The sequence below is a fragment of the Plantactinospora sp. A48 genome (genome assembly GCF_055793945.1).
This window is the reverse complement of record NZ_JBTIXF010000020.1, coordinates 1-98,723: the sequence shown is the minus strand read 5'-3', so window position 1 is coordinate 98,723 and position 98,723 is coordinate 1. Positions and strand designations below refer to the sequence as shown.

The window sequence follows — 98,723 nt, the reverse complement described above, 5'->3', positions numbered from 1 at the left end:
GAAGCCGACGGATCTCCGCCCAGTCCTCCACGCTCAACACCCTCCCGATCATGGAAGGGGGGTCCAGGTTCAACCGCCACCTGGGGGTCAGTTTTCACGCGCCGCCGACAGGCGCGGATGAACGCGCCACCGTCACTCGGTCCGTGCCCGAATATCGTGCACCGTTGATCGTCGGCGATTTTCCGGGACTGGTGGAGCGGTCGAATGCGGTTCAACGCATTTGACGGTGTAGGGCTGTGTTTCATCCCTACGGAATGCTCGTCCGCGGTGGGTCGGACACGTCAAGGAGCGCGAGCATGGCGGGAAGCAGGCCGCTGTTCAGTGGATCTGGGTTGCTGCTGTCGATCGCACCCTCCAATGCGAGAGTGGTGTATCCATGCACGAGAGACCAGACTGCGTAGCTCGGCAGCAGCGCGGGGTCGGTGTCGCGGGCCGGCTCGGCGTCTTCGCCACGCAGGCCGCGATCGAGGGCACGGAGGGCGCGGTGCTTCTGCTCAGCCAGTTCGGGTGCGGTGAAGTCGAACTGCGTCATTCGCCACATCAGGTCGAACAAGGCACGGTTCTCGCCCGCGAAGGCGACGTACTCCGCAGCGATGCGCTTGACGCGCTCTCGCGCGTCGAGCCCAGCAAGATCGAGTGATTCGAGCCGATCGCAGAGCTGCCGGTACGCGCGGGTCGCGAGCGCACCGAGGAGCCCGCGCGCGTCACCGAAGTGATGTTTAGGGGCAGACTGCGACACCCCCGCCCGTCGCGCGGCTTCGCGCATGCTGAACCCGGCGACACTCTTCTCGGTGAGCACGACGAGCGCGCTGTCGAGCAGCGCGGCGCGCAGGTTGCCGTGATGGTACTGATTCCCGGCGATTGGTTCCTTGCCCATCCCATCATCTTGACAGTGAGTAGGTGGTCCGTAAACTGCTCACTGTCAAGATGATGGGACGGGAGCGGATATGACGGACATGGTGCTGGTCACGGGTATCTCGGGGTTCATCGGTGGTCACATCGCAGCCGAACTGCTGCGACGCGGATACGCGGTACGTGGCTCAGTGCGGTCGCGCGCTCGTATCGGCGAGGTGCATGCGGCGATGGCGGCAGCGGGCGTCGACACGGCAAAGCTCGAGATCTGGCGGCTCGACCTGCTGTCCGATCAGGGGTGGGCGGAAGCGGCCGACGGATGTCGATACGTACTGCATGTGGCCTCTCCGTTCGTGTTGGCGAAGCCGAAAGACCCGGATGAGTTGATCCGCCCTGCAGTCGAGGGTGCAACCCGGGCGGTCGGGGCGGCGCTGGATGCGGGCGTGGAACGCGTGGTCATGACCTCGGCGTTGGCGACGATGCAGTTCGCCCGCGCGCCCAAGGGGCACACCTACACCGACGCTGACTGGACCGACCCGGATGACCCACGACTGAACGCGTACACCGTCTCGAAGGTCAAGGCCGAGCGGGCCGCGCGAGAACTTGCGCAGCAGCGTGGGGTGCCGGACCGGCTTGCACTCATCAACCCGGGCGCGGTGATCGGGCCGCTGCTGACGAACGATCCTGGAACCTCCGTCACCGCGATCCAGCAGATCATGGCGGGGGCACTGCCGATGATCCCCGACCTTCGGCTTCCATGGGTTGATGTGCGGGACATTGCCGACGCCCACATCGCCGCGATGACCGCCGAGAGTGCCACCGGTCGCCGCACGATCATCGCCACCGACCCGATGTCGCTCATCGAGGTCGCCAGAGTGATCCGTGAACGCCTTCCCGAAGTAAGCCAGAAGATGCCTGCACGGGCGATGCCGACCTGGGTCACCTGGCTCGCCAGCGTGTTCGAACCCCAACTGCGCGACAACCGATGGCTGATCGGCCAGAAGCAGCGCTTCGACCGTACCGCCGCCGAGACCCTCCTCGGACACCCGTTGCGCTCGATCCCCGACGCGATCGAGCGGACCGGACGCAGTCTGGCCGAACACCAGCTCATCTGAACTCGGGACGGGACTGTGCACCTGCTCCCGTTCCCACTACCGCACCGTTGCGGGAAACCCCGGGCGAGACGATTGGTTCTCCGCGCATCTCAACTCGCACGGTCCGTGACGTGGACCGGGAGTTGGGCGTCAACCACGAGACGTTGCGCGATTGGGTCGACCGGCTGCGGCAGGAAGGCGACGGCGGCCGGCCCAATGGCCTGGCCGCTGACGACACCCCGGCTGTAGCTCGAACGCGTTGGCGGCCCAGGGTCTGTGTCGATCAGGTGCTGATGGTCGGTCTGGCCAGTATGTGGTTCAGCGCCTTGTCGAGGGGAGTGGGGGAGCTCGAGTGCCATGCGACGATGGCGTCCGGTCGCAGCAGCAGGGCTCCGTCTTCCGGTAGCGCCGCCGCGGTGAGCCAGCCGCGATCGGATATCCGGATGTGCCGCAGCGCGAGTCGGTGGGCCTCGATGCTCCATCGGTGGTCGTCGGGTCCGCTGAGCAGGGTCAGCCCGGGACCGGCCAGGTCCACCGTGGAGGTGCCGGTGTCGAGCCAGGCATGCGGCACCCGGGTGCCCGGCCGGCCGGCGGGCTCGTAGTGGTCGATCGGCGCCGGATCCCGGCCGTCGGGTACGAAAGCGCCCTGCGGGTACTGGGTGCCGAACAGGGTGGTCACCTGATCACCGGGCAGGCCCCGGCCCTGCATCAGGGCCGTCACCATGTCCGCCAGGTTGCCCACCACCGTGCTGGAACGCTCGGCGGTCGCGTAGCCGACGGGGTGGCGCTCGCTGTGATAGGTGTCGAGCAGGGCCGGTCCGGCGCGGCCGTCGAGGACGGCGGCGAGCTTCCAGGCGAGGTTGGTCGCGTCGCCGATGGCGGTGTTGGCGCCGGCGGCGGCCGTGGGTGGCATGACGTGTGCGGCGTCGCCGACGAGGAAGACCCGGCCGGCGCGGAACCGGTCGGCCACGCGCATCGCGGATTCCCAGTGCGATCTGCTCAGCAGCTCGACCTCGACGCCGGGCACGCCGATCAGCCGGCGGAGCAGCTCGCACCATCGATCGTCGGTGACGGTGCGCGCCTCGGCGAAGTCGGACAGCGAATAGAGCCAGCGGTCGGTGCCGTTGATCGCGGCGAACGCTCCCGGCGCCACCGGATCGGTGATTTGGCAGAACAGGAAGGGCTTCTGCCGGGCGAGGTCGGTGAGGTCGGCGCGGAAGTGCAGATCGAGGTTGTCGGCGAGGCGACCGTAGCCGCTGCGGTCGATCCCGGTGGCGGCGCGGATCGGGCTGTGGGCCCCGTCCGCGGCGATCAGGTAGTCCGCCGTCACTTCGTAGGGCTCGCCGTCGGCGGGGCGCAGCCGAGCGGTCACCGTCTCCCGGTCTTGGCGGAACGACAGCAGTTCGGTGCTGAACCACAGCGACACGCCGCGTTGCTCGGCTGCTCGCCGCAGCAGCGGCTCCAACACGTTCTGCGGCACGAGGACGTTGGGTCCTGGGCCGGACTCCACGAAGGTCTCGAACCGGGCGATCTTCGCGGCCATGGCCGGCGGAAGTTTCTGCCGCTGCGCGTCCGCCAGGCTCGTGCCGATCAGCGTGCCCTCGAAGCCGACCAGCGCCGCCGCGGCCCGGGCCACCTCGTCGCCGAGCCCGAGCAGCCGGAAGATCTCGGTGCTGCGCGGATTGAACCGGCGCGCCTTCGGATGGATGGGAGTGCCCGGGTGCTTCTCGACCAGCATCGGTTGCACACCCTCGCGGTGCAGCAGCAGCGCGGCGGTCAGCCCGGCGAGCCCGCCACCGCAGATGAGCACGGGAACTCTGGTCGTCATGGCAACTCCTCAACTCGAATGTACAACGTACATTTAATGTACGTTGTACATTGCCCGATAGGCTGAGGGCAAGAGCAAGGAGGTGACCATGGCGGAAACGGGCGTGACCCCGCCGATCTGGACGTTCCCCGCACCACCCGCACGCACCTGGGGACTTGGCCGGGCGGAAATCGTGCAGGCCGCCGTCCGGCTGGCCGACGCGGACGGGACCGATGCACCTGCGATGCGCGCGATCGCCAAGGATCTCGGCGCCTCCACACCCATGTCGCTCTACCGCTACGTGCACAGCAAGGACGGCCTGGTCGACCTGATGCTCGACGCGGCGAACGCGGAGGTGGCAACACCGCAGCAGCCCGGTGCCGACTGGCGGGCGGAGCTCACCGCGGTGACCGGCAACCAGTGGGCGATGACGAAACGGCACCCCTGGTTCGCTCGGCTCGTGCACCGGCGGCCCCCGGTCGGCCCGAACGCGCTTCGCATCCAGGAATTCCTCCTGGCCACCTTCCATGGTCTCGGCCTCGACCTGCCGTCCGCCCTGCGCTATGCCCGCCTGCTCGACGGCTACGTGATGGGCCAGGCCCTGCAATGGGCCGAGGAACGCCGGATGCGGCACGACAATGCCCTGGTCACCATCGACGACGTGCGAAACCAGGTACGTTCCTGGGCCCCCGTCGACGGCGACGGTCACCCGCTCAGCCTTCGCGCCCGCGACGACTTCCTCGCAGGCTCCACCGCACCCCTCGACGAGGACAAACAGTTCGACCTGGGACTCGCTTGCCTTCTCGACGGTATCGCCGGCCGTCTTCCCCGCTGACGGGCTCACCCTCTCGCGGCTGCTGGCCTGCGTCGGTGCTCGACGGAACGCCGCCGATCCTGAGCGGGACTGCGAATGGCTCCTCTGATAGCCGTGGACCCGACCCGAGACGGCCCCACATACCGGACAGACCGCAGTGTCCTGCGGCGTCCGGGCCCGCACCGTTTGACAGACCCCCGTTCAGCCGGCTGCCATCGCCGGGCTCGGCACGGTTGGCCGTACCTCGCTGAGCGCGTTGGCGGCCCGTACACCGACACGGGATCCGAGGTCACCGCCTGCCGACTGAGTCCGCCGTGGGCTATGTCGGCGGGACCGGTATGAGGCGGAACGAGCTGGCGACCTTTCGCCGGTAGGTGTCCCGCGTGGCAGGGTCCCATGGGATACACAATTCGGGTAGGCATTTCCGGGGATAATTACGAATACGTCGGGCACCCAACTCGGCGGTTTCGGCGGACTCCAATGATCTGTTATCTGAGTGAATCACCAGTAAGCCGCCACATCCAAAGTCGATATATAGTAATTCAGTCTATTTATGCTCCCCTTTGCGACCATTTTGATCGGTTCCTCGTGTTGGATCAATAGTAATTGTTAAATCGATTGTCGGCAATCAGCAAGTGCAGTGACTTGAGGAGAAGGTGTTACCACACTCTGGGGGACGGGTGGCCGTGGAGCCGCCCTGAACCTCACCGGAGGTCATGAATGACGAATTCACAGCACGGGCAACGGCGGGTGCTGCTACGTGGAGCTCTCGCGGTGGCCGGGGCGGTCCTGGTGGCCGTCTCCTCACTGACCGGCACCGCGTTCGCGGGTGGGACGGCCAAGCCCGTCGTACCGGGATCCGGTCCGGCCGGCCCCGTTCCCGCCGGGTTCGCCACCTGGTCGGACCTCATCTCCACCCAGGAGAAGCTCGACCAGGCCGCCGTGCGGATCACGGCGGCCAAGGATGCCGGTTTCGCCGGCGTCGTTGCCGCGCCGGAGAACCGCGAGCTGCGGGTGTACTGGAAGGGCGAGCCGGGAGCCAAGGTCCGGACGCTGATCAGTGAATTGAACCGTAGTGTGCCGGTCAGGCTGCTGCCGGCCCGCTTCTCCGAAGCGGACCTGGCCGCGGTCGCCCGGAGGGTGGCCACGGTCCGCGATGTCGTCTCGGTCGTGCCGCAGGTCACCGGCGATGGCGTGCGGGTGATCGCCCGGAACGGCGCGGTCGACAGGGTCAGGGCCAATTCGGTGGTACGGGACTCCGCGGTGTTGTCTGTCGTCGTTGGCGACGCCCCGACGGCGACCTACGACCGGCAGGCCGACACCCCGAACTACTACGGCGGCGGCCGCTTCTGGTCACCGATCGGCGGATGCAGCACCGGCTTCGCCATCAACACCGCGGGAACCGTCCGGATGCTCACCGCCGGGCACTGCGGAGATAACGGACAGAGCGTCACCACCGGCGCCGGTGTCACCATGGGCACGATCTCGAACAAGATCACCTGCACCGACATCGAGATCATCAACACCGGGTCCTGGGGCCGGGTCTTCACCGGCGGCCCGACCTCCGGCACCAGCGTCTCGATCGGTGGAACGGCCGGCAGCTTCGTCGGCAACTACGTCGTAACCAGCGGCTCCACCAGCGGTGAACACAGCAACATCCAGATCACCGCGGTCAACCTGTACCTCTCCATCAACGGCATCCCGTGCGCCTCGGTGGGCCCGCTGGTGCAGGCCCGCCAGCTCAACGGCACCTGCGCCGTCGCTCCGGGTGACAGCGGCGGTCCCGTGATCGCCTACCGCTCCGACGGCAAGGCGAACGCCCTCGGCACCATGACCGCCGGCTCAAACCCTGTCGCGAACAACCTGTGTCCCGGCACGCTCTACACCCCCGGCTACAACTACGTGTACTACATGCCGATCGGCACCTCCCTCGGCGCCTACGGAGCCAGCATCGTCACCAGCTGACACTCCCGGCACGTGTGACTGGCTGCCCCGACCCGCAGGGTCGGGGCAGCCAGCCCGCCCAAAACAACCACCCAACGAGGGAACCCCATTTGCCTGGTATGCGTCCTATCGGGCATGAGATACCCAGCGCATCCCGATCCGAACAGGCGGTACGCGCCGCCGGAGGGAGATCGACCGTGAGGACACGAGCCCTGCTGACGGCATTGGCCGTGCCGGCCGTCCTGGCGCTGGCCGCGTGCGATCAGCCCGCCTCCGGCCACCAACCCACCCCGACCACCACCACCTCCTGGGCGAACCAGGCGAAGCTCACCGACTGGGCCACAACCGTCGAGCGCGAGGGCCAGCAGCACCATCCCAAGGTGTACGCGGGCGTCGAGATCGACCCCGCCGCGCACACGGTGATCGTGCGCCGCATCCCCTCGGGGGCGTTCGACGAAGCCGTACACCGGCTGCTGCCACCGGACGCGACCGTTCGATTCATCGACGCCGCATACTCCGAACGGCAACTCAGCGGCTGGGCGGCCGCGGTGACCGCCGACACCGACTACTGGCGGAAGCACCACGTCGAGTTGCTCCTCGTCGGCACCAGACCCGGCGAGTGCGTCCGGATCGGCGTTGACGACCCCGCCCGCGACACCGCCTCCATCACCAACCGGTACGCCGACTGGCCGATCTGCGTGGAGCACGCCGACAGGGCGGTGCCCCTGACCCAGGGCCAGGGAAAAGCCACCTGATCACGGGACGGAGGAGCGTACCGGTAGCCAAAAATGCGGCCCTGACCACCAGCGGCGCACTTTCGCGACGCGAATCTGTCAACGCCGCCATTGGTGTTGTATCGCGCAGGATGACGCTGTCGGTGCCGGTCAGGGTCGCGATTCCGCGGATGGGCGCCGACTGCCGGGTTGGGCGTCCTTCCTCTTCGGCGCCGGTACCGACGTCGAAGAGGAAGGACAGTCGTACCTACCGCCGGTGCGGTGCGCCGTGCTGCGCGAGGCGCAGGTCGTTCTGCAGGTCGGTGTAGACGGGCTTGGGGTTGAGATGCACGTCGTAGAGGAGGGCGTAGCCCTCGCCGGGGAACACATCCGGGATCCATGATTCCGCGTCGGTGAAGCCCCACGCGGTGAACGAGATGCACTCGGGTACGGCCAGGCACGCCATCAGCATGTTGGAGAACTCGTAGGGCTGGGCGAATTCCGCGAGGTGGTCGGTGGGCACCTGGTCGGTCGCGTTGTTCACGAAGGTGCGCACGTCCGCCTCGGTGATGGCCACCTTGACTCCGGTGCTCGCGTACCGGCGGAGGTCGTCGGCCATCTGTGCCGGGTACCCGTACTGGGTGTCCACGTGTCCCTGGCTGCCTATCCCATCGATCGGTACCCCCTGGGCCCGTACCTTCTTGACCCAGGCGTACACCGCGTCGGCCTTGGCGTTCGTGCCGTCCTCGCCGCCGATGTTGTAGTCGTTGTAGAACAGCAGCGCGCGCGGGTCGGCCTCGTGTGCCCAGCGGAACGCGTCGACCAGGATGCCCTCGCCGACGTGCGACACCCAGAAGTCGTCTCCGTTGATGCCGTCCGCCAGCGGGTGCGGATCCCACGAGTTGGCGAAGAACTCGTTGGCCACGTCCCACTGCCAGATCTTGCCCTTGAAGTGGGTCACCTCGTCGGTGATGTGCTTGTGCAGCAGCGCGCGCAACTGGTCGTTGGTGATGCTGCCGTCGGCAACCCCGGTGGTGAGCCAGTCCGGCAACTGGTTGTGCCACATCAGGGTGTGCCCACGAACCAGCTGGTCGTGTGCCTGTGCGAAGGCGACCACCCGGTCCCCGCCGGACCAGTCGTACGTCCCGCGGGTCGGCTCGACCAGCTGCCACTTCATCTCGTTGCCCGGGGTCAGCACGGAGAACTGCTCGCCGACGACCTTGGCGTAGGCGGGATTGTCGAAGTCGGATGGAATGACGGCGGTCCCCATGCGCAGCCCGGTCGGCGCGGCCAGCGCCCGCAGCGAGTCGGCCGGCGGCCTGGAATGACCGGTCCCGGAGGGTGGCGCGGCTCCGGCCGCGGTACCTCCGGCGAGCACCACGGCCACCACCGCGACACCCAGGCGCAGCCTGCGTCCCATACCGATCCTCCTCGACGTCGAAACTTTCGAAGACTTTTTCGAAGCGTTTCGCGGAGAATATCGATGCACTACGATGCAGTCAACCGATGGTCGGTGGAACCGCGAGTCGGCCGGTCGGTGACTGCCGGGCGGGACTGCCCGTGACCCTGATCAACGGCTGCACTTCGCTGCTGGCGTGGGAAAAACGTCCCCTCCTAATCCACCGGGCACGCGTGGATCACGCGCGTGGATCAGCCAGTGGATGAGCATCAGGGCGACCGGCAACAGGCACCGGCACTTCTCCCTTCAGCACCTTCTCGGCCAACTCGGTGCGCTCAGAGTGGAGGGTCTCGCGGAGTGGATGACCGGGAACATTGATACATCGCTGCCCTGGACGGGCGTTACAGACCGAACAGACAAGAAAGAGCCCGCCCGATGACACCAGTTCGGTCCCCTGCGCCACGGCTGCCCTGCCGATCTTGACGATCGTCTCGTACAGCGCGTAATCCTGGTGCCGCGTAGCGGCAGCGGCTACCTCCCGCATTCCCTCCCAGAACCGTTCCGCGGCATTCGGCTCGCCCAAATCGATGTGCACAGCTACGCATCCCCGGCTTTCGGGCTGACGAAACCCTACCGCTGCCATGGACCCCGCCAACCTGCCCGCCGCCGATCAATTGTCGGCATCGCTCCGCACCCAGCTCCGGACCTGAAATCAGTGCTGGACAATTTTGTAAGAGATGAGTCCCGCGCTTGACCGCATTGACCCGCATCGGCCGGGCCTGACGTTGCGGAGTACCGCACCGGGGCGCCGGGGTACCGGGGAGTCGACGGCGTGCGGGTGGGTACTCCGCGGTGCCGTACGGAGCACTTGCCGTGCCCGGCGGCCAGCGGAAGGAGGACGCCCATGGACCGGGCCCCTTCGGACAGGGCCGCCCTGGACCGGGCCCCTCGGACGGCACTGTCCCCGACCGTGTCGCTGGTCCTGCTCGCCTCGATCCTCGTGTCGTTCCTGGCCGCCTCCGCGGCGCCGACTCCGCTCTACGGGATCTACCAGGCCCGCTGGCACTTCACACCGATCACGACCACGGTGGTGTTCGCGGTGTACGCGCTCGCGGTGCTGGCGTCGCTGCTCACCGTCGGAAAACTCTCGGACCACCTCGGGCGCCGGCCGGTGCTGCTCGTGGCGATCGCGGTGCAGGTCGTGGCGCTGGTCGTCTTCGTGACGGCGGCCGGCGTACCGGCGTTGGTGGCGGCGCGCGTCGTGCAGGGGCTGGCGGCCGGCGCGGCCACCGGCACGGTCGGGGCCGCCATGCTCGACATCAACCGCTCCCGGGGGACCCTGGCCAACTCGCTCGCCCCGGGTATCGGCACCGGTACCGGCGCGCTGCTGTCCGCGCTGCTCATCCGCTACCTGCCCGCGCCCACCCGGCTGGTCTACCTCGTGATCCTGGCGATTCTGCTGCTCCAGGCGGTGGGGGTGGTACTGATGCCGGAGACGGTCACCCGGATGCCGGGTGCCCTCGGTAGCCTGCGGCCGGATGTCAAACTGCCCCGCCGGGTACGGAGGCCGGTGCTCGTCGCCGGTCCGGTGCTCTTCGCCGTCTGGGCGCTGGCCGGCTTCTTCGGTGCGCTCGGGCCGGCCCTTGTCCGCGCCCTGATGAACCGGTCGATCGTGGTGGCGGGCCTGCTCCTGTTCGTCTTCGCCCTGGTCGGTACGGCGGCGGTCCTCGTCCTGCGCAACGCTCCCGCTCGTACCGTGATGCTCACCGGCATCGGCGCCCTGGTGGCGGGGATGCTGGTCACGCTCGCCGCGGTGGCCGTCGGATCGACAGCCGGCTTCTTCGTCGGTCTCGCGCTGGCGGGCATCGGCTTCGGCGGCGGCTTCCAGGGTGGTCTCAAGACCGTCCTACCGCTGGTCGAGGCGCACGAACGCGCCGGTGTGCTCTCCGTGATCTATATCGTGTGCTATGTCGGCTTCGGCCTGCCGGTCGTGGTCGCCGGGGTGTTGACGGTGCATGGCACCGGCCTGATCCGCACCGCCGAGGCGTACGCGGTGGCCGTCCTGCTCCTGGCCCTGGCCGCCCTGCCGGGGGCGCGCCGGGCGGTTCGCCCGTGGCCGGCTGGCGGTGGGTGAGCAGAACGTCAGCCGCATGTGCGAACCTCCGAAGAGTCTGTCCGAACTACGATGAGTTCCCGCGTGGTCCCGGGTCTTCAGGTACAGCCAACTTCCACGCGCGAACTTGGAGGAACCTTGAAGCTTCTGCTCACCTCGGGTGGGGTCACGAACCCAAGCATCCGCTCGGCGCTCGAACAGCTTCTCGGCAAGCCGGTCGCCGAGTGCAACGCCCTGTGCGTCCCGACCGCACAGTGGGGCCACCCGATGTGCGGTCCGGCATCCGTGCGGGGACTCATCGCCGCCGCCGAGCCCGTGTGGCGGCACTTCTCCGGCCTGGGCTGGGCGTCGCTCGGCGTCCTCGAACTCACCGCGCTGCCGACCATCGGCGCGGAGCGGTGGGTCCCCTGGGTCCGGGAGGCCGACGTGCTCCTGGTCGACGGCGGCGACGCGACGTACCTGTGCCACTGGATGCGGGAGTCCGGGCTGGCCGATCTGCTGCCTACGCTGCCCGACACGGTCTGGGTGGGGGTGAGCGCCGGGAGCATGGTGATGACGCCCAGGATCGGGGAGTACTTCGTCGAGTGGTCCGGCGCGCCGGACGACCGCACCCTGGGAGTCGTCGACTTCTCGATCTTCCCGCACCTGGACGCCTTCCCCACCAACACCCTGGCCGACGCCCAGCGGTGGGCGGCCGACATCGGCGGCCCGGCCTACGCCATCGACGAACAGACGGCCATCAAGGTCGTCGACGGTTCCGTCGAGGTGATCTCCGAAGGGAAATGGACGAGGTTCGGGTGACGCCGCGGCGGGTCGCGCCGTCCGGTTGACGCGGCGGCGTGCCGCCCGGGGCGAGAAGAACCGGAGACAGTTCCCCGATCCGCCCGTCAGCGGTCCGGGTTCCTGCCCATCCGGTGGAGCAGCAGGGCCTGCGTGTCCTCGCCGACAGTCAGGGTGGGCGGTGCGAAGAACCGGTGCGTCGTCGCCGGATCCGAGGGGGTTTCGGCCAGGCCGGCGTAGATCTGGGCGAAGTTCTCGGTGATCCAGGAGACGAGGGCGCTGTCGAGCGTCTCGTCGAGCTGCGTCTCTAGTGCGTCGGAGACGGCGAAACCAGCCGCGCACGCCCGTACGGACCGAGCGAAGGCACCCAGCGGATCCGGTCCCAGCGCGTCGACATCCCTCATCCGGAGGAAGTCCGCCGCACCGGCGCCGCGAAGCAGAGCCAGGTAGTTCAGGTTTCCCCTGGTCATGTGATTGACCAGATCGTAGACGGTCCACTTTGGGCAGGGTGTCGGCCATCCCCACCGCTCCGGTCGTACCAGTCGTAGTATCCGCTCGAAGCCGGCGCTGGCCCGGAGGAACCTGTCGACGATCCCCTCGAAGTGCGTACCCACCCACCAACGATGGCAAATCGACCGGTGTCGCGCTGGCGACTATCGGACGTGGCGGTCGCGCAGCGCCCGGGAGAGCACCCGGCCCGCGGCCTGGACCAGCGGGGCCAGTGCCACCGGGTCCGCCCGGTCGTGGGCGACCACCAGCGAGATCGCCGCCACCACACCCTCCGCGGCGTGGATCGGTGCGGCCACCGAGAGGGCGTCCATGGTGACCTGGCGGTCGCTGACCGCGTACCCGAACCGGCGTACGTCGGCGAGGTGGCGACGCAGCCGTTTCGGGTCGGTGATGGTCAGCTCGGTGTACCGCTCCAGCGGCGCGGTCAGCACCCGCTCCTGGATCTCGACGGGCGCGTGGGCCAGCAGGACCAGCCCGACGCCGGTGGCGTGCAGCGCGAACCGGCCGCCCACCCGGGTGAGCACCGGCACCGCGTGCCGCCCGGCGATCCGTTCGATGAAGACGAGTTCGAGGTCCTGCCGGACGGCGAGCTGGACGTTCTCGTGGGTCACCTCGTACAGGTCCTCCATGACCGGGAGGGCCGCCTCCCGCAGGCCCAGACCTCTCGGGGCGAGTGAGCCCACCTCCCACAGCCGCAGGCCGATCCGGTACCGCCGGTCGTCGCCGCGCTCCAACGCCCCCCACTCGACCAGCTCGGCGGCCCGCCGATGCACTGTGGACAGCGGCAGGTCGGCGCGACGGGCCAACTCGCTGAGGGTCAGCGCCGGACTGGCCGGGCTGAACGCGTCGAGCAGCGCCAGTACCCGGCTCGTCACCGACCGTCCCGGTTGCCCGCGCACCCCGTCATCATCCCCGCCCGCGCCGGCCGCTCACAGCTCCAGCACGAGCCGGGGCGTGCGGGCCCGGGAGACACAGATCATCATGGTGTCCCCGGCCGCCCGCTCCTGTTCGGTGAGCAGGGTGTCGCGATGCTCGGGCACGCCGGCGAGCACCGGGGTCTCGCAGGTGCCGCAGGTCCCCTCCCGGCACGACGAGAGGACCCGCACCCCGGCCTCCTCCACCGCCCGCAGGATCGGAACACCCGGCGGCACGAGCACCGTCCGCCCGGAGAGCGCGAGCTCGACCTCGATCGTCGTGTCCGGCCCGGTGTCGCCCGGCGGGGTGAAGCGCTCGACGTGCAGGTGACCGGGCGGCCAGCCACGACAGTGCTCCTCCACCGCCGTGACAAGTGCTTCCGGGCCGCAGCAGTAGACGAGTCCCGCGCCGGGTCGATCCAGCCACCCGGCCAGGTCGAGCAACCCGACCTCGTCCTGCGGATGCAGGCTCACCCGGTCGCCGTACCTGTCCCGCAGGGTCGTGGCGAAGGCCATGGTGGCGCGGCTGCGTCCCCCGTACACCAGCCGCCAGTCGGCGCCCGCGGCGTCGGCGGCGGCGACCATCGGGCTGATCGGGGTGATGCCGATGCCACCGGCGACGAAGAGGTACCGCCGCGCCGCGACCAGCGGGAAGGTGTTGCGGGGTCCGTGTACCCGGACGGTGGCGCCGACGGTGAGCCGCTCGTGGACCAGGCGGGAGCCGCCCCGCCCGGCCGGCTCGCGCTGCACGGCGACGCACAGCGCGGACCGGTCCGCCGGGTCGCCGCAGAGGGAGTACTGCCGGATCAGGCCGGGGCCCAACTCCAGGTCGACGTGCGCCCCCGGTGTCCACTCGGGCAGGTCGGCGCCGTCCGGGCGGCGCAGGCTGATCGCGACGACCTCGGCCGCCACCGCGTCCCGGCCGGCGACCACCAGTTCCGCGCCGGCCAGCTCGTCCCCGGTCACCCCCCGACCGCCAGCGCCGTCGACGGGTCGGGCGCCGGCGCCGGGGCGGGCTCGTGACCGCGCGGGTGGGCGAGCAGCCAGTCCCACAACTCGACCGGCTCCTGCGCGACGTGTTCGGCACCGCAGTGGCAGATCCCGTGCAGGGTGTCCGTGCCCGGCAGCCAGTGGACCCGGTAGACCCGCTCCCCGGTGAGCATGCCGGCCCGGGGCGTCACCGCGCCGCTCCCACCGTTCCCGACTCGACCATGCGGGCCAGCAGCCGCCGGGCGGCCAGGCCGCCGGTGTCGATGTTGATGCTCAGCTCCTGGTACCTGTCCGGCTCGGTCGCGAGCACCCGTTCCAGGATGTCGAGCGCCGCCACGTCCTGCATCACCACCGTGTGGTTGCTCTGGTGGAGGTACTCGCTGACCGACTCGTCGTCGATCGCGAAGTCGCGGGCGACCGCCCAGAAGTCGTACGTGGTGTGCTCGGTCGACGGGGTGATGGCGTAGACGATCTCGGCGTGGAAGGCTGCGCTGTCCTCGCCCTCGGCGGGCGGCAGGACACCCTGCGGCGCGATCCGGCTGTGCAGGAGGTAGAGGCAGGGCGGGTGGTACTCGATGTCCTGCCAGCGGGTGATCCGGCCCTGGATCCCGGTCGAGCGCGCGTAGAACGGCGGGCACGCGGCGTCGTCCATGTGCCGACTGACGTGGACGACGCCCCGGTCCTCGTCCACCTCCGTGGTGATCGGGGTGTCCGCCACCTCCGGCGTGCCGATGTAGCCACCGTGCAGGTAGGTCTCGTGGGACAGGTCCAGGAGATTGTCGACCAGCAGGCCGTACCGCGCGTTCAGCGGCGCCATGCCGCGGACCACCGCGTACCGGGGGTCGGCCAGCCAGGGCGCGCGGGGGATGGCGGCCGGGTCGGCCCGGTCCCGGTCGCCGATCCAGACCCAGACGAAGGAGTCCTGCTCCACCACCGGGAACGAGGTGACCCGCGCGGTGCGCGGGATGCGCTGCTGGCCCGGTACGAAGACGCAGGCACCGGTCGGATCGTAGGTGAAGCCGTGGTAGCCGCAGACGATGGTGTCGCCGTCGAGCCGGCTCTCCGACAGCGGGTAGCGCCGGTGCACGCACCGGTCGGCGAGGGCCACCGCCTCGCCGGCCCCGGTGCGGTACAGCACCATCGGTTCGCCGAGCACCGTGCGGGCGAGCAGTTCCCGCCCGACCTCGCTGCCGTGGGCCGCCACGTACCACTGGTTCCGGGCGAACGCCATGCGACCGCACCTCCTCCGGGACGAACATCGATGGAACTGAATCATCCCGTGCGGTCCGCCGGTGAGGGCCCGAGCTTCCACTGAGTGAAAGGGGACTCGACCTGGATCCGTCGTCCACTCGGGCCCGAGTATCCGAATCGCCTGTGCGACCGTCCCAGGCTCGCTAGCCTCCGGTCGTGACGGACCGGACGGTCGCGCTCGGTGACCACGCGGCGCCGTCAGGCGTCCGTCCCGTCGAAACCTGTCCTTGACCGTCCAGGAGACACCATGTCCAACCACTTCAGCGCCGACAACCTGGGGTTTCCCGGCGACGACCGTCGCCTCGAACTCACCGACCTGTACGCCTTCACCTCGATGGAGGACCCCGGCAGGACGGTGCTGATCATCGACGCGAACCCGACCGTCGCCCCGCCACCGATCCCACCTGCCGTCACTGGTCCGGAGTTCTACCCCGGCGCGGTCTACCGGATCAACGTCGACACCGACGGCGACGCGCTCGCCGACATCGCCTTCACGTTCACGTTCTCCGACTACGATGGCGGCAGCCAGACGGGGACCGCCTGGTACGCCACCGGCCCCGAGGCCCGGCAGCCCGAGCCCGCGGGCCGGATCCTCGCCGAGTCCTTTCCGGTCAGCTTCGACGGCACGGTGCAACCCGTGCTCATCGATGAGCCGGGACCGATCCGGCTGTTCGCCGGGCTGCGCAGCGACCCGTTCTTCGCCGACGTCGAGGGCGCCCTGCACGGGATGAAGTGGACCGGAAACGACGACTTCACCGACAACAATGTCGACTCCATCGCCCTGGACGTACCCTCCGACCTCCTGGGCGGCGAGACGATCGGGGTGTGGGCCTCGATCAGCCGCCGCAAGGACGGCACGCTGGAGCAGCTGGACCGTGGCGGCAACCCGACCATCAACCCGTTCATCAACCCCGACGGCGAGAAGAACCGGTACAACTCCCGGCAGCCCGCCGACGACGTGGCCAACTACCTGGAACCGTGGTCCCAGCTGCTGGAAAAGGGCGGCTACGCACCGGAGGAGGCCAGGAGGACCGCGTTGCAGTGCCTGCCCGACATCCTGCGCTACGACCGCACCAGACCCGCCTCCTATCCCAACGGACGGGCCCTCGTCGACGACGTCTTCAGCTACCGCTTCGCCTGGCTGACCAACGGCAAGGTCCCCCCGACCGGGCTCCGGCCGCACAGCGACATGCTGAACCGGTTCCCCTACCTCGGCCCGCCCAACCCCAGGTCGTGACCGGGCCGATCCCGACGATCGTCGGTGGCGGAACCGATGGACAGCGCGACACCGACGTCGCGGGGGAGATGCGTCGCAGTCGTGCGGCTCATGGTCACCGTGGTTCCGGAACCGGCCAGCGCCCGGCTGACCGGGTCGGGCACCCGGCCGTCGGCGATCCGCACCGAGGCCACCCCGCCGGCCAGCGCCTCACGCGCCGCCACGAGCTTGAGCGCCATGCCGCCGCCGGCGAACCCACCGGGCGCGCCGGTCCGTGGCACCTGGTAGCTGCGCCACACGCTGGTGTCGTCGCCGGGGTCGGCGAGCACGCCCGGTGCGCCGGTCAGCAGCACCAGGCGGTCGGCGCCGAGGGCCACCGCGAGCGCCGCGGCGGCGCGGTCGGCGTCGACGTTCACCGGACGGTCGTGTTCGTCGATGGCGGGCGGGGAGACCACCGGCACGAAACCGGAGCGCAGCAGGGTGTCCGGCAGTTCGGTGCGTACGGCGCTGATCCGGCCACTGTGGTTGTCCCGCACCAGCACGGTGCGGCCGTCCACCACGGACCGGACGGCGGGCTTGCGGCTGGCGCGCAGCATCCCGCCGTCCAGGCCGGTGAGGCCGACGGAGGACACTCCGAGTCGGGACAGCTCGGTGACGATCTTCGGCTTGACCGCGCCGGCCAGCGCGAGGACAACCACCTCCAAGGTCGCCGGATCGGTGTACCTGGCCGACACCCCGTCCGGGGCGACCAGGGTGCGTTGCGGCACGCCGAGCCTTCCCGCCAGCCTGGCGATCTCGCCGGAGCCACCGTGGACCAGCAGGACGGCCTCGCCGGCGTGGACGAGTCGGGCCACGTCGGCGCAGATGCCCGCGGCGTCGACGGCCGGGTTGCCGCCGCACTTGACGACGGTCAGCGATCTGGTCACGGTCCTCCTAGGGTGACGACTGGGCCCGGCGCCGACCGGGGACGGCCGGGCCGCGCTCGCTGGGTCCGGCGCTGGCCGGTCAGCGGCGTTGCCGCCGGTCCCGGACGGGATGCGGGTCCTAGACGGGATGCAGGCCGGAAAAGGACAGGCCGAGGGTTTCCGGCCAGCCCATCCGGATGTTCAGACACTGGATCGCGTTGCCCGCGCCGCCCTTCACGAGGTTGTCGAGCGCCGCGATGGTCACCAGCCGGCCGGTGTCCTCGTCGCCCGCGTACCCGACGTCGCAGAAGTTCGACCCCGACAGGATCTTCGGCTCCGGATATCGGTACGCGCCCCGCCGCTGCGCGACCAGCCGGACGAACGGCTCGTCCTGGTACTGCTCCCGGAACGCCCGACCTATCGCCGACCGGTCGACGCCGGGTCTGGCGGTGACGTGACAGATCGTCTGCACGCCACGTACCGCCTCGACCCCGGTCGCGGTCATGGCGACCGGAACGCCGACGTGTCGGGCGATCTCGGCCTCGTGCCGGTGCCCGGTCGGCGCGAACACCCGCATCGCCCCACTGCGTTCGGCGTGCAGGTTCGCCTCGCCGGCGGTGGCACCGGACCCGCTGGAGCCGGTGCGGGCGTCCAACCGCACGTGGGGTTCGATCAGGTTCCGGATCGGGTACAGCGCGAGGACGCCCGCCGTCGCCATGCAGCCGGGGACGCTGACCAGGTCGGCGCCGCGCAGCCGCTCGCGATACAGCTCGGGTATCCCGGGAACGAACTCGCCGAGCAGGTGTGGCGCGGCGTGCGCGGTCCCGTAGTAGCGCCGGAAGACCTCGGGGTCGTCCAGCCGGAAGTCACCGGTGAGGTCGATGACCTGCTTGGCGTGTCCGATCCAGCGGTCGATCTGGGTCATGGCGGCGCGGTGCGGCGTGGCGAGGAAGACGGTGTCGTACTCGGCCACGTCGTCGGCCGAGCAGAACAGCAGGTCGGTGGCGGATCGCAGGTTCGGATGCACGCTGTCGACGCGCTTGCCGGGAAACCGGGAGGAGACCGCGCCCACCACCTCCACCTCGGGATGGCCGATCAGCAGTCGCAGCAGTTCCCCGCCGATGTAACCGGCCGCACCGACCACCGCGACGCGGATCACTCGCCCCAGTCCTCTTCGACCTCGGGCGCGAGCGCCAGCACCGCCGGCCGCAGCGCCACGATCTCCAACTCGTTCCGGCAGCCGGCGCACTCGATGATCTCGTTGAGCCGTACCGAATCGTTGATCGGCACGTCGTCCGCGCACTCCGGGCAGGCGTACATGGTGGTCATGGGTTGGGGTCCTTTCGATCATTGACTTCCGAGCGGGCTGCCGCGTCGAGGGCGGTGCGGACCGTCCGCACAACCTGCTCCGCGGTGAGGTCGTAGTGGGCGAGGAGGTACTCCTGGTTGCCGACCGCGTCGACGAACCGGTCCGGCATCCCCAGCCGCAGCACCCTCGTCGGTGCCGCCTCCGCCAGCGCCTCGGCCACCGCGCCGCCGAGGCCGCCGCTGCGCCAGTGCTCCTCGACGGTCACCACGAGCGCGGCCGGCCGCGCCGCCGCGACCAGCGTGTCGGTGTCGAGCGGTCGCAACGTGTGCAGGTTCAGCACGGTGGCCTCGACGCCGTGCCCGGCGAGGACGTCCGCCGCGGCGAGGCAGGCCAGCACCGGGTAGGGGCCGCAGCAGGCGAGCACCACGTCGTGCCCCTGCCGCAGCGTCTGCGCCTGGCCGATCACCGGGGGCGGGGCGGCGGGCAGCGGCGGTGACGGTTTGCGGTCGAGCCGCAGGTAGAGCGGACCGGCCAGGCTCAGGCTCTGCTCGACGAACGCCTCCGTGGCGGCCGCGTCGGCCGGTGCCACCACGGTCATCCCCGGCAGCACCCGCAGCACGGCGAGGTCCTCCAGGGCCTGATGGGTCGGACCGAGGTGGCCGGCGGCGAGACCGCCGTGGGTGGCCATGATCCGGACCGGCAGCCGGTTGTAGGCAATGTCGATCTTGATGGCTTCCAGCGCGCGGGAGGCCGCGAAGGCGGCCATCGTGTTCACGAACGGCATTCGTCCGGACGCGGCCATCCCGGCGGCGATGCCCATCAGGTTGTGCTCGGCGATGCCGAGGTTGAGGTACTGCTCGCCGGCCAGCGCGGCGTGCTCCGCGCTGAACAGGCCGGTGTCGGTGTCCAGGCAGATCATGTCGGGATGCCGGTCCAGCAGGGCGAGCACCCGGTCCCGATACGCCTCCCGGAGCGCGCGGCTCATCGGACGGTGTCCGCGGCCCGTAAGGCGGCCAGCGCCCGCGCGTGGTTGCGGTCCGACAGCTTCACGTAGTGGCTGGCGGCCCGGCCGGCGAGGAACGGGAGCCCGTGCCCCTTGACCGTGCGGGCGATCAGGACGCTCGGCTTGCCCGGCTCCCAGGGCGCGGCGGCGAGGTGGTCCGCCAGTTGGTTGGCGTCGTGGCCGTCCACCTCCCGGACCGCCCAGCCGAAACAGCGCCAGCGGTCGGCCAGCGGTTCCATCGGCGCGATCCACTCGGCGGGACCGGTCAGTTGCAGCCCGTTGCGGTCGACCACGGCGACCAGCCGGTCCAGTCGCAGCGACGCGGCCGCGATCACCGCCTCCCACACCGAACCCTCCTGGAGTTCGCCGTCGCCGAGCAGCACGAAGCTGCGGGCGTCGCGTCCGGCGTACCGGCTGGCCAGCGCGAACCCGCAGGCCAGCGCGAGACCGTGGCCGAGCGACCCGGTCGGCAGCTCCACACCGGGCACCACCCGCACCGGATGGCCCATCAACCTGCTGCCGGGCCGCCCGTACCCGGCGAGTTCCTCGACCGGGAAGAAGCCCCGTTCGGCGAGCGTGGCGTACAGGGCGAGGGCGGCGTGGCCCTTGCTGAGCAGGAAACGGTCCCGGGCCGGGTCGTCCGGCTGGCGCGGGTCCACGTTCAGCACCGAGAAGTACAGCGCGCTGAGCACCTCGACGCAGGAGAACGCCCCGCCGAGATGGCCGCCCTCCGGTCCCGCGCACATGTCCACGATGTGCGTACGGATCCGGGTGGCCACCGCCTCGAGGGTGTCCTGGGCGGCGGTCATGACGCCGCCGCCGCGAGCGTCGCCACCACGTCCCGGTGCGCCCACACCTTCTCGAACGCGTCCGCGTAGCGGCCGAGCAGCTCGCCCGACCCCGGATGAAGGTGGCGCTTCTGCAGGGTCAGGGAGTCCGCGATGATCGCCCGGGCGACCGGGTGGTCCGGGCCCGGCGCGGCTGCTCGATGGGACTCGGCCGGCTCGGCGGCGGCGCCGGTCACCGTCCACGGATAGCCCGAACCGAAACCGACACGGTCGACGAACACCCTCTGGTCGGGCAGCGGCATGAGCTGGTACTGCGACATGGGTACGCCCTCGGCGCGAAGCAGCCGTCGAAGTGCGGAACGCAGGGCCTCCGGGCGTACCCGGGAGAGGCCGAACGCGGCCGGGTCGAACCGGAACCGCAGGATGTGCCAGGCGTGCGTGGTGCCCGGCAGCGCGGTCGGCACGCGCAGGCCGGGCAGCACCGCCAGCCGCGCGAGGAAATCGGTGACGTTGCGCTGCCGCCTGCGCTCGTACTCGTCGAACCGGCTGAGCTGCGCGTTGGTGAACGCGGCCTGGATCGCGTTCATCTTGTGGTTCCAACCGAGGCCGTAGGACACGTAGTCGCGCTCGCGGCCGCTCTCGATCACCTCGCCGAACTGCCGGCCCCGGCGTACCGACTCGGCCAGCGCGGCGTTGCCGGTCACCAGCAGGCCCCCCTCACCGCAGGTCGGGATGTTCTTGGTGGCCTGCAGGCTGAACGCTCCCGCGTCACCGATCCCACCGACCGGTCGCCCGCGGTGGGTCGCGCCGGGCGCCTGCGCGGCGTCCTCGACCACGGCGAGGCCGTGCCGGCGCGCGATGTCGGTGAGCCGGTCCAGGTCGGCGGGGGCGCCGTGCAGGTGGACCGGGATGATCGCCGCGGTCCGCGCGGTGATCCGCCGCTCGACGTCGTCCGGATCCAGGTTGAAGGTCACCGGGTCGACGTCGGCGAACACCGGAACGGCCATCTGGTGTACGGGGGCGAGCCCGGTGGCGATGAAGCTGAGCGCGGGCACGATCACCTCGTCGCCCGGCCCGACGCCGAGCGCGGCCAACGCCAGCGACAACGCGGCGGTGCCGGTGGACACCGCCACGCAGTGGTCGAAGCCGAACCGCCGAGCCCAGTGCTCCTCCAGGGTGGCGACCGCGTTCGTACCGTCGGAATTGGACACCAGTCGGGCGCCGTCGAGCGTGTCGAGGACCGCCTTGCGGTCCTCGTCCTCGACCAGCGGCCAGTCCACCCGGCGCCGGTCCTTCGGCACGGCCGCCGTGCCGCCGAACGCTGCCAGCTTGTTCATCGCTGTCCTCCCCGGAGGGTCAGACCGTCGCGCTGACGGCATCGACGGCGTACGCGTACTTGCCGCGCAGCACGGTGGCGTGGTGCGCGATGTCGGCGGAGACCGCACGGGGATCGTCGAGACCGTGCGCGCCGGTGATCCGCAACCCGGTCCAGGCGTGCGCGACGGCCTCCACGGCCCGGCCGGCCCCGGCGAGCGCCGGATCGCCCCACTCCCGGGCGCAGCGGCGCAGCAGCTCACCGTGCAGGGACGCCTGCGCCTGCATGCCCCAGCCGAACGGGTACAGCTCGCGCAACGCGGCGGCGTCCCCGGCCCGGCACCGGTCGACGAGTTCCCCGGCGAACTCGTCGAACCCGGCCAGACCGGTGCGGGCCGGGGTGGCCGTGGTGAAGACGTCGACGTCGGCGCGCAGGTATCCGCCGAGCATTTCGGGGGTCAGCGGCGCGGGCGGGGTGTCGAGCCGGACGTCGAGACAGCGCCGGTCGATCCGGGAGGCGCTGAAGAAGGCGTCCTGTTCGTCGGTCGGGTTGGCCGAACCCCAGCTGCGCAGGAACGCCTCGATCGGGACGGCACCGCGGAACGCGGGCGGCATCGCGTCCGAGACGTACACGAGGCCGCGGACCTCGTCCAGGCCGTAGACCACCACGAGGTGGGCGGCGTGCACGTCACCGTAGGCGGGCCGGAACGGCAGGTGGAAGTTGTCCACCGCGGCGATGACCGGCCGGTCGTCGGCCAGCGACGCGCGGACCTCCCGCCAGACGTCGTCCTCGTCGGCGGGCTGCCACCACCGGGCGCGCAACTGGTGGTGCGGTGCCAGGGCCGCGCCCAGATCGGCGTCCTGGCACGGGTAGTAGAACTCGTCGGACCTGACGTCGCCGGGCAGGTGCAGGAACCGCCAGCCCGCGCCGAGCACCGCCAGCGGGTCGGCGCCGGCCCGCACGAGCAGGGCACCGAAGGTGGCCTGGAGGCAGCTGATCAGGTCGCGGCACCACAGCTCCGGTTCCGGTCCGCTGATCATGTACGTCCGTGCCGTCACGTCACCGGTCATGCCTCGGCCTCCGCGCGCTGGAGGGTGAGCGCGAAGACGTGTATCGCGACGTTGCGGGGCAGCCGGATGCCGGCGAGGCTCGCGCGCCGGGTCACCGGCACCCGCTGCGCCCACATCAGCGCGGACACGCCCCGCTGCACGTGGTGCGGGTAGTGCATCACCGGGCTCTCGAAGGCCAGGAGTTCGCCGAACCAGGCCGGTGCCGCCCAGAAGTCGGAGACCCGCAGCGGCTCCGCGTCGACCGAGCCGTCGCCGAAGGTCAGTTCGAGGGTGTCCTCGCAGCGCCGCTCCGCCGCCGCCAACACGTGCAGCCAGTCGTAGTGACCCGCCGGTACCGCGATGAACTGTCCGGAGCAACGGACGTTGTCCGGACCGGCGCAGACCGGCGGAAACCGGAAGGGTACGCCGGCCACCTGGACGAGGCTGCCACCCTCGGGCAGATACTCGGCGGCGAACGAGTTCCCCCACACGTTGAACTGGCCCGATTTTGTCATCGTCGCCGACGAGATGGCCGTGTTGTTGCGATGACCGGAGATGTCGACCGGATCGCATCGGCGGGTGACGGCGGCGGGCATGAGGATGTCCGTCAAGTGACTCCCCTCCCTGGAATGGTCCTGGTATTTCCAATCTAGGCCGCCGGCTCGTTCTTTTCGTCTGCACCATGATTACCGTGAATGTGTCGATCGACGTTTCCGTGTACTTGCCGGGTAATCCAGCTGACTATTCCGGTGGTGTCGTCACGCGGTGTGGTCACGGCCGGAGCGCGGCGGCGCGCAGCAGCTCGTAGTAGGGCAGGTGGTGTTCGAGATGGGCCCGCAGCACCGGGTTCGCGTAGACCACGTCCGTTCCACCGCCCGACCCGCGCGTGAACCCCCCGGTCCGGCTGGTCGACTGGTGCCACCGGCTGGTCGCCTGCCACTCCGACCGCATCCCCGGTTGCCAGCTCAACGCCGCCGGAACGAACGGGATGCCCACCGCCGAGCAGTACGCCCGCACGGTGTCGGCGGGCCGGTCCAGCAGGTCGTCCGAGTCGATCACGACCGGCGTCGTACCGGTGGCGGACCGCACGGCGGCGAACAGCTCGTACAGCCAGGCGAAGCCGATCTCGTCGCGGGCCAGGTTCGGGTTGAGGGCATGGTGCGACGCGATGGCCTCGGCCGGGTGGCGGATGATGAAGGTGTGGGTCGCCGCCGTCAGGAAGGCGTGGTCGGCGAGCAGCGCCGGATAGTGGAAGTCCATGGTGTCCTTGAAGAACACCGGGGTCTTCTCGGCGATCGCGCGCAGGGCGGCGAGCACGTCGTGTTCGCTGTGCGCGACCAGCTCACCCACCCGCGACTCGCCGAAGTCGACCACCTGGGAGAACGGTTCGTGGACGACGACCCGGTCGTTCCGTTCCGCCATCATCCGGGCGAAAGCGGTGGACCGGCTGCGCGGCGCGCTCCACAGGGCGAGCACCGGTATCCGCTGTGACGTGTGTTCCACGGTTTTCCTTTCCACTGGCGTGTTCCTGGGTCCGGCACATTGTCGCGCGGACGGCCGGCAGTCGGGGTAAGCGGAACGCGTAGCCACGGCCGGAAAAGTCAACGCAATGCGTCCCGGCGGATGAACTTGTCGCGGACGCGCTCGATGTCGGGCCGCCGTAGCGTCTTTTACGTGGCGGCAGTCGAATTGCGTCGTCCTCTACCACGGAGGGTCATGTGCCAGCGATACCAGCGCACCCGGATGACGGCCGGATCGCCGTGTTGGCCAGCCGGGTCGGCGCGGACGAAAAACGGTTGTTCGACGCGCTCGAACGTCGCGGTGTCCCCTTCGAACACGTCGACACCCGGGGACAGTGGTTCGTGGCCGGCCGGCGCGACCTGACCCGGGGACCCGTGCTGAACCGGGAGATCGGCCAGGTCCGGGCGGCGTACGCGGCCCGCTGCCTCGCCGCGGCGGGCGTCGAGGTGATCAACAGCGCGGACGCGATCGAGGTGTGCGGGGACAAGTGGCGCAGCACCATGGCGTTGCAGGCGGCCGGGCTGCCGATGCCACGTACCGCACTCGGCCTCACCCCGCAGGCCGCGCTCGACGCGCTGGAGGTCATCGGCTACCCGGCGCTGGTCAAACCGCTGGTCGGCTCGTGGGGCCGGCTCGTGGTCCGGCTACCCGACCGGGCGGCGGCCGAAGGCGTGTTCGAGTACGTCGCCGCGCTGCCCGGCCCGCAGTCGCACCTCGGGTACGTACAGGAGCTGGTCGACAAGCCCGGCAGGGACATCCGGGCGATCGTGGTCGGCGGCGAACTGCTGGGCGCCGTCTACCGGATCGGTGAACTGTGGCGGACCAACGTGGCGCTCGGCGGGCGGACCCGACCGTGTGAACCGACCCCCGAGATCACCAAGCTGTCGATCGACGCCGCCGCAGCGGTCGGCGCCGACATCGCCGGTGTCGACCTGATCGAGGACCGGGACGGCCGGCTGCTGGTGCTGGAGGTCAACCACCGGGTCGAGTTCGCCGGCTTCCAGTCCGCGTTCGGCGACCGGATCGACGTCGCGGACCGCATCGTCGAACACCTACTGGAACGAGGGCGACGATGAACTGGGCGTTCACTCCGGCCGGCCAGGTGACCGAGACCTGTGCCGCCGGGCTGCTGCGGGGAATGCTGGAGATCGCCTCCCCGTCGTACCAGGAACGGGCGCTTGCCGACTTCCTGGCCGAGGCCATGGTGGACCTGGGCTTCCGGACCCACATCGACGTGGTGGGCAACGTCATCGGCGTGCTCGACCGCGGTGCCGGGCCGACCCTGATGCTGCTGGGCCACCTGGACACCGTTCCGGGCCAGCTCCCGGTCCGCTCCGAGGACGGCAGGCTCTACGGTCGGGGCGCGGTCGACGCGAAGGGACCGCTCGCGGCGATGATCTGCGCCGCGGCCAGCGCGGCGGACTTCCCCGGCCGGATCGTGGTGGTCGGTGTGGTGGAGGAGGAGACCCCGTGCTCACGCGGGGCGATGGCGATCCGGGCCACCCACGACAAGCCGGACGCGCTGATCATCGGCGAACCCAGCGGCTGGTCGAGCGTCGTGCTCGGCTACAAGGGCAAGCTCGACCTGCGCTACACCGTCACCTGCCCGGCCACGCACCCCAGCAACCCCGCGCCGAAGGCGTCCGACCTGGCCGTCGGCTGCTGGGCCGCGCTGGTCGACCTGCTCGGGCCGGACGCCAGCCACGGCCTGTTCGACCAGCCGGGGGCGACGCTCTGCCAGCTCAACGCCGACCTGACCACGGCAACCGCCGACATCAGCGTCCGTACCCCACCGGGCTTCGACACCGACGTGCTGGTACGCGAGCTGAGTGACCGCCTGCCGGTCGGCAACCTCGAGGTGCTGAACTCCGTGGCGGCCTGCCGGACGGGCCGGTCCACCCCGGTGGTCCGGGCGCTGGTGTCCGGCATCCGCCGGCTGCACGCCCGGCCGAGGCTGGTGGTGAAGACCGCCACGTCGGACATGAACACCCTCGCCGAGGTGTGGGACATCCCGATGGCGACCTACGGCCCCGGCGACAGCCGGCTCGACCACGCCGACACCGAGCACATCGTCCTGTCGGACTACCTGCGCGGCATCGACGTGCTGTCCATCGCCATCTCGGAGCTGGCGCACCTGGCACTCCGCCCGGACGGCCAGGGAACCAGTACCCCGGTTCCCGAAAGGACTCTCCGGTGACCGACCCGACCCGACGCCGATCCGGTGGGCCTGGATGCGTCCGCGTGTCACCAACCAACGTGAAGGGAGCTCCGTGTGAGTTCAGTGCAGGAAACCACCGCAGCGGATAAAAAGCGGTCGCTTGCCGACATGTTGGCGCGCGCACGCCTCCAGGTGACCGACGGACCGCGTCCCCGACAGGATCGCAACAACGTTCCCCTGTCCTATTCCCAGGAGACCCTGTGGTTCGTGGACCGGCTGCAACCCGGGATGACGACCTACAACGTCCCGTACGCGTTCCGGATCGAGGGCGAGCTGGATGCGGACGCGCTCACCGGGGCCTTCGCGAGTATCGTCATGCGCCACGAGGCGCTGCGCACCTATGTTCTCGTGGAGAACGATGAGTATTTTCAGGGCGTCGTCGAGGACCCTGAGGTCGTCGTCGCGAGGATATCCGCGCCCTCCGTGGCTGAAGCCGACCGGATCATGGCCGAGCTGGCCGAGGTCAAGCTCACATTGACGGATTTCCCGCTGTGGAAGGCGAATCTGATCAGGGTCCGGGATGATCTGCACTACTTCGGAGTGACCCTTCATCACATCATCTTCGACGGCGTATCGTCCGCCATCTTCTTCGACGAATTCGTGCGGGAGTACAACGCCCGGCGCGTCGGTGCCGTGCCGGACGTGGAGCCTCCGACGGTGCAGTTCGCCGACTTCAGCGCGTGGCAGCGCAAGCGCATGCAGGCGGGTGCGTGGCAGGCGAGCGTCGACTACTGGTCGGAGACCCTGCGCGGCGTCGAGGTCATGGACATTCCCGGCGATCGTCCGCTGCCCGCCCAGGCCACCTACGCGGGTGCCGTGAAATCGAGCACCTGGGAGGGCTTCGGGGCAGAGGTCAGGCAGCTCGCCGTGTCGATGTCGACCACGCCGGCCACGGTATACGCCACCGTGATGGCCAGTGTCTTCGACCGGTACGCGGGCTCCGGAGACGTCATCTTCGGGATGCCCAACGCGAACCGTGGCGAGATCGAATGCGAAAGAACCATCGGATTCTTCATCAACATGTTGCCGCTACGCTGCCAGTTGGAGTCGGACGAGACCTTCCGGGAACGTCTCGTCCGGGTTCAGCAGCGGCTACGTGGCGCCCAGGCGTACGGAACTCTTCCGCTTGAGGAGATCATCGCCAACACGGATGTTCAGCGGGATCCGTCGCGATCCACGTTGTTCCAGTACACGCTGACGATCAACGAGTGGACGGACCAACTCCACCTCGACGGAGTGTCCATAGTCCAACTCGCGCCCGACACCACACGCGCCAAGTTCTTCCAGGAGTGGACGATCGTCACGAAAGGCGATGATCTCGAACTCCATACCGTCTACAACACCGACATCTTCGATCCGGCGACGATCATCACCATGCAGCGGGTGTTCGCCGGGATCCTGCGGACGGCAATCGAGATGCCGGACGTCAGCATGCAACAACTGTGGGTCCATGACGAGGAGTCCCGCCGAGTGCAGGCACGTCTCGGCGTCGGCGCTGAGTCGCCGGCACCCACCGGCAACGTCTACGCGCAATTCAGCCGGGTCGCCAACGAGCACGAGGATCTCGTGGCGGTCAGCACTCCCACGCGGCGGCTGACGTACGGCGAACTGCGGCGGCGGGTGGACATGATCCGGGCCCACCTGGGCGCGGCCGGAGTCGGCGCCGGCAGCCGGGTGGGGGTCGCGCTCGAACCGTCGCCCGACTTCCCGGCGACCGTCCTGGCGCTCATGGCGCTGGGCGCGGTCTACGTCCCGATCGACGCGATGAACCCGCGCGGCCGGATCGAGGCGATCATCGAGAACGCCGACCTGCACCGCGTGGTCTGTGACTCGACAACGGCGGGGATCTCGCCCGCGTTGGAGTGCCGGTTGCCGGCCGACGTCCAGGTTCTGCCGAGCCTGCCCGAGGTGCCGGCCGGCGAGGACATGGTCGCGTACCTGATGTTCACCTCGGGAAGTACGGGCACGCCCAAGGGGGTGCTCATCAGCCACAACAACATACTGGGCTTCATCCGGAACGTTCAGACGCTGTTCGGGCTGGTGCCGGAGGACCGGGTCCTCGGCTATGCGTCCTGCGGGTTCGACGTCTCGATCTTCGAGATGTTCGGCGCGTTGCTGAGCGGTGCGTCGCTTCACCTTGTGCCCTCCGCGATGCGGCTGAGCATGGTGGATGTCCAGCAGTTCCTGCAGGATCACCGGGTCACGGTGACCGACCTGCCGCCATCGGTCATGAAGTTGCTGGATCCCGCACCCCTGGATGACCTGCGCATTGTCTTCGTCGGCGGCGAGGCGTTCTCCCATGAGCTCGTACGGGCGTGGGGCAAGGGCCGTCGCATATTCAACGGATACGGTGTCACCGAATGCACCGTCACCAGTGTCGTCGAGGAACTGGTGGAGCCGCTGCCGTCGGCCGCCCTGCCCATCGGTGGTCCGATGGACAACCACACCGCGTACGTGCTGGATGAGCACAACAGGCCGGTGCCACAGGGCGTCATCGGGCAGTTGGCGCTGGGCGGAGTCGGGCTGACGTCGGGATACTGGCGCCGAGACGACGACAACCGGCAGAAGTTCATCCCCGATCCGGTCGGCGATCCCTCAGCTCGCGTCTACCTGACCGGTGACCTGGTGCGGCACAACGGCGACGGTCGGCTGGTCTACGTCGGGCGGCGCGACCGGCAAGTCAAGATCAACGGCGTGCGGATCGAAGTCGGCGAAATCGAGAGTGTGCTCCGCGCCGTCGACGGAATTCGCAACGTGTACGTCCAGATCCGCCAGGACGGGGATCAGAAGCGGGTGGTGGCGTACTGCGCGACCGGGGCGGGCCGCTCCGTCTCCGAGGTGACGCTTCGGGAACACTGCCGCAAGCACCTCGTGTCCACCATGCGGCCCAGCAGCTTCGTGATGATGGCTGAGCTCCCGATCAACGCGAGCGGCAAGATCAACGAACGAGCGCTGCCCGCTGCCGATTTCACCGTCGAGTCCGAACCCGTGGAACACCTCACGGACATCGAACGGAGCATGCTGACCGAGGCATTCGGGCCGATCCTTGGCCGTACCGACTTCTCGAAGACCGCCAGCTTCTTCGACCTGGGCGGGACCAGTCTCCAGGCCGCCCAACTCGTCTCCAAGATCAAGAAACTCTTCTCCACGACGATCTCTCTGGTCGTGTTCTTCAACGACTCAAGTGTGCAGAGCATGGCCTTGGAGGTCGAGCGCGCCAGGTTGGCCAGGCTTTCCCCCGAGGAGCTTGAGCAGGCCATCGAGCGGATGACCGAAGAGGACATGGCCCGACTTCTGGCCGGTGAGTAGGCGGACATGGATCGCGACATCAGAGGCGGCGACATGCGCCATGAGGGTGAACGTCTCACCACTCTTCTCGGTACGAGGTCGACCATCGCAGGCGGGTCGAGTCTCATCGAAATCGGGCAGCCGGGCGGTTCCGAGCGGGTTCTCCTGTTCGCGCACCCGGTCGGCGGCAGCCTGCTCGCCTATCAACCGCTGGTCCGGAAACTTCCCGAATACCGGTGCTTCGGGCTGGAAGCGTCGTCGGAAGCACTCGTCGACGGAGATCCGGCGGCGTCGATCCAGGATCTCGCGCAGCGGTACGTCGAGGGTTTCGGCGACAGGCGTCCAGACGTTGATGTGGTGTGCGGCTGGTCATTCGGCGGCGCTCTCGCCTGGGAGATCGCCTGTTTCCTGGATCGACGCGGGCATCGGCCGAAGGTGATCCTGATCGACTCTACGTGGCCGGGCGTGGAATATGTGGAGCCCACACCGGCCGAGGAACTGCGGTGGTTCGTCGGCGACGCGCTGAAGCTGAGCGGACACAACGGAGACCTGCCGGCGGGTTCGCCATCCGAAGCCGCCGAGATCCTGGGCATGGACAGCGAGACATTTTCCGAACGATTCGAGATCTTCGCGCACAACAGCCGCCTTCTCGGCAGGTGGCGTCCCACGCCAGGAGAGCTCGACGTTGTCTCGATCCGCGCCGCCGAGTCCTCCAGGTGCGACTGGCGGACGATGACATCGGGCGAAGTCGAATTCCACGACCTCCCCGGTGCGCACTACGATCTGCTCAGCGATGCCGACAATGTCGCCACGATCGAAAAGATCATCAGGAACGGTCTGCCGGCCGCCGGCCTCGGTTCGAGCCCGAACGAACACACGAACCACGGCGACAGCGACAGCGACAAAGGTGACGGGCCCGACCTTGGCGCGTCGTTGGAAGAACTCGTCGACACGCCCCGCTGGCGTGACCTCGTGATCCGCTCCAGGCGAATGGACGCGGAAGCCATCACCGAGGCGTACCGCGAGCTCGGTCGACGCGGCCTGCTCACCCCGGACTGGCCGCGTGAGTTCGGTGGTTCGGGAACGCCGACGCGGGTCGGCGTCGAACTGTTCGAGCGGTTCATCGCAACCGGCCTGCCGGATCTCGTGTACGCGCTCACCGTCCAGATCGTCGGCTACTTCATCCTGAAGTCAGGATCGGAGCGGCTGAAGCGCGAGCTGCTCCCGCGGATCAGCCGGGGCGAGGAGATCGCCACGGTGCTCTACAGCGAGCCACGCGCGGGAAGCGACCTCGCTGCCCTCCGCACGCGGGCGGAACGCCGCGGCGACCGGTACGTCCTCAACGGCGTCAAGGTGTTCAGCATCTACAGCGACATCGCGGGTTCCGCGCTGGTGGCCGCGCGCACGGGACAGGACGGACACAAGTACGACGGCATCACCCTCTTCGTCATCGACATGAGGGCCGCCGGCGTGACTGTCGAACTCGTCGAGACCATCCAGCCGGAGCAGATGTGTCGGGTGAGCCTCCGCGACGTGGAGGTTGAGAGTTGGCGACGGGTGGGCGAGGAGGGCCGCGGATGGGCCCTGCTCGACGGCGCCCTGGCCATCGAACGCACCGGTATCGACCACGTCGTTCGAGCAGCGCGGTGGTTGCGGGCACTACGCGTGGCGACGGACCGCGATGAGTTCCAGCTCCTCGAAGGGCAGATCGAGTGCGCCACGACGGTGGCTCGCGCGGCCACCGAGGTGTTCCTGCGGACCGATGTGACGGCGGCCGACACCGCCGTCGCGAAGTTGTACACGAGTGAGACCTGCCAGCAGGTCGGGCACGAGGTTCTCCGCCGCTGGCGGAGCCTCGCGGACCTGTCCGACCACGATGACCTCGTCCGTGCGGAACTGCTCTCCGGGCTCACCGAGTCGCCCGGACTCACCCTGGCCGCCGGGTCGTCGGAGATCATGCTGTCCACCATCTCCGTGGACCTCAAGGAGGAGTGTGCCCGCCGCTGTCTGGAGATCCTCCAACGCTTCGGTGGAGAGCTTGTCGACACCGTGGTCGAGGTCCTCGAACCGGTCGGCGCCGGTATCAGGGTGGAGCCGCTGTTCGCCCGCTCGGCGGCCCGCCGTACGGCGTTGGCGAGCACCCTCGCGGAATTGGGCTTCGACCGGGTCGAACTACCCGAGGACGAGGGCGGCCTGGGTCTCGGCCTCGGGGTCGGCTGCGCGATCAGCCTGAGCCTGGGGTACCTGGGCTACGAAAATGCCTACCAACCGTGCCTGACCTCGAGCAACGGTGCCGAGGCTCCAGGTGAGCACGTCGGCCACGGCCACGTGGCAGACCTCGAGTGCAGGGTGCGTCATGCGGCCTACGTGCTGGGACTCGGTATCGGCCTGTTCCGGACCGCCTGGGAGCACGCCTCCACCCGGGAACAGTTCGGCCGGCTCCTCGTCGACCTCGACGGGTTGATGTTCCCGCTCATCCGCTCCTACGCGGAGCTGCACGCCCTGGGCACGCGCCTGTACGAGATCGCGAACGGCGCGGCGGAGGCGGGCGAGGGGGCGGTGCGGCGTTTCGAGCTGGTCCAGCAGGACGCGATGGTGCGACTCGTTCGCGGTGCGATGCAGGTCCTGGGTGCCCGGGGCATCACCGCGTGGTCGGTCGCGTCGCGCTTCTACATGAGATGCGCGGAGAACATCGGGCTGCGCGCCTAACCGCCGCACAAGGAGACGTTCCATGCAAATCGTCCGCACCGCTCCTGAAACAATCGGTCTGATCTCGGCAGAGATCTACGACGAGTCGCAGTATGCGACCGGCGACATGCACGCCGTGTGGCAGCAACTGCGGGCGAGTGGCGGTCTCCATCTCCAGGAGACCCCCGACGGTCAGAAGTTCTTCGCGGCGACCCGCCATGCTGATGTGCGGCGGGTGCTGACCGATCACGTGACCTTCTCCTCGGCCTACAGCACCATGCTCACCGTGCGCGGCGTCAACGGGGACTCCTCGGCGGGCGCGGCGATCCATCTCACCGACCCGCCACTGCACTCGGCGCTCAAACGCATCTTCACCCCGTTGATGACGGTGCAGGCCACGCAACGGCTCCAGGAGGGGATCGAAGAGCGGATGCGTGAGTTGTTCGAGACCATCCGGACCCGTGAGTCCTTCGACTTCTGCGCCAGCATGATCACCTTGCCAATGACGATCACGGGCACGCTGATGGGTATCCCACCGAGCGAGTGGCCGGTCACGGGTCGGGCGACCATCCGCGCGATGGGGGGAACCGCACCGGTCGGGAATGAGTACCAGCAACGCCTCGACCTCTTCGAGGCACACACGACGATCATGACCATTCTCGGCGAGGTGCTGGAAAACGGTCCCGATGGTGACTCGGTGAGCGGGCGTTGCCCGCTCACCGCCGACGTTGTCAATGACCCCCGAAGAGACGTGGCACTGCTCAACGCGTACGCATTTCTCATGGGCGCCAATCCGACCGTGCCCCAGACGATCAACCAGACGTTGATCCTGCTGGCCGCTGATGACGAGTTGTGGTCGTGGTTCGCCGGTCAGGAGCGGACCGACCAGAGGTTCGTCGATGAGGCACTGCGGTGGGCGAGCCCGGTAAACCACGTTTTGCGACGCACCACCGTGGACGCTACGCTCGCCGGAACTGACGTCCAGGCGGGCTCGTTGATCAGCGCCTGGATCGCCTCGGCAAACCGGGATGAGGAGGTGTTCTCGGAGCCGTTCAGGTTCATCCCCGACCGTTTACCAAACCAGCACTTGACATTTGGGCTTGGCGTACACAGGTGTATCGGTCAGCATGTCGCCGTCGCCGGCTTGAAGATCTTTTTTGATCTTTGGCGGAAGCACGTGCGGTCCTTCTCGCTCGCGGGCGAGCCCGGACACCTCGTCTCGAACTTTCTGAACGGTGTCGTCAGTCTGCCGCTGGAAGTCAACTGGAAATAGGTCGGTGGAACCTACCTGAACCGGCGGCCGGGACGCTTCCGGAAAGTGGGACTTGTGAGTGATCTCGTGGCGACTGTGGTAGGGCCGGGCGACTGGCCGGCGCTGGACGGGTTCTTCGGACCCAAGGGGCTCGTCGAGTACTGCTGGTGCATGTACTTCAGGATGGAGTCGAAGGACTATTCCGGATGTCGCTCCGCGGCCCGCAAGGCCATGCTCGCCGAGCTGATCGAGACCGGAGAACGGGTGGGAGTCGTCGGGTCCGTTGACGGCGTTCCGGTCGGCTGGCTCGGGGTCGGTCCCCGGCTGGGATTTCCGCGGCTGGGCAGGTCTCGTGCGGCGAAGCTGCTCGAGGGCGACGACCCGGCGCGCATCTGGTCCATCGTCTGCGTCTACCTGGCACGCGAGTACCGACACCAGGGCCTGCTCAGGGTGCTCATCAACAGGGCGGTGGACTGGGCACGGGAGGAAAAGGCCGACCTCATCGAGGCATATCCCGAGGACGACCGGGATCCGGAGTCCGGGTTCGATCCCCACAGTTTCCACGGAAGGGTGAGCACGTTCGAGACCTGTGGCTTTGCTGTCGTCGAGCCCAGGTTGCAGCGTAGGGCACTGGTTCGGAAAGACCTCCGGTAACCGTCCGTCAAATGCTGGTACCAGAGCCCTGACGACACTTGGTTTCCCCTTGAGGTAACACCGGGACTAGGGAGTGCATGCACATGAGTTTAGGGCGAAACTTCACCCGCCTGTGGCTGTCGCAGGGCCTGTCGAACACGGCCGATGGCCTGGTGATGGCGGCCATGCCGCTGCTCGCCGTGGCGGTGACCCGAGATCCTCTGCTCGTCGGCGGAATGACCGTGGCGCAGTTCCTGCCGTGGCTGGTCTTCACCCTGCCGGCCGGCGCGCTCGCCGATCGGATGGATCGGCGTCTCATCATGGTCTGGGGGAACGCGGTCCGGGCGGTCGGTTTCGCTCTGCTGGTCCTGACCCTCGTCGCCGACCTGCACAGCATCGTCATCCTCTACCTGGCGGTGTTCTTCGCCGGCACGGCCGAGACAATGGTGGACAACGCGGCACTGACAGTCCCTCCGCGCCTGGTCGAACGCAAAGACCTGGAACGGGCGAACGGGCGCCTGTTCGCCGCCCAGTCGGCCATCAACACCTTCATCGGTCCGCCGGCCGGCGCCGCGCTCTTCGCGCTGTCGGCGGCGGTGGTGTTCTCCACCAGCGTCGGACTCTTCGCGCTCGCCGCGCTGGCCCTGATAACGCTGCCGCGGATGTTGCCCACGGCGAGCGACACCAGCAACACCAGGCCCACGCCGGTCGACATCGTCCGTAGCATCAGGGCCGGCTGGTCCTATTTCTGGAACCACCGGCTGCTGCGCAGGGTCGCCTTCATCTCCGCCTCGATCAACGGGTTCGGGGCCGCCACGGGCGGTCTGATCGTGCTCCTGGCGACCGGTCCGCTCGGCGTGCCGACCTCGCTGTGGGGGGTCTTCATCGCGGTACCGGCGGTGGGATCCATCATCGGCTCGCTGATCGCGGCGAAGGTGGTCCCGGTGCTCGGTGGCGGGCCGGTGACCTGGCTCGCCGCCCTCGTGCCCGCCGCCTTCTACGTCACCCTCGGTCTGAGCACCAGCGTTGTTCTCGTCGAGATCCTCTGGTTCTGCAGCTCGATTGCGACAGCCCTGAACCAGATCGTGGTCAGTACGCTTCGCCAGGCCGCCGTGCCCGACGAACTGCTGGGCCGGGTCACCGCCGCCTACCGCCTGATAGTGCTCGGTGTGGTGCCGGTGGGCGCGTTGCTGGGCGGAGCGTTGGCCCACTGGCGGGGGACGGAGACGACGTTCCTCGCCGCCGGCATCGGGCTGGCGCTCGCCGCGCTCGTATTCGCCTCGCGGGTGACGACGCGGGCACTTCGGGAGTCTGAGCAGGCCGCGGACGCCGCCACAACCAGTCCGTCTCCCAGCATCGCCTGATCCTGGTCGGCTACCCGGGCGAAGCCGCCCCGGTGGATGGGGCCCGGCCTTCCGTGCGGAGGGCCGGGACCGCCACGCCGACCGAGTCGCCGGAACCCTGGGTCCGGTGGAGGGTCAGCTCGCCCGCAGGTTTTCCCGGGGGAAGGGATTCTCCCCGTCGGAGCCGCGTCCAGCCGACCGGATCAGGCCGGACCGGTACGCCAGGGACACGAGTTGGGCGCGGTCCCGGACACCGAGTTTGGTGCGTACCCGGTAGAGGTGGGTACGCACGGTGGCCACGCCGATGATCAGCGCCCGGGCGACCTCCTCGGTCGACATGCCCCGCGCCACCATCTGGGTCACCTCGCGCTCGCGTGGGGTGAGGTCGGTCATCTCCGGGTACTGGACGGACTCCGCGGTGTCCGGCTGGTCACGGAACCAGGTGACCAGACGTTGCGCGACGTCCGGCGCGAGCATGGCGCGGCCCGCGGCCGCCGCCCTGATCGCGGCGACGAGTTCCTGGGGGCTCGCGTCCTTGCCGAGCAGGCAGCTCGCCCCCGCGTGCAGCACGTCGCTGACCGTCTTGTCGGCGTTGGAGCTGGTGAACACCACGATGTTGGGCGGCGACTCCTCCTTGCCGATCCTGCGGATCATCTCGAGGCCGGAAATGGTCCGCAGGTTGAGGTCCGTGACCACGACATCGGGCCGTGCGGTGCGCACCAGCACGATGGCCTCCATGCCGCTGTCGGTCGTGTCGATCACGTCGATGTCCGGCACGGCATCGAGCAGCGTCCGCATGCCGTCCCGGACAACTGGCAGTTCGTCGCAGATGAGAGCGCGGATGGTCATGGTGTTCCGCCTTGTCACGGGTCGCTGGAAGCCACGCTCGACTGCGGGCGTTGACTTTCGGACTTCTCGGCAGTCATGTCGGTCAGGTTGTCGGTGCGCTGGTGACGTCACCATGCGCACCGACCGTGCCGGTGGCTCCCTCGATGAAGGCCACGACACCGGCCACGGTGGGATTGCCGAACAGGTCGAGTAGGGTCAGTTCCACTTGGAAGTCCATGCGCACCAGCGCGACGAGTCGCGCGGCGAGCAGCGAATTGCCGCCGAGGGCGAAGAGGTTGTCGTCGACGCCGATCTGATCGCGGTCGAGCAACCCGGCGAACAGCGCGGCCACCCGCCCGGTCGTCCCGTGCGGTGCCCTCCGGTCACCGGACTCCTCCTGGGTCGGGTGCTCGGCGTCCGCCGAGGCGGTCGCCGGGAGGGCGAGCAGGTTCGCGAGCGGGATCGCCGGGTCCGCGACGACCTGTTCGAGGATGCGTTGGAAGTCCTGCCGCAGGTCCTCGACCGTGTCGGCGTCGGCCGGCCCGGTCCGGTGCCGTTCCTGCCCGACCGGACCGTCGTGGCCGTTGCCGACCATCACCGTTGGACCGTCGTCAGTGGGGGCGGGCGTCCGGCCTTCAGCGGTGACCGTGAGCCCGGTCAGCCGCAGCGGCTCGGTCGGGATGTGGTTCGGTTGGAACATCATCTGTACGAACGGCCTCCCGCCCGGACGCGGCGCCACGACCAGCCGCGTCGCCGGCACCTCGGAATCGTGGTGCGGGTCGGGGATGACGTCCCGGACATGCGACAGCAGCTCGGCGAAGGTGTTCAGGCCGGCCAGGCGGATCCGGACCGGGACGGTGTTCGCGAGGCATCCGACCAGGGGTTCCACCTCCGGCTCGGCCCGGCCAGCGCAGGGCACCCCGAGCGTCGGGTCGGGATGCCCGGCGTGTCGGGCCAGGAGGCCCGCGAACGCCGCGAGCAGCACCGTGAACGTCGAGGTCCCCGCCCTGTCGCCCAACTGATGCACCTGGTGCATCAGCGGCTCGGGTACGGGCGTGCCGCAGGCGTGCCCAGTGATCCCGATACCGGCCCGCGGATACCGGTCGGAGGGGGGCCGCAGCGGTGATGGGGCGCTGGCGATGGGTTGGATCCCCCGCTCGGGGCGGGCCGGCAGGTCCCGTCCGGTGCGGTCGTGACGCCGGGTCGCGTCGCCCGCGGACCGCGTCCCCGCTGAGGACGGTACGGGCTCCGCTCCGGTGTGGAAGACACGGTAGAGCGCGGACAGTTCGGTGTCTATGACCGCGGTGGACCCCGCGTCGAAGGCGATGCGATGCAGGACGAGGGTCAGCGCGTGCCGGTGGGGACCCAACGCGTACAGCGTCCACCGCACCGGTGCCTCTGCGGCGAGGTCGAACAGGCGACCCGCCGACTCGTCGAGGAGCCTGCGGACCTCGCCTGCCGGATCGGCGTCCGCACCGAGGTCGCTGAACGGGAGTCGGTAGCCCTCCGGTTCGGACATCCTCTGGTCTGGACCGTCCGGGTACCGGGCGGGCGGAACCCTGTGCCGCCGATGCAGTTCGGCGACGGCGGCGGTCAGCGCCGGCCGGTCAAGATCGCCGTCGATCCAGTGTACGAAGGCGAGGTTGTCGGCCCAGAAGCCGGAGTCCAGCCCTTCGAACAGGTGGATCCGCTCCTGCTGGGCGGAAAGCGACACGGTTCGCCGCGACACGTCAGCCATCGTTCCTTTGTTCTGCCCTCCGGTATCGGTGGCCTATCCAACGCATATCCAAGCCGATCGGCGGCTTCCGCGGCGCCGTGGCGCAGTACCGCCGGTCCGGTCCCGACACCGGCGTCACCGATCGTCAGGTGATATCTGATCGATACTCACCGCGGTTTGCCTGGACCGATCCGACGAATGGCGGTGACAATGCTTGATCTGGTGACACACGGCGACGCGGCGCCACAGCTCCCGGCCGTCTCCGTCGCCGGTGGCCGGCCGCTGACGTACGGTGACCTCGGTGACCTGGTCGACACGGTGGAACGGGCGCTGCGGCACGACCGCAAGGCGCTGGTGCTGTGCGCGGGGGACCGGGACCTGCCCACCCTGCTGACCTATCTCGCCGCCCTGCGGCTCGGTCATACGGTCATGTTCATGCCGGCCTCGGCGGAGATCCTGTCGGCCTACCAACCCGAGTTCGTCGTGCCGGCTCCCGGGACTGAGGCGGGTCTGCGAGAGCTCGGCTACCTGCCCGGCGAGGATGTACCGGGGCAGGTGCGGATATTCCGGCGCCGCCGCACCGAGCCGGTGACCGACATCCACGAGCAGACGGCGTTGCTCCTCGCCACCTCCGGATCCACGGGAAGCCCCAAAGTGGTCCGGTTGTCGTACTCGGGGCTGGCCGGCAACACCGACGCGGTCATCCGCGCCCTGGGCGTCACGGCCGGGGACTGCGCCCCGACCACGCTGTCGATCAGCCGGGCCTACGGGCTGTCGGTGCTGAACAGCCACCTGCGAGCGGGCGCGAGCATCATGCTGAGCAACCGGTCGCCGCTGTCGCTGGCGATGTGGGACGAGCTGACCCGAGCGGGAGCCACCTCGCTGGCCGCGGTGCCGACGACCTACGCCGCCTTCGGCCCGGCACATGTCACGTTGCTGAACCGTACGCGGATCCGCACCATGACCCAGGCGGGTGCCCGGCTCGGCGACGAGTTGGTCACGCGGTTGTGGCGGCTGATGGAACATCGGGGTGGCCGGTTCTTCGTCATGTACGGCCAGACCGAGGCGACCTCGCGGATCGCCTGCCTCGACCCGGTCGACCTGCCGGCCCGGCTCGGCTCGGTCGGGGTGGCCGTGCCGGGGGGCACCATCACGATCAGGCCGACACCGGCGCGCGACGGTGCGAAGCCGGGCGAGGGCGCGGTCCACTACGCCGGACCGGGTGTCATGCTCGGCTACGCGACCTGCCGGGCGGACCTGAGCCGGGGCAACGAGGTGACGACCCTCGACACGGGAGACCTGGGCTACCTGCGCGAGGGTTACCTGTACCTGACCGGGCGAACGAAGCGCATCGTCAAGATTTTCGGTGTTCGGACCAGCCTCGACGACCTGGAGCGGATGGTGGAACGACCGGGACAGCCGGCCGCGGTGGTCTGTCCCGGCGACGACGTCGTGTGCCTGTTCGGCGCGGGTGATCCCGCGATCCACGAGGCTCAGCGCCGGCAGTTGGTCGAGACGCTCGGGGTGCCGAACCGGCACGTGGAGTTCCGGGCCGTGGACCAGCTTCCGCACACCCCGGGCGGCAAGGTCGACTACCGGAGGCTGGCGACCGCCGCAAGGACGCGAGGGAGGTCGCGATGGAGTTGACGGTGTGGCGAGAGCTCTGCGATCGGGGGCCTGACCTCGTACTGTGCCTGGACTTTCCCGGCGGGCGTGCCGCCGCCGGCTTCGCCGAACTGGCGGCCGGGACACCGGCGGAACTCTGCTTCCTCCAGATCAACCGGCTGGATTCCGGTACGACCCCACGGCTGGACGCCCACCTGGACGAGTGGGTGGGGGAGGCGCTGGGCACCGGTCGTCCGATCCGGGCCGTGCTGGGATACTGCGCCGGGGCGTCCCTGGCGACCCGTGTCGCGGACGCGATCAGCGCCACGACACCCGCGGTACCGCCCACGGTCGTGCTCTTCGACGCGGCGGCGGTGACCGGCGGGGCGCTCCGGGACCAGTTCGTCTCCTCGCTCGAGGGCTCCTCGGCGTACCTGGCCGCGGGCGAGCTCGACGATGCCCGGAGCTGGTCGGCGGAGCTGCTCGGCGAGTACCCGGACGACCTGCCGCGGGTCGCCGCCGGGCTGGCCGACCGGTACGACCGGCTGATAGCTGGTGTCGTCGACCGGCTGTCCCTGGACGAGTTCATCCACCGGGAACTCACGGACGGGTTCGGCGCGTATCTGAGATATCTGCTCCTGGCCGCGCAGGGTGGACTCGACCTGCGGGTCGGCACCCCACTGTTCCTCTCTTCACGCGACCACGAGCCACCCCCGGACTCCGTCGGCAGCAGGTCGTTCGATGTCGACCGTGAACAGCTGCTACGCGACCCCGATGTGTGGAAGCTCCTCGCCGGGGTGCTGAGCGGAGAGCGCTGACCACCCTCACCCATCCGCCGGCGCATCCGTGCCGGGTGTGCCGGCCGGCACGACGCTCGGCGACGAGGCTCGCGCGGGTCGGTCCGGTCGGCCACGTTCTCGTCCGGAGAAGGGAAACGGCGAGGGCGGGTCGCGGCCGGGGTGGTGAGCTCGGGTCCCGAGCGTAGTCTCGGCAGCCGGAACGGCCAGGTCCATGGTTGCCGGCGCGGCACTCGACGACCTCGCCGACCACCGGGCCGGACCACGGCCAGGTCAGCACCCGGCGGTTCGGCCGGGGCGTTGCGCGACACGGTCGGGCTTCCCGGTCGGCCGGTGTCGGCGCGGACGGCTCCTGGTCGGTCCTTGGCGGCGTGGGCCGGTCGGCCGGTGTCGGTGCGGACCGCGGTGGACCGCTCGGCCGGTGTCGGTGCGGACCGCGGTGGACCGTTCGGCCGGTGTCCGGCAGTCGGGTTCCGGACACCGCCGGTCGAGGGCCGGGGGAAAGCTTCCGCCGGATCCCTGATCAGCGCCCGGTCGGGCGGCGGCGGACCTGTCCGGTGCGGGCCCGCGCGGGCCGGCCTCTGCCCCGGCACGGCCGCATCCACCTGGTTCGACCCGCCCACCGGAATCCGCAGATCATCACCCGTCCGCCGCCAGGTGCCGACACAACCTCAAGAACAGCTCAAAGTCTCCACCATGTCCGCCGTTGTCCGCCGTTCCCGGGAACGAGTCGCATTTCACCTGCTCCGTTCCGTCCGGCTGTCCGCAGCTGTCCGATATCCATGGTCATGAATCACAGGACCACAACAATTGCTTGCAGGACGGTGTTCTGGCGAGGGGCGCACAATCACATCCTGGAGTCCTGCGCAGTGTAGAGCCCGAGGTGCGCGTACCGGGCTGAGAAACGCCACGGGCAACCGTCACGAGGGAGACCTGGGTGCTGATTGTTCGGGATCGATCCGGAGCCGGACCCGTCCGGCCCCACGGGTCGGCCGGACGGAAATCGACAACCGGACAACCCCCGGCGCCGTCCGCGCCCGCCCGGTCCGTCCCGGCCGCTCGCGGCCCCGCACCGACGAAGTGCCTTCGGTGTCGGAGGGCCTGGGCCCCGGCTGGTCCTGGTCTCGCTTACCGGACCGGCATTTCGCGCTGTCTACGAGCCACGTCGCCGTAGGCGGCCTGGACACCCGGTCGGCAAGGGTTCCGGAAAGTCGAACCACCCGGACCTGGGCCGGCATTGTGATGGGAAGGAGCACTCCGTGTGGTTTCGTGTTCTCGGTCCGCTGGAGGTCATCGGCGCGGACGGCCCACTGTCGTTCGCGCCCCGGCAGCGGACGGTTCTCGCCATGTTGCTGCTCGACCCCAACCGACTGGTGACCATCGAGCGCCTGGTGGACGCCGTCTGGGACACCGCGCCCCCGTCGACGGCCAAGGAACAGATCCGGATCTGCGTCTCGGCCATCCGGCGTACCCTGGCCGCCGGCGGTCGGTCCGGCGCCATCGTGACCCGCCCACCCGGTTACTCGATCCAGTGCACCGACCGGGACCTGGACCTGCTGGCGTTCAACCATCTGGTGGCCAGTGGTCGGCGCGGACTGGGCAACGGCCGACCGGATGACGCGGCGGGTGCGTTCCGCGACGCCCTGCGGCTCTGGCACGGCACCATCCCGCTGGTGGGGGTACGCAGCCAGCTCGTCCAGTCCATCGGCTCCCAGCTGGCTGAACGGCGGTTGGCCGTGGTCGAGGAACACATCGACGTGCGGCTACGGCTTGGCCGGTACCACGAACTGGTCAACGAGCTGGTCGAACTGGTCACGGCGAACCCGTTCCGGGAGCGGCTGCGCGCCCGGTTGATGATCGCGCTGTACCGGACCGGGCGGCAGGTCGAGGCGCTGCACACCTACCGGCTGGGCCGGCAGTTGTTCGTGGAGGAACTGGGCCTGGAACCGGGTGCCGAACTGCGCCGGTTGGAGCGGGCGATTCTCGCCGGTGAAACGGCGGACGTGCTGGAGTCGGAGGAAGCGGCCCGGCCCCTGCCGTACCGGCGTGGGTGGCTGTGCGACGCCTGTCAACAACCGGCGTCCGCGCCGTCGGCCGTCGCCGGCGAGATCTGATCGAACGGTTGCCGACGGACGAACGGGTGCCGACGGATAACCGTCGGCCAGCACGTGGACGGACGGTTTCGACAATACGACATACGTATTCTGACCTCGGGTGCTATCGGTCGGATATCGATTCACAATCGTTCTCCGAATATCTGGCAATGCTTGACCTGACGGTCCTCGATGGGTTTAGGTTAGGTGGCCCGGGATACGATTGGAGACCTCATGGAGATCGCCTGGGATCCGGTCTCGTGTCGTGGGCGACACTCGAATCAGGGTCGCCATTCGGGTCACCTGGCATGGGCCGGCGACGAGCTTCGAACGGCGTCAGACCGGAGCCGTCACCCATCGACCTTCGCCAGTTCGTCGGCTGGTGACACCCGTCGTGGAGAAACCGGGGAGTGCGGGCATGATCGGGACTGACCGGCCTCGGCGGCGGCCGATCAGGCTGACCGCACCACAGCCGGTCGCGGTGCCGTTCACCGGAGAACGCGCCGCCGAGAAACCGATGACCCTGGGCCAGCTCAACATTCTGGAGTGGCTCCGGGGCGCGCCCGGACATCCGTACGCCACCGTCGGCGCGGAGCTGGTCGTGACCGGCGACGTGCGGGTCGCGGACGTGGTCGAGACCATCGCCGTGCTACTGGCGAGACACGAAGGTCTACGCACCCGCTACCGCGACGGTGAACCGCCGACCCAGCGGGTGCTGGACGCCGGCGTACTGATGCTCGACGTCTGCTCGACGGACGGTGACGGCCCGGATCGGCCCACCATCGCCCAGCGACTGCTGTGGCAGCTGCGGGCCGAACCCCTCGACCCGACCGGCCTGCCGCTGCGGGTCGCCGTCGCCGTGCACGCCGAAACGGTGGTGGCCGCCGCGCTGGACGTCTCACACCTGGCCGCCGACTTCCGGGCAATGGAGATCATCCAGCGGGAGTTCACGGCGATGCTGGCCGACCGGTCGGCCCGGCGCGTCGGGCCGCCCCGGCACCAGCCACTGGACCAGGTGGAGCTGGAGTCTTCGCCAGGCTCGCGGCGGCAGGCCGAGGCGGCGTTACGTTACTGGCGGGATCAGCTGTCCCGGCTGCCGCAGTGCCTCTACCCGACGCCCAGGACGGCCCCGGGCGGTGAGTCGGTGTGCGCCGGCCTGTCGTCGGTGGCGGGCGCGCTGGCGGCGTCCACAATCGCGGCCAGGACCAGGACCAGCCGGGCCAGCATCGTGCTCGCCGCGATCGGTGCCGTGCTCGCCCAGCGCACCGGCTACCGGGACCTGCTGTTCCCGACCCTGTCCAGCAACCGGTTCGAGCCGCGCCTCACCCGCTACGTCGGCACCCTGGCCCAGACCAGTCTGACCGCGCTGCAAGTGCGCGGGCACCGCTTCGACGCGCTCGTCCGGCAGACCTGGACCGCGGTCCTGGAGAGCTGCCGGCACGGCCGCTACGACGCCTTCCGCCGGGGCGAGCTGGCGCGGCGGATCGAGCACGACCGTGGAATGCGCTTCGACTACGAGCCGCTGTTCAACAGCGTCGTCGCCGAGACCGCGGTCCCGAACCGGGTCAGCGCGCCCGCCGTGATCGAGCGGGCCCGACGATCCACGTCCGTGAGCTGGCGGCCGATGCCGCCAGGCTCGTCGCCGCTGCGTTTCGACCTCTGCCAGGTCGACGAGGTGCTGCGGTTGGATCTGTGGTGCGGGGACACCGGCCGGGTGAACTCGGACGAACTGCGCTCCCTGCTGCTCGCGGTGGAGAACCTGCTGGTGGCGGCCGCGGCCGGCGACCTGGACGCCGAGCAGATCCGGGCGGCCGTGCGGCTCGAATCGATCGCCCGGGGACCGGACTGGCTGCTCGTCGACTCCTGCTGGGTCGAGCTGGCCGAGGTGCAGCGCGTCCTCGACGAGGCGTTCGGCCCGGACCTGACCAGGGTCTTCGCCGAAGCGGACGGCCGGCGGCTGGTCGCCTACCTGGTCGAGAGCGGGTCCGTCCGCGACCCGGCGCAGGCGCATGCCCGGTGTATGGCCGCCCTCGCCGGTCACCCGACCGCGCTCGCCCCGCGCCACTACGTGGTGTGCGCGGCGATGCCGGCCGATCCGGCCGACGTGTCGCAGTGGCCGGTGCTGCGGGCCGGGGACGGGCGGCCACCGGATCAGGGCTGACGACACGGCGGCCGAGGCCGTCACCGACCTGCCCGCCCGGGGAGGAACCGGCGCCGAGGCGGTCTGGAAGAAGCAGGGCCAAGTGTGGAAGGAGCAGGAAATGGCATCGCTTTCCGAGATCTCCGGAGTGCTCAGCCAGCATCCCGGCGTCGAGGCCGTCGACGGCACGATCGTCCACCGTGACGGGCAGGACCTGGCCGTGGCGGTTGTCGAGTTGAGCGAGTACTGGAGCGGGCCGATCCTGCGTGACCACGTGAACCGGCGGCTCGGTGCGGGAGCGCTGGCGGGCGTGCTCGTGGTGGAGACGCTGCCGGTGGTCGACGGTTCGGTGGACGCCGGCCACGTCGAGGCGGCGATCGCGGACGGCAGGTGCGTGTTGTACACACCTGCCCGGGACGAGGTCGAAAGCCGGCTGGCGGCCATCTGGGCGGAGTTGCTGGAGCTGCCGTCGGTGGGTGTGCAGGACGACTTCCTGGAACTCGGCGGTGACTCGCTGTCGGCCCTCGGCATCATCTCGGCCATCGAGGCCGAGTTCGACCGGCCGCTGGACGTGTACGAGTTCATGACCGCCTCGTCCGTCCGGCGGCTGGCCGAGCTGCTCCGGGCGGACGCCTCCCTCGCCGGCGCAGAGCGGGAGTGATCCGCGCTGATGAGGACCTCCGTTGGACAGCGGATCGCGGACATCGCCCGGATGACGCCCGAGGAGACGGCGCTGGTCGGCTTTGACGCGGAGCTGGCCGAGCAGTCGTTGTGCTGGCGCGAACTGGCCGAGCGGACAGCGGAACTCGACGGCCCGCTGCGGGCGTTGTCAGCCGGGCGGGGCACGCCGTGCGTCGTCGTCGAGGCGTCCAACACCATCCAGTCCGCGGTTGGCATCGCCGCCGTGCTCCGCGCCGAGCTGCCCCTCTTCCCGCTGAACCCCGCCGCGCCACCCTCCGAGCGAGCGGGCATCTTCGGCTTCCTCGGCAGACGGTTCGGGCAGGTCCACCTCCTGGACGCCCACCATCAGCCGCGCGTGATCGACGTGGCGGAAACGACCGGCACCGCGCCCCGGGCGTGGGGAGAAGCCGCTCCCGCGTACCTGTTGGCGACCGGCGGAAGCTCCGGGATGCCGAAGATATCGATGCACCGCGACCCGCTCGGTTACGATCCCGCTCGTACGCCGCCGATGGCGATCCGCACCACCGGATGGCGTACGGGTCAGCGGCAGTTGATCGTGGGACCACTGCACCACGCCGCGCCCTTCACCATGTTCCTGGACGCGCTCCTCGACCGGAACACGACAGTCCTCCAGCCGTTCTTCGAGCCGTCGTGGACGATCCGACTGGTGGCCGAGCACGCCATCGAATGGATGCAGCTCACCCCGACCCACCTGCGCGAGCTGCTCCGGCTGCGGCCACCCCGGGAGAGCTTCGCCAGCCTCAGGGCCGTCCTGCACACGGCGGCGCGCTGCGACGAGGAGACCAAACGCGGCTGGATCGACCTCCTCGGCGCACACCGGCTGTACGAGCTGTACGGCGCCACCGAGGAGATCGGGGTGACCCTGGTGCGTGGCGACGAGTGGCTGGCCCGCCCCGGAACCGTGGGCCGTGGGGTGCTGACCCAGATAGCGATCATGGACGACGAACGTCGCCGGGTGCCGCCGGGAACCGTCGGCACCGTGTTCATGCGCAGCCCCGGACGGCCAGCCCGGCAGGGGTACGTGGGCCACCGGGCACCGGAGACGACAGTGGACGGCTTCGCCACGGTCGGTGACCGGGGCTGGCTGGATCGGGACGGCTACCTGTTCCTGGCACCGCGCGAGCACGACGTCATCAACGTGGGCGGGGAGAAGGTCGACCCGGCCGAGGTGGAGGCGGTCGTGCTGAGCCATCCCAGGGTGCTCGACGCGGTCGCGGTGGGCGTTCCGCACGCCACGCTCGGATTCGTGGTCGGCGTGCGGGTGGTGGTGAAGCCGTCCTCGACCTTGGGCCGAGGTGAGTTGATCGCGCACTGCGGCCGGCGGCTGGCGAGCCACAAGGTGCCGAAACGGCTCGAATTCGTCGACCAGATCCCGCGTTCAGCGTCCGGAAAGGTCCAACGCTGGCGGCTGGCCGAGTCGGAGAAGGACGGTGAGCGCAGTGCCTCCAACCGTTGACGATTCCATCGACTACCGTCAGATCAGCCCTCGCGATCCCCTGGAGATGTGGCTCGTCCAGCGCTGGCGGGAGGTTCTCGGGTTCCCGGTCGGGATCCGGGACAACTTCTTCGGGATGGGCGGCAACTCACTCGACGCCGCGAGAGTCGTCAACGCGGTGCGGGAGAGGTTCGAGATACGGCTCCCGTTGAACGTACTGACGGTCAACCCGGAGATCGAGAAGCTGGCGGCCGAGCTTCGGGAGCTGCGCGCCCGACTGCCCGAGCCGCTTGTCGAAATCCAGTACGGCGAGGGAAGCCACCCGCCGTTGTATCTGGTGCATCCGCTCTCCGGGCAGGTCGGTCCGTACTGCGGGCTGTCGGACGCGCTGGGCGACGAGTTCGCCGTTTTCGGTCTGCAGGCCGTGGGCCTCTACTCCGACGAGGAGCCGCTCGCGACGATACCGGCCATGGCCAGCCGGTACGTCGAGGCGCTCAGATCGGTGGAGCCGGCCGGCCCGTACTGCCTGGGCGGTAGCTCGACCGGGTCGGTGATCGCGCTGGAGATGGCCCGGCAACTGGTCGACTCCGGCTCGCGGGTGCGGCTGCTCGCGGTCATCGATCCGGCTCTCGTACCCGGGGCGTCGACCGGGCGGGTCCGGCACGACGTACCCGACGCGGCCGGCGCGCTGTTCGACATGCTGGTCGGTCCCACCGGACCGGAGTCGGTGTTCCGGGCGCTGTCCCCGACGGAGCAGGCCGAGCGGGTGCTGGACGACTGGCGGGCACACGACGTGGTGGCGGAGAACGAGACCACGGAGTTCGTCCGGCGTGCGCTCCGGGTGCGGCGGGCCAACGACATCGCGACCCGCGGCCACGCACCGGAACCGTATCCGGGCACCGTCGATGTCTTCCGCCGGGCGGGCGGCCAACAGTCCGACCTGGACTGGTCAGCGGTGGCGTCGTGCCGGGTGCACGTCTGCGCCGACGGTGCCGGAACGCTCGGCGACCAGCTCAGGTCCAGGATCACCGCCGGAGCCCACTGACCACGGATCGATCGCAACGCCGCCTTGACCCGCGGCTCCACTGCGCCGCGCGGGCGTCGACCCGGGCCACGACTGGCCCGTGCCCACAAACCCCGACCTGGCCCGTGGACCGGGACCGGCGTCGACCCGGGCCGCGACAACCCCGACCTGGCCCGTGGACCGGTACCCACCCACGATGAGCTGGACCGGCACCCGCTTCGCACCGGGGTGAGCGTCCGTCGGTCCACCGTGGCGGCGGGCCGAATCGTTCTGAATCCCGCCGGACGACATCGGCGCCGCGCCCACACCGGACGCTGGGCGCGCAGGCGTGTGAGGAACGTCCCGCGCCTTTCCCGTACCGATCGGTATGCGGGTTTTCCGGGCGACCGCGTGGTCCGTGGTACGCCCGAACCGGGTGACAGCGCACCCCGGATCATGGCCCTGGTCGTGCCGTGCGTCGTGGTCCGCGAGATCGAGGGCCAGCGGAGACCGGTTGGAGCCACATGTGCCCGGCAGGTTTCCCGCGTTCCGGTCGGCCGGCTCGCTGCCAGGGCGGATGCCGGGCCGGATACCACCGGAACGCCGATCGGGTGAAGGTCGTGCGTGTCTCCGGATGATTGAGTGCATTTCGAACTCTCGATAACGTTGACCCTGCGTGCGGTGGACAGATCCGGACAGTCACCGCCGGTATTACCAGGTCGCGACGCGGTCGCGATCCGACAGACCGGACAGCGCTGGACAAACGACGGGGGTTGGCGGTGTCGGCTGACCACGACGGACACATGCTGCGACAGCTCTGTGACGATCTGCGATTGCTGCGCCTGCAGGCCGGGGGACCGAGCCTGCGAGGGCTGGCGACGCGGCTGCGGCTGGGCAAGAGCCAGATCGGTTCGATCCTCAACGGCAGGATCAGCCAGCTACCCGACTGGGACGTGGTGCGCGCCATCGTCGAGGGCTGTGTCCAGTTCGCCCAGGACCACGGCCGGCTGAGCCACCTGTCGGTGCCCACCGGGATCGAACAGTTCTGGCGGCCCCGGTACGCCCTGGTGGAGTACGCCCAGCAGCAGGCGGCGGCCGGCCGGGAGCTGAGCCCGGCGGGCGGCTCCCGGCCGGCTGCACCGGCCCCGGCACCGGTGCCGGTACCTCGACAGTTACCCGCGGGGACGCGCCACTTCGCCGGCCGGAGCGGTCCACTGACGACCCTCGACGGGCTGCTCAACGAGGAGGGAAACACCGCCGAGGTCGTCGTCTCCGCCATCAGCGGTACGGCCGGGGTGGGCAAGACCGCCCTGGCCGTGTACTGGGCGCACCGCGTCGCCCACCGGTTCCCCGACGGGCAGCTGTACGCCGACCTGCGCGGCTTCGGTCCGTCCGGGCCGGCGGTGGAACCGGGGGAGGTCGTCCGCCAGTTCCTCGACGCGCTCGGTGTGCCGGCCGGGCGGATCCCGCCGGATCCCGACGCGCAGGTCGCGCTGTACCGCAGCGAGCTGGCCGGCCGCCGCATGCTGATCCTGCTGGACAACGCGCGCGACAGCGACCAGGTGCGCCGGCTGCTGCCCGGCACCCCCGGCTGCCTCGTCCTGGTGACCAGCCGCGCGGCGCTCACCGGTCTGGTCGCCACCGCTGGCGCCCATCCGATCGCCCTGGACCTGCTCAGCCGGGACGAGGCCGAGGATCTGCTCAACCGACGCCTCGGGCGCTCGCGGGTCGCCGCCGAACCGCACGCGGCCGCGGACCTCATCGACAGCTGCGCTCGGCTGCCGCTGGCGCTGGCCGTGGTCGCCGCGCGGGCCGCCACCCACCGGGTACCGCTGGGGGAGTTGGCGGCCCAGCTCCGGGACCGCGATCGGCGGCTGGAGGTGTTCGAGCTCGGCGACCCGACCACCGACATCGACGCGGTGTTCGCCTGGTCGTACCGGGCGCTCACGCCGGCCGCCGCGCGGCTGTTCCGGTTACTCGGCCAACATCCGGGTCCGGACTTCAGCGTGCCCGCCCTGGCCAGCCTGATCGCGCTGCCGGTGCCGGAGGTACGGCCGCTGCTGGCGGAGCTGGTCCGGGCGAACCTGCTCGCCGAGGCCGCACCCGGCCGGTACACCTGCCATGACCTGCTGCGTGGGTACGCCGGCCGACTCAACGCGACCGGTGGCATCGGTCCGGACGAGGCCGCCACCGAACGGCTGCTCGACCACTACCTGCACAGCGCGAGCGCCGCCGACCGGCTGCTGAGCCCGAACCGCGATCCGGTCACCCTCGGCGCGCCCCGGTCGGGCACCGTCCCGGAACGGTTCGTCGACCGGGACGGCGCACTCCAGTGGTTGACCGCCGAACATCCGGTTCTGCTCGCGATGGTCAGTCACGCCGTCGAGACCGGGTACGACCAGCACGCCTGGCGGTTGGCGTGGGCGCTGGCCGGCTTCCTGCAACGCAACCGGCGGTGGTCCGACCAGGTGGCGGTCGCCACCACGGCTGCCGTCGCAGTGCAGCGGCTGGCCGACCCGGTGGCCGCCGCTCCCATCCACCGCACCCTGGCCCGCGCCTACACCGAGACCGGCCGGTATGAGGACGCCCATGGCCAACTGGAACTGGCCCTGGACGCGGACATCAAGGGCGGTGATCCCGTGGGGCAGGCGCACACCCACCACCACCGGGCGTACCTGCGCGAGCAGCAGGGCCGGTACCGGGCGGCCCTCGACCACACCCGGCAGGCGCTCGAGCTCTACTCCGGCGCGGGGCACCGGCACGGGCAGGCCGCGGCGCTCAACGCGATCGGCTGGTACCACGCCCAGCTCGGCGAGCACACCGCCGCCCTGCCCGCCTGCGAACAGGCCCTCGCCCTGCTCCAGGAGCTGGACAACCGTTCCGGTCAGGCCGCCACCTGGGACAGCCTCGGCTACGCCCACTACCGCCTCGGCAATCACACGTACGCCGTCCGCTGCTACCGCGAAGCCCTCGATCTCTACCGCGAGCTCGGCGAGCTCTACCAGGAAGCATGCATCCTGATCCGGCTCGCCGACACCCACCAGGTCGCCGGGAGCCCGGGCGTGGCCCGCACCGCCCGGCGCAGGGCCCTCACCATCCTCGCCGAGCTCGACCATCCCGACGTCGAGACGGTCCGGGCGGAACTCGGGCGTGACCGGTCGTCGGGTACGTCGGGTACGTCGGGACGACGCTGAACGGCAGCCCCACCGGTCGGACGAACGCGCCCTCGTCTCGGAGCGGGTCAATTTTCGTGACGGGCCGATATTCCCGTCCGCAACAATCGGCGAGTCGCCATGTCCGGCGATGACCGGTATCAACTAGCCGCGACAGAATGATACTGTTTACTTCATTGACGCAGCTTGACGGGCGATCGATGCCGAAAAATCCGAGCCGAATGTCGGTAAAAGTTCATTTATTCGGTTCAGGTGTTGGGTCGGAAGTGGTTGTCCGGTCACTTTGGACACGTTTTAAGTGCGTCCAATCGACGTCCAGTCGGCGTCCAGTCGGTTCCCGGTACGATCGAGAGCGCGATTCGAAGGGAATCGACAGACTGACTGGTAGCTCAGTCATCACAAAGCTGGAGTTGACTTTTCGCGCGCATATCCGGATGCAATGTCGGGTCCTGGAAACGCGCTGTATCAAATAGTGGAACATCTGGATCGTAGCCATGCCCTGGCCGCTCGGGATGATGCCGCAACAGACCGTTTCCACCAATTCGGTGGGAACGGTTGACACTCGGATCGGCTTTTGGCGACGAATGGACGGCCCGGTCGACGGCCTGGCATGTCGAACCGACCGATGACTGCCCGGCATCCGCCGGCGGTGGTCCAAGGGTGAAAGGGTGGGCGATGGGGCGAGGCGACAATGTCGTGATCGTCGGCGCGGGACTGTCCGGCTCCCTGATGGCGATCCTGCTGGCACGCAGGGGCTACCGGGTCGCCGTCCACGAAAGGCGCCCGGATCCGCGGACCGAGCCCGGCGCGGCTGGCCGGTCCATCAACCTGGGCCTGTCCCAACGCGGGATCAAGGCGCTGGCCCGCGCCGGACTGCTCGACGAGGTGCTCGCCGCGGCGGCGCCGATGCGCGGGCGCATGGTCCACCACCGCGACGGAGGGCTGGCCTTCCACCCCTACGGCACCGACGGGTCACAGATCCTGCGCTCGATTCTCCGGCACGACCTCAACACGCTGCTGGTGAACACCGCCGCCGCGATCCCCGGGGTCAGCTTCCGGTTCGGCGCCAAACTGACCGGCCTGCGCCGGGGCGGTGGAGCGGAACCCTCGGTGTGTCGCTTCGAGACCGACCGGCCCGATGGCGGGTTCGAGGTGGCCGCGGACCTGGTGGTGGGCGCCGACGGGTCGTTCTCGGCGACGCGGGCGGAACTCCAGCGCGGCCTGCCCGCCGACTTCCAGCAGACGTTCCTGCCCTGGGGTTACAAGGAGTTCTCCATCCCGGCGGGGCCGCGGTACGACCGCCGCCGGGTACCCGACTCGTTGCACGTGTGGCCGGGGCGGGACGGGCTGGTGGTGGCACACCCCAACATCGACCGCTCGTTGACCGCGACGCTGTTCCTGCCCCGCCACGGGCCGGGCAGCTTCGACTCGATCACCTCGGCGACCGACTACGCGAGGCTGCTGCGTGAGCGGTTTCCCGACCTGATGACGATCGCGCCGGAGATCCCACAGGAGTTGGCGGCCAACCCCGTCGGCCAACTGGTCACCGTACGGACGTCGATGTGGCAGCACGCCGGCCGGGTCGTGCTCATCGGCGACGCGGCCCACGCCGTCTATCCGTTCTACGGCCAGGGGATGAACTCCGCGCTGGAGGACTGCCTCGTCCTGGACGACTGCCTGGACGACTGCGGGGACGACTGGTCGGCGGCGCTACCGAGGTACGAGCGGCTGCGCAAACCGAACACCGACGTGCTGGCGGACCTGTCCGAACGGAACTTCGAAGAGCTGCGCACGCACGTCACGTCGCCGCTGTTCGTGCTGAACCGGAAAGCGGACCTGATGCTGAACCGGCTGCTCGGTGACCGTTGGCTTCCGCTTTACACCATGATCTCACACACGACCACTCCCTACGGGGAGGCGCTGCGGCGGGCACGTGGTCAACGCGCCGTACTGGCCACGACAGCCGTGGTCGGAGTGTGTGCGGCCATTCTCGGAATTGGCGCGGCCGTTCGCCGACCCGCCCCCGACACAAAGGGCGAAAAATCGTGCTGAGGCACCCCGCGGATCCGGACCGCATACTCGTCGAACCATTCGAGGTGGACGGCGGCTCGCTGCCGCCGGCGCTCCAGAACCATGCCGAACCGCTCCGCGCGATCAGCGCATGGGCTCAGGAATATCTGTGCCGCCCGCACCCGGAACTCGGGCGCAAGGGAAATGTCTGCCCATTCGCCCAACCGTCCATCGACCGGCGGCGTTTCTACCTGGCGGTTTATCCGGGTACCGCCGACGACCCCGCCGAGGTGGCGGACATCATGCGCGGTTACCGCGACTGGTTCCTGAAGATCGCGCCCGACCGCGACGAGAAGGCCCAGCTCGCCACGATTCTTGTGCTCTTCCCCAATCTCGCGCAGGACCGGATCGAAGGGGTCATCGACGCGACGCAGCAGGCGCTGAAGCTGGAGTACGTACGCGAGGGCCTGATGATCGGCGAGTTCCACGACCTGCCGCCGGCCAAGGGCGGGCTGTGGAACCCCGACTTCCGCCCGCTGCGCGGCCCGGTGCCGATGCTGGTGATCAGGCACATGGTGCTGACCGACTTCCCGTTCCTGGCCGACGACCGGGACCTGGTCCAGGCGTATCTGCGAAGGTTCGGTGAGCAGGTTCCCGGCCAGTTGCGGGACGCCGTCCGGCGGGCCCGGGCGCGGTACGGACTGGACGGCGTCGACCGGGACCCGTCGGCCCACCCGCTGTCGTTCGGGCAGGAGCGGTTGTGGTTCATGGAGCGGATGGACGCCGGCTCCGCGCTCTACAACGTGCCCGAGGTGGTCCGGCTGCGCGGTCCGCTCGATCTGACGCTGCTGCGGCGCGGGATCGACGAGGTCGTCATCCGGCACCCGGTGCTGCGCGCCGTGTTCCGGGAACGCAACGGCACGCCCGTGCAGCTGGTCCGACCGGGTGACCGGGCGGCGTTCTCGGTCGTCGACGTCGACGGCCCCGACGGCCCCGACCGGGAGGAACAGGCGCGACGGATCCTCGCCGACGAGGTGCGCAAGCCCTTCGACCTGCGCTCGGGACCCCTGATCCGGGCGCTCGTGGTCCGGCTGTCGGACACCGACCACATCCTGTCGATCACCATGCACCACATCGTGTCCGACGGTTGGTCGGTCGGGGTGCTGCGGGAGGAACTGGGCGCCTGGTACGCCGCGCTGCGCTCCGGCGAGCGTCCGGACCTGCCGGACCTGCCGTTGACGTACGGCGAGTACGCCGCGCGCCAGCGCGCGGAGCTGGATTCGGAGTTCGGGGCGACCCGCCTGGCGCGGATCGTGTCCGGACTGCGCGGCGCCCCGGCGTTGCTGGACCTGCCGACCGACCACCCCCGGCCCGCCGTCGCCGCCCACGACGGCGCGGTGGTCGAATTCGGGATCTCCGCCGGACTCGTCGGCGGGCTGAAGGCGGTGGCGGGTTCGCTGGGCGTGACGCCCTTCACGGTCCTGCTCGCCGCCTACCAGGCCCTGTTGTCCCGGTGCAGCGGCCAGGACGACGTCGTGGTCGGCGCGGTCATCGGGCACCGGCCCAGCCTGGACACCGAGGGGCTGATCGGGAACTTCCTCAACACCCTGCCGATCAGGGCCAGGTTCAGCCCGGACACGACGTTCGCCGAGCACGCCGTCGCGGTCTCCGAGCACCTGATCGACGCCCTGGGTGACGCCGACGTGCCGTTCGAACGGGTCGTCGAGGCCCTGCAACCGGAGCGCAGCCTCGGCCACTCGCCGGTCTATCAGGCCGGGTTCAACGGGCATCTGGCGTCGAGCGCGCCGCTCACCCTGGCCGGCACGGTGACCGAGGCGGTGCCGCTGGTGCACACCGGCACCGCGAAGCTGGACCTGATGCTGGGCGCGGCCGAGACCGACGGTCGGTTGGAGTGTTACCTGGAGTACCGCACCGATCTGTTCGAGTCGGCCACGATCGAGCGGCTCGGGGCGTATCTGGTCACCTTCCTCACCGCCGTGATCGCCGACCCCACCCTGCGGGTGGGCGAGGTGGCGCTGGCCGAGCGGGCCGACCCACCGGCACCGGCCACGCCCGATCAGCGCTGGTCGACCACGATGGACGCGCTGGCCGACAGCGTCGCGACCCGCCCCGACGCGGTAGCCGTGCGGGCCGACGACGGTGTGCTGACCTACGCCGAGCTGGCCACCCGGGCGAACCGGCTCGCGCACCTGCTGCGGGACCACGGAGTCCGGCGCGGTGACGTGGTCGCGCTCGGCGCCCGGCGCGGCCTGGCGATGATCGTCGGGTTGCTCGGCATCTGGCGGGCCGGTGCCGCCTACCTGCCGTTGGACCTGTCCTGGCCGGCCGAGCGGCTGCGGGGCATGGTCGCCGACGCGGGAGCGCGGATCGCCGTGGTGGACGGCGCCGACCGGGACTCGGTGCCGGTGGCCGCTTCCGTCGCCGTGGACGGGCCGGAGCTGGCCGGTCAGCCGGACGGCCCACCGCCGGTCGAGGTGACCGGGGACGACATCGCGTACGTGATCTACACCTCCGGTTCCACCGGCACGCCGAAGGGCGTCGCGGTTCCACACCGGGGGGTCACCAACGTCCTCACCGGCTTCGGCCCGTACGCCGGGCTGTCCGCGACCGACGTCTGGGCGTCGGTCACCCCGCTGTCCTTCGACATGTCGGTACGGGAGCTGCTGGTGCCGCTGCTGACCGGTGGCCAGGTCGTGATCGTCGGCGCCGAGGACGCCGAGGACCCGGTGCGACTGCGGGCCCGGCTGGCCGGCTGCGGAGCGACGGTGTTGCAGGCGACCCCCACCCGCTGGCGGATGCTGCTCACCATGGGAGAGATCCCCGACACCGTCCGCCGGCGGCTCTGCGGCGGCGAACCGGTGACCGAGGACCTGGTCACCGCGCTGTCCGGGGTGGGTATCGAGGTGTGGAACCTCTACGGCCCGACGGAGGCCACGATGATCGCCTCGGCCGGCCCGCTGACGCCGGGACAACCGGTCACCCTCGGGCCCGCGCTGCCGGGCACCGCGATCTACCTCCTCGACCGCGCGATGCGGCCGGTGCCGCCCGGGGTGGTCGGTGAGATCCACCTCGGCGGGTCGGGAACGGGCGGGGGCTATCCGCGCCAACCGGGGTTGACGGCCCAGCAGTTCGTGCCGGATCCGTTCACCACCACCCCCGGGTCCCGGCTGTACGCCACCGGCGACCTCGGCAGGTACACCGCGACCGGGCGGTTGCGGATCCTGGGACGGGCCGACAGCCAGGTCAAGATCCGGGGCTACCGCATCGAGCTGGGCGAGATCGAGGCGGTGCTGCGCGAGCACCCCGACGTCACCGACGCGGCGGTGGTCGCCCGACCGGCCGCCGAGGGGGACGTCCGGCTGGCCGGCTACCTGGTACCCGCCGGTGCGGTCACCGACGTGACGTGGCGGGCGATCCGTGGCCATCTCGCCGATCGGCTGCCCACGTACATGATCCCCTCGGCGCTGGTGCCGTTGCCGGCCCTGCCGCTGACCCGGACGGGCAAGACCGACCGGGCCGCGTTGCCCGCTCCGGCCTGGGACGACGCCCGCGAGGGCGTCGCGGTCGCCCCGAGGGACGGTGTCGAACGGGTCCAGGTCGACCTGTGGCAGACCCTGCTCGGTGTCCCCGAGGTCGGTGTCCACGACGACTTCTTCCAACTCGGCGGGCATTCCCTGCTGGCCGCGCGGCTGCTGGCCAGAACCCAGGAGCTGTTCGGCATCGAGGTGCCGATGCGCACGCTGTTCCAGGCCAGGACGGTGGCCGCGTTCGTGGAACGGCTGCGCGACCTGGAACCCGTGCCGGGGATGCTGGCCGAGGCGGCGGGACTGTGGGCCGAGATCGCCGCGTTGGGCGACGACGAGGTCGCCGAGCTGCTCGCCGACCAGAACCGGACGGGGGCGCACCAGTGAGCGACCGGGATGCCTTGTTCGCCGCGCTGGCGGCCAGCCGCGGTCTCACGGCTGGTAAGCGGGTGATCCCCCGCCGTGCCGAGGCCGGCCCGGTGCCCCTGCTGCCCGCGCAACGGCAACTGCTGCTGCTCGACCGGCTCGGTGCCGACGCCGGCGTGTACACGGTGGTGCAGTCGTGGCGGCTGCGGGGTCCGCTGGACGTGGACCTGCTGCGGCGGGCCCTCAACCGGGTCGTCGACCGGCACGAGGCGCTGCGGGCCGGGTTCCCCGAGGTCGACGGCGAACCGGCGCAGGTGATCGCGCCGGTGGGCGCCGCCACGGTCGAGGTGTCCGTCGTCGACCTGCGGGACCTGCCCGCCGACGCGCGGGAGACCGCCGCGTGGCAGCGGTTGGCCGCGGAGCACGCCCGGCCGTTCGACCTTGCCGTACCCCCGCTGCTGCGTGCCTTCCTGGCCCGGGTCGGCGACCGGGACCACGTCTTCGCGCTGCTGGTGCACCACATCGTCGCCGACGCGCCGTCGCTGGGGATCGTGCTGACCGAACTGGGCGAGTGTTACGGCGCCTTCCTGGCCGGGGAGTCCCCGCGCCTGCCCGAGCCGTCCGCGCAGTTCGGTGACTACGCCGTGTGGCAGCAGCGGCAGCAGACGCCGGAGGCGTTCGCCGAGGGCGAGCGGTACTGGACCGGTGCCCTGGGCGGGGCCCCGCGACTGCTGACCCTGCCGACCGACCGGCCGCGTCCGGGGGCGCAGTCCTTCAGCGGTGCGGGTCACCCGTTCATGCTGTCCCCGGCCACCGCCGCCGCCGTCGCCGACCTGGCCAGGCGTACCGAGGTCACCCCGTTCACCGTGCTGCTCAGCGCGTTCGGTGTCCTGCTGGCGCGCTACAGCGGACAGGACGACATCGTGGTCGGGGCCCCCATGCGGGACGAGTCCGTGCCGCAGATCAGCGGGTGTGTCGGCATGTTCGCCAACACGGTGGCGCTGCGCGTCCGGACGTTCGACGGGTCGACCGTGGCCGAGCTGCTGCACCGGGTCCAGCGGGAGAGCATCGGCGCGCTCGATCACCAGCGCTATCCCTGGGAGCGGGTGGCGCGGGCGCTGGCGCCCGCCGGGAACCTCAGCCACAACCCGGTCTTCCAGGTCATGTTCGTGTACAACACGGTGGGCGACGGGTTACGGCTGCCCGGGATCGACGCGGCGTGGCTCGACCGGCCGGTCACCACCTCCCGGTTCGACCTCACCCTCGCGCTGGCCAGCACCGACGACGGCATCGAGGGGCAGGTCGACTTCGCCACCGACCTGTTCGACCCGACCACGATTCGGGGGATCGCGGAGCACTTCGCCGCGACCCTCGACGGGCTCCTCGCGGCCGGTCCGCACGGTCGGGTCGCGGACGTCGAGGTGCTCACCGACGGGGACCGGTCGCTGCTGGGCACCGGCGGGCACCGGGACACGGTCACCGCCCGGCGGCCGCCGCTGGTGCCCGGGCGGATCCTCGAACAGGCGGGCCGGACCCCGTCGGCGATCGCGGTCGCCGACGGGGAGAACTCGCTCAGCTACGCGAGCCTGGTGGGCCGGGCGAACGGTCTGGCGTGGCGGCTGCGCGAGCACGGGGTCGGACCCGAGGTCGTGGTCGCGGTCGCGCTGCCGACCGGGATCGAGGCGGTCGTCGCCGTACTCGGGGTGCTCCTCGCGGGTGGCGCGTACCTGCCGCTCGACCCCGACCAACCGCCGGTCCGGCTGCGGACGCTGCTCGACGACGCGCTGCCCCGGGTCGTGCTCACCGACCGGGCACACCGAGCGCTGTTCCCCGGCGATCCCGGTCCGACCGTGCTGACCGCCGACGGCCACCCCGACGCCGCGACCCCACCCCCGACCGGGGCGGGGCCGGACAACCTGGCCTACCTCATCTACACCTCGGGCTCCACGGGTACCCCGAAGGGGGTTGCCGTCCAGCACGGGACCCTGGCCAACCTGGTCGACGACTTCGTCGTCCGGCACGGTTTCGGGCCGGGGGAGCGGGTGTTGATGGTGCCCCCGCTGACCTTCGACGCCTCGGTGGGAGACGTGTTCCCCGCGCTGGCGTCCGGTGCCGCGGTGGTGCCCTGCGCCGATCCGGCGGCGCTGACCGGTCCGGCCCTGATCGAACGGTGCCGGGACGAGGGCATCACCATGGTGGACACCGCGGCGGCGCTGTGGCGCAAGTGGACCGCCGAACTCGTCGAGGCCGGCGCGCGGGTGGACGACTGTCCGGTGCGCACGCTGATGCTCGGTGGGGACGTCGTGCCGGCCGCCGTGGTGGGACAGTGGGCGGGGATCACCGCCGGCCGGGTGACGCTGCACAACCACTACGGCCCGACGGAAGCCACCGTGTGCGCGACCAGCCACCGGACCCGGGACGCGGCCGAACTGCCGGCCGCCGCGATGCTGCCGATCGGCGGCCCGCTGCCACACGTCCGCGCGTACGTGGTGGACGCCGGGCTGCGCCCGGTGCCCTTCGGGGTTCCCGGCGAACTGTGCCTCGGCGGCGACGCGCCGGCCCGGGGCTACCTCGGCCGCCCGGCCGAGACCGCGCACCGGTTCGTGCCGGATCCGTTCGACGCCAGGCCGGGTGCCCGGATGTACCGCACCGGGGATGTCGCCAGGTGGCGGGCGGACGGCACGCTGGAGTTCCTCGGCCGGGTCGACCGGCAGCTGAAGGTCCGTGGGCACCGGGTCGAGCCCGCCGAGGTGGAGGCGGCCTGCCGGGCCCACCCGTCCGTGCGGGACGCCGCGGTGGTCGCCGCGGCCGGACCCGACGGCGTGGCCCGGTTGGTCTGCTACCTGGTCAGTGTCGACGGGGTGCCGCCGGACCGGGCTTCGCTGCGGGCCCACCTGCGCGCCGTGCTTCCCGCGCATCTGGTACCGGACACGATCCAGGTGCTGGACCGGCTGCCGCTCGGCGCGCACGGCAAGGTGGACGTCGCGGCGTTGCCGCCGGTGGACTGGGACGACCCGGGGGAGGGGTACGTCGAACCGGCGGATCCGCTGTCCCACCGGATCGCCCAGGTCTGGTCGACGCTGCTCGGCCAGGACCGGGTGGGCGCCGCCGACGACTTCTTCGCCCTCGGCGGGCACTCCCTGCTGGCCGGCACGCTGGTCAACCGGATCCGGGCGGAGCTCGGGGTGGAGGTGCCGGTGCGGGTCGTGTTCGAGGCGAGTTCGCTCACCGATTTCGCCGCGGCGGTCGCCGCCCGGCTGAGCCCGGACCGGAGCGTCGAGGTGGAGAACCCGGTGCCGGAGCTGCTGGCGGATGCCGCCCTGCCCCCGGACCTGCGCGCGGCGCTGGCCGCGCATCCGCCGGGGACCGCGGCCGTCCGGGTCGCCCGGGCGGCCGGTCCCGGCAGCGTGCTGCTCACCGGCGCGACGGGATTCCTCGGCAGCCACCTGCTGGCCGACCTGCTCCGCAACACGGGTGCCACGGTGCACTGCCTGGTCCGGGCCGACGACGACGCGGCCGCGGCGCTGCGGATCACCCGGACCATGACCGAGCGGCGGCTGTGGCGGCCGCAGGACGAGGGCAGGATCGTCCCGGTCGCCGGTGACCTGGCGGCGCCCGGACTGGGCCTGACCCGGGCCCGGTTCGACGCCCTCGCCGACGAGGTCGACGCGGTGTACCACTGCGGCGGCATGGCCGACTTCCTGCGGCCCTACGCCCAGCTACGGCCCGGGAACGTCCTGGGCGTGCGGGAGCTGCTGTGGATCGCCGCGCGGCGCCTGGTGCCGGTACACCTGGTGTCCACCCTCGGGGTCTTCCCGATGGACCTGGACGCCACCGTCACCGAGGCCGACCAGCCGCCGGGCCCGGAGGGTCTCCACCGGGGGTACGAGCGGAGCAAGTGGGTCGCCGACGCGCTGGCCCGGGCGGCCCGCGCGGCGGGACTGCCGGTGACCGTCTACCGGCCCGCGCGGATCACCGGTGACAGCGGCACCGGGATCGGCCCGACGGGTGACCGGTTCGTCGACCTGTTGCGCACGATGGTGCTGATCGGCTCGGCGCCGGTCGGCACCGAGGACGAGGAGGACATGGCGCCGGTGGACTACGTGGCGACGGCGATCGGATACCTGTCCCGGCAGCCGGACGGCTCCGGGGGCGACTTCCACTTCTTCAACGGGCGGACGATGCGGTTCAGTCAGGTGGTGCGGGGGTTGCGGGAGTTCGGTTACCCGCTTCGGGACCTGCCCTACCCCGACTGGATCGCCGAGCTGCGCCGGGTCGCGGCCGAGTCGACCGACCCGGCGGTGAGTGCGATCGCGGCGGTGATCCGCCCGGAGGTCACCCCGAGGACGACCCGGTTCGACAGCACGAGAACGGAGCGGGCGGTCGCCGCGGGAGGCATCGTGTGCCCCGCCGCCGACGAGGCGCTGCTCCGCCGGTACCTGGCCCATTTCGTCGAGGCCGGACAGCTCCCCGCGATCGAGGTGGCCCGATGAAGACGTTCTTCGCCCTGTGGGTCGGCCAGATCGTGTCCATGGTCGGCTCGGCCCTCACCGGGTTCGTGCTCGGGGTCTGGACCTACGAGCTCACCGGCTCGGTGACCCAGTTCGCGCTGATCATGCTGTCCGGTGCGGTGCCGGCCATCCTGGTGGCGCCGCTGGCCGGCGCGGCCGCCGACCGGATCGACCGCAAGCGGCTGATGATCGCCGCCGACTGCGTCGCGATCGTGACGATCGCCGTGCTGGCGGCGACGGTGTACGCGGACTCGTTGCAGGTGTGGCACGTCTACCCGGTCACCGCGATCCTCGCCGTCTGCGGCACCTTCCACCAGATCGCGTTCACCACGACCATGCCGCTGCTGGTCCCGAAGGAGCACCTGGGCCGGGCCAACGGGCTGGCGCAGGTGGTGTTCGGCGTGCAGGTGGCGACCCCGGTGCTCGCCGGCACGCTGCTGGTGCTCGCCGGGATGCCCGGCGTCGTGCTGCTCGACCTGATCAGCTACGGCGTCTCGCTGCTGATCCTGGTGATCATCCGGCTGCCGGCCGCGCTGACCGCGCCGGTGAGCGCCGCCGCGAAGCGGCCACCGAGCTGGCGGGACATGGCCGGCGGCTGGGCGGAGCTGCGCCGCCGGCCCGGGTTGCCCGGCCTCATCGCCGTACTCGGCGGCTTCTACTTCTGTTTCGGGGTGGCCGGCACCCTGATCCGTCCCCTCGTGCTGTCCATCACCGGGCCGGACGGTCTCGGCTGGCAGGTCTTCTCGGGCGGCTGCGGCCTGTTCCTGGGCAGCGCGCTGATGGGGGTGTGGGGCGGGCCCAGACTGCGGACGCGGGCGATCGCCTGGTTCATGGCGCTCGGCGGTGTGGCCATGGCCGCGCACTCGCTCGCGCCGTCGCTGTGGCTGCTGATCGCGGTCGGCCCGGTCTTCCTGTTCACCCTGCCGGTGATCAGCAGCTGCGCGAACACGCTCTTCCAGACCAAGGTGGAAAGTTCCAGCCTGGGCCGGGTCACGGCCACGGCGCGGATGCTCTCGCAGGCGGCCGGGCCGATCGCGTACGCCATCGCGGGGCCGCTCGCGGACCGGGTGTTCGAGCCGATGCTGCGGCCGGGTGGCGCGCTGGCCGGGTCCGTGGGCGCGGTGATCGGGGTCGGCGACGGGCGCGGAATCGCGTTCATGTTCTTCCTGGCCGGGTGCCTCCTGGTGGTGCTGGCCGGGCTGGCGTCAGCGCCGCGCGTTCGCCGGGCCGACCGGCTGCCGGACCTGCTGCACAGCGACACGGACACCGACACCGCCGGCACCGGCACCGCCGCCGAGGCCGGCGCGGATCCGGACGGTTCGGTCGGCGAGGTTGCCGATGCGCGGGCCTGACGAGCGGCACGAACAAGGGGGAGGAATGATGACGGACGACCGGATTCCGGTGCTCGTGGTGACCGGCGATCCACTGCTGCGCGCCGGAGTCGACGCCGTGTTGACCTGTCCGGAGGTCGAACTGCTCGACGAGCAGGCGCCGGCGAGGCGCGCGGTGGCGGTGATCGTGGTCGACACGGTCGACGACGACGCGGTGCGCACGGTCACCGCGTCGGTGGCCGGGTACGGCAGCGCGGTGCTGGTGGCGACCTCGGTGGGCGGTGCCGGTGCGCTGGCGGCGGTCGAGGCGGGCGCGGCCGGTGTGCTGCGCCGATCGCAGGCCGGCCGCCAGGCGCTCGTCTCGGCGGTCCGCGCCGCCGCCGCCGGCCAGTGCACCGTGCCGCCGGATGTGCTGGCCGGCATGTTCGCCGCCGTCTCGACCGCCCGCCCGGTGGCTGGGCCGCCCGAAGACCTCGACGACCGGGAGCGCGCCGTGCTGAGCATGGTCGCCGACGGGCACGAGACCGCCGAGATCGCCCGCACGCTGGCCTACTCGGCCCGCACGGTCACCGGCATCGTGCACGACATCACCACGCGGTGGCGCCTGCGCAACCGAGCGCACGCCGTCGCGTTCGCGCTGCGGCACGGGTTGATCTGATGGTGGAGCCGCGACTTCTCGAACGTGAACTCGTGGTGCTGCGGCTGGTGGCCGAGGGGAACGGCAACGCCGAGATCGCCACTATCCTCGGTTGCTCGGCGCACACCGTGAAGAACACCATCCACGACCTGATGGTGCGGGTCGGGCTGCGCAACCGGGCCCACGCCACCGCGTACGCCATCCGGAACAACCTGATCTGAGCCGTCACGAGGTGGCTCCGTCTCCGGCACCGGAGGCCACCTCCTCGGCGAGCGCGCGGTAGCGGGCGGCGAACCCGGCCGCGGTCGAGGCGTCGTACAGGTCCGGCTGGTAGTGCAGGGTGCCCGCCATCCCGTCGTCGGTGTCCCGCACCGTGATCATCAGGTCGAAGGGGGTACCCCCCTGACCGCTCAGCAGCGGCGTGGCCCGCACCCCGGGCAGCGTCACCCGGCCGTCGAGGGAGCCGAGGTACTGCAGGGCGACCTGGGCGATCGGATGGCGGGTCAGGTCCCGAGGTGGACGCAGCGCGGCGACGACCTGGTCGAACGGGGTCTCGCCGTGCGGGTAACCGGCCAGGGCCACCTGGCGTACCTCGGCCAACAGCTCCGCGAAGGGAGCGTCCGCCGGGCAACCGAACCGCAGCGCGAGGGTGTTCACGAACAGGCCGATCACGTTCTGCAGGTCCGGGTGGTCCCGGTTGCCGGTGAAGGTGGCCACCACCAGCTCGGACCGCCCGGTGTCGAGCTGGAACCGCCGGACGAACACGGCGAGCAGCGCCATGAAGTCCGTCGCGCCCGCCGCCGTCGCCGCCGCCCGCAGACCCGCCACGACCGAGGGCGGGAGGACGAACTCGACGGTGGCCTCAGCCTGGGACTGCCGGGCCGTCCGGGGCCGGTCGGTGGGCAGCTCCACCGGGTACGGGGCGCCGGCGAGCCGGTCGCGCCAGTACCTCAGGTGGTCGGCGGACAGGTGCTGGCGCTGCCAGGCGGCGAAGTCGGGATACCGGACCGGTAGCGGGGGCAGCCCAGGTGCGGTGTCACCGGCGACCCCGGCGGTGTAGTAGGCGCTCAGGTCCCGCCAGAACAGCGCCATCGAGGTGTCGTCGGACACGATGTGGTGGACGATGGCGGCGAGCACGAAGCGCCCCGGCCGCAGGGTGAGCACCACCAGCCGGAGCAGGGGCCCGGTGGTGAGGTCGAACGGTTGGGTGGCGAGGGCCCGCACCTCGCTCCGGGCGGTGTCCACGTCGGCGATGTCGGCCCGCACCACCAGCTCCGCCGGCCGATCATCCGGTGGGGACACGGTCAGGAAGGCGACGCCGCGCGTCGAGCCGAACCTGGCGCGCAGCAGTTCGTGCCGGGCCAGCGTGCTCGACAGCGCCCCGCGCAACGCGGGCAGATCGAGTTCGCCGTCGCACAGGTACGCCTCCACCATGTTGTACATCGAGCTGCCCGGGTGCATCCGCTGGACGAACCACATGCGTTCCTGGGCGTGCGAGAGTGGGAGCTGGGCCGAGGTCCCGGCCAGGATGGCCGGGGTGACCATCGCCGGACCGGCGGGGTCGCCTACCAGCGCGGCCAGTTCGGCGACCGTGGACCCGAGGACGTCGACGACACCCATCGGGACGGAGAACTCGCGGCGGACCCGGGCGGCGATCCGCGTCGCGTCCAGGGACTGGCCGCCCAGCTCGGTGAAGGAGTCCTGCCGCCCGACCGGCGAGACGCCGAGCACCTCCTGCCAGATCGCCGCGATCCGGGCCTCGTCGACGCTGCCGGTCGCCACGTACGGGGTGCGCAGCAGCGGCCTGCGGCCGTCGGGGGCGGGCAGGGCCGCCCGGTCGACCTTGCCGCTGGGGGACAGTGGCAGCTCGTCCAGCGCCACCCACCGGGTCGGGATCATGTGGTCGGGCAGGGTTCGGGCCAAGTGCGCGCGGAGCAGGCCCGCGTCCAGTGGCGTGCTGGCGACGACGTACCCGACCAGCCCGGCGCGGTGAACGGCGACCGCCGCGGCGTGGATCCCGGGATGCGTGCCGAGCGCGGCCTCGACCTCGCCGAGTTCGATCCGGTGGCCACGGACCTTGACCTGGTGGTCGAGCCGGCCACGGTATTCGATCGCCCCGTCCGCCCGGTGGCGCGCCAGGTCCCCGGTCAGGTAGAGCCGGCCGCCCGGGTGCGGCGATCCGGGGTCGGGCACGAAACGCTCGGCGGTGCGGGCCGGCCTGCCATGGTAGCCACGGGCCAGCTGCACCCCGGCGACGCAGAGCTGTCCCGGCGTACCCACCGGAACCGGTCGCAGGTCGGCGTCCAGGATGTGGGTACGGGTGTTCGCGATCGGCCAGCCGATGGTGATCGGTTCGCCCGGTCGGCACGGTGTCGCCGTGACGTCGACGGACGCCTCGGTCGGGCCGTAGAGGTTGTGCAGTTCCGCGTCGATGCCGCGGAAGAAGTCCTCGGCGAGGGCCGGGTCCAGCGCTTCGCCACTACAGATCACCCGGCGCAGCGAGGGCAGGGGTACGTCGAGCGCGGCGAGGAAGACCCGCAGCATCGACGGTACGAAGTGGATGGTCGTGATCCGCTCGTCGACGATCGTCCGGGCCAGGTACTCGGGGTCGCGGTGCCCGCCGGGACTGGCCAGCACCAGGGTCGCGCCGCTGGTCAGGGGCCAGAAGAACTCCCAGACCGACACGTCGAAGCTGTACGGGGTCTTCTGCAGCACCCGGTCGTCGGGGCCGAGCTGGTAGGTCTGCTGCATCCAGCGCAGCCGGTTGACGATGCCGCGGTGCTCGATGACCACCCCCTTCGGCTGGCCGGTCGAGCCCGACGTGTAGATCAGGTAGGCCGCGTGTTCCGGCACCGAGGCCGCCCCGGGACGGCTCGTGACGGCGGCCGGTAACGCCTCGGCCCGGTGGTGCGGGTCGTCGACCGGTACCAGGCCGGTCCGGCGGTGGGGGTCGTCGACCAGTACCTGTTCGGCCCGGTGGTCACCGAGCAGGGGGGCCAGGTCGGTCGTGCTGACCAGCACGGCGGCTCCCGAGTCGGCGATCATGTAGCCGAGCCGGGCGACCGGATAGTCCGGGTCCAACGGCAGGTAGGCGCCGCCGGCCTTGAGCACCGCCAGCAGCGCGACCACCAGGTCCAGCCCACGGGGCAGACAGACGCCGACGATCGACTCCGGTCCGACGCCGAGCGCGGCCAGCCGGTGCGCCAGCCGGTCCGCCGCGTCGCCGAGCTCCCGGTACGTCGTCGCGGCGCCGTCGGCACGCACCGCGACGGCGTCCGGGGTGGCCGCGATCTGGCGTTCGACCAGGTGGTGCAGGCAACTGTCGGTGGGGTAGTCGACGTCGGTGGCGTTCCAGTCGGCGGGCGGCAGCGCGGTCACCGGGCGCTCCGTTCCCGCCGCCGGATCGGGCCGGCGAGCCGGTTGGCGCCCAGCTCCGGATAGGAGGGCAGCGCGGCGGCCAGCGCGGCCACCGTGGGATGGTCGAAGACGGCCCGCACCGGCACGGACCGGTGCACGGTCTCGCGCAGCCGGACGGCGATCCGGGTGGCGAGAATCGACTGGCCGCCCAGGTCGAGGAAGTCGTCGTGCACGCCGACCTCGTCGATGTCGAGCACCTCGGACCAGGCGCGGGCGACGGCTCGCTCGGCGTCGGTCGTGGGGGCCACCCGCTCGGTCCGGGTGGGTGTGGCCGACGGGGCGGGCAGCGCGTTGCGGTCGAGCTTGCCCGCCGGGGTCATCGGTAGTTCCGCGAGCGGCACCACCGCCGCGGGGATCATGTGGTCCGGCAGCGTCTGACCGAGGTGTTCCCGCAGCTCGGCGTGGGTCGGTGGCCGCTGGCCGGTGGGCACGACGTAGGCGACCAGCTCCAGCCGGCCGTCGGTGGGACGCCACGGCCGCACCGCCACGGCCCGGACCCCGGGGTGGCCCAGCACCGCCGCCTCGATCTCGCCGGGTTCGATCCGGTGGCCCCGCACCTTCACCTGGTTGTCCGCCCGGCCGAGCACCTCGACCGAGCCGTCGGGTCGCCGGCGGCCGAGATCACCCGTGCGGTAGATGCGGTCACCGGGCCGCCCGGAGTGCGGGTCGGGCCGGAACCGGTCGGCGGTGAGCGCCGGCCGGCCGTGGTATCCGACGGCCAGTCCGGCGCCGCCGAGGTAGATCTCTCCGGTGACGCCGATCGGCACCGGCTCCAGCCCACCGTCCAGCACGTACACCTCCGTGTTGGCCACCGGTGCCCACTGTGCGACCCGGGCGGGCGGGGACATCAGGGCCGTGGTCGACCAGACGGTGGTCTCGGTGGGGCCGTAGAGGTCCCACAGCACGGCCCCGGCCGCCAGCAGTTCCGCCGCCAGCGGCTCGGGCAGTTTCTCGCCACCGCTCAACACGACCATGCCGGGTGGCGGGGACCAGCCGGAATCCCGCAGCAACCGCAGCCCCGACGGGGTCGCCTGGATGGCGTGCGGCCGGTCCCGTTCGATCAGCAGCGCCTGGCGGTGCGGATCCCGCGCCTCCACCGGGTCGGCCAGGATGATCTCACCCCCGTTGAGCAGCGGGAGATACAGCTCCAGGGCCGAGATGTCGAAGGACACCGTGGTCAGGGCCAGCATGGCGGCGCCGGCCGGCAGACCTGGCCGGTGGCACATGGACATGAGGAAGTTGGCGAGCGCGCCGTGCGTGATCAGGACGCCCTTCGGGGTGCCGGACGAACCCGAGGTGTAGATGACGTACGCGACGTCCCCGGAGTGCGGCCGGCGCGTCGGCGGCGTGTCCAGCCGACCGGCGATGCGCTCGCGGTGCCCGTCGACGAGGATGGTGTCGAGGGGCCGCCCGTGATCACCGACCAGGTCGACGAGCGACGTCTCGGTGATCACGGTCGCCGCACCGGAGTCCGCCAGCATGGCGGCCAGCCGGCCCGGTGGGTAGCCGGGGTCGAGCGGAAGGTAGGTGGCACCCGCCTTCTGCACCGCGAACAGCGCCACCACGAGGTCGATGCTCCGGTCGAGCAGGACCCCGACCACGTCGCCGACCCGTACCCCCAGGCGGATCAGGTGGTGGGCCAACCGTGAACTGGCCTTGTCGAGTTCGGCGTAGGTGACGCGCCGCGGGCCGCAGCGCACCGCGTACCGGTCCGGGATGGCGGCGGCCTGCTCGGTGAGCCGTCGCGGCATGGTCCAGTCGGGCGCGGGGGTGTCGCTGTCGTTCCACCGGTGCAGCAGCAGGTCCCGGTCGGCGGGCGGCAGCGCGCACCGGCGCGGGTCGCCCTCCGGGTGGGCGGCGGCCTGCTCCAGCACCTGCCGGTAGCTCCTGGCCAGCAGGTCCAGGTGCTCGTCGGAGATCGTGCTGGTGAACGCCTCCAGCGTGAACCTGCCGGGCACCGTGGACACGGACAGCCCGAACTCGTTCGGGGTGTTGTCGATGATGCCGTCGCTGTCGATCGGACCGCCGTCCAGCACGTGCATGTCCGTGTGGTTGAAGAACACCTCGACCAGGGGACTGCCCCGACCCCAGGCCCCCTGCATGGCGGGCAGCGGGAACCTGCGGTGCGGCCACAGCCGCAGTTCGGCGTCGAACACGGCCTTCGCCAGCGCCGTCCACGACGGCGCGTCGAGCCTGACCGGCAGCGGGACGGTGTTGAGGAACATGCCGCGTACCTCGTCGCCGTCGACCCGTTCGGGGCGGACGTTGCAGACCAGACCGCTGTGGAAGGCCGGCGCGCCGCTGGTGTCGCCGCTGATCATGCCCAGGACGGTGACGTGCGCGGCGAGCAGGACGCTCTTGAGCGGGACGTCCGCCCGGCGGGCCAGCGAGCGCAGCGAGTCGGTCAGGTCGGCGAAGGGTACGGTGCGGCTGCGGTAACGCGGCTGCTCGGCCGGGCCCGCCCAGCTCTCCGGAATGGTCAGCCGGTTCGTCGTGCTCAGGGCGGCCGACCAGAAGTCCCGGTCGGCGGTGCCGGCCAGCGCCGTCCGCTCGGCGGCCACCGAGTCGACGAAGCGGGCCGTCGGCGCCGGCCGTGCGGTGCCGGTGGCCGGCCCGGCCAGGATGTCGCCGTAGCTGTCCACCAGCTCGCCGACCAGGGCGTTCTGGCTCCACCCGTCGAGGATGGCGTGGACGTAGGTCACGGTGAGCTGCCAGTGCGACCCGGTCAGCTGGTGTACGTGCAACCGCAGCAGCGGGGGTTCCGCCAGGTCGAACCCGACGCGCTGCTGCGCCGCCAGGAAGTCGCGGATTTCCCCGTCATGGGTGTCGGGCGGAGTGCCACGCAGGTCGCGGTAGCCGATCTCGAGCGACGCCGCCGGACGCACCAGCTGCAACGGCTCGGAGTACCCCGTCAACTCGATGGCGGTGCGCAGGATCTCGTGCCGGGCCACCAGCATCGCGGCCGCGTCCCGGAGCGCGGGGAGCGAGAACGGCCGGTTGTCCCGCACCGGATACGTCAGGGCGTTCAGGTAGAGCCCGCGCTCCACGCCCGCCAGCATCTCGTGGACCATGCCCGCCTGTGCCATGGACAGCGGATAGGCGTCTTCGAGGTGCCCGGGCAGCCGCTCCCGGTCCGCCGCGCCGACCAGCTCGAAGCGCTCCGGCCCGGTCCGACCGGCCGCCGGCAGGTCATCCTCGGCGGTGTCCGCGGCCAGTTGCGCCGCCGTCCGGTGCCGGAAGAGGGCCGAGATGTCGGCCGTGATCCCGGCCGCGCGGAGCGCTCCGATCACCCGGATGGCGCGGATGGAGTCCCCGCCCAGCTCGAAGAAGTCGTCGTGGATCCCCACCGGCTCGACCCCGGTCGCGTCGGCGAAGGCGGCCGTGATCGCCGCCTCGGCGGGGGTGCGCGGCGGCGCGTACCGGCGGGCCGACCCGGCGGCCCGGTCCGGGGCCGGCAGTGCGGCCCGGTCGGTCTTGCCGCTGCTGGTCAGGGGAAGCTGCGCCAGCTCGACCCAGCGCGACGGGATCATGTGGTCGGGCAGGGTACGGGCGAGGTACCCGCGCAGCTCGTCCGGCGCCGGCGCCGGCCCGGCGGGCACCAGGTATCCGATCAGGGCGTCGTCGCGGACCGCGACCACGGCTGCAGTGACGCCGGGATGGCGCAACAGCGCCGCCTCGATCTCGCCCAGCTCGATCCGGAAACCGCGGAGCTTCACCTGGGTGTCGAGCCGGCCGAGGTATTCGACGGCGCCGTCCGGGGTGAACCTGGCCAGGTCCCCGGTCCGGTACAGCCGGTCGCCGGTGCCCGCCGGATCGGGGATGAACCGCTGCGCGGTGAGCGCGGGATGGTTCAGGTAACCCCGGGCGAGCTGGACGCCGGCGAGCATGAGTTCGCCCGGCACGCCGACGGGCACCGCCCGCAGGTGCCGGTCCAGGATGTGCACCCGGGTGTTGGCGATCGGCCTGCCGATGGTGACGGGTTCGCCGGCCCGGCACCGGGTGGCGGTCACGTCGACGGACGCCTCGGTCGGGCCGTACAGGTTGTGCAGTTCGCAGCCCACCCGGGCGAGCGTCTCGGTCACCAGATCCGACGGCAGCGCCTCACCGCTGCACACGATGCGGCGCAGCGACGGCAGCGCCTCCGTCGTACCGGCGAGGAAGGCGCGGAGCATCGACGGTACGAAGTGGACGGTGGTCACCCGCTGCCGGTTGATCTCGGCCGCCAGGTACGCCGGGTCGCGGTGCCCGTCCGGCCGGGCCAGCACCACGGTGGCGCCGCTGGTCAGGGGCCAGAAGAACTCCCAGACCGACACGTCGAAGCTGTACGGGGTCTTCTGCAGCACCCGGTCGTCGGGGCCGAGTTGGTAGGTCTGCTGCATCCAGCGCAGCCGGTTGACGATGCCGCGGTGCTCGATGACCACCCCCTTCGGCTGGCCGGTCGAACCCGACGTGTAGATCACGTAGGCCGCGTTGGTCTCGTCCGACCGCACCGCCACCGGGGGATCCGCGGTTTCGGTGGGTCGCACCAGGGTTCCGGCGAAGTCACCGAGCACCGGTGCCAGCCGGGCTTCGCTGATCACCACCCCGACGCCGGAGTCGGCAAGCATGTGGGCCAGGCGGGCGGTCGGGTAACCCGGGTCCAACGGCAGGTACGCGGCACCGGCCTTGAGTACGGCCAGCAGCGCCACCACCAGCTCCACGCCACGGTCCAGGCACACCCCGACCACCGACTCGGGTCCGACGCCGAGTACGCCCAGCCGCGCGGCCAGCCCGTCGGCCCGACGGTCCAGTTCGGCGTACGACAGCTCGATGTCACCGGCGATCACCGCCGTGGCGCTCGGCGCCGCGGAAACCTGCTGCCGCACCAGATCGACAAGCGTCTGCCCGGTCGGGTAGTCGATCGCCGTGTCGTTCCACCGCGCCAGCTGCGCCAGCTCCGGTTCGGTGAGGACCGGCAGGTCGGCGACGTCGGCGTCGGGTTGGGTGACCGCGCCGCGCAGCAGCGTGCGGTAGTGCCCGGCCATCCGCGCGACGGTGGCCGCGTCGAACAACGCGGTCGGATACTCCAGCACACCGGAGATCGACCCGTCGGGCTCCTCCGTCAGGTACATCGTCAGGTCGAACTTGGCGCTGTGCCACCGCAGCGGCAGCGGCGTCGCGACCACGCCGGCCCCGGCGAACGCGGCCCGCTCGGTGTTCTGCAGGACGAACATGGTCTGGAACAGCGGATTGCGGGCCAGGTCCCGGCTGCCGTCGAGCTCCTCCACCAGCTGTTCGAACGGGACGTCCTGGTGCGCCAGCGCGTCCAGGGTGACCCGGCGGACCTGCGTCAGCAGCTCGGCGAACGAGGTGCCCACGCCGACCCGGGCGCGCAGCACCAGGGTGTTGAGGAACGCGCCGATGAGGTGGTGCAGTTGCGCCGAGTTCCGGCCGGCCACCGGGGTGCCGACCGCGATGTCGGACTGGCCGGTGTAGCGGGCCACCATCAGCTGGTACGCGGCGAGCAGCACCACGAAGGGGGTCGCCCGGTGCTGCCGGGCGAGTTCCGCCGCCGCGCTGGCGAGTTCCGCCGGCACCGTGAACAGGTGGGTGGCCCCGGTCGGGTCGAACTCGGCCGGCCGGGCCCGATCGGTGGGCAGTTCGACCGGGGTGAGCCCGGCCAGCTGGGTGCGCCAGTAGTCGAGCTGCGCGGTCGCCGTCGGGCCGGTCCCGCGGCCCCGCTGCCAGGCCGCGAAGTCCGCGTACTGCACCGGCGGCGCGTCCCGGGTCGGCGCCGTGTCCTCGACCGGCGGCGTGTCCCCGGTCGGCTCGTTCCCGGTCGGCGGCCCGCCCTCGGCGAAGGTCCGGTAGTGCTCGCCGAGTTCCCGGGCCAGGACCGCCGTGGACCAGCCGTCGAACGCGATATGGTGGGCCACCAGCGCCAGGATGTGCTCGTCGTCGGCGACCCGCGTCAGCCGCAGCCGGAAGGGATGCTGCGTCGCCAGGTCGAACGGGACGCGCAACTGCGCGTCGACCCACCCGGCCGCGGCGTCGTCCCGGTCCGCGGCGGGTAGCCCGCGCAGGTCGGCGACGGTGAAGTCGACATCGGCCGCCGGATCGACGATCTGGACGGCTCGGCCGTCCCGCTCGACGTAGCGGGTCCGGATCACCTCGTGCCGGCGGGCCACCTCGTCCCACGCGGCCCGCAGCGCGGCGACCCGTAGCGGACCACGGATCCGCCACCCGACCGGGATGAGGTACTCGCCGGGTGCGCGCCGCAGCTGGTCGACGAACCACATCCGCGACTGGGTGAACGACAGCGCCAGCGGGGCGGACCGGTCCACCGGGCCGATCTCGTCGTCGGGCCGGGCCGGTGCGGCCCCGCCCAGGTACCTGCGCAGCAGTTCCGCGCGGCGGGCGACCGATTCGGTGCTCAAACCTGGTTCTCCCTACCGGATCTTCGACCCGGGTCCTAGTTCGCGGCCTCGCTCATCCGGCGGCGGAGGCTCAGCGGTCGCATGTCCGTCCAGACCACGGCGATGTGGTCGAGGCATTCCTGACGGGAGCCGACGGTCCCCTCCGCGTACCAGCCGAGCGGCAGCTCGCGGTCGGCCAGCCAGATCGAGTACTGCTCCTCGTCGTTACGCACGACGCGGTAGACGCGCGTGTCCTCTTCCTCGTCGGCCATCGTGTCTCTCCTCGGTGTCGGGCGGCAGTCGTGAGCCTGCCCAGGACCGGGGGTGCCGGGTAAGAGACAAACGCGCAGTCATCCGTGCGCGTGCCACTGCGCGCGCGTTGTGTCCGCTCAAACTCTGTGCCGCGCCCCGTCGCCCGCGCAGGCTGAGCCCATGCGCAACACGCTGCCGAAAGGCGCGCCATGACGGGACCGGGGGAGCCGGTGGACCAGGGGTCGGCACTGTCGTTCGCCCAGGAACGGCTCTGGTTCCTCGACGAGCTGCGTCCCGGCGGCACCGAGTACCTGTTGCCGCTGGTCCTGCGGTTGCGCGGCGAGGTCGACGAGCGGGCGCTCGGCCGCGCCGTCGACGAGGTGGTCGCCCGGCACGAGGTGCTGCGCACCCGGTACGCCTCGGTGGCGGGCACGCCGGTCCAGCTGATCGACCCGCCCCGGGCGGGCCTGCTCACGACGCTGCGCCGACCGGGGCTGGAACCGCACCTGCGCGACGCCGACGCCGTCGACTTCGTCCGGCGGCAACTGCACCTCCCCGTCGCGCTGACCGGGCAGTGGCCGATGCGGGCCCACCTGGTCGGCTACGCCCCGGACGACCACCTGCTCGTGGTCGTGGTGCACCACATCGCGTTCGACGCCTGGTCCTGGGGCGTGCTCGGTGCCGAGCTGACCGAGCTGTACCGGGCCTACCGCGCCGGCCAGCCGCACCGGCTGACCGAACCACCGGTCCAGTACGCGGACTTCGCGCTGTGGCAGCGGGAATCTCTGACGGCCGCCCTCGCGGACGAGCAGTGGGACTACTGGCGCGGGCAACTCGCCGACCTGCCCACCCTGGGTTTCCCCACCGACCGGCCGCATCAGGCGCTCTGGCAGGCGACCGGGGCCACCGTCCCGGTGGCGGTGCCGGCCGACCTGGCGAAGGAGTTCGTCGCCGTCGGACGAGCGGCCCAGGCCACCCCGTTCATGTCCTACCTCGCGGCGTTCGTGGCGCTGCTGGGCCACTACGTACGGCACCCCGACATCGCGCTCGGCACCCCGGTGGCCGGCCGATCACACGCCGACCTGGAAGATCTGCTCGGGCTGTTCGTGAACACCGTGGTGCTGCGTACCGACCTGTCCGGAGACCCCACCTTCCGGCAACTGGTACGCCGGGTCCGGGACGTGACGCTGGGCGCGTTCGGCAACGCGGACCTGCCCTTCGACCACCTGGTGAACGAGCTGCAACCGGACCGCGACCTGTCCAGGAACCCACTGGTGCAGGTGATGTACAGCCTCCACGAGGTCGGCACCCCGGCGTTCGCGCCGGCCGGTCTCGACGTGACCGAGGTCGACGTGGACTGGAGCTCGTCGACGTTCGACTTCGGCCTGCAACTGGAGCAGCGCGGGGACGGCTCGGTCGGCGGCGTGCTGCACTACGCCACCGCGCTGTTCGACGCCGAGACCATGCGCAGGCTGGCGGCGCAGTTCGTGGTGCTGCTGCGCGGCGTGGTCGCCGACCCGGACTTGCGGCTCAGCCGGTTGACGATCCTCCCCGAGGACGAGCTGGCCACCGTGTGCGGGCGGTGGAGCGGCCCGGACCAACCGGCGCCGGTGGTCGAGCTGACCATGCCCGAGCTGGTGGAGCGGCGCGCCGCCACCGCGCCGGCCGCGGTGGCGCTGGTCGCCGCCGAGCGGCAGATCGACTACGGGACGTTGAACACCGAGGCCAACCGGCTGGCCCACCACCTGCGGGCGGCGGGCGTCCGGCCGGAGACCTCGGTCGGGGTCTGCCTGGAGCGGGGCGTCGACGCGGTCGTGGCGATGCTCGCCGTGCTCAAGTCGGGCGGCGTCTACGTCCCCCTCGACGCCGACCACCCGGCCGACCGGCTCGCCTTCATCACGGCGGACGCCGACGTGCGGGTGCTGCTCACCGCCCAGCGGACCGCCTCGCTGTTCACCGCCGCCGACTACCGCACGATCGTGCTCGACCGCGACGCCGAGCGGATCCGCGCGCGACCGGTGACCGATCCACCCCGGTGGCACGACCGGGACAACGCGGCCTACCTGATCTACACGTCCGGGTCGACCGGCCGGCCGAAGGGCGTGCTGGTCGAGCACGGCTCCTACGCCGAGCACTGCGCGGTGATCACCGACGCCTACGGGATCACCGACGGGGACACCGTGCTGTCCCTGGCCGCGCTGATCTTCGACGGTTCGTTGGAGCAGGTCGGGGCCTCCCTGACCCGGGGAGCCACCGTGGTGCTCAGCGACCCGCTGTTCTGGAGTCCGGGCGAGCTGCCGGCCCGGATCGCCCGGCACGGGGTGACCAGCATGAACATCACCCCGCACTACTACCGGGAGGTGCTCGACGCGCTGCCGCCCGACGAGGACCGCCTGGCGAGCCTGGCCATGATGAACGTCGGCGCCGACGTGGTCACCCTGGACGACGTGCGGCGCTGGCGGGCGACCGGGCTCCCCGGCCGGTTCGTCGGCTGTTACGGACCGACCGAGGCGACGATCAGCAGCCTGTTGCAGTGGGACGACGACGGCCTGGACGTCGACGGGCCGCAGGCGGTGCTGCCCATCGGCCGGCCCGTGGCGGGCACCTCGGTGTACGTGCTGAACGACGACCTGCTGCCGGTGCCGATCGGCGCTCCCGGCGAGCTGTGCATCGGTGGGATCCGGGTGGCCCGCGGCTACCGGGGCCGGCCGGACCTGACCGCGGACCGGTTCGTACCGGACCCGTACGGCGCCCGGCCCGGCGCCCGGCTCTACCGCACCGGCGACCTCGCCAGGTTCCGTCCCGGCGGGGCGGTGGAGTTCCTCGGCCGGATCGACCAGCAGGTGAAGATCCGTGGCTACCGGATCGAACTCGGCGAGATCGAGGCGGTGCTCCTCGGGCACCGGTCGGTGCGTACCGCCGCGGTGGTCGCCCGGGGGATGCCCGACCAGCGGCTGGTCGCGTACGTGGTGCCGCACGACGGCTTCGGCCTGGACGTACCCGCCCTGCGGGCGGCCCTGGCCCAGCGGCTGCCGGAATACATGATCCCGGCGCACTGGGTCCAGCTCGACGAGTTGCCGCTCACCGGGAGCAAGAAGGTCGATCGGGCCGCCCTCCCGGAACCGGACCCGCTCGCCGGCGCGTCGGACGCCGGTCATGTCGAGCCGACGACCCCGACCGAGATCGCGATCGCGGCCATCTGGCGCGAGGTCCTGCGGATCGAGACGGTCGGCGCACACGACGACTTCTTCACCCTCGGCGGGCACTCGCTGACCGCCACCAGGGTGCTGGCCCGGCTGCGCCCCGCGTTCGGTGCCGACATCGCACTGCGCCAGCTCTTCGGCGCCCGGACCGTGGCGGCGCTGGCCGAGCTGATCGACCAGAGAGGGAAGCCCGAGAATGCCTGAACCGTTGCGGCCGTTCGTCCACCTCGGCGCCGACATCAAGGTGCCGGACGTGTGCGTACACGAACTCTTCGCCGGCCACGCCGCGGCGAACCCGGCGGCGGTCGCGGTCCGGGCCGGTGACCGGCGGATCGACTACGGCGAGCTGGACCGCCGGGCGAACCAGATGGCGCACCGGCTGCGCGCCCACGGCGTACGGGTGGAGGACCCGGTCGCGCTGTGCATGGAACGCGGGATCGAGCTGCTGGTGGCGATGCTGGGCATCCTCAAGGCGGGTGCCTACTACGTGCCGCTGGACCCCGACTACCCGAGCGAGCGGCTGGACTTCATGATCGCGGACGTCGGCGCGGCGGTGGCGGTGGCGGACGCCCGCTTCACCGACCGGTTCACCGCCGGCGCGCTCGCCGTCGACCCGTTCGTCATCGACCTGGCCGAGCTGGCCGGTTCGGGGCTGCCGACGACGGCGCCCGACGTGCCGCTGGGCCCGGACAACCTGATCTACACGATGTACACCTCCGGGTCGACCGGTCGGCCCAAGGGCGTCCAGGTCAGCCACCGTGGCGTGGTCCGCCTCGTGCACGGGTCGGACTACGCCGACTTCGGTCCCGACGAGGTCTTCCTCCTGTTGACCTCGCTGTGCTTCGACGTGTCCACGTTCGAGATCTGGGGCGCGCTGGGCAACGGTGCGACCCTCGCCGTGCTGCCGCCCGGAATGCCCACGGCCGGGACGGTCCGCCGGGCGGTGGACGAGTTCGGGGTCACCGTGATGTGGCTGACGTCCGGGTTGTTCCAGCACATCGTGCAGACCGATCCGGCGGCCGTCGCCGGGGTGCGGCAGCTGATCGTCGGCGGAGACGTGGTGCCGCCCGCCCAGGTGCGTCAGGTGATCGAGGCCCACGACGTCGAGGTCGCCAACGGGTACGGACCGACCGAGTGCACCACGTTCGCGTGCGCGTACCGGAACATCACCCTGGCCGACACGGACGGCAGCATCCCGATCGGCCGACCCATCGCGAACACCTACCTGATGGTCACCGACGACGAGCTGCGCCCCGCCGACCAGGGCGAACTGCTGCTCGGCGGGCCGGGGGTGGCCCGTGGCTACCTCGGCCAACCAGCGCTGACCGCCGAGCGGTTCGTGCCCGACCCGTCGGGGACGGTGCCGGGCGGACGGGTGTACCGGACCGGCGATCTCGTCCGGGTCCGCGAGGACGGCCTCGTCGCCTACCTCGGACGGCTCGACCACCAGGTGAAGGTCCGTGGATTCCGGGTCGAACCCGGTGAGATCGAGGTCGCCCTCCGGCGCGCCCCCGGGGTCGACGGCGCGGTGGTCGGCACCTACCTGGCCCCGACCGGGGAGCACGCCCTGGTTGCCCACGTCGCGGCCGGCGTCGATCCGCCGTCGGTCGAGGCGCTGCGCGCCCACCTCGCGACCACCCTTCCGGACCACATGCTGCCGGCGGCCTGGGTGTTCCTGGACCGGTTCCCGCTGACCCCCAACGGGAAGGTCGACCGGAGCGCGCTGCCGGCGCCCACCGGCGCCGCGACCCCCTACACGGCGCCGCGTACCGCTGTCGAGGAGGCCGTGGCACAGGTGTGGCAGGAGGTTCTGGGCGTCGACCGGGTCGGCGTCGACGAGGACTTCTTCGCCGATCTCGGCGGGCATTCGCTGCTCGCCGGCCAGGTCACCGCCATCCTCGCGGAACGGTTCCCGGTGGAACTGCCGCTCGCCACGATCTTCGAGGCGTCGACCGTCGCGCGGTTCGCCGCCGAGTTGGAGCAGGCCATCCGGGACCATGTGGCGACGCTGTCCGACAGCGAGGTGGAGGACCAGCTCCTGACCTGACGCGTGCCCGGCCGGGGTGGTCGACCGGGAGAGGCTACTTGACGCCGTCGGGTGTGAGCGTTCGCAGATCGTGGTCGATGGCCGTGCTCTCGGCGTGGTTGCCGAGGCGGGTGTAGATGGCCCGGGCGCGTTGCCAGGACTCGGTCGCGGCCGTCGGGTCACCCAGCCGGGCGTGTACCTCACCGAGTGCTCTGAGGGTGCGGGCTTCGATGTAGGGGAGTCCGTGGCGTTGCTGGACGGCCAGGGAACGGGTCAGGCGTTCCCTGGCGGTGCTCAGATCGCCGCTCAGGATGTCGACCGTGGACATGGCCCGCCAGGCGAGCGCGGCGCCGATCTCGCTGGAGATGCTCTCGGCCAGCCGGACCGCGTGGGTCAGGTCGGCGGCGGCACCCGGCTGCCGGGCCAGCGCGGACACCTCGCCCTGCTCGATGAGCAGGAGAAGCTCGCTGGCCCGGACGCCGACCCCGCGGGCCAGGGCGATCCCGTCGGCGAGGATCTCGGTCGCCTCCGCGTACCGGTGCTGGTCGCGCCGGATGATGGCTAGGATGCGCATGGCGACCAGCTCGTAGCCGTTGTGTCGGCGCCCGCTGACGTGCCGCAGCATGGTGCCGAAATGCGCGGCGGCGGTGTCCAGGTCGCCGCGCAGCCGGCAGACCACCCCGAGCACGCCCAGCGTGGCGAGGTCCACCAGGCTCCCCGGCAGCACCCCGACCCGGGCCTTGTCGACCAGATCGACCGCCTCGTCGAACATCGCCTGCGCGATGGCGGCCACCGCCAGCAGGGCCCGGGCCTGCGCCACGCCGTCGGCGAAGCCCAGGGCCGTACCGATGTCCAGGGCGCGCCGCGCGAACTCGGCCACCGCGGCGCCCTGCACCACCGGCAGGCTGTACTGGTAGGCCAGGTTGCGGGCCATCGTGAAGGCGCCGACGCTGACCTCCGGACAGGCCGCCAGGCAAGCCAGGTGGGTTTCCCGCCAGTCGTCGTAGCGTTCCCGGGTCTCGTAGAAGCCCGCGCAGGCGTCGGCCAGCTGCCACGCGAGGTCCGGCAGCGCGGCCTCGCACGCCTGGCCGACCAGACCGCGCAGCTGGTCCCGTTCCACCTCGAACCAGCCGAGCGGATCGGCGAGCAACCTGGACACCAACGGCGTCGGCAGCTCCGGCTGGGCGCCGGCCGGGTCGGGCAACGTCCGGTACGGCAGTCTGCGATCCGCCTCCCGGGCCAGCGCCAGCCAGGCGGCGAGCACCCGACCGACCTGCTCGCGCCGTTCCTCACCGGTCAGCTCCGCCCGCTCCGCCGCGTAGAGCCGGACGAGGTCGTGCATCCCGTAGCGCGGCTCGCCGGTCGGGTCGGTGCCGAGCGCGGTGAACAGCTGGGTATCGACGAGTTCGTCGATGGCGAGTTCCGCCTGGGCGTGCGACAGGCCGGTGGACACCGTCAGCACCCAGCTCGCGACGGTGTCGAGCCGCAGCAGGCCGAACGACGCGAACACCCGCCGGGCGGCCTCGCCCAGCTCCGCGTAGGTCGTGTCGAAGCACGCCCGGACGCCGACCTCGCCGGTGCTCAGCAGGTCCAGGCGGGCCTTCTCGTCGCCGAGCCGGTGCGCGAACCGGGCGAGGGTGATGTCGGGCCGGCGGGCCAGCCGGGCGCCGACGATCCGCAGGGCGAGCGGCATCCGGTCGCACAACGCGACGACGGTCCGCGCGTCGTCGTCCCGATCGTCGATGGACCGTCCCGCGACGGTGCGGAGCAACGACACCGCGTCGACGTACGACAGTTGCCCCAGGTCCACCAGCCCGGCGTTGGGCAGGGCGGGCAGCCGGGACCGGCTGGTGACGAGCACGGCGCAGGTGGCCGAGCCCGGCAGCAACGGGCGGACCAGCGCCTTGGAGGTGGCGTTGTCGAGCACGACCAGGACCCGGCGGCCCGCCGTCCGGCTGCGGTACATGGCCATCCGGTCGGTGAGGCCCGCCGGCACCATCGACGGGTCGACGCCGAGCGCGACGAGGAACTGCGCCAGCACCTCGGCCGGTTGCGCATCGGTGAGGTCGGCGAACAACTGCCCGTCCCAGTACGCCGCCGCGAGCCGGTGGGCGACGCGTACCGCCAGCGCGGTCTTGCCGATGCCGCCCATCCCGGCGATCACCCACACCGGCACCGCCGCGGGGGTCTCCGGTGCGTTGAGGGCGTCGAGCAGGATGCCCTGCTCGCGGTCCCGACCGGTGAACTCGCCGATGTCGGGTGGCAGCTGGGCGGGCGCCGGTACCGGCGGCAGGTCCGGTGCCGCGGCGGACTCGTCGGCGAGCAGTTCCAGGTGCGCGGCGCGTAGCTCCGGGCTCGGGTCCACCCCGAAGTCGTCCCGCAGTTGCCGCTGGATGCGCCGGTACACCTCGAAGGCGGTGGTCCGGTGGCCCAGCAACCGGTGGCAGGCGAGCAGCCGGGCGTGCAGCCGTTCGTGGGTCGGCGCACCGTCCGCGGCGCGGCGCAGCATCGGCAGCACCTCACCCGCGAGGCCCGCCGCGATGGCGACATCGGCGTACTCGCACAACGCCGACGCGTGCTCCTCGATCAGCTCGGCGACCGCCCGGTTCTCCGACAGCACCGGCACGTCGGACAGCGGCAGGTCCCGCCACCTGGCGAACGCGCGCGCGAAGCAGGCCAGCGCGGCCTCCCGTCGGCCCGCGTCGACGGCCCGCCGCGCCTCGATCATCACGGTCCGGAACCGGAACACGTCCACCTGCTCCTCCCGCACCCGCAGGAGGTAGCCGTCCCCGCTGGTGAGCAGCACCTCGGCGGGCCGGCGCGGTCGCCGGTCGGGTTCGAGGACCCGCCGCAGCCGCTTCACGTAGGTCTGGACCACGTTCGCCGCGGACGGCGGTGCGCCGTGTGGCCAGACGGCGTCGACCAGATCCACGAGCCGGACGACCCGACCGGCGTTGAGCGCCAGCAACGCCAGCACGGCCCGCTGTTGTGCCGAGCCGGTGTCGACGTGTACCGCGCCCCGCCACAGCCGGAACGGACCGAGCAGCTCGATCGTCAGCTCGGGCGCAGCCATCATGTTCGCTCGCCCGCGTCGTCCGTCGACCCCGTTCCTGCCATGGAACCCCCCTCACCAGTGCCGCGCCACCGCCGAGCACCCCGTCCGGACCAGCGCGTTCAGCAGGGGGCTGTGCGGGGTCCGGAGCCTCGCGCCGCGAAGGCACCGTGCGGCGCTTGGCGGTAGCAGGTCGAGTGTAGACGGTGACGCTCTGTCAAATCGGACCTTGACCGTCGACTATGTGATCTCTGACCACGAGGAGAAATCGCTGCCCGGGACCGCGCCGCGGGTGGTCCGGCCCCGGCTCGCGCGCGTTGCCCGGCCCCGCTTGCGGGTTGTTCGGGGAGACTGGCCGGGTGTCCCCGCCCACGCTCGGCCGGGCGTTGTCGTATCCCCTGGGTAGCGTCCGGTCGAAGAGCCGGCCCCAAGGTTCTGGGATCGAAGGAGGCGGAATTGGCGGGTACGACGGACGAGGCGGTCGTGGCGATGTCGCGGCGCATCGAGGCCCCGGCGGAGGACATCTTCCGGATCCTGGCCGACCCGGGCCGGCACCTGGACCTCGACGGGTCGGGGATGTTGCGGGGCGGCGTCTTCGACGGCGCGGTCTCGGGTGTCGGGGACGTCTTCGTGATGCGGATGTACTTCGAGCGCTTCGGCGACTACGAGATGAACAACCACGTCGTCGAGTACGAGCCGGGCAGCCGCATCGGCTGGGAGCCGAGGCCGGGTCGTGGCCACCCGAACGCCACCGCGGCCAAGGCCGAGTGGGGCCACCGGTGGATCTTCGACCTGCGCCCGGACGGTCCCGGTTCGACGGTGGTGACCGAGACCTTCGACGGTTCGCGCCTGCCGGCGGAAAAACGCGCGCAGGTGGCCGAGGGGCGCGAGTGGTGGCAGACCCAGCTGGCCAACACGCTGGAACGCCTTGCCGCGCTGTGCGTCGCCGACGAACGCCTTACCAGGTGACGACCAGCTTGCCCGTGGTGTGCCGGCGGGCGAAGTCCACGCACGCCTGGGCACCCTCGTCGAGGGTGTAACGGCGGCCGATGGTGGCCGGCAGTTCGCCGGAGACCGCCAGCTCACCGACCTCGCGCATCCCGCCGAAGGTGCCGTCCAGGTCCAGCACGAAGTGCAGGCGCACGTCGTCCCGGCCGATCCAGTCCTGCTGGGGCACCGGGTAGGTGATGGTGAGCAGGCGTCCGCCGGGCCGAACCGTGCGCGCGATCGCGCCCAGCTGGTCGCTCGGCACGGTCAGGTTGACCGCGACGTCGACGCCGGCCGGGTACTCGGATTCCGCGTACCCGATGGTCTGGTCGGCGCCGAGGCCGCGCAGGATGCCGGCGTCGGCGGCGGTCGCGGTGGCGATCACCCGGGCCTTCGCGGCGGCGAGCAGCGGGACGACCGCGGTGCCGACGCCGCCGGTGGCGCCGACGACCAGGACGGTTTCGCCGGGTTGGATCCTGGCGGTGGCCATCAGTGCTCGTGCGGTGAGGCCGACGGTGGGCAGGGCCGCGGCCTGTTCGATGTCGAGGCCGGCCGGTCGGTGTGCCAGGAACGGGGTGTCGGCCTCGAAGACCGCGTACTCGGCCAGCGCGCCGGTGCCCAACGACGGCCTGGTCCCGCCGACCATCGCGCGCAGTGCCCGGGGGATGGCCTGGCCGAAGATCTCGTCGCCCACCCGGTAGGCCGTCACACCGGCGCCGACCTCGCTGACGGTGCCCACGAAGTCGTTGCCGGGCACGTACGGGAAGTCCAGTGGCGCGACCTCGTGGAATTCGCCGCTGGGCAGCCGGACGTCCGCCGGGTTGATCGAGGCGGCGGCGATCCGGACCTGGAGCTGTCCCGGGCCGGGTCGGGGCGCCGGCACGTCGGCCACCGTGTAGCTCTCGGGCGGTCCGTAGCCGGTCGCGACAACTGCCTTCATGTGCCCCTCCCCGGGGTGCGTTCCAAAAACGGACCGTGCGGTCATGTTCTGTCGAGAAGCTAGCAATAAGCGGACCCGTCGGTCAACTTGTTAGGGTGGCGGCGTGACCTCCTCCCGTCCCCTGCGCGCCGACGCCGCTCGCAACCGGGAGTCGCTGCTGGCCGCGGCCGCGGACGAGTTCGCCGAGCGCGGCCTGGACGCCTCGGTCGCCGACATCGCCCGCCGGGCCGGCGTCGGCAAGGGCACGGTGTTCCGTCACTTCGCCACGAAGGACGACCTGATCGCCGCGATCGTCCTCGACCGGATCGACGCGCTCAACACGGTCGGGGAAAGGCTGCTCGACGCGGCGGACCCGGGCGCGGCGCTGCTGGAGTTCCTCACCGTCGCCGCGCGGCAGCGACAGCAACGCGACCTGTCGTTCCTGCAGGAGGCGGGCGAGCTGAACGCGGAGGTCACCCGGGTCCGTTCGCGGATGTTCGACACCGTGTGCGCGCTGGTCGACCGGGCCCGCGAGCACGGCGCCGTGCGGGCCGACGTGACCGGCGCCGACGTCATCCTGCTGATGTGCGCGCCGAACCACGTCACTAGCTACGTGCCCGACGCCCCGCCGGACCTGTGGCGGCGATATCTCGCCATCATCTTCGACGGCCTACGCCCCGAGGGTGCCCGCCCGCTGCCGCACCCCCCACCTCCGGTTCCCTGACCCCGAAGGACCGGGCCTGCCGGGTGAGAGCCCGATCCGATCCGTCCTGGGTGGGGTGCTGGGGTCGGGGTGTTGCGGCGACTCCGCCGGTCGGTAGGGTCGTCCGGTGGATCTGGAGGACACCGCCGGTCGGCTCGGGGTACCCGTTGAGGAGGTCGACCGCGTACATCGGCTCGCCGGTGACCGGCCGTCGGTTCCGCTGCCCAGCCGGGCCGACGCGGCCGTGCTGCTGGACCGGCTCGCCGTGCGGCCGGAGGACGCCGCCGAGATCATCGCGGGGTGGCCCGACCCCGGGTCCCCGTCGTGGACCACGGAACTGCGTTGGCTGCTCGACCGTTCGATCGCGCTGGTCCACGCCGATCTCGGCGGACACGGCTGGCTGTCACCCGGTCCGGCGCTTCCTCGGGACCGGGGCCCGGCCTGGCGGCATCTCTACGTGTACGGGTATCTGGCTCTGATCGAAGCCGTCCGGGGCTATCACCATGATCATGGCGTCACCGATGCGGTGTCGTGGACGACGCTCGCGGATCTGGGCCGCAACCTCGCGGTCGATCGGCGGATGCACCGCGAGGGCTGGCCGGTGATGCAGAGCTGGCTCACGTTGCACGCGCGCGGCGGGCTCTACGAGCTGGGCCGGTTGCAGCACCAGCGTGGTGATGGCGCCCTCGACCTGCACGTACCGGAGGCCGGGCCGTTGACCCCGGAGGCAATCGACGCCTCGCTCGACCAGGCCCGCGCGTTCTTCCCGCGCCATTTCCCCGACGAGCGCTACCCGGCGTTCTCCTGCGGCTCGTGGCTGCTCGACCCGCAGCTGGCGGAGTACCTGCCCGAGGACTCCAACATCGTACGGTTCCAGCGCAGGTTCGAGCTGGAGCCGTACGAGGAGCCGGAAGGGATCGACGCGGACGTCGAGGTGCTGCGGTTCGTGTTCCGTACCCTGACCACGCCGCTCGACCAGCTGCCGCGCCGTACCGTGCTCCAGCGCGCGGTCGTGGACCACCTGATGGCCGGCCGGCACTGGCGGTGGCGCCGGGGCCGCTTCCCGATCTAGGGAGTGAGGACAGCGAGCGCGGCTTCGGCGCATTCGTCGTCTTGCCCAGGGACCATTCCGCCGCTCACCGCCAGTGCACCGAGGACGGTGTCCCCCCGCATGATGAGCGCCGCACCGGCGCCGACCAGGATGGGCACCCGCACGGCCCGATCCAACTGGGCGAAGAAGGCAGGCGAGGTCTCCTGCATCTTGCGTAGTGCGGCGCCGTCGCGGCGGAAGAGGGCAACGCTGGCCGCTTTGACCTCGGCGATCTGGGCTGAGAGCGGCGGTGCGCCGTTCATGCGGCCGAGGGCCTGTAGGTGTCCGCCTTCGTCGACGACCGCGACCGTGACCGGTGCAGCTATCTTGGCGGCGCGCTCGTGTGCGCCGGCGATGACTGTCTGAGCATCTTGGAGCGTCAGCGGCATAGCGATCCCCTTGAGTTGTACGGGCAGCTGGCCTTCATGAACAAGCCATGTCCAACAGCATGATTAGGCTACAGCTGTAGCGCAATAGGTGTCCAGCTATTCTTGCCGGGATGGACACCAAGGGTCGGCGCAAGCAGAACACCCGCGGGCGGGGCGACCTGCTCCGCGAGGAGATTTTGACGACCGGCGTGCGCATGCTCGACGAACTCGGCGATGATCAGGCGCTGTCGCTCCGCGCGGTCGCCCGCGCCGTCTCCGTCGCCGCGACCTCGGTCTACCTCTACTTTCCCGACCGGGACGCGCTCGTGCTTGCCGCCACCCAGCGCTGCCACGAAGAACTCGTCGCCGTCGGCGACGCCGCCGAGGCCGCCCACGAACACCACCCCGCTGCACAACTGCGGTCCCGCATCCTGGCCCAGGCCGAGTGGGCCCAGGCCCACCCGGGCCTCTACAAGGTGCTGCACGAAAGCGGCGTCCACCGCCGCCTCGGCATGCCGTTCAAAGAGGTCATGGTCGAACGCACCCGCGCCGCCGTTCAACGCTGCATGGACGCCGGTGCCGCCCCGCACGACGACGCGCTCACCGTGACGATCGACCTGCGCACCGCCGTCAATGGCATGCTGGCTCAGCGCATCAACGAACCTGACCTGCCCTGGCCACCCCTGGCCGACCAACTCGACCGCTTCCTGACCAAACTGGTCGGCCTGCAACTCTGACGCGACGTCGGAGCTTGCCGTCGGACGCGAGCCAGACGTCAAAGAAGAACTTCGACACGCCCTAGATGTACTGCCCAGGGAGGTTGGGTCAGGTTCTGTTGGGGTCAGCCGTACCTTTGTCCACTTCCTCGATGCCGCGGTGATCTGCCGCTATCCTGCGGATGGGATTCAGTACCGCTGGATGAACTAATTCGGCGAGGTTGCCGCATTCATCTCGGCTGATTCGGGCGCAGCCAGTTTGCCCTCGTCGTCACTTCCAGCCGTCCGTATGTACTTGCTGGCGTCGATGGCTGCCATGGGCATGCCGGCGTACGTGGTTCTGCACTGGCATTGCCCGAGCGTGTCCTGAGACACCTCCCCCGGCGCGTCACAGGTCGCCGGGCTGTCCTGTCTTCGCTGGTGCTCACCCGCGTACCGGGTGGAGAAGGTGAGCTTCCCGACCAGCGATGACGGCTCCCGGCCGGCCGAGCGAGACGGAGATCGAGATGTCCTTGAGCGGTAGCCACGTGGCCGCCCGCGACCATTGCCTCAGCCTGGTGCGCGCCGTGGACCGGCCCACCGGGACGGCCCGCTACGGACGCATGTTCCCGGGCCTGGACCCGTTGGGCACTGATCCCGGCCTGCTGATGCGCGCGGGTAGCGACGGCGGGATCTGCGGCGCCGCCCCAGCCCTGGACCGGTTGGGCCGGGACGGCGACGACGCTGCCGAGGCCGCCGGGTGGCCGTTCTTCGGCCAACTGATCGCCCATGACATCACCGCCGACCGGTCATCCATCATCGGCGGCGTCGATCCCGACGCGCTACGCAACGCCCGCGCCCCGAAGCTCAACCTGGAGATCGTGTACTCGGACGGCCCGATCGGCTCGCCGTACCTGTTCGACCGGGGTGACCCGGCGAAGTTCCTGCTCGGGGAGGACGGCGGCGACGTGCCGCGCAACCGGCAGGGCGTGGCCCTGATCGGCGACCCGCGCAACGACGTACACCTGTTCGCGCTGAGTCTGCACGTCGCCCTGCTGCACGCGCACAACCACCTGGTCGACCTGCTCCGCGAGAGCGGCGTGCCCGAGGCCGAGGTCTTCGACCGGGCGCGGATCGGCCTCACCTGGCACTACCAGTGGATCGTGGTCCATGACTTCCTGCCCCGGCTCGTCGGAGCGAGCCTCGTCGAGCAGGTGCTCGCCGAGGGCGGCCGGTGGTTCGCGCCGGCGCCGGGACAGGCGTACATCCCGCTGGAGTTCGCCGACGCGGCGTTCCGCTACGGCCACGGCCAGATCCGGCACACCTATCGGCTCGTCGACGGCGGTTCCCCGGTGCCGCTCTTCCCCGACCTGGTCGGGTTCGGCCCGCTGCCCGCCAGCCGGCGCTTGGATCTCGCGCAGGTCTTCGATGTGCCCGGTCACCCACCGGCGCAGCGCGCCAAGCGCCTCGACGGCAGGCTCGCCGCCAGCCTCATCAGCCTGCCCGAGCAGGTCACCGGCGCGGTTGACGCTGCCGCCTACCGCTCCCTGGCGGTACGCGACCTGCTGCGTGGCGGAACCACTGCGCTGCCCGGCGGCGAAACGGTCGCCCGGCTGGTCGGCGTGCCGCCGTTGACCCCCGACGAGTTGGGGCAGGTCTGGCCGCACGGCACCCCGCTGTGGTTCTACATCCTCAAGGAGGCCGAGCACCGCGGTGGCGGCGACCGGCTCGGCCCGGTCGGCGGCCGGATCGTGACGGAGGTCCTGCTCGGGCTGCTCCGCGCCGACCCGGCGAGCTACCTGAGCCTGGAACCGGACTGGAAGCCGACCCTGCCCGCCGCGGGAACGCGCTTCGACCTGACCGACCTGCTCGCCCTTCAGCGCCGCGCGCCCGGATTGTGACCTGCGCACCGGTCACAACCAGCGGTGCTGTCCGGTCATAGCTGGCGCCAACGTTGAGTCACGAAGGAGGTGACCATGCAGAACCCCGTTGATCTGACCGGACGGCTCGCCGTGGTGACCGGAGCGAGCAGCGGTCTCGGGCTCGGCCTGGCGACCCGCCTGGCCGCAGCCGGCGCCGAGGTTCTCCTGCCGGTCCGCGACGAGGCCAAGGGCAGGGCCGCGCTGAGCCGCATCCGCGTCGAAGCACCCGGCGCCGACGTGTCGCTCCGCGAACTCGACCTGGCCTCCCTGAAGTCGGTGGAAGCCCTGGGCGACACCCTGAACGCCGAGGGCCGACCGATCCATCTCCTGATCAACAACGCCGGGCTGATGACACCGGCCACCCGGCACACCACCGCCGACGGCCTGGAACTGCAGTTCGGGACCAACCACATCGGTCACTTCGCGCTCACCGGCCGGCTACTGCCGCTGCTGAGCGCCGGCGGGGCCCGGGTGACGACCATGACGAGCAGCGCCGCCCGGCACGCCAAGCTGAACTGGGCTGACCTGCAAAGCGAGCGGGGTTACGGGCCGGTCCGCGCGTACAACCAGTCGAAACTCGCGAACCTGATGTTCGCGCTCGAGCTCGACCGGCGGTCCCGAGCGGCCGGGTGGGGGATCGTCAGCAACGCCGCCCACCCGGGCACGACCCTGACCGGCCTGTACGCCGCCGGCCCCAACATGGGCCGGGCGAAGCCCTCGCCGGTCGAGGCCGTCATGACGCGCCTGGCCCGCTGGGGCGTGCTGGTGCAGGGCGTCGACCGGGGCCTGCTCCCGGCCCTGTACGCGGCCACCAGCCCCGACGCGCAGGGCGGCCGGTTCTACGGCCCGGACGGGTTCGGCCAGTTCACCGGCGGACCGGCCGAACTGAAGCTCTACCGACCGGCCCGCGACGAGGCCGCCGCCAGCCGGCTCTGGGACGTCTCGCTCGGTCTCGCCGGCGTCGAGTTCGCGGCGGCGTGAGCACAGACCGCGCCCGGCTGATCGCTGTCGCTTTCGGGGCTGGGACCGGTCACCAATCCACCGAGCGGAGAGTCTTCCAGCCATGACATCTCAAGCCACCGACAACCTTCCGGCGCCCGCCGAGGGCATTCTGGTGACGCTGTTCATCACCGTGCGCGACGTAGTGCGGTCCCGCGACTTCTACGCCCGCGTTCTCGGCGGCACCGTCGTGCTGAACGAGAACCCGTGCATCGTCAGGCTGTCCAATTCGTGGATCATCATGAATCCGGGTGGTCCGCCCACCCCCGACAAGCCGGGAATCTCGGTGGTCGACTACCAGCCCGGCGACACCACGTCGATCTTCCTGAACCTGCGGGTCGCCGACATCCACGCCTGTTACGAGCAGTGGAAGGCGAACGGGGCGCAGTTCTTGACGCCGCCGATCGACCGCACGGCTGAGATCCGCTGCTACCTGCGGGACCCGGACGGGTACCTCATCGAGATCGGCCAGTCCACGGGGCTGTTGCGGGGCAGGCGTGCCATGACACATCCGGACGATCCCACCGACTGACTCGGCATCGGTGACAGCCCTCCCGACAGGGCGGTCGGCGAACGGGCGACCTGGCGGTGGGCATCGCCCAGCGGTCCGGGCGGCCGATGCCTCCGGCTGTCTGAGCGTGGGAAGCCGATGTGATCGGGCCGTGGTGCGGCGGCGATGGGTGTGGTTCAGCTACGGTGCCAGTCCCGCAGTTTGGCCGGATTCAGCACGATCCAGAGGGCTACGGCCGGGTCCTCGTCGCAGCTCACGGCGATCACGGCGACGGCACGCCCGGCCTGGCGGATCACCAGCCCGGCATGCCCGTTGACGCTCTCGACGGTCAGGTCGGCTCCGGGCAGCAGGGCACGGAGCAGCCGGGCGACCTCGGCCGATCCGTGCACCGGACGGATCGGAGCGGGCACCCGGCCGCCGCCGTCGCACACCGCAACGACGTCCGCGCCGAGGACGGCCTCGATCGCGGTGACGTCGCCCAGGTGGCAGGCAGCGGCGAGCCGGCGTACGACGTCGTCACGAACGTGTGGCATTGCCGGCCATGACACCCGCCGGCGGAGCACCCGCCTCCGCGGGTGCCGGTGCGTGCGCGCCAGCGAGGAACGCCTCCCGGGGGCGCTGCACCGAGGCCAGCGAGACGATGTCCCGGCCGAACAGCGCGGCGGTCGCCCAGACCGCGAGCACCCGGAGCTTGCGCTCCCACGTCGGCACCGCCAGCACGTGGTAGCCGCGGTGCATCAGCCAGGCCGGGAAGCCCTTGATGACCAGGCGGTGGAACTGGAAGATGCCGCTGCCGAGGCCCAGTGTGGCGACCGTGCCGAGACTGTGGTGCACGTACCGCTTCGGCTCCTGCCCGCGCAGGGTCGCGATGATGTTGCGGGCCAGCAGCTTGCCCTGGCGCACCGCGTGCTGGGCATTGGGCACCGTTGAGACGCCGGTCCGCTCCGCGGCGAGGTCGGGGACGGCCGCGTCGTCGCCGGCGCCCCACGCGTCCGGCACCGGCGCGTCCTCGGTGCCGACCCGCAGGTCGGCGCGCACCACCAGCATCCCGCGCCCGTCGACGGGCAGGTCGCTGTGGTTGTGCACCATCGGGTTCGCGGCGTTGCCGACCGTCCAGACGATCAGCTCGGACTCGAACTCCTCGCCGGTGGACAGCACCACGTGACCGTCGCGCGCGGAGAGCAGCTGCGTGTTCAGGTGGACGCGTGCGCCACGCTTCGTCAGCGAGCGCACGACCCACTCCCCGGGCCCGTCGGTCACCTCGGGCAGGATCCGGTCGCGTGCCTCCACCAGGTGGAAGCTCAGCTCGTCCAGGCTCAGCTCGGGATAGCGTCGGATCAGCGCCGTCGCCAGCGACAGCAGCTCACCGAAGCCCTCGACCCCGGAGAAGCCACCGCCGACGAACGTCACGGTGAGCAGCCGCCGGCGTTCCGGCCCGGGCGGCAGCGTCGCGGCCTGGTCGAAGGCGGTCAGTAACCGGTCGCGGATCGCGACGGCCTCCTCGACGTGCTTCATGCCGATCGCGTGGTCGCTCACCCCGGGGATGGCCAGGGTGCGGGTCACCGCACCGGCGGTCACGACGATGATGTCGTACGCGAGCGGGTATTCCCGACCCACGGCCGGGCGTACCGTGACCGTCTTGTGCGCGTGGTCGACCGCCGTCACCCGGCCCGCGATGATCTCCGTCTCCCGCAGGTGCCGGCGCAGCGAGACGGCGGCGTGGCGCGCCTCGACCGAGCCGGCGACCACCTCGGGCAGGAACGGCTGATAGGTCATGTACGGCCGGGGGTCGACGATGACGACCCGAGCCTCGCCCCGGCGCAGCTTCTTCTCCAGCTTCCAGGCCGTGTAGAAGCCGGCGTACCCGCCGCCGACCACCAGGATGGTCCGCACCTTCGTCCCCTGTCTCTCGCCTTCGCCAGTAGAGACCGGGCGGCCGCCTAGTTTGTGACGTCGGCCATGGCGGCGATCTTCTCCGGATTCATCATCCACAACACCTGGTCGATGCCCTCCGCCGAGGCGACGACCGTGACCATCCCGAGGACCGTGTCACCGCGGCGCATGATCGCGCTGGTCTGCCCGTTCGTGGTGACCCACCGTACGTCCACGCCCTCCCAGTACCAGGTCGAGAACGCCGCGATGTACCTCGCCACCCGGGCCGCGCCCACGACCGCCTTGCGGGAGACCTGCGGCGCGCCGTTGCCGTCGGAGACGCTCGCCACGTCGGCCGCGAACAACTTCTCCAACGCCTCGAGATCACCGGTGCGGGCGGCCTCGACGAAGGTGGCCAGCAGCCGGCGCTGCGCGGGCTCGGGCACCGGAATCTTCCGCTCGCCAGCGACGTGCTTGCGCGCCCGGCTTACCAGCTTCCGCACGGCCGGCTCGGTGGACTGCAGGATCGCGGCGATCTGCTGGTACGGGTAGTCGAACGCCTCCCGCAACACGTACGCCGCCCGCTCCTGCGGGGTGAGCTTCTCCATCAGGATCAGGACCGCGAGTTCGAGCGCCTCCCCGCGCTCGGCGCCCAGGAACGGGTCGGCGCTGGTGTCGACCGGCTCCGGCAGCCACGGGCCGACGTACGTCTCGCGGCGTGCCCGTGCCGACTGCAGCTCATTGATCGCGAGCCGCGTCGTGGTCGTCGCCAGGAACGCGCCCGGATTGTTCACCACGCTCCGGTCGGTCGCCTGCCAGCGCAGCCAGACGTCCTGCACCAGGTCCTCGGCCTCGCTGGCGCTGCCCAACATGCGGTACGCGATCCCGAACAGACGTGGCCGCACGCCCGTGAAGATCACCGCCGCCTCATCGAGATCCCCCACCACTGTCTCCCCCAAGGTCGTTCGCCGCTCCAGGCTAGCCGCCTGTCACAGATCCGGCGGCTGCACTGTCTGCCCTGGTGACGACAACGAAAGGCGGGCACGTGGGCAACCACATCCTCGAACCGGCGGGCCAGGAACTCGCCGACGCCACCGCCAAACCCCTTCCGGCCCGTCCCTGACCTGATGCGCACCGGCAACCAACGGACTGTTCGCACCTCTCACCTGGAGTAAGAACCTCATGCCTACGATGCTTCACCTCGACTCGTCCATCTGGCCGGCCGCCGCCTCGGCTTCCCGCGACGTCGCCGCCACCTTCCGCCGGGAGTGGGAGGCTGTGCATCCGGACGGCACCGTCAGGTACCGCGACCTGGCCGCCGACCCGTTGCCGCACCTCGACGTCGACGCCTACACCGCGGGCGCCGAGCACGCCCTGCGCAGCCAGGTGATCTCGGAGTTGGAAGAGGCTGACGTCGTGCTGATAGGCGCACCCATGTACAACTTCACCATCCCCAGCACCCTGAAGGCATGGCTGGACCACGTGATCCTGGTGGGCCGCACGGCGGGTGTCGAGCAGTCCAGGATCGGGGGTACGCCGGCGGTCGTGGTCGCGAGCCGCGGCGGCGGCTACGGTCCGGGTACGCCGCGCGAATCGTACGAGTTCGTCACGACCTATCTGGAGAAGGTGCTCGGCCCCGGCGGTCTGGGCCTGGACGTGACCTTCATCGTTCCGGAGCTGACCCTGGCACCGGTCGTGCCGGCGATGGCCGACCTGATCGACCTGTTCAAGGCGTCCAGGAGCAGGGCGCACGAGGAGGCGGCCGCGAAGGCGAAACTCCTGGCGGCCAGGGCGGCCTGACCAGGAACTCCGAATGATGTTGGGTGTGCGGATCGTTCTGCCTCAACGTGCGGAGGGGTGAGCGGTCGCGGCCGTCGGTGAACGCCCAGGCGGATCCTGTGGGGTGGCGAGTACGGCGTCGACGCCGCGTTCGAACAGGTCGTCGTCGTTCCATCGCCCGTCGTCGAGATGTCCGGAGGCGATCAGGGTGGGATAGCCGGTGGGGTCGGCCGTGATGAGTCGCCGGGCCTGGGCCCGCGCCTCGGGGTCCTCCGCCTGGCGCCAGGTGGCCTCGGTGAGCGCGGCGCCGATCACGTGGTTGGCCAGCAGCCGGGTGACCACGGCCAACCGGACGCCCGTGAAGCCGCCCCGGACGAGTGCCGACTGCAGGAACTCGGTGCGGGCCAGAACGTTGGGGCCGAGCATCGGCCGCCCGATCAGGCTGGGCGTCCAGGGGTGACGGAGCATGGCCGCGCGCCACCCGAACGTCAGGGCGCGTACGTCGTCCCGCCAGTCGCCGGCGTCCGGGATCGGTACCTCGCCGAAGATCTGGTCGACGGCCAGGTCCAGGACGTGCTCCTTCGTCCGCACGTGCCAGTAGAGCGCCGTCGAGGTGACCGCGAGGCGCTCCGCCAGCCGTCTCATCGTCAGCCCGTCGACGCCGCGCTCGTCGAGCAGCGCCACCGCGGCCTCGACGATGCGGTCCCGGGTCAGCGGTGCCGCCCGCCGGGGACGGTCCGGCTCCGCGTCGAGCCAGACGGTGCCGCTGCCGCCGCCACGTCGCCCGCCCCGTCCCCGGGCGGGCGGCCCACCCAATTCGGTCGCGTCCACGCCCACCACCCTAGTACGGTATACAGGCAACTTAACGTTGGTAAGTTACCCTTCCATCGTCCAGGGGGTTGCTGTGGCGGTAGCTGATCGGCGCTGGTGGACCCGATGCCCCTGATGCGGATACAGCTGGACAGCGACAGATACACCGCGCGTCGGGTGCTGGAGCTCCACCAGGCGGGGAAGATTCACCACGAGTCCCGCAACGCCGCCCGGGACGAGGTCTGGCGTCGCGGTCGTACCCCGGCCGGCGAGCCGGTCTTCGTGGGCAGCACGAACGGCACGCCCGTCCGACTCATCTACGACGTCGAGGTCTACTCGGAGACGACTCCCTGACCACACAGGATCTGGGCCACGGTAGGCGCGGGACCTCCCGGCTCAGGCTGCCGCGGGGCGATCGGCCAGCAGGGCGAACGCGTTCGGAAGGCGACCCCGGAAGGCGGCGGCGTCGATGCCGCCCATCCGCCAGAACGGTTCCGCGTACTCCTCGAGACGCAGGACCCGCAGGCCGGCCCGCACGATGGCGGTGACGGTCCGGCCGAGCGTCCACTGCCAGCTGACCGCTCCGTTCGCCGGGAAGCTGTCGTCGTCGCAGACGAAGGAGCGGTCGAAGTAGCCGCGGTCGGGGCGGATGCGTGGCTCGTCCGGGTCCCATGTCCACAGTTCCGTGGCGGGGTGACCCTCGTGCAGGAAGAGATGGCCGCCGGGTCGTACCAGGCGGGCCACCTCGGCGGCCCAGGAGTCGATGTCGGGCATCCAGATCAGGGCGCCCTTGCCGGTGTAGACGAGATCGGCGCAACCATCGGCCAGCGGTACGCCGGGAACTGCCCCGACGAGGTAGTGGCAGGCGGCACCGAGGTCGGCGGCGCGACCGCGTGCGGCACGGACCGCGATCCCGCTGTAGTCGATGCCGATCACCTGGCGGGCGCCGGCCTGGACCAGTGCGATGTCGTCCTGTCCGTTGCCGCTCTGGAGATGGACCACCAGGGGTCGCGCCGCCAGGATGTCCCGGAGCAGCTCGCGCTCGCTGGCCACCAGCGTGCCGCCCGTCGTCGCCTCGGCCAGCATCTCGGCGTAGCGCTGACGCTGCGCCTGATACGCCCTGTCCCAGGCGGTGCGGTTGGCGAGTGTCGTGTCATCCATACGACGAACGTCTATGGTTAACATCCGAAAGGCAACCGAATTTGCCATGCCGTCGCACTGCTCAGTGCGGTTCGCGCGGATCTCGACGCGGTTCGAGGTGCCGACGGCGTCTCGCCGGTCTCGCCGGTCTCGCCGGCCTTGCCGGGTGACGGTTGGGGGCGCGGGGGTGAGTGGCCGGGGAGTGCGACCAGCTTTCTGGCCGCCGTCCTCCGCTGCGGATGCCCCAACTGAGAATTCCGTGTTAACTGTCGGCAAACTCATATGCCGGGTTTATGGAAAATAAATAAGCGTACAATTCGACGAGAGCCCGGAAGTGTCGCGTGTGGTTGACCCGCGCGGTCCTCGGTCGGTGTGGCTCGGGCCGCTCGGTCGGGACCCCGGTGTCGCGAGACCGTCGCGTCAAGGAATTCCGGCTGGTCGAGAGGCTCCATCGTCAGTCTGTGGGGCCGTCGTCGGAGGTCGGATTTCGACCCAATCGTATGGCTGGGAGGGCTTCTGTCTGCCTCCGGCCAATGGCCGCCTTTGCCGGGGTATGTGCGGCACCGGCGAACCGTCCAGTCCATCGTCAAATCGATTGTTGTGCCCGGTCGGGTAGCTTCGCCACGCATTCCGCCGATCGCGTCTCCGGTTGCCCGGACGGCCGGCGTGTTCACGAATGTTTAATATAATCTGAATGGAACTTGACATTGAGGTGCGTGTTAGCCTCACCTCGCGCTGTTTCCGGCGATGCGCCAGTCATCACGCATTGTCAATCCGTCCTGCGTCATGAATCGGAACGATTCTTTCCGGCAGCCTTTCTGTTGGCCAAGATAGATGTCAATGGTTGGGCCGATCTGGCGTTCCCGGGAGCGGCGTCGATCACCCATCCCCTGGTCGGGGAGCGGTCAGGAGTGCTCCCGCGTGGGCCGTGGCCGCCCCGACCGGTGCTCGCGGAAAGGACCACCGTGATACGTCGGCTCCACCTACCCGGGCGACTACTGCCTGTGCTTGTCGTACTGGGTCTGCTACCCATCTTCGCCACTCCGGCCAGCGCCGATGTCCGGCCCGAGTCGGTCCGCCTGCTCGCCAAGGCCGCCCCCGACGAGTGCTTCGCCGGGATCGGCGTCGACTACCCGCCCGGCCCGCCCTGCGCGGTGGGCCAGCCGAAGGTCAACCAGTCGTACGTCTGGGGGCTCGCCCAGGCCGGCCGCCGGCTCTGGTTCGGCACCGGGGCGAACGTGCTGTGCCTGAAGCCCGAGGGCTACAACGTCCGGGAACCGATCCTGAACGACGACTACGCCTGCGAGTTCGGCAACAGCCAGGCGGCCCGGCGTGACCCGTCCTGGCCGGCGACCCTCGGCGACTTTCGTACCCCCGAGGTCTTCACCTACGACCTCGCCACCGAACAGCTCACCGAGCGCACCGCCGACATCACCTCCGCCTCCCCGGCCGACGCGGAACTGCTGAACACGACCGCGGGGCTGCGCAGTGCCGGCACATACCGGGGGGTCGTGCTGTTCGGCGGGCCGAGCGTGATCGGCGGGGTGAACATGTTCGCCTTCGACACCGTCACCGGTCGGTACCTCGGCTCGACCAACCTCTCCGCGTACGAGAACATCCGGCACTGGGTGGTGGCCGGCGGTGTGCTCTACGCCGGTGTGGGGTTGGGCACCAACGGTGGCGAGGGGGGCAGGGTGCTGCGCTGGACCGGCGACCGCACCAACCCGTTCGCCTTCACCGAGGTCGCCGAGCTGCCCACCCAGGTCGCCGACCTCACCGAACACCAGGGCCGGCTCTACGTCTCGACCTGGCCGAAGGCGGTCGTCGAGGGCGCGGCACCGCAGCACCTCGACGGCACGCTGGCACAGCACCTCGAAGGCGCGGCGACGCGGCACCTCGATGGCGCGGCCGCACAGCACTCCGATGGCGCGGCGGCGCGGCGTCCCGGCGTCGCCGACACCAGCGACACCAGCGACCTGGCGAGCATCTGGATGAGCCCGCCGTTGGCCAGCGGCGCGCCCGGACTGAACCCGGAGGACGCCGGGAACTGGACGCAGGTCTGGTCGGCCGCCGAGTACGAGCCGGATCCGGTGGTCCGCCGGGCGTACGCCCTGGGTGGTCTCGCCTCCTACGGTGGCCAGCTCTACTGGGGCACCATGCACGTGCCGTTGCAGGCGACCGCCCTGCACCTGTCGGTGTACCCGCCGCACAGCCAGGCCCAGCTCCAGGCCACCGTGCAGAACACCCAGCGGGCGTTCGCGGTCTTCCGGGGCCGGGACTTCGGCGGCCCGCACGAACGGGTCGAAACGCTCTACGGCGAGTCGACGCTGCCGGCCTTCGACCCGGCCGCGAACAACGGGGTCGGGGCCTGGGCGCCGGCACCCACCGGGGTGAGCCCGGTCTACGGCGGTTCCGGGTTCGGCGACCCGTTCAACCTCTACGCCTGGAAGATGGCGGTGGCCGGCGGTCGGCTCTACATCGGCACGATGGACTTCGCCTACATCTCGCTGGAGGGTGAGATGCCGGCACCCGTGCCGGGATCGACGACCCTGCCGCCGACCTTCGGCTCCGACCTCTGGTCGTTCGACGCGCCGGGCCGACCCGCCCGCGCGGTCGACACCGGAGGCTTCGGCAACCCGCTCAACCAGGGCGTCCGCACCATGGTCGTGGACGGATCCACGCTCTACATCGGGATGGCGAACCCGATGAACCTGCGGACCGACCCGACGCCCGGCGTACCGAAGGGTGGCTGGGAACTGATCCGGGTCAGCCGGTGACCCCGCCGACCCGGGTCAGCCGGCGGTGACCCCGACGGCCTGAACGTGCCCCGGCGGTCTGAACGTGCCCCGGCGGTCTGAATGTGCCCCGGCGGTCTGAACGTGCCCCGGGGGGGGGCGGGGGGGCCAGCCGCCCGGAGGAACACCGCCAGGGGGGTGACCGGGGCAGGGATGAACCCGTTGGGGGGGGGCGGAATATCCCTA

The 98,723-nt window shown here is 70.8% G+C and carries 71 protein-coding genes and 2 pseudogenes; 41 read left to right on the top strand and 32 right to left on the bottom strand.

All coding sequences use genetic code 11. The features are described from left to right. Positions 1-224 (top strand): hypothetical protein (locus ACXN5W_RS13565; RefSeq protein ID WP_473158603.1); only part of this gene is annotated, 224 nt, incomplete at its 5' end. A gap of 23 nt (positions 225-247) precedes the next feature. Here the strand turns inward: ACXN5W_RS13565 and ACXN5W_RS13560 are convergent. Beyond that, positions 248-877 (bottom strand): TetR/AcrR family transcriptional regulator, encoded by a 630-nt coding sequence (locus ACXN5W_RS13560; protein ID WP_473158602.1) that lies wholly within the window; start codon positions 875-877, stop codon positions 248-250. Between the two features lie 70 nt (positions 878-947). Between ACXN5W_RS13560 and ACXN5W_RS13555 the strand changes: the two genes are divergently transcribed. After that, positions 948-1,967: an NAD-dependent epimerase/dehydratase family protein gene (locus tag ACXN5W_RS13555; protein ID WP_473158601.1), complete on the top strand. Its 1,020-nt coding sequence runs from the start codon at positions 948-950 to the stop codon at positions 1,965-1,967. Between the two features lie 262 nt (positions 1,968-2,229). On the opposite strand, the gene ACXN5W_RS13550 is transcribed toward ACXN5W_RS13555, so the two are convergent. Next, positions 2,230-3,774, bottom strand: coding sequence for an FAD-dependent monooxygenase (locus tag ACXN5W_RS13550; RefSeq protein ID WP_473158600.1), 1,545 nt, complete (start codon positions 3,772-3,774; stop codon positions 2,230-2,232). An 88-nt stretch (positions 3,775-3,862) separates the two neighbouring features. Between ACXN5W_RS13550 and ACXN5W_RS13545 the strand changes: the two genes are divergently transcribed. The 3 genes from ACXN5W_RS13545 to ACXN5W_RS13535 all read left to right on the top strand — a co-directional run bounded on the left by ACXN5W_RS13545 (position 3,863) and on the right by ACXN5W_RS13535 (position 7,266). Continuing rightward, positions 3,863-4,588, top strand: a complete 726-nt coding sequence (locus ACXN5W_RS13545; protein ID WP_473158599.1) for a TetR/AcrR family transcriptional regulator — start codon at positions 3,863-3,865, stop codon at positions 4,586-4,588. Between the two features lie 699 nt (positions 4,589-5,287). Beyond that, on the top strand, positions 5,288-6,532 hold the full coding sequence (locus ACXN5W_RS13540; RefSeq protein ID WP_473158598.1) for a chymotrypsin family serine protease: 1,245 nt from the start codon (positions 5,288-5,290) through the stop codon (positions 6,530-6,532). A gap of 176 nt (positions 6,533-6,708) precedes the next feature. After that, on the top strand, positions 6,709-7,266 hold the full coding sequence (locus tag ACXN5W_RS13535) for a hypothetical protein (RefSeq protein WP_473158597.1): 558 nt from the start codon (positions 6,709-6,711) through the stop codon (positions 7,264-7,266). A 226-nt stretch (positions 7,267-7,492) separates the two neighbouring features. Here ACXN5W_RS13535 and ACXN5W_RS13530 read toward each other — a convergent pair whose 3' ends face one another. After that, on the bottom strand, positions 7,493-8,644 hold the full coding sequence (locus ACXN5W_RS13530; protein ID WP_473158596.1) for an endo-1,4-beta-xylanase: 1,152 nt from the start codon (positions 8,642-8,644) through the stop codon (positions 7,493-7,495). 217 nt (positions 8,645-8,861) lie between these two features. Then, complete coding sequence (locus ACXN5W_RS13525; RefSeq protein WP_473158595.1) at positions 8,862-9,218, bottom strand: zinc finger domain-containing protein; 357 nt, start codon at positions 9,216-9,218, stop codon at positions 8,862-8,864. Between the two features lie 309 nt (positions 9,219-9,527). Here ACXN5W_RS13525 and ACXN5W_RS13520 point away from each other — a divergent pair, with 309 nt between their 5' ends. Next, positions 9,528-10,757, top strand: a complete 1,230-nt coding sequence (locus ACXN5W_RS13520) for an MFS transporter (protein ID WP_473158594.1) — start codon at positions 9,528-9,530, stop codon at positions 10,755-10,757. Positions 10,758-10,874: 117 nt separating this feature from the next. Then, complete coding sequence (locus ACXN5W_RS13515; protein ID WP_473158593.1) at positions 10,875-11,537, top strand: Type 1 glutamine amidotransferase-like domain-containing protein; 663 nt, start codon at positions 10,875-10,877, stop codon at positions 11,535-11,537. An 86-nt stretch (positions 11,538-11,623) separates the two neighbouring features. Here the strand turns inward: ACXN5W_RS13515 and ACXN5W_RS13510 are convergent, their stop codons facing one another. From ACXN5W_RS13510 to ACXN5W_RS13490, 5 genes are read right to left on the bottom strand one after another with little or no spacing between them, the layout of a single operon-like run. After that, on the bottom strand, positions 11,624-12,130 hold the full coding sequence (locus tag ACXN5W_RS13510; protein WP_473158592.1) for a maleylpyruvate isomerase N-terminal domain-containing protein: 507 nt from the start codon (positions 12,128-12,130) through the stop codon (positions 11,624-11,626). Between the two features lie 39 nt (positions 12,131-12,169). Next, a complete protein-coding gene (locus ACXN5W_RS13505) occupies positions 12,170-12,901 on the bottom strand; it encodes an IclR family transcriptional regulator (RefSeq protein WP_473158591.1) in 732 nt (243 codons plus the stop codon). A gap of 54 nt (positions 12,902-12,955) precedes the next feature. Continuing rightward, a complete protein-coding gene (locus tag ACXN5W_RS13500; RefSeq protein ID WP_473158590.1) occupies positions 12,956-13,906 on the bottom strand; it encodes a PDR/VanB family oxidoreductase in 951 nt (316 codons plus the stop codon). Continuing rightward, positions 13,903-14,121 (bottom strand): hypothetical protein, encoded by a 219-nt coding sequence (locus ACXN5W_RS13495; RefSeq protein ID WP_473158589.1) that lies wholly within the window; start codon positions 14,119-14,121, stop codon positions 13,903-13,905. Before ACXN5W_RS13495 ends, ACXN5W_RS13500 begins: the two co-directional genes overlap by 4 nt. Next, positions 14,118-15,161 carry an aromatic ring-hydroxylating dioxygenase subunit alpha gene (locus ACXN5W_RS13490; protein ID WP_473158588.1) on the bottom strand — a complete coding sequence of 348 codons (1,044 nt, stop codon included), beginning with the start codon at positions 15,159-15,161 and terminating at the stop codon, positions 14,118-14,120. The genes ACXN5W_RS13495 and ACXN5W_RS13490 overlap by 4 nt, the downstream gene beginning before the upstream one ends. A gap of 267 nt (positions 15,162-15,428) precedes the next feature. Here ACXN5W_RS13490 and ACXN5W_RS13485 point away from each other — a divergent pair, with 267 nt between their 5' ends. Further along, the gene (locus ACXN5W_RS13485) at positions 15,429-16,418 is read left to right on the top strand and encodes a DUF4331 family protein (RefSeq protein ID WP_473158587.1); all 990 of its coding nucleotides are present in this window, start codon (positions 15,429-15,431) and stop codon (positions 16,416-16,418) included. Here the strand turns inward: ACXN5W_RS13485 and ACXN5W_RS13480 are convergent. The 9 genes from ACXN5W_RS13480 to ACXN5W_RS13440 all read right to left on the bottom strand — a co-directional run bounded on the left by ACXN5W_RS13480 (position 16,388) and on the right by ACXN5W_RS13440 (position 24,269). Beyond that, the gene (locus ACXN5W_RS13480) at positions 16,388-17,323 is read right to left on the bottom strand and encodes a [LysW]-aminoadipate kinase (protein WP_473158586.1); all 936 of its coding nucleotides are present in this window, start codon (positions 17,321-17,323) and stop codon (positions 16,388-16,390) included. The two genes, ACXN5W_RS13485 and ACXN5W_RS13480, sit on opposite strands and share 31 nt — an antisense overlap. 118 nt (positions 17,324-17,441) lie before the next feature. After that, entirely contained in the window at positions 17,442-18,461 is a 1,020-nt protein-coding gene (gene argC / locus ACXN5W_RS13475) for an N-acetyl-gamma-glutamyl-phosphate reductase (RefSeq protein WP_473158585.1), read from the bottom strand. Then, positions 18,458-18,631, bottom strand: a complete 174-nt coding sequence (locus tag ACXN5W_RS13470; protein WP_473158584.1) for a lysine biosynthesis protein LysW — start codon at positions 18,629-18,631, stop codon at positions 18,458-18,460. Before ACXN5W_RS13470 ends, argC begins: the two co-directional genes overlap by 4 nt. After that, positions 18,628-19,596, bottom strand: a complete 969-nt coding sequence (locus tag ACXN5W_RS13465) for a transketolase family protein (RefSeq protein WP_473158583.1) — start codon at positions 19,594-19,596, stop codon at positions 18,628-18,630. Before ACXN5W_RS13465 ends, ACXN5W_RS13470 begins: the two co-directional genes overlap by 4 nt. Continuing rightward, a complete protein-coding gene (locus ACXN5W_RS13460) occupies positions 19,593-20,423 on the bottom strand; it encodes a transketolase (protein WP_473158582.1) in 831 nt (276 codons plus the stop codon). The genes ACXN5W_RS13465 and ACXN5W_RS13460 overlap by 4 nt, the downstream gene beginning before the upstream one ends. Continuing rightward, positions 20,420-21,739, bottom strand: a complete 1,320-nt coding sequence (locus ACXN5W_RS13455; protein ID WP_473158581.1) for a DegT/DnrJ/EryC1/StrS family aminotransferase — start codon at positions 21,737-21,739, stop codon at positions 20,420-20,422. Before ACXN5W_RS13455 ends, ACXN5W_RS13460 begins: the two co-directional genes overlap by 4 nt. Before the next feature lie 19 nt (positions 21,740-21,758). After that, positions 21,759-22,787 carry a BtrH N-terminal domain-containing protein gene (locus ACXN5W_RS13450; protein ID WP_473158580.1) on the bottom strand — a complete coding sequence of 343 codons (1,029 nt, stop codon included), beginning with the start codon at positions 22,785-22,787 and terminating at the stop codon, positions 21,759-21,761. Then, positions 22,784-23,377 carry a hypothetical protein gene (locus tag ACXN5W_RS13445; RefSeq protein WP_473158579.1) on the bottom strand — a complete coding sequence of 198 codons (594 nt, stop codon included), beginning with the start codon at positions 23,375-23,377 and terminating at the stop codon, positions 22,784-22,786. The genes ACXN5W_RS13450 and ACXN5W_RS13445 overlap by 4 nt, the downstream gene beginning before the upstream one ends. A gap of 160 nt (positions 23,378-23,537) precedes the next feature. Then, positions 23,538-24,269, bottom strand: a complete 732-nt coding sequence (locus ACXN5W_RS13440) for a sulfotransferase-like domain-containing protein (RefSeq protein WP_473158578.1) — start codon at positions 24,267-24,269, stop codon at positions 23,538-23,540. Between the two features lie 215 nt (positions 24,270-24,484). On the opposite strand from ACXN5W_RS13440, the gene ACXN5W_RS13435 reads away from it, so the two are divergent. The 7 genes from ACXN5W_RS13435 to ACXN5W_RS13405 all read left to right on the top strand — a co-directional run bounded on the left by ACXN5W_RS13435 (position 24,485) and on the right by ACXN5W_RS13405 (position 35,730). Beyond that, positions 24,485-25,363 carry a RimK family alpha-L-glutamate ligase gene (locus tag ACXN5W_RS13435; RefSeq protein ID WP_473158577.1) on the top strand — a complete coding sequence of 293 codons (879 nt, stop codon included), beginning with the start codon at positions 24,485-24,487 and terminating at the stop codon, positions 25,361-25,363. After that, a complete protein-coding gene (locus ACXN5W_RS13430; RefSeq protein ID WP_473158576.1) occupies positions 25,360-26,484 on the top strand; it encodes a M20/M25/M40 family metallo-hydrolase in 1,125 nt (374 codons plus the stop codon). Before ACXN5W_RS13435 ends, ACXN5W_RS13430 begins: the two co-directional genes overlap by 4 nt. 75 nt (positions 26,485-26,559) lie before the next feature. Further along, a complete protein-coding gene (locus tag ACXN5W_RS13425; protein ID WP_473158575.1) occupies positions 26,560-29,814 on the top strand; it encodes a non-ribosomal peptide synthetase in 3,255 nt (1,084 codons plus the stop codon). A gap of 6 nt (positions 29,815-29,820) precedes the next feature. Then, positions 29,821-32,502, top strand: coding sequence for an alpha/beta fold hydrolase (locus ACXN5W_RS13420; RefSeq protein ID WP_473158574.1), 2,682 nt, complete (start codon positions 29,821-29,823; stop codon positions 32,500-32,502). A 22-nt stretch (positions 32,503-32,524) separates the two neighbouring features. Beyond that, on the top strand, positions 32,525-33,754 hold the full coding sequence (locus ACXN5W_RS13415) for a cytochrome P450 (protein WP_473158573.1): 1,230 nt from the start codon (positions 32,525-32,527) through the stop codon (positions 33,752-33,754). Positions 33,755-33,808: 54 nt separating this feature from the next. Further along, complete coding sequence (locus ACXN5W_RS13410) at positions 33,809-34,387, top strand: GNAT family N-acetyltransferase (protein WP_473158572.1); 579 nt, start codon at positions 33,809-33,811, stop codon at positions 34,385-34,387. A gap of 83 nt (positions 34,388-34,470) precedes the next feature. Then, positions 34,471-35,730, top strand: a complete 1,260-nt coding sequence (locus ACXN5W_RS13405; protein ID WP_473158571.1) for an MFS transporter — start codon at positions 34,471-34,473, stop codon at positions 35,728-35,730. Positions 35,731-35,844: 114 nt separating this feature from the next. Here the strand turns inward: ACXN5W_RS13405 and ACXN5W_RS13400 are convergent, their stop codons facing one another. Both ACXN5W_RS13400 and ACXN5W_RS13395 read right to left on the bottom strand, forming a co-directional pair. Beyond that, positions 35,845-36,558 (bottom strand): response regulator transcription factor, encoded by a 714-nt coding sequence (locus ACXN5W_RS13400; protein WP_473158570.1) that lies wholly within the window; start codon positions 36,556-36,558, stop codon positions 35,845-35,847. Positions 36,559-36,640: 82 nt separating this feature from the next. Continuing rightward, positions 36,641-38,266, bottom strand: coding sequence for a condensation domain-containing protein (locus ACXN5W_RS13395; protein ID WP_473158569.1), 1,626 nt, complete (start codon positions 38,264-38,266; stop codon positions 36,641-36,643). Between the two features lie 210 nt (positions 38,267-38,476). Between ACXN5W_RS13395 and ACXN5W_RS13390 the strand changes: the two genes are divergently transcribed. The 14 genes from ACXN5W_RS13390 (at position 38,477) to ACXN5W_RS13325 (ending at position 63,823) form a co-directional block, all read left to right on the top strand. Next, positions 38,477-39,901 carry an AMP-binding protein gene (locus ACXN5W_RS13390; protein ID WP_473158568.1) on the top strand — a complete coding sequence of 475 codons (1,425 nt, stop codon included), beginning with the start codon at positions 38,477-38,479 and terminating at the stop codon, positions 39,899-39,901. Continuing rightward, positions 39,892-40,677, top strand: a complete 786-nt coding sequence (locus tag ACXN5W_RS13385) for a hypothetical protein (RefSeq protein ID WP_473158567.1) — start codon at positions 39,892-39,894, stop codon at positions 40,675-40,677. Before ACXN5W_RS13390 ends, ACXN5W_RS13385 begins: the two co-directional genes overlap by 10 nt. 1,238 nt (positions 40,678-41,915) lie before the next feature. Then, a complete protein-coding gene (locus ACXN5W_RS13380; protein WP_473158566.1) occupies positions 41,916-42,770 on the top strand; it encodes an AfsR/SARP family transcriptional regulator in 855 nt (284 codons plus the stop codon). A gap of 397 nt (positions 42,771-43,167) precedes the next feature. Beyond that, positions 43,168-44,910 carry a condensation domain-containing protein gene (locus tag ACXN5W_RS13375; RefSeq protein WP_473158565.1) on the top strand — a complete coding sequence of 581 codons (1,743 nt, stop codon included), beginning with the start codon at positions 43,168-43,170 and terminating at the stop codon, positions 44,908-44,910. Between the two features lie 100 nt (positions 44,911-45,010). Then, positions 45,011-45,550, top strand: coding sequence for a phosphopantetheine-binding protein (locus ACXN5W_RS13370; RefSeq protein ID WP_473158564.1), 540 nt, complete (start codon positions 45,011-45,013; stop codon positions 45,548-45,550). Between the two features lie 9 nt (positions 45,551-45,559). Beyond that, positions 45,560-47,047: a class I adenylate-forming enzyme family protein gene (locus tag ACXN5W_RS13365; protein ID WP_473158563.1), complete on the top strand. Its 1,488-nt coding sequence runs from the start codon at positions 45,560-45,562 to the stop codon at positions 47,045-47,047. After that, a complete protein-coding gene (locus ACXN5W_RS13360; RefSeq protein WP_473158562.1) occupies positions 47,031-48,071 on the top strand; it encodes a thioesterase domain-containing protein in 1,041 nt (346 codons plus the stop codon). The genes ACXN5W_RS13365 and ACXN5W_RS13360 overlap by 17 nt, the downstream gene beginning before the upstream one ends. A 737-nt stretch (positions 48,072-48,808) precedes the next feature. Continuing rightward, entirely contained in the window at positions 48,809-51,223 is a 2,415-nt protein-coding gene (locus tag ACXN5W_RS13355; RefSeq protein ID WP_473158561.1) for an ATP-binding protein, read from the top strand. A 654-nt stretch (positions 51,224-51,877) separates the two neighbouring features. Beyond that, positions 51,878-53,254: an FAD-dependent oxidoreductase gene (locus ACXN5W_RS13350; RefSeq protein WP_473158560.1), complete on the top strand. Its 1,377-nt coding sequence runs from the start codon at positions 51,878-51,880 to the stop codon at positions 53,252-53,254. Further along, a complete protein-coding gene (locus ACXN5W_RS13345; protein WP_473158559.1) occupies positions 53,248-57,144 on the top strand; it encodes an amino acid adenylation domain-containing protein in 3,897 nt (1,298 codons plus the stop codon). Before ACXN5W_RS13350 ends, ACXN5W_RS13345 begins: the two co-directional genes overlap by 7 nt. Then, on the top strand, positions 57,141-61,616 hold the full coding sequence (locus tag ACXN5W_RS13340; RefSeq protein ID WP_473158558.1) for a non-ribosomal peptide synthetase: 4,476 nt from the start codon (positions 57,141-57,143) through the stop codon (positions 61,614-61,616). The genes ACXN5W_RS13345 and ACXN5W_RS13340 overlap by 4 nt, the downstream gene beginning before the upstream one ends. After that, positions 61,613-62,986, top strand: a complete 1,374-nt coding sequence (locus tag ACXN5W_RS13335; protein ID WP_473158557.1) for an MFS transporter — start codon at positions 61,613-61,615, stop codon at positions 62,984-62,986. The genes ACXN5W_RS13340 and ACXN5W_RS13335 overlap by 4 nt, the downstream gene beginning before the upstream one ends. A 28-nt stretch (positions 62,987-63,014) precedes the next feature. Further along, positions 63,015-63,623, top strand: coding sequence for a response regulator transcription factor (locus ACXN5W_RS13330; protein ID WP_473158556.1), 609 nt, complete (start codon positions 63,015-63,017; stop codon positions 63,621-63,623). Then, entirely contained in the window at positions 63,623-63,823 is a 201-nt protein-coding gene (locus ACXN5W_RS13325) for a response regulator transcription factor (protein WP_473158555.1), read from the top strand. Before ACXN5W_RS13330 ends, ACXN5W_RS13325 begins: the two co-directional genes overlap by 1 nt. 4 nt (positions 63,824-63,827) lie before the next feature. On the opposite strand, the pseudogene ACXN5W_RS13320 reads toward ACXN5W_RS13325, so the two are convergent. The 4 genes and pseudogenes from ACXN5W_RS13320 to ACXN5W_RS13305 all read right to left on the bottom strand — a co-directional run. Next, positions 63,828-65,099, bottom strand: a pseudogene (locus tag ACXN5W_RS13320) (condensation domain-containing protein); the annotation flags it as partial. Between the two features lie 81 nt (positions 65,100-65,180). Next, positions 65,181-66,956 (bottom strand): annotated as a pseudogene (locus ACXN5W_RS13315) (amino acid adenylation domain-containing protein); the annotation flags it as partial. Positions 66,957-66,976: 20 nt separating this feature from the next. Then, positions 66,977-73,435, bottom strand: coding sequence for an amino acid adenylation domain-containing protein (locus ACXN5W_RS13310; protein WP_473158554.1), 6,459 nt, complete (start codon positions 73,433-73,435; stop codon positions 66,977-66,979). Positions 73,436-73,470: 35 nt separating this feature from the next. After that, complete coding sequence (locus ACXN5W_RS13305) at positions 73,471-73,686, bottom strand: MbtH family protein (RefSeq protein ID WP_473158553.1); 216 nt, start codon at positions 73,684-73,686, stop codon at positions 73,471-73,473. A 189-nt stretch (positions 73,687-73,875) separates the two neighbouring features. Here ACXN5W_RS13305 and ACXN5W_RS13300 point away from each other — a divergent pair, with 189 nt between their 5' ends. After that, positions 73,876-77,073 (top strand): amino acid adenylation domain-containing protein, encoded by a 3,198-nt coding sequence (locus ACXN5W_RS13300; protein WP_473158552.1) that lies wholly within the window; start codon positions 73,876-73,878, stop codon positions 77,071-77,073. Continuing rightward, entirely contained in the window at positions 77,066-78,916 is a 1,851-nt protein-coding gene (locus ACXN5W_RS13295; protein WP_473158551.1) for an amino acid adenylation domain-containing protein, read from the top strand. The genes ACXN5W_RS13300 and ACXN5W_RS13295 overlap by 8 nt, the downstream gene beginning before the upstream one ends. Before the next feature lie 34 nt (positions 78,917-78,950). On the opposite strand, the gene ACXN5W_RS13290 is transcribed toward ACXN5W_RS13295, so the two are convergent. Beyond that, the gene (locus ACXN5W_RS13290; protein ID WP_473158550.1) at positions 78,951-81,971 is read right to left on the bottom strand and encodes an AfsR/SARP family transcriptional regulator; all 3,021 of its coding nucleotides are present in this window, start codon (positions 81,969-81,971) and stop codon (positions 78,951-78,953) included. 432 nt (positions 81,972-82,403) lie between these two features. Here ACXN5W_RS13290 and ACXN5W_RS13285 point away from each other — a divergent pair, with 432 nt between their 5' ends. Further along, a complete protein-coding gene (locus tag ACXN5W_RS13285) occupies positions 82,404-82,916 on the top strand; it encodes an SRPBCC family protein (RefSeq protein WP_473158549.1) in 513 nt (170 codons plus the stop codon). Here ACXN5W_RS13285 and ACXN5W_RS13280 read toward each other — a convergent pair. Then, positions 82,906-83,874 (bottom strand): NADP-dependent oxidoreductase, encoded by a 969-nt coding sequence (locus ACXN5W_RS13280; RefSeq protein ID WP_473158548.1) that lies wholly within the window; start codon positions 83,872-83,874, stop codon positions 82,906-82,908. The two genes, ACXN5W_RS13285 and ACXN5W_RS13280, sit on opposite strands and share 11 nt — an antisense overlap. A 103-nt stretch (positions 83,875-83,977) precedes the next feature. Between ACXN5W_RS13280 and ACXN5W_RS13275 the strand changes: the two genes are divergently transcribed. Further along, positions 83,978-84,577, top strand: a complete 600-nt coding sequence (locus ACXN5W_RS13275; RefSeq protein WP_473158547.1) for a TetR/AcrR family transcriptional regulator — start codon at positions 83,978-83,980, stop codon at positions 84,575-84,577. Positions 84,578-84,683: 106 nt separating this feature from the next. Next, entirely contained in the window at positions 84,684-85,628 is a 945-nt protein-coding gene (locus tag ACXN5W_RS13270) for an acyltransferase domain-containing protein (protein WP_473158546.1), read from the top strand. Here ACXN5W_RS13270 and ACXN5W_RS13265 read toward each other — a convergent pair. Further along, a complete protein-coding gene (locus ACXN5W_RS13265; RefSeq protein WP_473158545.1) occupies positions 85,625-86,035 on the bottom strand; it encodes a GlcG/HbpS family heme-binding protein in 411 nt (136 codons plus the stop codon). The two genes, ACXN5W_RS13270 and ACXN5W_RS13265, sit on opposite strands and share 4 nt — an antisense overlap. A gap of 110 nt (positions 86,036-86,145) precedes the next feature. On the opposite strand from ACXN5W_RS13265, the gene ACXN5W_RS13260 reads away from it, so the two are divergent. The 4 genes from ACXN5W_RS13260 to ACXN5W_RS13245 all read left to right on the top strand — a co-directional run bounded on the left by ACXN5W_RS13260 (position 86,146) and on the right by ACXN5W_RS13245 (position 90,162). Beyond that, positions 86,146-86,751 (top strand): TetR/AcrR family transcriptional regulator, encoded by a 606-nt coding sequence (locus tag ACXN5W_RS13260; RefSeq protein ID WP_473158544.1) that lies wholly within the window; start codon positions 86,146-86,148, stop codon positions 86,749-86,751. A gap of 485 nt (positions 86,752-87,236) precedes the next feature. Next, positions 87,237-88,610, top strand: a complete 1,374-nt coding sequence (locus tag ACXN5W_RS13255) for a peroxidase family protein (RefSeq protein ID WP_473158543.1) — start codon at positions 87,237-87,239, stop codon at positions 88,608-88,610. A gap of 75 nt (positions 88,611-88,685) precedes the next feature. Beyond that, positions 88,686-89,612, top strand: a complete 927-nt coding sequence (locus tag ACXN5W_RS13250) for an SDR family oxidoreductase (protein ID WP_473158542.1) — start codon at positions 88,686-88,688, stop codon at positions 89,610-89,612. An 82-nt stretch (positions 89,613-89,694) separates the two neighbouring features. After that, positions 89,695-90,162, top strand: coding sequence for a VOC family protein (locus ACXN5W_RS13245; protein WP_473158541.1), 468 nt, complete (start codon positions 89,695-89,697; stop codon positions 90,160-90,162). A 155-nt stretch (positions 90,163-90,317) separates the two neighbouring features. Here the strand turns inward: ACXN5W_RS13245 and ACXN5W_RS13240 are convergent, their stop codons facing one another. Genes ACXN5W_RS13240 through ACXN5W_RS13230 form a run of 3 tightly spaced genes read right to left on the bottom strand, consistent with a single transcriptional unit; the run spans position 90,318 to position 92,957 of the window. Next, the gene (locus ACXN5W_RS13240; RefSeq protein WP_473158540.1) at positions 90,318-90,674 is read right to left on the bottom strand and encodes a sigma-70 family RNA polymerase sigma factor family protein; all 357 of its coding nucleotides are present in this window, start codon (positions 90,672-90,674) and stop codon (positions 90,318-90,320) included. Next, positions 90,658-92,034, bottom strand: coding sequence for an NAD(P)/FAD-dependent oxidoreductase (locus ACXN5W_RS13235; protein ID WP_473158539.1), 1,377 nt, complete (start codon positions 92,032-92,034; stop codon positions 90,658-90,660). The genes ACXN5W_RS13240 and ACXN5W_RS13235 overlap by 17 nt, the downstream gene beginning before the upstream one ends. A gap of 47 nt (positions 92,035-92,081) precedes the next feature. Continuing rightward, on the bottom strand, positions 92,082-92,957 hold the full coding sequence (locus ACXN5W_RS13230; RefSeq protein ID WP_473158538.1) for an RNA polymerase sigma-70 factor: 876 nt from the start codon (positions 92,955-92,957) through the stop codon (positions 92,082-92,084). 238 nt (positions 92,958-93,195) lie between these two features. Here ACXN5W_RS13230 and ACXN5W_RS13225 point away from each other — a divergent pair, with 238 nt between their 5' ends. Then, entirely contained in the window at positions 93,196-93,813 is a 618-nt protein-coding gene (locus ACXN5W_RS13225; RefSeq protein ID WP_473158537.1) for an FMN-dependent NADH-azoreductase, read from the top strand. Between the two features lie 42 nt (positions 93,814-93,855). On the opposite strand, the gene ACXN5W_RS13220 is transcribed toward ACXN5W_RS13225, so the two are convergent. Further along, positions 93,856-94,623, bottom strand: coding sequence for a TetR/AcrR family transcriptional regulator (locus ACXN5W_RS13220; RefSeq protein WP_473158536.1), 768 nt, complete (start codon positions 94,621-94,623; stop codon positions 93,856-93,858). A 114-nt stretch (positions 94,624-94,737) separates the two neighbouring features. Between ACXN5W_RS13220 and ACXN5W_RS13215 the strand changes: the two genes are divergently transcribed. Continuing rightward, complete coding sequence (locus tag ACXN5W_RS13215; protein ID WP_473158535.1) at positions 94,738-94,956, top strand: hypothetical protein; 219 nt, start codon at positions 94,738-94,740, stop codon at positions 94,954-94,956. A gap of 42 nt (positions 94,957-94,998) precedes the next feature. On the opposite strand, the gene ACXN5W_RS13210 is transcribed toward ACXN5W_RS13215, so the two are convergent. Continuing rightward, positions 94,999-95,763 carry a class I SAM-dependent methyltransferase gene (locus ACXN5W_RS13210; RefSeq protein WP_473158534.1) on the bottom strand — a complete coding sequence of 255 codons (765 nt, stop codon included), beginning with the start codon at positions 95,761-95,763 and terminating at the stop codon, positions 94,999-95,001. Between the two features lie 983 nt (positions 95,764-96,746). Between ACXN5W_RS13210 and ACXN5W_RS13205 the strand changes: the two genes are divergently transcribed. After that, positions 96,747-98,519, top strand: a complete 1,773-nt coding sequence (locus ACXN5W_RS13205) for a hypothetical protein (RefSeq protein ID WP_473158533.1) — start codon at positions 96,747-96,749, stop codon at positions 98,517-98,519. Positions 98,520-98,723: the final 204 nt, after the last annotated feature.

What these genes read in the sequence shown, in the direction of transcription:
- ACXN5W_RS13225 (WP_473158537.1), top strand. Translation starts at nt 93,196, where the DNA reads ATGCCTACGATGCTTCACCTCGACTCGTCCATCTGGCCGGCCGCCGCC.
- ACXN5W_RS13330 (WP_473158556.1), top strand. Translation starts at nt 63,015, where the DNA reads ATGACGGACGACCGGATTCCGGTGCTCGTGGTGACCGGCGATCCACTG.
- ACXN5W_RS13210 (WP_473158534.1), bottom strand. Translation starts at nt 95,763, where the DNA reads ATGGATGACACGACACTCGCCAACCGCACCGCCTGGGACAGGGCGTAT.
- ACXN5W_RS13240 (WP_473158540.1), bottom strand. Translation starts at nt 90,674, where the DNA reads ATGCCACACGTTCGTGACGACGTCGTACGCCGGCTCGCCGCTGCCTGC.
- ACXN5W_RS13455 (WP_473158581.1), bottom strand. Translation starts at nt 21,739, where the DNA reads ATGAACAAGCTGGCAGCGTTCGGCGGCACGGCGGCCGTGCCGAAGGAC.
- ACXN5W_RS13260 (WP_473158544.1), top strand. Translation starts at nt 86,146, where the DNA reads ATGGACACCAAGGGTCGGCGCAAGCAGAACACCCGCGGGCGGGGCGAC.
- ACXN5W_RS13375 (WP_473158565.1), top strand. Translation starts at nt 43,168, where the DNA reads ATGATCGGGACTGACCGGCCTCGGCGGCGGCCGATCAGGCTGACCGCA.
- ACXN5W_RS13350 (WP_473158560.1), top strand. Translation starts at nt 51,878, where the DNA reads ATGGGGCGAGGCGACAATGTCGTGATCGTCGGCGCGGGACTGTCCGGC.
- ACXN5W_RS13530 (WP_473158596.1), bottom strand. Translation starts at nt 8,644, where the DNA reads ATGGGACGCAGGCTGCGCCTGGGTGTCGCGGTGGTGGCCGTGGTGCTC.
- ACXN5W_RS13420 (WP_473158574.1), top strand. Translation starts at nt 29,821, where the DNA reads ATGGATCGCGACATCAGAGGCGGCGACATGCGCCATGAGGGTGAACGT.
- ACXN5W_RS13280 (WP_473158548.1), bottom strand. Translation starts at nt 83,874, where the DNA reads ATGAAGGCAGTTGTCGCGACCGGCTACGGACCGCCCGAGAGCTACACG.
- ACXN5W_RS13545 (WP_473158599.1), top strand. Translation starts at nt 3,863, where the DNA reads ATGGCGGAAACGGGCGTGACCCCGCCGATCTGGACGTTCCCCGCACCA.
- ACXN5W_RS13305 (WP_473158553.1), bottom strand. Translation starts at nt 73,686, where the DNA reads ATGGCCGACGAGGAAGAGGACACGCGCGTCTACCGCGTCGTGCGTAAC.
- ACXN5W_RS13490 (WP_473158588.1), bottom strand. Translation starts at nt 15,161, where the DNA reads ATGGCGTTCGCCCGGAACCAGTGGTACGTGGCGGCCCACGGCAGCGAG.
- ACXN5W_RS13415 (WP_473158573.1), top strand. Translation starts at nt 32,525, where the DNA reads ATGCAAATCGTCCGCACCGCTCCTGAAACAATCGGTCTGATCTCGGCA.
- ACXN5W_RS13265 (WP_473158545.1), bottom strand. Translation starts at nt 86,035, where the DNA reads ATGCCGCTGACGCTCCAAGATGCTCAGACAGTCATCGCCGGCGCACAC.
- ACXN5W_RS13290 (WP_473158550.1), bottom strand. Translation starts at nt 81,971, where the DNA reads ATGATGGCTGCGCCCGAGCTGACGATCGAGCTGCTCGGTCCGTTCCGG.
- ACXN5W_RS13325 (WP_473158555.1), top strand. Translation starts at nt 63,623, where the DNA reads ATGGTGGAGCCGCGACTTCTCGAACGTGAACTCGTGGTGCTGCGGCTG.
- ACXN5W_RS13460 (WP_473158582.1), bottom strand. Translation starts at nt 20,423, where the DNA reads ATGACCGCCGCCCAGGACACCCTCGAGGCGGTGGCCACCCGGATCCGT.
- ACXN5W_RS13300 (WP_473158552.1), top strand. Translation starts at nt 73,876, where the DNA reads ATGACGGGACCGGGGGAGCCGGTGGACCAGGGGTCGGCACTGTCGTTC.
- ACXN5W_RS13295 (WP_473158551.1), top strand. Translation starts at nt 77,066, where the DNA reads ATGCCTGAACCGTTGCGGCCGTTCGTCCACCTCGGCGCCGACATCAAG.
- ACXN5W_RS13255 (WP_473158543.1), top strand. Translation starts at nt 87,237, where the DNA reads ATGTCCTTGAGCGGTAGCCACGTGGCCGCCCGCGACCATTGCCTCAGC.
- ACXN5W_RS13370 (WP_473158564.1), top strand. Translation starts at nt 45,011, where the DNA reads ATGGCATCGCTTTCCGAGATCTCCGGAGTGCTCAGCCAGCATCCCGGC.
- ACXN5W_RS13470 (WP_473158584.1), bottom strand. Translation starts at nt 18,631, where the DNA reads ATGACCACCATGTACGCCTGCCCGGAGTGCGCGGACGACGTGCCGATC.
- ACXN5W_RS13400 (WP_473158570.1), bottom strand. Translation starts at nt 36,558, where the DNA reads ATGACCATCCGCGCTCTCATCTGCGACGAACTGCCAGTTGTCCGGGAC.
- ACXN5W_RS13245 (WP_473158541.1), top strand. Translation starts at nt 89,695, where the DNA reads ATGACATCTCAAGCCACCGACAACCTTCCGGCGCCCGCCGAGGGCATT.
- ACXN5W_RS13215 (WP_473158535.1), top strand. Translation starts at nt 94,738, where the DNA reads ATGCGGATACAGCTGGACAGCGACAGATACACCGCGCGTCGGGTGCTG.
- ACXN5W_RS13385 (WP_473158567.1), top strand. Translation starts at nt 39,892, where the DNA reads ATGGAGTTGACGGTGTGGCGAGAGCTCTGCGATCGGGGGCCTGACCTC.
- ACXN5W_RS13540 (WP_473158598.1), top strand. Translation starts at nt 5,288, where the DNA reads ATGACGAATTCACAGCACGGGCAACGGCGGGTGCTGCTACGTGGAGCT.
- ACXN5W_RS13485 (WP_473158587.1), top strand. Translation starts at nt 15,429, where the DNA reads ATGTCCAACCACTTCAGCGCCGACAACCTGGGGTTTCCCGGCGACGAC.
- ACXN5W_RS13555 (WP_473158601.1), top strand. Translation starts at nt 948, where the DNA reads ATGACGGACATGGTGCTGGTCACGGGTATCTCGGGGTTCATCGGTGGT.
- ACXN5W_RS13335 (WP_473158557.1), top strand. Translation starts at nt 61,613, where the DNA reads ATGAAGACGTTCTTCGCCCTGTGGGTCGGCCAGATCGTGTCCATGGTC.
- ACXN5W_RS13550 (WP_473158600.1), bottom strand. Translation starts at nt 3,774, where the DNA reads ATGACGACCAGAGTTCCCGTGCTCATCTGCGGTGGCGGGCTCGCCGGG.
- ACXN5W_RS13520 (WP_473158594.1), top strand. Translation starts at nt 9,528, where the DNA reads ATGGACCGGGCCCCTTCGGACAGGGCCGCCCTGGACCGGGCCCCTCGG.
- ACXN5W_RS13250 (WP_473158542.1), top strand. Translation starts at nt 88,686, where the DNA reads ATGCAGAACCCCGTTGATCTGACCGGACGGCTCGCCGTGGTGACCGGA.
- ACXN5W_RS13430 (WP_473158576.1), top strand. Translation starts at nt 25,360, where the DNA reads ATGAACTGGGCGTTCACTCCGGCCGGCCAGGTGACCGAGACCTGTGCC.
- ACXN5W_RS13365 (WP_473158563.1), top strand. Translation starts at nt 45,560, where the DNA reads ATGAGGACCTCCGTTGGACAGCGGATCGCGGACATCGCCCGGATGACG.
- ACXN5W_RS13465 (WP_473158583.1), bottom strand. Translation starts at nt 19,596, where the DNA reads ATGAGCCGCGCGCTCCGGGAGGCGTATCGGGACCGGGTGCTCGCCCTG.
- ACXN5W_RS13560 (WP_473158602.1), bottom strand. Translation starts at nt 877, where the DNA reads ATGGGCAAGGAACCAATCGCCGGGAATCAGTACCATCACGGCAACCTG.
- ACXN5W_RS13450 (WP_473158580.1), bottom strand. Translation starts at nt 22,787, where the DNA reads ATGACCGGTGACGTGACGGCACGGACGTACATGATCAGCGGACCGGAA.
- ACXN5W_RS13405 (WP_473158571.1), top strand. Translation starts at nt 34,471, where the DNA reads ATGAGTTTAGGGCGAAACTTCACCCGCCTGTGGCTGTCGCAGGGCCTG.